Raw genomic sequence first — 115343 nt, forward strand, 5'->3', positions numbered from 1 at the left:
ATCTTCCACCTGGCCCGCCCCTGGACCTTCTGGAAGCTGATGTTCCACTACCAGTTCGACTCCGTGATGTCGATGGGGGTCATGCTGTTCCAGGTCTACATGGCGGTGCTGTTCGCCTGGCTGGCGGTGGTGTTTCGGGCCGAGATCGAGACCTTGCGCCGTCACCTGCTGCAAGAGAAGTTCGCCTTTGTGGATGATCTCATCGCCTGGCTCGCCCGCATCGAGCGGCTGTTGGCGCCGCTCTTGCTGCTGCTTGCCGTGCTCTTGGGGGCCTACACCGGCTTTCTGCTGTCGGCGCTCAAGACCTATCCGCTGTTGAACAACCCGGTGCTGCCGGTGCTGTTCCTCATCTCCGGCGTCAGCTCCGGCATCGCCTCCACCATCTTGCTGGCGGTCACCCTGTTCAAGGAGAACCATCACAGCCAGGGGGTGAGCTTTGTCCATCGCTTCGAGCGGCCGGTGCTGGCGGTGGAGGTGTTGCTGCTGGTCTGCTTCTTTACCGGCCTCTACTTCGGTGGCGGCCAGAAGGAGGCAGCCATGTGGGCCGCCATCGGCAGCGGCTTCTGGGCTCAGGTGTTCTGGCTCGGGGTGGTGGGCATCGGCATGCTGCTGCCCCAGTTGCTGGCCCTGCTGGCCCCCGCACCGCTGCGGGCCAAAAACGGCTATCTGGTGCTGGTCTGCAGCCTGACCCTGGTGGGGATCCTGCTGCTGCGCTACTTCGTGCTCTATGCCGGCCAGATGACAGTAATTTAAAGGCATGACCACCAGCGCCAGCCGCCCTCCGGTGACTGGCGCTGATTTGTTGCTGGCCCAATGAATTTCTGGTGATGCCACACCCGTTGCTTGGCAATGTTTTTCCCCAAAGGAAGACGACGCGGCGTGTGTGGCATGACATGAATGACATCAAAGATTGAAACGGAGGTTGTGTGCTGGCAGAGCTCGGCTATCTCTCACTGTTGCTGGCGACCGGGCTCGCCCTGCTGCAAGGGCTGCTGCCCTGGCTGGGGCTGCGGCTCGCCTCACGCCCGCTGCTCGGCTGCGCAACACCGCTGGCCCTCCTGGTCGCGCTCCTGCTGTTGGCCTCCCTGCTGCTGCTCGCCAACTGTTTTGGCCAGGATGACTTTACCCTGGTCTATGTGGCCCAGCACGCCAACAGCGCCCTGCCCCTTGGCTTCAAGCTGGCAGCGGTGTGGGGGGGCCACGAGGGCTCCATGCTGTTCTTCGTCTTTGCGCTGGGGCTGTGGGGCGCCCTGGTGGCTCTTTGCTCCAGACGGGTCGATCCGCTGATCACAGCCCGGGTACTGGCCATCATGGGGCTGATCGTCGGGCTGTTCGGCCTCTATACCCTGATCTTCTCCAGCCCGTTTGACCGCCAGTTCCCGGGACCGCTGGAGGGGCGCGATCTCAACCCCATGCTGCAAGATATCGGCCTCATCATCCACCCGCCCCTGCTCTATCTCGGCTACGTCGGCTTTGCGGTCAACTTCGCCTTCGCCATGGCGGCACTGCACTCGGGCAGGCTCGATGGCGCCGTGGCCCACTGGAGCCGCCCCTGGGCGCTCGGCTCCTGGGTATTTCTCACCGCCGGCATAGTGCTCGGTTCCTGGTGGGCCTATTACGAGCTCGGCTGGGGCGGCTGGTGGTTCTGGGATCCGGTGGAAAATGCCTCCCTCTTGCCCTGGCTGCTCGGCACCGCCCTGCTGCACGCCCTGGTGGTGTGCGAGAAGCGCGGCGCTTACGGCCACGCCGTGCTGCTGCTCTCCATCTTTACCTTTGCCTTAAGCCTGCTCGGCACCTTCGTGGTGCGCTCCGGGGTGCTCACCTCGGTGCACGCCTTTGCGGTGGACCCCAGCCGCGGCCTCACCCTCTTGTTGCTGCTCGGTTTGCTATTGACCTGCGCCCTCACCCTGTTTGCCCTGCGGGCGGACATTCGCGCCCCCTATGCCCGCTTTGGCTTGCTGTCAAAAGAGGGGCTGCTCGGCGCCGCCATCCTGCTGCTCAGCGTGGCCTGCGCCAGCGTGCTGCTCGGCACCTTCTACCCCATGGTGTTCCAGTCGCTCCATTTGGGCTCGCTATCGGTGGGGGCTCCCTATTTCAATACCATCTTCGTGCCGCTGGCTCTCTGCCTGATGGCGCTGATGACCCAGCTGCCGCGCCTGCGCTGGCAGCATCTGGCAGTCCAGCGCCGCATCAAGGTGCTGCTCCCATGCCTGTTCGGCCTGCTGGGGGGCGCCTTGCTGAGCCTCGCCTATCCCGAGCCGCTGCGGGCAAGCTGGCTGGGGCTCGCGGCCAACGTGCTGAGCCTCTGGCTGATGGCCAGCCTGCTGCTCCCGCTCTTGCAACCGACGTCGCTGCGCGAGCTCACCCTCAATCGGTTCGGCAGCCTGCTGGCCCACCTCGGGGTGGCGGTGTGCGCCCTCGGCATCGCTCAGGTGAGTCACCACAGCCAGGAGGGGGGCGCCGTACTCGCCGCCGATAAGCCCTATCGCCTCGGCACCTATGAGTTTCGCTATGAGGGGAGCGAGCCGCTGATCGGCCCCAACTACACCGCCGAGCGCATCACTCTCAGCGTGCATAAAGACGGTAAAGAGGTGGCGCGGCTCACCCCGGAGCGGCGTCACTACAGCGTGCGCACCATGAACATGAACGAGCCCGGCATCGCGTGGGGGCTCCTGGGGGATCTCTACGTGGTGCTCGGTGAGAAGATGGGGCCCGGCGCCTATGCCATGCGCCTGCACCACAAGCCGCTGGTGCGCTGGATCTGGCTCGGCGGCCTGCTGATGATGGCGGGGGGCGCCCTGCGCCTGCTCGCCCGCCGCCCCTTGCTTGCGGTCCGTCCGGCCCCGGCCACAGCCCCCTGCCCCCGGCTCGAACAGGAGACCCTATGAACGCCCGTCTGCGCCTCTTTCTTCCCCTCGTGCTCACCCTGGGCCTCGGCGTCCTGCTCTGGCTCGGCCTTGGCAACAACCCCTACGGCCAGGACGAGGCAACCCAGGGCCGCACCCTGCCGGCCTGGCAGAGCGAGAACTTGCTGGGAGGGGCGGCCATTGACACCGCCAGTCTGAAAGGGGAGCCCTTTGTACTCAATGTCTGGGCCAGCTGGTGCCCCAACTGCCGCGCCGAGCACCCGCTGCTCAAGGAGCTGGCCAGTACCGTGCCCCTCTATGGCCTCAACTACCGGGACAAGGGAGACGCTGCTCGCGCCTGGCTCACCGAGGCGGGCAACCCCTATCGCGCCGTGCTGGCCGACCCCGACGGCCGACTCGCGCTGGAGCTCGGCGTCTACGGCACGCCGGAGACCTATCTCTTCGCCAGTAACGGCACCCTGCTGACCCGCCACACGGGTGAGCTCACCCGGGAAGTCTGGCAACGCCAGTTTGCCCCCCTGCTGGCAAAGGCCCGCAGCAACACCGCCAGCCAGCCCGAAGTGGAAAGAGAAGTGGAGAGAGAAGTAGAGAGACAAGTGCAGGAGAGCAAGCCATGAGCCGTCTCGGCCACGCCCTGATCGCGCCGCTCTTGCTGGCCTTGAGCCTAGGGGCCCTTGCCAGTGGGATCGACACCTATGAGTTTCGCCACCCAGAGCGGCAGACCCGCGCTCAGGAGCTGGCCCGCGCCCTGCGCTGCCCCCAGTGTCAGAACCAGAACCTGGTGGAGTCCAACTCCCCCATCGCCCGGGATCTGCGGCTCGAGGTCTATCGCTGGGTGGACGAAGGACAGTCTGATGAGCAGGTGATCGCCCGCATGACGGCGCGCTTCGGCGACTTCGTGCGCTACGATCCCCCCTTCAAAGCCAGCACGGCGCTGCTGTGGGGCGGCCCCGCCCTCTTGCTGTTGCTGGCGCTCAGTCGCCTGCGCAGGAGCCTGCATCGCCGGCAACCGGCGCGGGTGCCGCTTGTCGGCGACAGAGCAGAGGGGATGCTCGCCCACGACCCTAGGGCCGAGCTGAACCGGCTGATCATGGCCGAGCAGCAGGCGAGGCTTGCCCCCCACAGCCGCCTCTACCGGGAGCTGGAGCTGGCCCGCCTCGTCAACGCCACCCCCACCGCCGAGCAAACTCTGCGCGACCGGCTGGCCAGGGACCGCACCGCTCGTCCGCAGCTCTGGCTGCGCTCCTGGATACTGCTTGGGGCCCTGTTGCTGGCGCTGCTGGCGCTGATGGCCGGCATTTATGCCGGCACCGGCCGCTATCAGGCGTGGCAGGCTTATCAGTCGCGCCCCGACCCGCTGGCGGGATTGAGCCCGCGGGATCTGCAGGACAAGGAGCTGGGCGCCCTGCACCAGCGTCTGCAAACCAACCCCGCCGATCTCGACGGCTGGGCGGCGCTCGGCCAGCTCTATCTCTATCGGGACGAATACGCCAACGCCCTGCTCGCCTACCAGCGCCTCGCCCTGCAAGAAGGGGGCGCCAGCGCCGCGACTCAGGCCGCCCAGGCCACCGTGCTCTACTACCAGGCGGGCCAGCAGCTCACCCCGGAGGCGCGGCACCTGCTGGGTAGCGCGCTCAAGCAGGACAAGGGCGAGGTGAGCGCCCTGATGCTGCTCGCCTCCGATCACTTCCTGCACGGCCGCTACTCCCGGGCCATCGCCCTCTGGCAGCAGTTGCTGGACGAGGAGCGCCCCCGCATCAACCGGGCCGCGCTGATCGAGGCGATCCAGACCGCCCGTATGATGGGAGGCTGACCGCACGCGTGACAGGGGCTGAATGCCCCTGTCACGTTGGGCCCGCACAAGCGCCGCCGACAGGGAAATCACTTGCCAACCCCTCATCGGCGGCCGAACAATAGGTGTCCATTGAACCTTATTTTGGAGCTACTCCCATGATCCCCATTCGCTGTAAGACCGTCTCCGGTGTCGCCCTCTCAACGATTGATGGTGAAACAAAGCTGCTGGTGATGAAACGGGTCAAGGGTGGTTTCTGGTGCCATGTGGCGGGCACGGTCGAGGCTGGGGAAACCGGCTGGCAGACCATTATTCGCGAGTTTGACGAAGAGACGGGTATCAGGGTTTGCGAGTTATACACAGCCCATTATCTGGAGCAATTTTACGAAAGCGTGTCAAATACGGTGGAGGTAGTGCCGGTCTTTGTGGTCTATTGCCCGCCCAATCAGGTGGTCACCCTCAATCACGAGCATACCGAATATCGCTGGTGCACCTTGGCCGAGGCCAAGGCACTGGTGAGTTTCCCCGGCCAGCAGGCACTCTATGATCACCTCTGGCACTACTTTGTCGAAAACAGCCCCTCGGCGCTGATGCGGGTAGCCATGACGCCATAGCGTGCAAATGCCAGGAGCCCTCTCGTTATCTTCTTGATCCTGCGGTGATCCGCTGCCGGCCATGGCCGCCATCAACACATGTTGCCGCCCCTGATCAGGCCGTTTTCAACAGAGATGATCACCAGGAATGAGTGAAGATAGGGACGCAGGCAATAGAGACCGCTAAAAGATCGATCATCTGACGGCAAGAGGGCGCCACCAGCCGCACACTGCAGCCATGTTTCTCACGCCGACCAGCCCTATCATTACTCGTATGAAGCCGCCCATAGCGCTCATTACCGTTATTTCAAGGTGCGCCATCCCATAAAATTGAAATATCGGGCCATTAGACGTTGTGAAGCGTCAATTACCGTCATATAACTTAGCCAAATATCCCTGTCAGCCGTACGGTAGCGTCAAATCATGATTACTCGCCCTTTTCTTACCCTGTTGCTCGGTGCCTTCCTCGTTCCCGTCAGCATGGAGAGCGCCCAGGCCAATCCGTTTTCAGCCCAGTCCCACTCCCCCAACAGCTTTCTGGAGCAGCGCAACGATCTGGCGCTGAGCTCCGCCGCCTTCGTGGTGGCCAACCCGCGCACCGGTGAAGTGCTGTCGGAGCGCAACGCCAACCGGGTGATGCCGATAGCCTCCATCACCAAGCTGATGACGGCACTGGTGGTGCTCGATGCCAACCAGCGTCTCTCCGAGATGCTGACCGTTACCATGGCCGACGTGGACAGGCTCAAGGGCACCGGGTCGCGACTGGCGGTGGGCTCGCGCCTGAGCCGGGCCGACATGCTGCATATCGCCCTGATGTCGTCGGAAAACCGCGCCGCCTCGGCGCTGGCCAGAAACTACCCGGGTGGCCAGCGCGCCTTCATCGAGGCGATGAACGCCAAGGCCCGCATGCTCGGCATGTGGAGCACCCAGTTCTCCGACAGTACCGGGCTCACCCCCCGCAACGTCTCCAGCGCCCACGATCTCGCCAAACTGGTGGCGGCGGCATCCACCTATCCGCTCATTCGCCAGTACTCCTCCACCGAGGAGCGCATGGTGCGCAACGGCAAGCGTCAGCTGCACTACCTCAACTCCAACCGACTGGTACGCGAAGGGAGCTGGCCCATCTCCCTCTCCAAGACCGGTTACATCCGCGAGGCGGGGCGCTGCCTGGTGATGGCCACCCAGATCAACCGCGAGCCAGTGATCATGGTGCTGCTCAACGCCGACACTCCCAACGCCCGGGTGGCCGATGCCAAGCGGATCAAATCCTGGCTGGAGACTTCCGGTCGCATGAGCCTGACCGCTCAGTCCAGCCCCCGGACCAAGCTGTTCAGCAGCCAGTAAGGCTCCCGGCGATCATCGCCAAAAAAGCCCCCGCACCAAGGTGCGGGGGCTTTTGTTATTGAGCCTTGTGGCCAAGCCTGCTGGCTACGGCGCCGACGTGCTGGCGATCAGATCGGCTTGAGCCGCGCGGTGAAGTGACGTAGCAGCGGCGGCTCGTAGTCAAAGGTGAGCCCGCGAATGTCGCTGGCCCGCGCTTTCACCGCGATCAGGCAGTCGGCCACATAGTCCATGTGATCCCGGGTGTAGACCCGGCGCGGAATGGTGAGCCGCAACAGCTCAAAATCCGCCGCCTCCTGCTTGCCGGTGACGGGATCGCGCCCGAGCAGCAGGGAGCCTATCTCAACCCCGCGCACGCCCCCTTCCAGATAGAGCTCGCAGGCGAGCGCATGGGCCGGGAACTGCCCGGCCGGAATATGGGGCAACAGCTTCTTGGCATCGACAAACACCGCATGGCCGCCGGTGGGGGTCTGGATGGGGATCCCCGCCTCGGCCAGCCGCTCGCCGAGATAAGCCACCTGACTGATGCGATAGGTCAGATACTCTTCATCCATCCCCTCGCGCAGGCCGATGGCGAGCGCCGCCATGTCCCGCCCGGCAAGGCCGCCATAGGTGACAAACCCCTCCATCGCCACACAGCGCACCTGCACGGCGCGGAACAGGTCGAGATCTTCCTTGAAGCAGCAGAGCCCGCCGATATTGACCAACCCGTCCTTCTTGGCCGACATGGTGAAGATGTCCCCCAGCGCAAACATCTGGCGCACTATCTCCTTGATGCTGCACTTGGCATAGGCCGGGTCCCGCTCCTTGATAAACCAGGCGTTCTCGGCAAAACGGGCGGCATCGATCACCACCGGAATATGGTGGCGACGGGCCAGCGCCGAGACCACCTCCATATTGGCCATGGAGACCGGCTGGCCGCCGGCGCTGTTGCAGGTGACCGTGATGATGATGCCGGCCACGTTGTCGGCCCCCAGGGTCTCGATGGTGTCGGTCAGGCGAGGAAGATCAAAATCCCCCTTCCAGGGGTAAGGGGCCGTGGTGTCGAGGGCTTTCGGGGTGAGCAGGTTGATGGCCCGCGCCCCGGCCAACTCCACGTGGGCCTTGGTGGTGTCGAAGTGGTAGTTGGAGATAAAGACCGGCGCCTTGCCCTGGCAGCGCTTGACCAGTTCGGGGAAGAGGATCTGCTCGGCCCCGCGCCCCTGGTGGGTGGGCATCACATGCTGATAGCCAAAGATCTCGCGCACCGCGCGCTCCAGCTCGACGAAGTTGCGGCTGCCCGCATAGGCTTCGTCCCCCATCATGATGCCGGCCCACTGGCGATCGGACATGGCACCTGTGCCACTGTCGGTCAGCAGATCGATGTAGACATCCTCGGCCAGCAGCAGGAAGGGGTTCCAGCCAGCGGCCTCGAGGGCGACGCGGCGCTCGGCGCCAGTGGTCTGCTTGATGGGCTCGACCATCTTGATACGAAACGGCTCGGGTATACGACGCATAAAAGACTCCTCACCGGCGCAAGGCCAGTGTGTTTGAAATTGGAATTGGTAAAGAGGCCGGGGCGATCAGGGTCGTCCGGCTGACAAATTCAAACGGCGGCTGCCGCCAATCAGCGGTGAGGAAAGTCGAGGGTCAGAATGGGATCCCGGGTATACCAGTGGGCGAGCAGGCAGGCTGCCCGGGGCGTAGCTGTCACGATTGGCATCACTCCCCTCCATGTCGGTTGTAACCAGTCGGTGGCCAATAAGATCCATTGATGGGTGCTGCCAGCAGGCAGCCTCGCCAAGTTAACAACTGGTTGCCATGCAAACAATCTGAGTGTCGACGGGTTGTGCGTCCGCTCACAAAGCGCCCATTCAGCGGACTCGATACCGGCGACAGTGATCCCCCCAGCACCCCGCTTCGTTAAGCTGTTATCCCGTTGACTTGACCCTGTTCACGCCGCCCCTTGCCAACCATCGGAAGTCCCATGCATCGCAAAGCCCATCTGCCTGAGAAGATCTGCCCCGTCTGCCAGCGCCCCTTTAGCTGGCGGCGCAAGTGGGCACACAGCTGGGAGGCTGTGCGCTACTGCAGCGAGCGCTGTCGCCGCGCTCGTCACCGCAGTCATCCATATAATGGGGAGCCAGTCTGATGGAGCTGCGCCTTGTGCTCGGCGATCAGTTGAACGCCGGTCACAGCTGGTTTCGCACCCCGGATCCGGCGGTCTGTTATCTGATGGCGGAGCTGCGCCAGGAGACCGACTACTGTCGCCACCACCGCCAGAAGGTGTTGGCCTTCTTTGCCGCCATGCGCGCCTTCGCGGCGGCCCTCGGCAAGGCGGGCCATCGCGTCTGTTACCTGACTCTCGATGAGAGCGCCCGCTGGCCCGACTTGCCCAGCTTGCTGACGGCCCAACTCGAAGCGCATCAGGCTGACAGCTTCGCCTGGCAGAGCCCGGACGAGTGGCGCCTCGCCAGCCAGTTGAAAAGCTGGGCGGCGGGCCTGACCATCCCTGCCACCGAGGTGGATAGCGAACATTTTCTCACTCCCCGTGATGGCTGGCAGCGCTACCCCCACAGCCGGATGGAGTTCTTCTACCGCGCCCTGCGCAAGCAATATCAGGTACTGCTCGATGAGCGCGGCCAGCCCCTTGGTGGGCGCTGGAACTTTGATGATGAGAATCGCGCCAAATTGCCGGCGAGCCAGCCCATCCCGGCCCCCCTCACCTTTGCCAACCAGGTGAGCGACATCAATGCCATGCTGACCCGCCACGGGGTCAGCACCATCGGCGAGGCGGATGCCAGCAAGCTGCCGTGGCCCATCACAAGGCGCCAGAGCCGCGAGCTGCTGGCCCATTTTCTGGCCCACTGCCTGCCCCACTTTGGCCGCTATCAGGATGCCCTGAGCGAGCGGGGCTGGAGCCTGTTTCACAGTCGCCTGTCGTTTTCCCTCAACAGCAAGATGCTCCACCCGCTTGAGGTGATCCGCGCCGCCGAAACCCACTGGCAGGCCAATCAGGCCGCCATCACCCTGGCGCAAGTGGAGGGCTTTATCCGCCAGGTCCTCGGCTGGCGCGAGTTCGTGCGCGCCCTCTACTGGGAGAAGATGCCCGACTATCAGCGCACCAATTTTCTCGGGGCCGAGCGGCCGCTACCCGGCTTTTTCTGGAGCGGCGAAACAAACATGGCCTGCGTGCGTCACGCCATTCGCCAGTCTCTGGAGCACGCCTACGCCCACCATATCCAGCGGCTGATGGTGACCGGCAACTTTGCCCTGCTGGCGGGGATCCATCCTGACGAGGTGGATGCCTGGTATCTCGGCATCTATGTGGATGCCATCGAGTGGGTCGAGCTGCCCAACACCCGCGGCATGAGCCAGTTTGCCGATGGCGGCCTGATGGGCAGCAAGCCCTACGCCAGCAGCGGCGCCTATCTCGAGCGGATGGGCCACTACTGCAAGGGGTGCCACTATCAGGTGAAGGCCCGCAGCGGCGACGGGAGTTGCCCCTTCAACAGCCTCTACTGGCATTTTTTATGGCGCAACCGGGACAGACTTGGCAGCAATCCTCGCCTCGCCCTGCCCTATGCCAACTGGGATGGCCAGGCCGCCGACCAGCAGCACGCCATCCTGACGACGGCGGAGCAGTACCTGATCCGGCTGGAGCAGCTCTGACTGCCACAGCTAATGCCAACAAGTCCACAAATTTCAACATTGAAAACCAGTTAAATAATTGTAAATAGATATATATCCCAATTATATCTACACCAGTTGAATATCCTGTGGCGGCTGATTAATGTGAGGGCCCCAGTCAAGGAGAGACAAGATGGACATAGTGGTACTCGGTGGTGGCGTGGTCGGCGTGACCAGCGCCTGGTATCTGGCCAAGGCGGGTCACAAGGTGACCCTGCTGGAGCGGCGTGACGGGGTGGCCCTTGAAACCAGCCACGCCAATGCCGGACAGATCTCCCCCGGTTACGCGGCCCCCTGGGCGGCCCCCGGCATTCCCCTCAAGGCCGCCAAGTGGCTGCTGCAAAAACACGCCCCCTTCACGGTGCGGCCGACCTCGGATCCCTTCCAGCTGCGCTGGATGCTGAAGATGTTTGCCAACTGCACTCCGGCGGCCTATGCGGTCAACAAGGGGCGCATGGTGCGTCTGGCCGAATACAGCCGCGACTGCATGAAACTGCTGCGCGACGAGCTGGCGCTGGACTACGAGGGGCGCCAGCTCGGCACCCTGCAGCTGTTCCGCAGTCAGGCCCAGCTCGATGCCAGCAAGCGCGATATCGAGGTGCTGGAAGAGTACGGCGTGCCCTATCAGTCCCTCGATGCCGATGGCTGTGAAGGGGCAGAACCGGCACTGGCCCGGGTACGCGGCAAGATAGTGGGCGGTCTGCGCCTGCCGGGGGACGAGACCGGCGACTGCTTCCGCTTCACCAAGGCCATGGCAGCGGAAGCGCAGCGACTGGGGGTCAGGTTCGTGTTCAACTGCGCCATCGATGAGATCGAGCTGGCGCAGGGACGCGCCGTGGCGGTACGGGCCGGCGAGCAGCGCTTCAAGGCCGACGCCATCGTCTGTGCCCTTGGCAGCTATGCCACCGGCTTCCTGCGCCCGCTCGGGCTCGATCTGCCGGTCTACCCGGTCAAGGGCTACTCCCTCACCCTGCCGATGATCAACGCCGAGGCCGCGCCGCGCAGCACAGTGCTGGACGAAACCTACAAGGTGGCCATTACCCGTTTCGATGAGCGGATCCGGGTCGGCGGCATGGCGGAGCTGTCGGGCTACAACCTGGCCCTCAACCCGAAACGGCACGACACCCTGGCCATGGTGGTCGGTGATCTCTTCCCCGAGGGGGGCGACATCAGCCGCGCCGACTTCTGGACCGGGCTGCGCCCCATGACGCCGGACGGCACCCCGCTGGTGGGCCCAAGCCCCATCCCCGGTCTCTGGCTCAACACCGGCCATGGCACCCTGGGCTGGACCATGGCGGCGGGCTCGGGTCAGCTGTTGTGCGATCTCATCAGCGGCAGCGACACCACCATCAGCGATGAAGGGCTCACCCTGGCCCGCTACGGCTGAGCCTAGTCCTCCGTCTCTCTTATCCCAACGAGGGAGTGCCTGGCACTCCCTCTTGTTTTGACCTTGTTCGGTTTGTTCAGCCATGCAGTGCCAAGGCACAGACAACAAAAAGGCCCCGCGAGGGGCCTTTCTTATGTACTGACCGGTGCACCGGTTTCACCCTGCGCCGGGTGCAGCGCCAGGTTGAACAGCGCTGCCACCATGTCCGACTGGGTCAGGATCCCCACCAGCTGCTCGCCATCCACCACCGGCATGTGGTGCAGGCCGCCATCAGAGAAGGCACCCACCAGATCGTAGAGCGGCTGATCGTGGCGGGCGGTCGACACCTTGCGGGTCATCAGGTCTGCGACCCGCAGCTCAGCCAGATCCGCGGCGCCCCGCGGCTGTTGCAGTGCCCGGTCGATCATCAGGTCGTGCAGGGTGATGATGCCGGTCAGCCGGCCGGCCTCGTCCACCACCGGCAACGCCTTGACCTGATGGTGGGAGAGCAGTTGCCAGGCCGCCCTGGCCGGCTGCTGCGCCGCTATCAGGATCAGATCCCGCGACATCACCTCCTGCACCCGCACCGTGCCCACCCTGCCCCGCAGGGCGTGCAGCTGGGCCTCCTGCAGCAGCGCCTGCAGATCCTGGCGGCTGATGTCGAGCAGCTCGCCGTGCTTCTCCAGCGCAAAGTCGATGTCCGCCGCCTGGGTCGCCACCCGCTCGCTCGGCTGGGGATCGGCGGTCTGATGGCGGTTGGGCCGGGCCTGACCGCTGTTGGGGTAACGGCGCCCCAGCAGCCGGTTGTAGCAGAGCGCCAGTAGCAGCAACAACAGCGAATTGAGCAGCACCGGCAGCAGCACATAGCCGACCCCGAGCTGGCGGATCCCCTCGCCACCGATGACCGCGGTCAAGGCCACGGCGCCGCCGGGGGGATGCAGGCTGCGGGTGAGCAACATGGCGGCGATGGCCAGCATCACGGCAAGAGCCGCAGCCAGCGCCGGATCCGCCACCAGGCTGGCACTCAGCACCCCCATCAGCGCCGAGACCCCGTTGCCCACCAGGATGGACCAGGGTTGGGCCAGCGGGCTGGCAGGCGCCGCAAACAGCAGCACGGCGGAGGCCCCCATGGGGGCGATCAGCCAATGGACCTCAAGCCCCAGCCCCCCACGGCACAAGAGGGCGGTTCCCAATAGCCCGACGAAGGCGCCCAGGGCGCCGTAACAACTCTCTTTGAGACTGGTATTGGTGGATACCGGAAAGAAATCCCTGAACTGCATGGGGCTCCTGCGAGGATAACATTCATTTCAAATGCGCGATTTTAACGACATACCGCCGCCAAATGCCACCAGGAGATGCGGTCTACTCCGCTCAGCCATCCCGCCCCAGGAAAACAGGAATCATACGGAAACACCCCTATTCCATCCGAGCACTCTGAAACTGTGACTCAGCAACAAATTCTTACAAAAAATGGCGTACCCCCCTCATTTTTCTCTTTTCTTAACCTCGGCTTAAGAAATGTCGTGTCACCTTGAGGCCATATTCATGCACGGAGCCACTACTTATGAGCACTATCAGAGATGCCCTGCGCCGCTTCGACGGTCAGCGCCGCTGCTGGACCGCCGGGCTGGAGCGGGCCGCCCTCGCCTGGCTCGCGCGTCAAGGCCGACTGCCGGCCGGCAGCCAGCCTCCCCAGCGGATCCTGGTCATTCGCAGCACCTGCCGCATCGGCAACAACCTGTTTCTGCTGCCCTTCCTGCAAAAGGTACGCAGTGCCCACCCCCATGCCGAGATAGAGCTGGTGTGCATCGGCGGCCAGCTGCTCCCCTTCCTGGCCGATCTGCAGCTGCAGCGCATTCACCCGGTCAGGTTGCAGGGCAAGCGGCTGCTGGCCTCCCTGTCGGTGCTGTGGCGACTGCGCCGTCAGCATTACGATCGGGTCTATGTGCCCTTTGCCTCCAGCACCGATCACCTCATCGCCGGCTGGGTAAAAGCCCGCGAGAAGCTGGGCTTTGACGATGCCAAGGGGGATGCCCTGTTCCCCCAGCCCCTCACTCCCAACGATCACTGCCACTACGCCCACCAGCCACTGCAACTGCTCGGCATGCACGGTCATCTCGCCGATCAGATTGAGCTCGGCAGCTTGTTGCACAGCGCCAGCCCGCGGCTGCTGGCGCTCAGGCAGGACTACCCGGAACGGCCGCTCATCGGCTTTTTCACCGGTGCCCGCAAGGGCAAGGGGCTCTCCCTGCCCCAGTGGCAGCGGCTGCTCGGGGATCTGCGCCGCCACTATCCCGCCGCCCTGCTGATCCAGCTCGAGGATCCCGCCGATCCCCAGCCCCAGCTCGGCGACGTGCAGGTCTCCCTCTCCAGCCTGAGCGAGCTGGCCCGCTTTGCCGGCGGCCTCTCCCTCTTCGTCAGCGGTGACACCGGGCCATTGCACCTGGCCGCCGCCAGCGGCGTGCCCTGCCTTGGCCTCTTTACCCAGACCGATCCCGCCCGCTACGGCTGCCTCGGTGCCCAGCACCTCAATCTGGTGATCGGCGATCGCAATGCCATCCCCCTCGATCATCACTGGCTGGCCGGGGTCATGGCACGCACCCCGCTCAATCAGGAGAGGTTACCAGCGCCAACTCCGGCCCCTTGCTTGCCAGGTGCGCCCTTGCCGCTCCCTGCTGCGGGCTGATCCAGCCAGCGCCCACACCGGCAGAGCGATTCAACCCGCCCTGCCGGTCCACTCCTCAGCATGGGGCTCAGCGATAGCGAGCCTCCATCCTGGCCAGCTCGCCACTTTGCCGCAATCGCGCCAAGATGCGAGTCAACTCGTCCACCCTGGCGGCGAAGGGGGATGAGTTGGCAATACAGAGGTGGAGCGGCGTCAGCTCCAGTTGCAGGGGGACTTCCGTAATCGTCCCAGCCAATCCCAGCTGAGCCAGCTTGAAGCGCGCCACCAGAGGATCCGTGATCATCAGATCCCCCCGACCGGCCGCCAGCAACTTGAAGACATTGTCCACATTGCTGGTGAGATGGACCTTGAAACCGACCAGGTTCTCCTTGCCCCAGCCATTGCCGATATAGTCGAGAATGGTGAACGCCTTGAGATCGCTCAAGGCGCGGGCCTGGTTGAGACGGGCCAGGGCCGGATGGCCGGTTTGCGTGAACAGGGTCAAGGGGGAGAAGGCCACCGGGGCCTCGACCACCCGGGTATAGACTCGCCGCTCTCTGGTCGGCACGGTGACGAAGCCGTCGGCTTGACCGGCACGAACCAGTTTCTGCGCCCGCAACCAGGGATATCCCTCATGATGCACCTGAACCCCAAGCTCGAGCCCGACCCTGTCCATCACATCCACCATGAGGCCGCGCATCTTGCCCTCCTCGTCACGCCATGAGTAGGGGGCAAAATCATCGAAATAGACCATGTTGAGCGAAGAGACGGCAACCGCCTGGGGAGATGCCGCCAACAGCAGCCCCCATAAACACCAAAACCAGAGACCCGCTTTCATCATGTCAGCCCCGCCGTCATCACCCTGCCCTGAGCCTAGCGCAAGCGCATCGAATGAAAAAATGGGCGAGGCCTCGCCGGCGCAGGCGGGGTGATATCGTCAAGCTGCCACGCTTGCTGGCCTAGGATCCAGCCTTGCAAAACAGGGGGAACATGGCGGGGGTTATGGGGGCTGCGTCCAGTATTCCGGGACCGACGTGCCACCCGGCCTGCCCGCGCCGTCATTGCTACAACCCCTCCCCCGGCCAACATCAACGGCTGCTCCGGCATAAAAAGAGAGGGAAGGCTTGCGCCTCCCCTCTTCGTTATGCCCGTACTCTCTTGTTGTTTGCGGATAGCCTTATCAGGCCAGCTCGGCACGCAGCGCCTTGGTGGCATCGACCATCACCTTGAGGGCGGCCTCGGTCTCTTCCCAGCCACGGGTCTTGAGGCCGCAGTCCGGGTTGACCCACAGCCGCTCGGCCGGGATCTGTTTGGCGGCCTTGCGGATCAGATCCTCAATCCAGCCCTGGCTCGGCACGTTCGGCGAGTGGATGTCATAGACGCCCGGGCCGATTTCGTTGGGGTAGTTGAAGCGCTCGAACGCCCCCAGCAGCTGCATCTGGCTACGGCTGGTCTCGATGGTGATGACGTCCGCATCGAGCGCCGCCACCGCCTCGATAATGAGGTTGAAGTCGCTGTAGCACATGTGGGTGTGGATCTGGGTGCTGTCCACTACCGGGCTCGCGCTCAGGCGGAAGGCGCGCACCGCCCAGTCGAGATAAGCCTGGTGATCCTGCTTGCGCAGGGGCAGCCCCTCGCGGATCGCCGGTTCGTCGATCTGGATGATCTTGATGCCGGCGGCTTCCAAGTCAGCCACCTCGTCGCGAATGGCCAGGCCAATCTGCAGGGCGGACTGTTCGCGGCTCACGTCTTCGCGCGGGAAGGACCAGCAGAGGATGGTCACAGGGCCGGTCAGCATACCCTTGACCGGCTTGTCGGTCAGGCTCTGGGCAAACTGGGTCCACGCCAGGGTCATGGGGGTCGGCCGGTCGATGTCGCGGGTGATCACCGGCGGCTTGACGCAGCGGGAGCCATAGCTCTGTACCCAGCCGAAGCGGGTGATGGCAAAGCCATCCAGCAGCTCACCGAAATACTCCACCATGTCGTTGCGCTCGGCCTCGCCGTGCACCAGCACGTCCAGCCCGATGGCCTCCTGGCGCAGGATAGCATCCTTGATCTGGGCCTGAATGCCCGCCTCGTAGGCACTGTCGTCGATGCGACCGGCCCGCCAATCCTGGCGCAGCACCCGAATTTCCGAGGTCTGCGGGAAGGAGCCGATGGTAGTGGTCGGCAGCAGCGGCAACTTGAGATCCGCGCGCTGTGCCTCGGCCCGCACCGGGTAGGCGCTCTGGCGATCGAAATCGCTGTTGGTGAGGCTGGCGAGCCGTGACTGCACCGCCTTCTTGTGCACCCAGCTGTCAGACTCCCGATCGACGATGGGCTGACTGTAGGCATTGATCTTGTCCAGCTCCCCGCCATTGAGATGGTCAGCCAGCAGCCCCAGCTCGTAGCATTTTTGCAGGGCGAAGGCGAACCAGCTGCGGGTCTGGGCATCCAGCTCCAATTCGAGGGTCAAGTCCACCGGACTGTGCAGCAAGGAGCAGGAGGAGCCCACCCAGAGCCGCTCACCGAGCTTGGCTTTCAGTGCTTTCAGGGTCGGTACCAGCTTGGCCAGGTTGGCACGCCAGACGTTGCGACCGTTGATGACCCCGGCCGAGATGACCCACTGGGCCGGCAGGTGCGGGACTAGCGTCTCGAGCTGCTCGGGCGCCGCCACCAGATCCAGGTGCAGGCCGTCCACCTTCAGGCTGGTAATGATGTCGCGCTGATGAGCCACCGAACCGAAGTAGGTGGTGAGCAGCAGCTTGCAGGGGCCGGCCAGACGTTCATAGGCGTTGAGGTAGGCGAGGCGCCACTCGTCCGGCAGGTCCAGCGCCAGCGCCGGTTCGTCGATCTGCACCCACTCCACCCCCTGGGCGGCCAGTTTCGCCAGGATCTCCTGATAGACGATGAGCAGGCGATCGAGCAGCTCGAGGCGGGAGAAGCCGCTCTCTTTCTCCTTGCCAAGCCAGAGGTAGGAGACGGGGCCCAGCAGCACCGCCTTGACCGGCAGCCCCAGCGCCTTGGCCTCTTCCACTTCGTCAAACAGCTGGCTCCAGCCCAGTTTGAAACGCTGGTCGCGGCTGAACTCGGGCACCAGGTAGTGGTAGTTGGTGTTGAACCACTTGGTCATCTCGGCGGCGGCGGCGGCCGGACCGGTCGGCGCACGGCCACGGGCGACCCGGAACAGGGTATCGAGATCGGTGTCGCCATGGCGGTGACGGGCGGGGATGGCATCCACCAGCAGGCTGGTGCCGAGCACCTGATCGTACCAGGCGAAGTCACCCACCGGCAGCAGGGTCACGCCGGCCTGTTGCTGGGCCTGCCAGTGACGCTCACGCAGGCTCTTGCCGGTGGCGATGAGTTCGGCCTGGCTGGTCTCGCCGCGCCAGTAGGATTCGAGGGCAAATTTCAGCTCGCGCTTGGCGCCGATACGGGGAAAGCCCAGGGTGTGTGCGCAGGTCATAGGTTCCATTCCTTATGCTCATTCATCTGATGGTGAACTGGATGATTTAGCCATCCAGATGTTTACACATCCAAAATGACAAGATAAGGTGGCGTTGGCTATTGAATCCTTTTCAACTGGCTCTCAAGAAATTCTCAAGGCGGGCAACAAACTGCCGCCCAGGCACAACAAGGAGGGATACCATGGCGGTGTCAAGCAACCCGGGGATCGACATCAAGCACCTGAAGACGGTGAGCGCGCTGGCCGAGCAGGGCTCGCTGGCCGGGGCGGCGCTGACCCTCAACCTCACCCAGTCCGCCCTCTCCCACCAGCTAAAAGAGCTGGAGACCCGCCTCAATCTGGAGCTCTATCTGCGCAAGAGCCGGCCGCTGGTGCTGACCGCGGCCGGCAACCAGCTGCTCGCCCTCGCCCGTCAGGTATTGCCCGCCCTGGCCCAGACCGAGAAGCAGCTGCAGGCCCTACAGAGCGGCGATGCGGGCAGGCTGCATCTGGCGCTCGATTGCCACAGCTGCATCCAGTGGCTGCTGCCGCTGTTGCCGGAATTTCGCCGCCAGTGGCCCGGCGTGGATCTGGAGGTGGAGTCGGTGCCGGGCTTTGATGCCATCAGCGCCCTGCTCGGCGGCCAGCTCGACCTGCTGCTCACCTCGGACGTGCAGGCGCGCGGCGATCTCCACTTCGAGCCGCTGTTCGCCTTCGAGCTGGTGCTGGTGATGGCGCCGGACCACCCCCTCTGTGGCCAGCAAACCATCAAGCCTGAGGATCTGCGCCCCGAGGTGCTGCTGGTCTACCCGGTGGAGCGGGCACGGATGGACGTGTTCAGCCGCTTCCTGCAGCCGGCCGGCATCGAGCCCGCCCGCTGCAAGCCAGTGGACAACACCTCAGTGATGCTGCAGATGGCCGCCGCCGGCCTTGGCGTCGCCGCCCTGCCGCGCTGGGCCTGCGAGGAGTTTGTCCGCCAGGGGCTGCTCGAGGCGCGCCCGCTCGCCGAGGGGGTGCGCCGCCACATGTATGGCGCCGTGCGCGCCGCCGACCGGGATCAAGCCTGTCTGCAGAGCCTGTTTGAACGTATTCGCAGCAAGATGGGCGATGTAAAAACGCAGTGACTTGCAAGAGAAGGGCGCTACGCCGACCAGGATCATCTGAACCTGCAAACGGCAGAGCCTGTTCGAGCGCATTCGCAGCAAGATGGGCGACGTAAAGGCGCAGTAAAAAGCCGCCTGAGGGCGGCTTGTCATCACGCAGGGCTTCTTATTCAAGTACCCTCTTCACAGCTCGCCGCCCCCTGCCGCCGCGGGCAGTTGGCACAGAGCTCACCATCGCGGCGCTTGTAGTGCAGGCAGCAGCGCTGGCGCACATAACCGACCAAGCCGGCCGCTGGCGGCCAGGGCGCCGGCTGCCAGCCCGCCAGATGTTCGGTCGGCAGACCGCAGGCGGCAAGCCAGTGCGGCGCATGGGCCGCCACCTCGGCGGGGCTTATCTCGTCAAAGAACGCGGGCACCCGCACCAGCGCCGCCAGCAGATCGTCCGCCAAGAGCGGCCGCACGAAACCCGGCCGCAGTCGCTGCACCTGCCCGAGCGCTGCGAACAGCGCCTGCCAATGGGCCTGCAGCCGCTCACCCGCCGCCTTGATCAGAGCATCCAACTCCCCCTTGATCATGGGTTCAGCCGGCAGGGTAAAGCCCGATACCAGCCCATCCTGATAGCCCTGGCCCAGCCTATCCAGCACCGGCACGGCCCGCAGCCGATAGACGGCCACCATGGCCAGATAGATGGATTGCCAGCAGAGCATGCCCCAGCTGCGGGTGAGCCAGTAGGCGGGACCAGCCTCCGGATGGGCCAGTCGCCAATACTCGTGCAGTGCGGCCGCCACCTCGGCCGGCGTGGCCTGCTTGGTCGTCGTCAACAGCGCCGCAGCCTCGCCGGCAGCCACCAGCCGCCCCTTGAGGGACGGGATAAGTCCGGCGGCGGCCGCAAACAGGGCACCGTGATCCGCCAGTGACTGCAGATCCGGCTCGCGCCGCGTCCCCGGGCTGCGGGCACGACGGCCGGCGCCGCTCATGGGATGAGAGAGTCCCGGGCGCGGCCCGGGACGCAGGGTCAGAATACGTATTTGAGTCGCGCCTCCACGCTGCGCTCTGCGCCGAACCAGCAGTTGTTCTGGTCGTAGCAGGAGTAGTAGGTCTTGTTGAACAGGTTGCTGGCGCTGAGTGACACCTCCACCCCTTGCAGACGCTGGCTGAGCTGGGCCAGATCGTAGGAGGCAGCCATGTCCATCAGCAGGTAATCCGGCACTGTGTCGGTGTTGGCGGCATCAAGCTGGGCCTCTCCCACGTAGCGCAGGCCAGCCCCCAGGCGCGCCCCTTCCAGCGGGCCGGCCGGCAGGTAGTTGCTCCAGAGCGAAGCCATTTGCTTGGGTACCCAGACCGGGGTCTTGCCCTGCAGGCTGGTGGTGTCGTGGGTGATCTCCATATCCTGACGGGTATAGCTCAGCGCCAGATCCCAGCGGCTGGTGAGATCGAGTCTCCCCTCCAGCTCGACCCCCTTGGAGACCATCTCGCCGGTCTGCAGCTTGGGTCCGTAAACGTTGTCCGGATCCGTCACCAGGGCATTTTGCTTGGTGATGTGGAACGCCGAGAGAGTGGCGGTCTTGCTCATGTCCTCGGAGAGGAACTTGAGCCCCCCTTCCCACTGCCGGCCGGTGGCCGGTTTGAACGCCTGGCCCTGCTTGTCTGCCCCCGCCACCGGCTCGAAACTCTCGGCATAACTCACATAGGGCGAGAGGCCGTGATCCAGCTCGTAGAGGGCGCCGAGGCGCAGCGAGAGGTTGTCCTGATCGATCTGGGCCAGGGTGTTGCTCGCCGCCCCCTGATAGAGGGTCCGGCTGTCGGTGTCCATCCGGTAGCGGTCGTAGCGGGCGCCGCCGATGGCCACCAGCCGATCGAGGCGCACCTGATCCTGCAGATAGAGGCCGCTCTGGTACTGGCGGATGGTTCGGTTGTCCTGATAGTTGAAGGCCAGGTCTGCCGGCACTATCTGCTGGTGGTTCGGGTTGAAGATGTCGATGGCGGGGGCAGAGTAGTCGAGGGTATCCCGGTAGAGAATGCGCGCATCCAGATACTGGTAATCGACCCCCAGCAACAGGTTGTGCTGGGCCTTGCCCGTCTGCACCTTGCCCGCCAGCTGGTTGTCGATGACAAAGCCGCGGGACTCTTCATCGGTCAGGTAGGCGTTGCGGGCCAGGGTGCGGTTATCGGCCGCCAAGGCCGCGTTGTAGGTGTTCTGCTGGTTGGCCGAAGCATCCATGTAGCGGGCGTTTTGCAGCAGCTGCCAGTTGGCGTTGAAGTCGTGGCTCAGCTTGTAGCCGAGCAGGGTGACCTCCCGGCTGTAGTGGTTCCAGTTTTCATCGCCAAGGAAGGTGTCGCTGCCAAGCTGGCCCAGCGGATTGGACTTGACCGAGCCGCTGGCCGGCACCGTAGTGTAAATGCCGGCAGCGGGGTCTTTCTGGTAGTAGAGGTTGAGGTTTAGCAGGGTGCGCTCACTCAACTGCCAGTCGAGAGAGGGCGCCAGCACGTAGCGCTCCTCCTCTGAGGTCACCGCCTGGCCCTCTTTCTGGCGGGCTAGCCCCACCAGCCGATAGGCAAACTGATCGTTGAGGACGCCGGTGCTGTCGAGGGTCAGCTCCTTGAGATTACCGGTGCCACTCGCCAGGCTCACGCTGTGGCTGGCCTCCCGCTGGGGGCGCTTGGCGATGAGGTTCACCATGCCGCCGGGGGGCATGCTGCCGTAAAGCACGGAGGTGGGCCCCTTGAACACCTCCAGCTGCTCGATGGCCACCGGATCGATCTGGGGCTGCAGGTTCCAGTCGTTGTACTGCAGCAGCAGGCCGTCGTAGAAGTTCTGGTAGTTGTCAAAGCCGCGGATGTTGAACAGATCCAGCCGGTTGACCGCCCCGCCCCGCAGCTCGGTGTTGACGCCGGGCACGTAGCGCAGCGCCTCGCTCACCGAGCTGACGCCGCGCTGTTCCAGGGTATCACCCTCCACCACCGAAATGGCCTGGGGCGTCTCCAGGGGGTCGAGCCGGGTCTTGGTCGCGGTGTTGCGATAGGTCTCGCCGAGCACGGTCAGGGTCTCGTCGGCCCGGGTCTGTGTCGGGCGCTCGGTGGCGGCTGCCTGCACAGGGCCAGCCAACAGGGCGGAGAGGGTCGCGGCGACCAGGGTCAAAGGGGGGTGAGTGGCGTACATCTGATCCTCGAATGCAATGATTGAATAGTAACAAATCTCATTTGCATTTTATTGGGTCATTTTGCCCTTGAATTAACAATTTGGGGCATGTTGGCGCTGAAGAGGGAGAAACTGTGGTCAGTTTGGCCCCATCCGGCAACCTCAACTGACGGCAGACACGCAGGCGATGTCGAATGGATAGCAAGGCCTGGCGCAGTCAAAAGGGAAAGAGGGATAGCAGCGCGGCATCCGCCGGGCAAGGGAATAGCCGTGTCAGAGAGGGACGACGGGCAGCCAGTACTCCATGCGGGCATCCGGCTGGTTGCCGTCAAAATCGGGGGCGTAACGCTCCAGCTCGAAACCGTCCAGCCCGCGATAGCCGGAGCTCGGCAGCCAGTGCAGGATGAACCAGTTGAGGGTCTGCCCCAGCTGGCTGACGGGGCCCACGTGACTCAGCACCGCGTAGGTCTGGGCCGGCACCGGGAGGCGCGCCAGACCGGCGGACAGGCTGGCCCCCTCCTCCATCACGCAGCCCGCCCAGTAGGGGAGCGACTCGCCGGCGCCAGAGACATCCACCACCCCCACCCGCTCCTGCCCGGGTGGCAAACCGCCCGCCGTGCGCAGGGCATGCCAGATGACGGGCACCGTCTGCTGAAAGTCGGGGGCAGCGGCAAACAGCCCGCGGATCTGCCCCGTCACCCCCTGCAGGATAAAGCCCGGCTGGCTCTCGATCCGCACCTGTACCAGCCTGGCAGGCATGGGCTGCGGCAGCGCGGCCCGCACCAGGGGAGTACGCAGCCCCAGCCGCAGGCCCCGCTTGCGATAGGCCAGCGGCGAGCAACCGAACTGCTGCTTGAAGGCGCGGCTGAAGCTCACCTCGGAGCCAAAACCGTAACAGAGCGCCAGATCCAGCACCCGCTGGCGACCAGACAACAGCGCCTCTGCCGCCTGGCTCAGCTTGAGTTCGCGCACATAGTGGGCCACCGTCAGCCCCGTCTCATGGAGGAACACCCGCTGCAGCTGCCAGCGCGACCAGCAGCTCTGCTCCGCCAGCTCGGCCAGCGCCAGCGGCTGATCCAGGTTGGCGTGGATGTAGTCGAGCACCCGCTCGATGCGGGTCAGCTGGCTGTGCGGCCGGGGTTCGGCCTCTGGGGCGGAAGAGAAGCTGGTCATGGCGAGATCGGATCTGGGCTGTCGGCAAGGCGCTGCGCGCAAGGGCCCCATTAAACATGGCCGTCACCTTGGCGGCAAGGGCTGGCGATATGGTCGCGTCCGCCCTCTTGCCAGGTGGCTCGAGTGCTGGTCCGTCAAGCCAGCTTGGCAGGCTGTCACAAAAGTGACGCGTTTGCCTGTCAGATTGTTTGAAAACAAATATATCAATTACTTCAAAAAGCCCATAAAGTCCTCGTTCGAATCTTTTATGCAGGGAGAGCCTAGATGAAGAAAGTTGCCTTGATCACCGGAGCCCGTGGCGGCATCGGATCCGCCATCACCACCGCCTTGCTGGCCCAGGGGTATCGCATCATCGCCACCCACTCCAGCGCCAACGGCGCGGCGGCGCACGACTGGTATGCAGAGCAGGGTTTTCGGCCGGATCAGGTGCGGCTGCTGGCGCTGGACGTGGCCGACACCGCCATGTGTCGCGAGGCCCTGGGCCGCTTGCTGCAGGATGAAGGGCGGGTGGACGTGCTGGTCAACAATGCCGGCATCACCCGGGACGGGGCCTTCAAGCGGATGACCCCGGAGCAGTGGTTCGAGGTGATCCACACCAACCTGTGCAGCCTCTACAACGTGACCCAGCCGCTGTTCGACGCCATGTGCGAGCAACGCGATGCCCGCATCATCAACATCTCCTCGGTCAATGGCCAGAAGGGGCAGTTCGGCCAGGTCAACTACTCGGCCGCCAAGGCGGGCATGCTGGGCTTCACCAAGGCGCTGGCGGCGGAAGGGGCCCGCTTCGGGGTGACGGTCAACGCCATCGCCCCCGGCTACACCGCCACCCCCATGGTGGAGGCGATCCGCACCGACATCCTCGACAGCATCAAGGCCGACATCCCCATGCGCCGACTGGCCAAGCCGGAGGAGATCGCCGCCGCCGTGGTGTTTCTTGCCAGCGAGGCGGGTGCCTATATCACCGGCGAGACCCTGGCCATTAACGGCGGCCTCTATATGAAGTGAGGCCTGGCCTTATCTAATCGACATAGCACATCGACAGAGGGCAGCCCGCGGGCTGCCCTCTTTTTTGATCCGGCCAACCGGAACGGCCTTCTTCCTTGCCCGGACTACGGACGTGTCGCCGTGGCCCCCACCGGCTCGGCGAAGTGGCTGCGCAGGGCGGCGATCACCCGGCGCACCTTCTCCGGGATCTCCCGCTGCGGGGTGATGGCGTGGATCTCCATGGGTGGCACCCGAAAGCCCGGCAGCAGTTCCAGCAGGCGACCCGAGGCGAGATCTTCTGCGATCTCCCCCTCCGGCTGCAGCGACACCCCCTGCCCCGCCAGGGTGAACTGGCGCAGCGGCAGCACGTTGTTGCACACCACCCGCGGCTTGGGCTTGACCCTGTGCCCCTGCCCCTTTTCATCGAAGAAGGTCAGGCCGCCGCTCAGCATGTCGGCGGCCAGCCAGTCGTGTTCCAGCAGCGCCTCCGGGCTGCGCGGAGTCCCCTTGCGCGCCAGATAGGCGGGCGAGGCGCACAGCAGCATCCGGGTCTGGCCCAGCTTGCGCGCCACCAAGGTGGAGTCCGAGAGCGTGCCGACCCGCAGCGCCACGTCGATGCGCTCGGCAATGAGATCCCGCTTCTCGTCGTCGGCGATGATCTGGATGCACAGGCCGGGGTGGGCCTGCAGCAGCGGCGACAGTGCCCGTGCCAGCGGCTGGCCGGCCATCCCCACCGGGGCGGTGATCCGCACCTCCCCCAGCAGGCTGTCGCGTACCTCCGAGAGGCGCAGCTCGGTCTGGTTGAGGGTCTGCTGCAGGGACTGGCACCCCTGCCACACCACCTCCCCCGCCTCGGTCAGGTTGAGGCGGCGGGTGGAGCGGTGCAGCAGGGTGAGCCCGAGCAGGCTCTCCAGCTGGCTGATATGCTGACTGACGGCGGAGGGTGTCATGCCGAGGGCCTTGGCGGCGCCGGTCATGCTGCCCGCCTCGACCACGGCGGCGAAAATGGCGTAACGCTTGAGCTGTTCCATTATTAAATCCAGCTTATAAGTGAATGCAATTTACAACGGATTATTAAATCACATTCGGGGGCGTAGGATAGCCCCATTCCAACAGTGAAGGAGAATCTCCCATGAAAATTGCCCTGATCGGTGCCAGCGGTTTTGTCGGTACAGCCATCCTCAATGAAGCCGTCAGCCGCGGCCATCACGTCACCGCCATCGTGCGTGACGTGAGCAAGGTCGCCGCTCACCCGCAGGTCACCGCCGTGGCGGTGGATGCCCAGGACAGCCAGGCACTGGCCAAGGTGCTCAAGGGGCACGATCGGGTGATCAGCGCCTACAACCCGGGCTGGACCACCCCGGACATCTACGACCAGTACCTCAAGGGGGCCAGCGCCATCGTGGCCGCCGCCGTCGCGGCCAACAGCTGGCTGCTGGTGGTCGGCGGTGCCGGCAGTCTGGAAATCGCCCCCGGCGTGCAACTGGTGGATACCCCGGAATTCCCGGCCGAGTGGAAACAGGGGGCCCTGGCCGCCCGCGACGGCCTCACCGCCCTGCGCCGTGAAACTGCCCTCGACTGGCGTTTCGTCTCCCCGCCCGTGTTCCTGGAACCCGGCGAGAAGCGCGGCGGCTACCGGCTCGGTGCCGATCAGGTGCTGTTCAGCGGTGAACAACCGGCCGGGATCACGGTCGGCGATCTGGCCGATGGCGTGCTCAACGAAGCGGAAAAACCGGCCCACCTGCGCCAGCGCTTCACCCTGGGTTACTGAACCTGAGCCAGGCATCACACAGGGCCGCAGCGCCCGTTACACAAAGGGAGGCATCAGCCTCCCTTTTTACATCTCTGCGTTTTGCACATCTCTGCACAACCAGCGATCCTTGCCTCTTTTTGGCTCAAGTCGCGCTCCCATGGCGCTCAAGCCGGCACATGCCGAGTCAGGCCAACATGGGTGCCAAGTGCGCCGGTATATTGCCATTATCGCCGCTCAATCCGCAGCCACCCGGATGGGTGGCGAATTCTATTTCGATTTTTGTATATAACTAAGAATAATTTGTTGTTTCCGTCTTATAACTCCGAACAGTAGCATCTCCCTCAATCCAAATGGCGCCATCCCTGACAACAGGGACGCGGCCGGTTTATCGGTCAGGGCGTCGTCATTTTCATGTCAGGTGTGCGGGTAGCCTCCCGCCCCTGGCCAGTGAGGAGGTGCACATGGAACATTCACCACTGCCGATCATCGATCTCGCCACCCTCGATGGCGCCCCAGAGACCCGTCGCCAGATGCTGGCCACCCTTGGCCGGGCGGCCCGCGAGGTGGGCTTTTTCTATCTGGTCGGCCATGGCCTGAGCGAGCAAGAGCAGCAGGAAACCCTGGCGCTGGCGGCCCGCTTCTTCGCCCTGCCGCAGCAGGAGAAGCTGGCGGTGCAGATGGTGCACTCCCCCCACTTTCGCGGCTACAACCAGGTGGGGGCCGAGCTCACCCGGGCGCGGCCGGATCTGCGCGAGCAGTTCGATATAATGAACGAGGCGCAGGCCCTGCCTTCAGCGCAGATCCGTGAACCCTGGCAGCGGCTGATCGGCCCCAATCAGTGGCCTGCCGCCCTGCCCGACATGCAGGCGCAGCTGCTGGCGTGGCAGGAGAAGTTGAGCGCCATCAGCCTCACCCTGCTGGCCGCCTTCGCCGAGGTGCTGGAACAACCGGCCGGGGTGTTTGACGAGAGCATTCGCGGTGCCCCCTATCAGCACATGAAGCTCATTCACTACCCGGGGCAAGCCGAGGGGGGCAGCGGTCAGGGGGTGGGTGCCCACAAGGATCCCGGCTACCTGACCCTGGTGATGCAGGATCATCACTCCGGGCTCGAGGTGGAGACAGCGAATGGCTGGATCTCGGCGCCGCCCCTGCAGGGCGCCCTGGTGGTCAACATCGGCGAGCTGCTGGAGCTCGCCTCCAACGGCTACCTCAAGGCCACTCTGCACCGAGTGGCAAGCCCGCCGCCCGGCGTCTCGCGCCTCTCCTGCGCCTTCTTCATGGCGGCGCGGCTGGATGCCACCGTGCCGCTGCTCAGCCTCTCCCCCACGCTGGCAGCCCAGGCGCTGGGGCCCGAGAGCGACCCGACCAACCCGCTCTTTTATCAGGTGGGGGAGAACGTACTCAAAGGGAGGCTGCGCTCCCACCCGGATGTGGCGGTCCGCCACTATGGCGTCGCCCCGCCGTCGGCCAACCCGCAGATGACAAACGGGCAAACTACAAAGCGCGAACGGCGCGAGCCACAACTCGCCTGACGCTGCCATACCTAATAGACGGGGGGCGCCGCGGCGCGCCCTTCAAACGACACAAGCAGTTGGGCCACAGCCTGGCAATGACGGAGCAATACAATGAAATTCAAAACCATGAGCGTGCACAGCGGCCAGCGGATCGATCCCCAGACCGGCGCCCTCACCACCCCGCTCTACCAGAGCAGCACCTTCAGCTACTTCAACGCCCAGGCGGGCAAGGAGCGCTTCGCAGGTCAAGCCCCCGGCTTTATCTACAGCCGCTTTGGCAACCCCACCACCGCCGAACTGGAGCAGAAGCTGGCAGCGCTGGAAGGGGCCGACGAAGCGCTGGTGGTGGCGAGCGGCATGGCGGCGGTGAGCGCCATCATGTATGCCCTGGCCGACAGCGGCGATGAAGTGGCCTATATAGGCCCGCTCTACGGCGGCACCGATGCGTTCCTCAAGCAGACCTTCAGCCGCGCCGGTATCAAGGTCACCGCCTACGAGAGCGATCAGGATCTGCTGGCCAACATCCGCCCCGCCACCAAGGTGGTACTGTTCGAAACCCTGACCAACCCCACCCTCAAGGTGGTGGATCCGCGGGTGGTGGTGGAAGCGGCTCGCAAGGTGGGCGCCATTACTGTGTGTGACAACACCTTCCTCACCCCCTATCTGCTGCGCCCGCTCGAGCTTGGCATCGACATCGTCATGCACAGCGGCACCAAGTACCTGGGCGGCCACGGCGACATCATCGCCGGAGTGGTGGCGGGCTCTCACGCACTGATGAAGTCGATCCGCACCGTGGCCCTCAAGCACATCGGTTCCCCCATCGGCCCGCAGGAGGCCTACCTGCTGCAGCGCGGGGTCAAGACCCTGCCCTTGCGCATGGATGCCCACCTGCACAACGCCCAGAAGGTGGCCGACTTCCTGGCCGCCCACCCGGCGGTGAAGAAGGTGATCTACCCGGGGCTTGCCAACCATCCGGGCCACGATGCCCTCGGCGCCTTCGCCAGCGGTTTTGGCGGCATGGTGAGCATCGAACTGGAAGGCGGCTTTGCCCGTTGCGCCACCCTGCTCGACAACCTGCAGCTGTTCGTGCAGGCGGTGAGCCTGGGGGATCTGGAGAGCCTGGCCTGCCATCCGGCCAGCACCACCCACGCCGCCATGGATGAGGCGAGCCGCCTCGCCGCCGGGGTCAATGACGACCTCATCCGCTTCAGTATCGGGGTGGAAGACGCCGACGATCTGATTGCCGATCTGGCCGCCGCCCTAGCCCTGATCTGACTGTCAGCCGCTTTTGAACGCAAAACAGCCCGCCCCCTGCCAGGGGGCGGGCTGTTTTGCTTGCGACTGTCGCCCAATAGGGGCAACCCGCTAGGGAGAGAGGCGCTGCACCGGCCAGCCCAGTGCGGCCAGCTCAGGGGCCAGCGTCTTGGCATCCCCCACAACCAGGATCACCATGTCGTCGGGATCGAGCCAGCGGCGGGCCAGGTCGCGCAGGGTAAAGGGGGAAAGCTGGCTCACCTGCTTCACCTGCTGCTCCACATAATCCTGCGGCCACCCTTTGAGCAGGATGGGTTGCATGTAGGCCACCTCCTGCGGCAGCGTCTCGTAGTCGAGCGCCTGGCCATTAAGCACCCGATCCCGCAGGGTACGCACCTCCAACCGGGTCGGCCCCAGCCGCTGATACTTGTCGAGCTCCTGCAGGATCTGCCGCAGCGCCGCCCCGGTCACTGCGCTGCGTACGCTGCTTTGCAGCAGGAAATAACCCGCATCGACGTTGCCCTCGAAGGTGGCGCCGATAAAGTAGGTGTAACCCAGCTCCTCACGCAGCCGGATGTTCAACCGCTCGGCGAGGGAGACATTCATCAGCCGGGTCAGGTACTGCTCGCCGAAGGCATCCTCTGCCATGGCGCGCCGCCCCACCCGGATCTGGCTGAGCGCAGCCCCGGGATTGTCCAGCAGATAGATGGCCCGTTTGGCCTGCTGCCCACGCCACTCCAGAGAGCGCAGGGCCGCCGGCTGACCCGCTGGCTCGACCAGAAAGCCGAGGGCTTTCATCACCCGCTCCTGGGCCAGATCCCCGCTCACCACCACTTGGGCTTCCCCGCTGCGATGGACCGACTGATAAAAATGGCGCACATCGTCCAGGGTCAGCGCCCGCAGGCTGGCCACGGGATCCAGCGGCTTGCTCCCCTTGAGCAGGGCACCGAACTGCCAGTCCGCCTGCCACTGGGGATCGCGAGCCAGCTGTTGCAGCCACTGGCTGTAGTCAAACTGGCTGCGCTCGAAATCGGCGCTGCGCATGGCGGGCTGCAGCACCAATTCCCGTACCAGCGCCAGCACCTCCTCGAAATGGGAGGTGAGCCCCTGGACCTCGATGGAGCTGCGCTCCTCACCATGTTCGAATCTGATGCTGGCTCCCAGCTGGCGCGCCCGCTCCTCGATGCTCGCCTCCTGCAGCTGTTCGCTGCCAAGGGAGAGCATGGCGTCTGTCAGGGTGGCGATCCCGCCCTTGCCCTCGGGCTCGGCCCGCTCACCGCCCGGCCAGTTGATGCTCATGGCAAAGGCCGGCACTTCGTCGCTGTAGTGGCCCAGCAGAGAGACCCGCTCACCCAGCTTGGCATGCCACAGGGTCGGCATGGGCACCGGCAAGGCCCCGCCACTGGCCGGCTCCTGGCGTCGATCCAGGGTCTCCTTGATCTGCCTGGGAGCCAGCGTCTGCAGCGGCCGGGCCAGCGGCAAGGGGGGCGGCTCGACGAAGTTGGGGTTGCCCGCCTGCCACTCGGGATGCTCGGCCGGCACCACGCTCAGCACCACCCTGGGCTTGTTCAGCACATAGCGTGTCAATGCCCGCTGCAGATCGGCCGGCGTCACCCGGGCAAGGCGCTTGAGGTTGCGGTACTGGAGGTTGGGATCCTGAAACAGGGTATAACCTGTGCCCAGCTGCTCCACCTTGCCGGCCACGCTGTCCAGCGGCCAAATCCGTTTGGCGCGCAGGGCATTGACCGAGTGGGCCAGCTGCTCGCGGGTGACCCCGTCGCTGGCGAGCTGGCCGATGACCCGATCGATCTCCGCCTTGATGGGGCCAAGCTCGGCCCCCCTGGCCAGATTGGGAATGGCATGGATCATCAACTTGCATGCCAGCACATTGCATTCATGGCTGGCAGAGACGGAGACCAGCCTGCCGCTTTGCTGCAGCTCTCGCTGCAGCAGGCCACTGGCCGAGCCCCCCAGCTGATCCGCCAGCAGATCGAGGGCCTCGACCCCGGGATCACTGGCAGAGACGGTCGGATAGGCCAGCACCAGCAGGGGTTCGGCCACCCGATCGGTCAGGGTGCGATAGCGGCTCTTCTTCAGCGTCACCGGCCGCACCAGCGGCCGAGTCTGGGCCGGGGTGGCAGGCAAGGCCCCAAAATAGCGCTCGACCCAGGCCAGGGTCTGGGCCGGTTGAATGTCACCGCCGATCACCAGGGTGGCGTTGTTGGGCCCATACCAACGCAGGAAGAATTGGCGCACGTCCTCCAGGGTGAGGCGATCCAGATCCGCAACCCGGCCAAACGGCGTGTTGAAGTAGGGGTGATTGGGCGGGTAAAGCGTGCGATTCAGCGCCTCATAGAAGCGCCCATAGGGTTGATCTTCGACCAGGTTGGCGCGCTCGTTCTTGATGATGTCGCGCTGCACGTCCAGCTTCTGCTGATAGAGGGTATCGAGCAGAAACCCCATGCGATCCGCCTCCAGCCAGAGCACCTTCTCCAGCTGATTGGCCGGCAGCGTCTGGAAATAGCGGGTCTGATCCTCCTGGGTCCAGCCGTTCACATCCTTTGATCCCATCTGTTGCAGCAGGCGGTTATGGCCCTCCTCCCCCACGTGGGCCGAGCCCTGAAACATCATGTGCTCGAACAGGTGGGCCAGCCCGGACTGGCCCGGCGCCTCTTCTTCCAGCCCCACCCGGTAGTGGACCGCCACGTGCACCAGGGGATCGGAGTGATCCTGGGTCAGGATCACCGTCAGGCCATTGTCGAGCCGATATTGCTGATAGGGCACGATCAGCGGATCGGCCACTTTTTTCTGCTCCTTGACCAGCACGGGGCCGGCCAAGGCCAAGACACTGAAGAAATAGAGCAAACTCCACACGACTCTCATGTAATTTCCCAATTCTCGAACCTGAACATTATTATGGGTCACCGCTGCTGCCCTTCATTGGTCTCGCAGCAAGGGGAAAACGGCGACGGCACGCCATGGGCGTAACGCGCACTATTGAGCATATAAATATTATTTTCGCCCCCCACGGGGCTGCCGCGAGCCGGCCGCCACGCCGCGTCGGATCACCTGCTGCCACGGCCTCGTGGTATCGGCCTGGCCAGGCGGTCAGTGTAATCAATCGGGCTCGCACTGGATATCTTGAATGGATATTCATTTGTAACAAGGCATATATCCCGCCCATTCCGCGAGCCCACCGCCCCCTATTTTGTGGTACAGATGGAATAGAACGAGTCGGCTACCAGGGCGGCTGCGGGAATATATTTCCGGCACTGACTGCTCGGTCAGGAAATAATCGATGCGCCACAGTTAATATCTATTTAGTTAATAACAGTGCCACTGCATTGCAAAACCAAGACCCCATGCCTTGCAGCGTCAATGGCATCGAGCCTGCCCTGTTCCTGCCAAAAAAACAGGGGGCCTGAGCCCCCTGTCGTCGTTCCCGATTGCCATCACCCGCGGTCCAGCAGGATGTTGAGCATGCGGCGCAGCGGCTCGGCGGCGCCCCACAGCAGCTGGTCGCCCACGGTGAAGGCGGCCAGGTACTCCGGCCCCATGTTTAGCTTGCGCAGACGACCGACCGGGATGCTGAGGGTGCCGGTGACGGCGGCCGGGGTCAGCTCACGGGCGGTGATGTCGCGATCGTTGGGGATCACCTTGACCCAGTCGTTGTGGGCGGCCAGCAGGGCTTCGATCTCGGCCAGCGGCACGTCTTTTTTCAGCTTGATGGTGAAGGCCTGGCTGTGGCAGCGCAGGGCGCCGATGCGCACGCACAGACCATCCACCGGAATGGCGGCGTTTTCGATGCCCAGGATCTTGTTGGTCTCTGCCTGGCCCTTCCACTCTTCACGGCTCTGGCCGTTGTCGAGCTTGGTGTCGATCCAGGGGATGAGGCCACCGGCCAGCGGCACACCGAAGTTGTCCACCGGCAGGGTGCCGGAGCGGGTCTTCTCGGTGATCTTGCGCTCGATGTCGAGGATGGCGGAGGCGGGATCCGCCAGCTCCACCGCCACTTCATCACGCAGCAGCCCCATCTGGGTGACCAGCTCGCGCATGTGGCGCGCACCGCCGCCGGAGGCGGCTTGATAGGTGGCCACGCTCACCCACTCCACCAGATCGGCCTTGAACAGGCCACCCAGGGCCAGCAGCATCAGGCTGACGGTGCAGTTGCCGCCGACGAAGGTCTTGATGCCGTCGTTCAGGGCATGCTCGATGACGTCGCCGTTGACCGGATCCAGGATGATGACCGCGTCCTTCTCCATGCGCAGGGAGGAGGCGGCATCAATCCAGTAACCCTGCCAGCCGGCGGCTTTCAGGCGCGGATAGACATCCTTGGTGTAGTCGCCGCCCTGGGCGGTGATGATGACGTCCTGTGCGGCCAGCGCCTCGATGTCGAAGGCATCCTGCAGGGTGCCGGCATCGACGCCGAAATTGGGGGCGGCCTCACCGGCCTGGGAGGTGGTGAAGAAGGTGGGCTGAATGCGGGCAAAATCCTTCTCTTCCTGCATCCGGCTCATCAACACCGAACCCACCATGCCACGCCAACCGACCAAACCTACTTTTTTCATAATGTCCTACCCTGGATAGCTGCTTATAGAAACCGAGTGTGATACCCGTGATCCCTTGTCCGGCGCGGGCCGTTTACAAGCGGTTCACAAAATATGGGTTGCGAAAAATGCGTCTGTCCACATTACGGATTGTGACGGCGGGCGCAAGTCGAATTGCGCAATATTCTGTGCCGTTCGCTGCAATATCCGTCAGCCTGGCCGGCCTGCGGGCAGCCGGTTGGCATCCCGTCACGACTTGGGGCATCATTGAGACCGACCGGCAGCCCCGCTGCCCCTCGGGGACGACCCCGAGGCCTCCTGATGCGCAGGGACGACCCTGCTTCCTGCGGAATCTGCCTTATGTCCTGGTTGCTCCTGCTGCTGGCCGGTCTGTTCGAGGTCGCCTGGGCCATCGGCCTCAAATACACCAACGGTTTCAGCCGTCCCCTGCCCACCCTGCTGACTCTCTCTGCCATGGGGGTGAGCGTGCTGCTGCTCGCCATGGCGGTCAAACAGCTGCCCCTTGGCACCGCCTACGCGGTCTGGACCGGCATCGGCGCGGTCGGTACCGTGCTGATGGGGATCTGGCTGTTCAACGAACCGGCCACCCTCGCCCGGGTGCTCTGCCTGCTGCTGATCATCGGCGGGATCCTGGGTCTGAAATTCATCGGCTGAGCCGTGACCCTGGGCGGTTGAAAGGAGAGCAAAACGGGGCATGGGCCCCGTTTTTTGCCTGCCAAACGCGCCGACCCCTGCTATTATCTGCGGCCAAACATGAGCCAATAAAAATCAGGATATCGTGATGACCGACCACACTTTTATTCCCGGCAAGGACGCGGCGCTGGAAGACTCCATCGAACGCTTCCAGACCAAGCTGCAAGCCCTGGGGTTTGATATCGAAGAGGCCTCCTGGCTCAACCCCGTGCCCAACGTCTGGTCCGTGCACATCCGGGACAAGGAGTGCTCCCTCTGTTTCACCAACGGCAAGGGTGCCAGCAAGAAGGCGGCGCTCGCCTCCGCCCTCGGCGAATATTTCGAGCGTCTCTCCACCAACTACTTCTTCGCCGACTTCTATCTGGGTGAGCAGGTTGCCAATGGCGACTTCGTGCACTACCCGAACGAGAAGTGGTTCCCCATCGAAGGGGATCAGCTGCCCGCCGGTCTGCTCGACAGCTTCACCCGCAAGTTCTACAACCCGGACGGTGAAGTGACCGCCGACATGCTGGTGGATCTGCAATCCGGCAACGAGGAGCGCGGCATCGTCGCCCTGCCCTTCGAGCGCCAGTCCGATCACCAGACCGTCTACATCCCGATGAACATCATCGGCAACCTCTACGTCTCCAACGGCATGAGCGCCGGCAACACCAAGACCGAGGCCCGCACCCAGGGCTTGTCCGAGGTGTTCGAGCGCCACGTCAAAAACAAGATCATCGCAGAAGCGCTGAGCCTGCCGGAGATCCCGGCCGAGGTCATTGCCCGTTACCCCGGCATCAAGGCCTCCATCGAGGCGCTGGAAGCCGAAGGCTTCCCCATCTACAGCTTCGATGCCTCCTTGGGTGGCCGCTACCCGGTCATCTGCGTGGTGCTGCTCAACCCGAGCAACGGCACCTGCTTTGCCTCCTTCGGCGCCCACCCGCGCTTCGAAGTGGCCTTCGAGCGTACCGTCACCGAGCTGCTGCAAGGCCGCAGCCTCAAGGATCTGGATGTGTTCGTACCGCCCTCGTTTGACAACGAACAGGTGGCGGATCACCACAACCTGGAGACCCACTTCATCGACTCCTCAGGCCTCATCAGCTGGGACCTGTTCAAGCAGGATGCGGACTTCGAGTTTGCCGACTGGGACTTCCGCGGCACCTCGCAGGAGGAGTTCGACCACCTGATCGGCATCTTCCACGAGCTGGAACAGCCGGTCTACATCGCCGACTACGAGCACCTGGGCGTCTACGCCTGCCGCATCCTGGTGCCCGGCATGTCCGACATCTATCCGGCCGAAGATCTGCTGCTGGCCAACAACACCATGGGTGCCCACCTGCGGGAGACCATACTGGCGCTGCCGGCGCTGGAGTGGGACGCGGAGCAGTACATGGCGCTGTTCGACCAGCTGGATGAAGAGGGTCACGACGAGCGCACCCGGGTGCGCGAGCTGCTCGGCATCGCCGCCGCCAAGGGCTCCGCCCTGCACACCCTGCGGGTAGGCGAGCTCAAAGCCATGCTGGCGCTGGCCGCCGGCGAACTCGACACGGCGCTCGATCTCATCGACTGGACCATGGAGTTCAACCAGTCGGTGTTCCCGGCCGATCGCGCCAACTACTATCGTGCCCTGCGCGCCTGCGTCGAGCTGTTCCTGGACGAGGATCGTGACCCCGAGCAATACCGCGCCGTGTTTGCCCGCATGTATGGCGAGCAGACGCTGGCGCAGGCTTGGGCCCACGCCAGCGGTGAAGCGCGCTTCCACGGACTGGCTGCCGCCGATCTCTCCCTCAGCCAGTTCCCGCTGCACCAGAAACTGCTGGCTGCCTACGAGAAGCTGCAGAAGGCCAAACGAGCCCATTCATGGGGTTGATGTGGTAACATTCCGAAGGGGCCCTGATGGCCCCTTCTCTTTTATGGTCAGCCAAGTGGCCATTTGTTATTCAAAGATGAAATAAAAAACAAAAAATACCTCTTAGGGGGTTGCCAACAAGGAGTAGCGAGTGCTGGGGAGACGCAAAGATGCCTTGCCGGCACACTTTTTCAGGGATGAAAAATAAATTGTTTAAAATCATGACATTAAAAAAACCACGTTTCTGTTTCAGCTGAAACCTGGTGTAAAGAATCGCTGCCGGGGGACTCAAATATTTGTAGTAAAATTACATTCACAATCTGCAATTCTTGATCGGAGTCAATTTTGACGATCTGGCCCTTTGTTATGATTTCCACAGGCAAAACATCAGGTACATGAGAATTGAAAGCAGAATCTCCCTTTGATTGTCTCAAGCCAGAAGCCATCGCTGCACTGGCAGAAGATATAACCTATGCCAAGGCCACCAAGCCCGCATACAAGGTCATCCCCCTGGCCATCACAGCTGGCGCCTTCATCGCCATCGCTTTCGTCTTCTACATCACAGTCACCACGGGTGCCGGCAATGTGGCCTGGGGCCTCAGCAAGCTGGTCGGCGGTCTCTGTTTCGCTCTTGGCCTGATCCTCTGCGTGCTGCTCGGCGCCGAGCTGTTCACCTCCACCACCCTCACCCTGGTGGCCAAGGCGGCAAATCGCATCACCTGGGCCCAGCTGTTCAAGAACTGGGGACTGGTCTACTTCGGCAACCTCATCGGCGGTCTCATCATTGTCGGCCTCATCATCATGTCGGCCGAATACATGGCGGCAGATGGTCAGTGGGGCCTCAACGCCCTCAAGGTGGCCCAGCACAAGATCCACCACACCTTCTTCGAAGCCGTGGCGCTTGGCATCCTCTGCAACCTCATGGTGTGTCTCGCCGTGTGGATGGCGTTCGGCGCCCGCAGTGCCACCGACAAGGTGATGGTCATGCTGCTCCCCGTCGCCATGTTCGTGGCCTCCGGTTTTGAGCACAGCATCGCAAACATGTTTATGATCCCGGTCGGCATCGCCATTCACAGCGTCGCAGGCCCGGAATTCTGGCAGGCCATCGGCCAGGATCCGGCGACCTTTGCCGACCTGACCGTATCCAACTTCGTCCTGCACAACCTCATTCCTGTCACCATAGGTAATATCATTGGTGGTGGCGTCATGGTTGGGCTGACTTACTGGTTTATCTTCCGTCGCCATCATTAAGGATGGCGGCAGACACATAAATACCTTGAGAGGTAATGAAAATGGCAGAACTTAACGAACAGTTCCAAAAAGCATGGGAAGGCTTCGCGGCCGGTGAATGGCAGACCTCTGTCAACACCCGTGACTTCATCCAGAAGAACTACACCCCGTATGAAGGTGACGAGTCCTTCCTGGCTGGCGCGACCGAAGCTACCACCAAGCTGTGGGACAAGGTCATGGAAGGCATCAAGATCGAGAACCGCACCCACGCGCCGGTCGATTTTGATACCGACCTGCCCTCCACCATTACCGCTCACGATGCCGGCTATATCGATCAGAGCCTGGAGCAAATCGTTGGTCTGCAGACCGACAAGCCGCTCAAGCGCGCCATCATCGCCAACGGCGGCATCAAGATGGTCAAGACCTCTTGCGAAGTGTACGGTCGTCAGCTGGACCCCATGGTCGAGAAGATCTTCACCGAGTACCGCAAGACTCACAACCAGGGCGTGTTTGACGTCTACACCAAAGACATCCTGAACTGCCGCAAGTCCGGCGTCATCACCGGTCTGCCGGATGCCTACGGCCGTGGCCGTATCATCGGTGACTACCGTCGTGTTGCCCTGTACGGTATCGACTTCCTGATGGCCGACAAACTGGCCCAGTTCAAGTCCCTGCAGGCTGACCTGGAAAACGGTGTCAACCTGGAAGCCACCATCCGTCTGCGCGAAGAGATCTCCGAGCAGCACCGTGCCCTGGCCCAGATGAAGGTGATGGCTGCCAAATATGGTTGCGACATCTCCGTTCCGGCCAAGACCGCCAAAGAAGCCGTACAGTGGACCTACTTCGCCTACCTGGCGGCGGTCAAGTCCCAGAACGGCGCGGCCATGTCCTTCGGTCGTACCTCCAGCTTCCTGGACATCTACATCGAGCGTGACCTGCAAAAAGGCCTGATCACCGAGCAAGAAGCCCAGGAGCTGATGGACCACATGGTCATGAAGCTGCGTATGGTTCGCTTCCTGCGTACCCCGGAATACGATTCACTGTTCTCCGGCGACCCGATGTGGGCTACCGAGACCCTGGCTGGTATGGGCGTTGACGGCCGTACCCTGGTCACCAAGAACAGCTTCCGTATGTTGAACACCCTGTACACCATGGGCCCGTCCCCTGAGCCGAACCTGACCATCCTGTGGTCCGAGAAGCTGCCGGTCGGTTTCAAGAAGTACTGTGCCAAGGTATCCATCGAGACCTCTTCCGTTCAGTACGAGAACGACGACCTGATGCGTCCGGACTTCAACAACGATGACTATGCCATCGCTTGCTGTGTGTCCCCGATGATCGTCGGCAAACAGATGCAGTTCTTCGGTGCTCGTGCCAACTTGGCCAAGACCATGCTGTACGCCATCAACGGCGGTATGGACGAGAAGATGAAGCTGCAGGTGGGTCCGAAGACCGACATGATCACCTCCGAGTACCTCGAGTACAACGACGTGATGGATCGTCTGGATCACTTCATGGACTGGCTGGCCAAGCAATACGTTGCCGCGCTGAACATCATCCACTACATGCACGACAAGTACAGCTACGAAGCCTCTCTGATGGCGCTGCACGACCGTGACGTCTATCGCACCATGGCTTGCGGCATCGCCGGTCTGTCCGTTGCGGCTGACTCCCTGTCTGCCATCAAGTACGCCAAGGTCAAGCCGGTTCGTGACGAAGATGGCGTGGCCATCGACTTCGAAATCGAAGGCGAGTACCCGCAGTTCGGTAACAACGACGCTCGCGTCGATGACATCGCCTGTGACCTGGTCGAGCGCTTCATGAAGAAAATTCAGAAGCTGAACACCTACCGTGGTGCCGTGGCTACCCAGTCCGTGCTGACCATCACCTCCAACGTGGTGTACGGCAAGAAGACCGGTAACACCCCGGATGGCCGTCGCGCCGGTGCGCCGTTTGGCCCGGGTGCCAACCCGATGCACGGTCGTGACCAGAAGGGTGCCGTTGCTTCCCTGACTTCCGTCGCCAAGCTGCCGTTCGCTTACGCCAAAGATGGTATCTCCTATACCTTCTCCATCGTGCCGAACGCGCTGGGTAAAGACATGGAAGCCCAGAAAGCCAACCTGGCCGGTCTGATGGATGGTTACTTCCACCACGAGTCCAACCTGGAAGGTGGTCAGCACCTGAACGTCAACGTGATGAACCGTGAAATGCTGCTGGACGCCATGGAAAACCCGGAAAAATATCCGCAGTTGACCATCCGCGTATCCGGTTATGCCGTTCGCTTCAACTCTTTGACCAAGGAGCAACAGCAAGACGTCATCACCCGTACCTTCACCGCCTCTCTGTAATAGAGTCTCGGTGAACAAAAACCGGCGCCCAGGCGCCGGTTTTTTTATGCCTGATAGTCAGGGAATATAGGCCTGAAAATCTGCAGGCAAGGCCGGCACTCCCCTTCTCTCACCCCGCCTTGTTCAGGGTCGCTCCCCTGCCGCCAGACGGCGGTTGATATCGGCAATGACCGGGGCGATATCCGCCAGGGTGTCGATGACATAGTGGGCCCCCGCCGCCCGCAGCTTGGCCTCGGCCGGCGCGCGCCGGGCGGCGATCTCCGCCTCGCTCATGGCGGCAAACTCCTCCCAGGTAACGCCGAACTCGTTGCCGGAGACCGACAGGCCCACCGTCCACATGCCCGCATTCAGCCCCTCGCTGATGCCCGGCACCGCATCATCCACCTTGATGCAGCGATGCACCGCGCTTATTCCCAGCTCAATCACGTTGGCCAGCGCCATCCAGGGGCCGGGGCGACCACCCGCCTTGAAATCGTCGGTAGCGACCCAGTGATCCGGGCGATAGCCGTGATCCAACGCCGCCGGTACCAGCGCTTCCATCACCGGACGGGGGTAACCGGAGCAGGAGCCGATGCGCAGCCCCTTCTCCCGCAAGGCGTCCAGCACCGGCAACACACCCGGGATGGGGGCGGCGAAGCGGGTCACCGCCGCAATCTGCAGCGGCATAAAGGTGTGATAGAGGTGGTCCACCTCGGCGTGGCTCATGGGGTGGCCAAAGCGGGCCTGCCAGCGCGCATCCACCGAGGGCAGCCGGCCGAGCGCCGCGATATGGTCCCATTTGCCCAGCCCCATGGGCTGGCGCGCCTCATCCAGGGTCACAGCAAAGTCATAGGCACGGGCGAAGGCCTCGACGAAGATGGAGGTGGGGGCGAAGGAGCCGAAATCGACGACGGTGCCGGCCCAGTCGAGGATCAGCGCCTCCACGTCGGTGGTCGGGTCTACAGCAATCTGCAAGTCAGTCATGGTGGTGTTCCTGTTTCGGTGAAAGTGCGATCTCGCCAAGGGCACGATCGAGAATGGCGATGGCGCGCACCAGATCGGCGCGGGCGATATTGAGCGGGGGCGAGAGCTGGATGACATTGCCCTGGGAGACCTTGAAGCTGAGGCCGAGCTCCAGGCAGCGGTAGAGCAGCCGCTCGGCGGCCTGGCTATTGCGGGTACGACTCTGGTGATCGACCACCAGATCGAGCGCCCAGAGCAAACCGATACCGCGCACCTGCCCGATCAGCGGGTGACGCTCGGCAAGCGCCGCGAGCTCGCACGCCATAAAGCGGCCATCCTCCTGCACCTTGGCCAGCAACCCCTCTTCACGGATGGTAGCGATGGTCGCGAGCGCCGCCGCGCAGCCGATGGGGCTCTTCTCGTGGGTGTAGTGACCGAGCGAAATAGCTGCGGCCTGATTGAAACGGTCGCGGGTGATGAGCGCGGCAAACGGCACCACCCCGCCCCCCAACCCCTTGCCCAGACAGATGATGTCGGGCTCGATGCCGAATTCCTCGAAACTGAACCAATGGCCGGTGCGACCCAGGGCATTCGGGATCTCGTCGGCGATCAGCAGCACCTTGTGGCGATCGCAGATCTCCCGCACCCGCTGCCAGTAGGCCTTCGAGGGCACCTGTACATCGGTATTGCGGATGGGCTCGGCGATAAAGGCGCCGATGCCTCCCTCCTTCTCGATGACGTACTCCAGATAATCGGCGTAGTGCAGGTCATCCCCTTCCCCGCGATACCAGACGCCGCGATAACGGGTGGGGGGCGGGATGCGCTCCACTCCGGCCATCAAGGGGCCCATACCGGCGCGAAAGCAGGCCTCGCCGCCGACCGAGATGGCATCGAGGGAGGCGCCGTGAAAGGCATCCCAGAGGGACACCACCTTGCTGTTGCCGGTGATAAAGCGGGCAAGCTTCAGGGCAATCCCCACCACTTCGCTGCCGCCGGGGGCGAACAGCACCCGGTTGAGATCGCCGGGGGCCAGCTCGGCCAGGGTACGGGCGCAGTCGATAGCGACCTGAAGGGTGTAGCGGCGGGGCGCGAACGGCAGATCGGCGAGTTGCTGCTGCACCGCGGCCACCACCCTGGGGTGGCCGTGGCCCAGCTGATGAACGCTGTTGCCGTGAAAATCGAGATACCGTTTGCCCGATACGCTGGTCAGCCAACTCCCCTGCACGCGATCAAGCAGATCGAGACAGGGGGTGGAGAGCGCCTGATGGAGGAAGTAGCGGCTATCCTCCGCCAATCCCGCCTGCACCGCCTCGCTCTGACCTGCCCACCAGCGCGCCCGCCCCTCGCCAAGGTTGATATCCCCTTCGCTGTCGGCGCGGCCGCTGCCATGCAGCTTATTGTCATGTAAATCGCAGCCATGCAGATCGCGACCGTGAAGCGCTTGGCTCGTCATCGTGCTTCCCCCTGCCAGTAGCAGGCGCTGGCCATGGCGGCGAGCAGATCCCGCACCCGCGCTGGGGTCACATCGCCGATATTGCCGATACGGAAGCAGTCGGCCTGCGAGACCTTGCCCGGATAGATAACAAAACCCTGCCCCTTGAGCCGCTGGTAGAAGTCGGCGAAGCGGTAGTCAGGGTGGGTCGGAGAGTAGAAGGCGGTGATGATGGGGGATTGCCATTTTTCTGGCAGCAGCGGCGCAAAGCCGAGCTCAGCCATCCCCGTCACCAGGGTGCGCTGGTTCTCGCTGTAGCGCCGATGGCGGGCTTCAATGCCCCCCTCCTCTTCCAGCTCGCGCAGCGCCTGAGCAAAGGCGAGTACGGTATGGGTGGGCGAGGTAAAGCGCCACTTGCCCCCCTGCTGCTCCATGGTCTGCCACTGGGCATGCAGGTCGAGGGAGACCGAGCGGGCGCGACCGGCGCAGGCCGTGAGCGCCACGCGGCGAGCGATGACGAAGCCAAAACCCGGCACCCCCTGAATGCACTTGTTGGCCGAGCTGATAAGAAACTCGATGCCAAGGCGCCCCATGTCGATGGGGATGCCACCAAAGCTGCTCATGGCATCGACGATAAGGCGAATGCCGCGGCGCTGGCAGAGCGCAGCCATCTCCTCCAGCGGGTTGAGCATGCCGGTGGTGGTCTCGCAGTGCACCATGGCCAGATGGGTGATCTCGGGGTGGCGCGCCAGCATCGCCTCGATGGCGGCGGGTTCCGGGCGGGTGGTCTCGCCGCAATCCAGCTCATGGTGACGCAAGCCAAGGCAGCGGGCCATCTCCCCCATGCGGGCGCCGTAGGCGCCGTTGTTGATGATCAGCAGACACTCGTCGGCGCCTATCGCCGAGCCCAGCACGCTCTCCACCACATAGCTACCACTCCCCTGCAGCAGCACGGCGCTGTAGTCGCTTTCATATTCCGGGCCGGTGGCGAGACGCACCAGCTCGCGGCGAATGGGCTCCACCACGCCCTGGTTGTAGTCCGCATCCCAGGTGCAACTGTCTTGCAGCATGGCGGCACGCACCGTGGCTGTGGTCGAGAGGGGGCCCGGGGTCAACAGCAGGTAATCGACGGCGGCAGGGGCCGCAGGAATATGGGTCATGACTTCGCTCCTTTTGGTATATACCAGAATGAGCGCATTGTGGGTAACTGCCCCGCCAAGGTCAAAGGGGTGGGGTTACGTGCAACAAAAAATTCATTTTCAGCGCCGGGATCGCGATAATCTAGGAAGCCTGAACAGCAGGGGCGATGCTGGTATCTACCAACATGTTTTTATTTCGTCGTTTAACGGTCGGGCTGATGACCAGCCCTGCGCCCAGCCCATTGCCCAACTCATTGCACAACTTATTGCAAAACCAGGGATTTTCATGAGCAAACCCCAATATCTGCAGATCAAGGATGCCCTCGCCAACCAGATCCTGGCGGGGGGCCTGGCCCCCAACGACAAGCTCCCCTCCGAGCGACTGCTGGGGGAACTCTACGCCACCACCCGGGTCACCATCCGCGAGGCCCTGGTGCAGCTGGAGGCGAACGGCCTTATCTATCGGGAGGATCGCCGCGGCTGGTTCGTCACCCCGCCCCGCTTCAGCCTCAACCCAAGACGCACCTCCAACTTTCACCAGATAGTGCGGGAGCAAGGGGGCGAGCCGCGCACCGAATTGCTGGAAAAAAGCCGCCAGGCGGTGCCGCCGGCGCTGATGGCGCAGTTGCAGCTCAAGCCGTTCGACAGCCTGTTTCTGCTCAAGCGGCTGCGCTACGCCAACGGGCGCGCCATCTGCTATTGCGAGAACCACTGCCTGCCAGAGCGGGTACCCGGCCTGCTGGAGCTGGATCTCAACGGCAGCCTGACCGAGATCTATCAGGCCCATTACGATCTTCACTACGCCCGCATGCAGGTGCGCTTCTTCCCCACCGCCCTGCCGGACGAGGTGGCCAAGGCGCTGGGGGCCACCGCCGGTCTGCCCGCCCTGCGCCTCGAGCGACTCAACTTCGATCAGCACGGCCGGGTGCTCGACTTCGATCTGGAGTACTGGCGCCACGACAGTCTGGAGATCGAGGTGGATACCCAGGATTAGTCACGGACAAATCAGGAACGGGAAAACGTCACGGGGCTGTCACGGTCACGTCATAAAGATCCCCTAGCCTCTCTCTCGACCAATCTGGTTTATACCAAGACAATTTAACTGGAGAAGAGGATGAAACAGGGAACCCATCTGCTGGCCGCCGCCGTGTTGGCTGCCACGACAGCCCCGGCACTGGCCGCAACCGATCTCACCGTCTACACCGCCTTCGAACCGGAGCAGCTCAGCGAGCTGAAAACCGCGTTCGAGCGCCAGCATCCGGACATCAACATCAAGTGGGTGCGTGACTCCACCGGCGTGGTCACCGCCCGCCTGCTGGCAGAAAAAGCCCAGCCCAAGGCAGACGTGGTATGGGGACTGGCGGCTACCAGCCTGATGCAGCTCGATCAGCAACAGATGCTCAATGCCTATGCCCCGAAAGGGCTGGAAAAGCTCGACAGCCGCTTTCGCGACAGCAAGGCCGAGCCGCACTGGATCGGTCTGGACGCCTTCTTCAGCGCCATCTGCATCAACAAGGTAGAGGCCGAGAAACAGGGGATCCCGGCCCCCACCAGCTGGGCCGACCTCACCAAGCCCATCTACAAGGGCAAGGTGATCATGCCCAACCCCAGCTCCTCCGGCACCGGCTACCTGAGCGTCGCCGGCTGGCTGCAGACCATGGGCGAGCAGCAGGGCTGGCAATTTATGAACGGCCTGCACCAGAACATCGACCGTTACACCCACTCGGGCTCCGCCCCCTGCAAGTTGGCCGCCAGCGGCGAGACGGTGATCGGTATCTCCTTCGACTTCCCGGCTACCAGCCTCAAGGCCAAGGGTGCCCCCATCGAGGTGGTGTTCCCGAAAGAGGGTTCGGGCTGGGACATGGAAGCCGCCGCCATCATCAAGGGCACCCCCAAGCTCGAAGCCGCCAAGCAGCTGCTCGATTTTGCCGCTACCGAACAGGCCAACGCCCTTTATAACAAGTCGTTTGCCGTGGTCGCCATCCCGGATGTAGCCAAGCCCAGAGCGGGCTATCCGGCGGATATCAAGGGTCAGATGATCGACAACGACTTTGGCTGGGCAGCCCGCGAGCGCAACACCATCCTGGCCCAGTGGAGCGCCAGCTTCGACGGCAAGACCGAAGCCAAGCAGTAATCCCGCTGAGGGCTGGTTTGTGCGATGGCAGCAAATCGCCGCCGACAGATCCATTGCTGAAGGCCAACCCAGGTTGGCCTTCTTTTTTTGGCATCGCCCCCGTGTTTGTTCGTCCTCAATGGGTGGCGCCTCTCCCATTCACACGCAACCAAACCACCCGCTGGCGACCCGATGTCATCTGACTGTCATCAAGCCGTCATCCCCCGATCACCTGACCGTCACACTTCACCCGCAAACTGGTATATACCAAATCAGTAGCGAGTCGGACCATGACCCAGCCCTATCTGGACATTCAACATCTCAACAAGCAGTTCGGTGCTTTTCAGGCCCTCAAGGGGATCTCTCTGACCATTGAACCTGGGGAGTTTATCTGCTTTCTCGGCCCCTCCGGCTGCGGCAAGACCACCTTGCTCAGAGCCATCGCCGGGCTGGATCTGCCGGACAGCGGCGAGATCTGGCAAGGGGGGCGCAACATCTCCCGCCTGCCGCCCCAGCAGCGCGATTTTGGCATCGTGTTTCAGTCCTACGCCCTCTTCCCCAACCTGACGGTGGCCCAGAACATCGCCTTCGGCCTTGAGAATCAGGGGCTGGCGCGGGACCTTATCAAGGAGCGGGTCGATCACTGGCTGGGGCTGGTGGATCTCACCGCCCAGTCCCACAAATACCCGAGCCAGATCTCCGGCGGCCAGCAGCAGCGGGTGGCGCTGGCCCGGGCGCTCGCCCTCTCCCCCGGCCTGCTGCTGCTGGACGAACCCCTCAGCGCCCTGGATGCGCTGGTGCGCACCCACCTTCGCAGCGAGATCCGCGCCCTGCAACAGCGCCTCGGCATCACTACCATCATGGTGACCCACGATCAGGAAGAGGCGCTGACCATGGCCGACCGCATCGTGGTAATGGAGGGCGGCCGCATCGTGCAGGTGGGCACCCCGCAGGAGATCTACCACCAGCCTGCCAGCCGCTTCGTGGCAAGCTTTGTCGGCACCATGAACTTCCTGGAGACCCTGGTGCTGAGTTCCAGCCAGGTGCGCCTCAACGAACAACCGCTGCAGCTCGCCAACCGGGCTGCGGCCGGCAACAAATTGCAGGTGGCGATCCGCCCCGAGGCGATCACCCTGGGTGCACCGAGCAAGCCCTATCTTGGTCAACATGGCATCCAGGCGCAGATCGATCAGGTGGAGTTTCTCGGCGCCGCCCAGCGCCTTATTTGCACCGCCGACACCTATCTGGGCCCGCAGCAAATTCTGGTGGAGCGCCCGACCCACGAGCTGCCCCGCCACGAACAGGGTGGCTGGCGCAGCGGCATGCGCTGCTCGCTGCACTGGCCCGCCGAAGCGATGCAGCTGTTTGAAGGAGATCGACCATGACAGCTCCCCTTGCGACCTCCTCCCTGCTGCCGCCAGCGACAGCCCGCCAAGACTCTCGTTGGCAGCGGCTTTGCCCTGGCTGGAGCCGGGATCAACTGCTGCAGCTGATCCTGCTTTTGCTTGGCATCGCCCTGCTGGTGGGGGGCCTCTTGCTGCCGCTGCTCACCATGCTGCAAAAGAGCCTGCAGGATGAGAACGGCCTCTGGGTAGGCCTTGCCAACTTCAGCGCCTACTTCGACTCCCCTCATCTGGGCCACACCATAGGCAACACCCTCTGGCTCGGGGTGCTGATCACCGCCCTGGTGGTGACAATCGCCTTTAGCTACGCCTATGCCCTCACCCGCACCTGCATGCCGGGCAAGAGCCTGTTTCGCCTCATCGGTTTGATCCCACTGTTGATGCCCTCCCTGCTGCCCGCCATCAGCCTGGTCTACTGGTTTGGCAATCAGGGGATCGCCAAGGGGCTGCTCGGCGGCGAGAGCATCTACGGCCCCATCGGCATCGTCATTGGTCTGGGCTTCTGGTGCTTTCCCCACGCCCTGATGATCCTGATCACGGCGCTCGGTCAGAGCGACGCCCGCCTCTATGAAGCCTCCCGGGTGCTCGGCAGCAGCGGCTGGCGCACCTTTGTCACCGTCACTCTGCCCACCGCCCGTTATGGCCTGCTCAGCGCCGCCATCGCCGTCTTCACCCTCACCATCTGCGACTTCGGGGTGGCCAAAGTGATTGGCGGCCAGTACAGCGTGCTGGCTACCGACATCTACCGGCAGGTGATCGGGATGCAGAACTTCTCCCTCGGTGCGGTTGCCAGCGTCACCCTGCTGCTGCCGGCGCTCTTGAGCTTTGCGCTGGAACACAGGGTGCGCAGCAAGATGCAGGAGCAGAGCAGTACCAAGGCGGTGCCCTATTGCCCCAAACCCCATCGGCTGCGGGATCTGCTGGCGCTCGGCTGGTGCACTCTCTGGGCCCTGCTGTTTCTGGCGCTGGTGGGCATGGCGGTTTATGGCTCGCTGGTGCAGTTCTGGCCCTACAACCTCGCTCTGACGCTGGATCACTACGCCTTTGACAGCAACAGCGTCTACGGCTGGCAGCCCTTTACCAATACCTTGCAGCTGGGTCTTTTTACCGCCCTTGTGGGCACAGTGCTGGTGATGGTGCTGGCCTGGGCGCAGGAGAAGGGACGCCACTTTGCATGGCTGCGTCAGTTGCTGCACCTCTTGGCCATGCTGTCGCTGGCGGTGCCCGGCATGGTGCTGGGGCTGGGTTACATCTTCTTTTTCAACGGCAATCCGCTCTTTGGCACTCTTTATGGCACTCTGCCGCTGATGGTGCTCTCCTGCGTCATCCACTACTACACAGTGGGTCATATGACGGCGCTGACCAGCCTCAAGCAACTGCCCAAGGAGCTGGAGCTGGTGGCCATCTCATTGCGCATTCCGCTCTGGAAAGCGTTCTGGCGAGTCACCCTGCCCGCTTCCCTGCCCGCACTGCTGGAGATCTTCATCTATCTGTTCGTCAACGCCATGACCACCACCTCGGCGGTGATCTTCCTCTATTCGAGCGACAGCGTGCTCGCCTCCATCGCCGTGCTGAACATGGAGGACTCCGGCGATACCGCCGCGGCCGCCGCCATGGCCACCCTGATCCTGCTGGCCGCCGCCACCGTCAAGCTGCTCCAGCTCTTTTTGAGCCGCACCCTGCTGGATCGCACCCAGCGCTGGCGCCACCCATAACCTTGTCGAGGAGTCATCATGTCCACTCTCCCCTTCTGGCTGGCCGAAGCGCTCGCCGCCGAACAGCCCGCGCCGCCCACGACCCTTCACGGCCACCACGAGGTCGACGTCTGCATCGTCGGTGGCGGCTTTACCGGGCTGTGGAGCGCCATCGCCCTTAAAACAGCCGAGCCACACTTGCGTATCCTGGTGCTGGAGAAAGATCGCTGCGGCAGCGGCGCCTCCGGGCGCAACGGCGGCTGCCTGCTCACCTGGTCGGCCAAGTACCTGACGTTAAAGCGCCTCTTTGGCGAACAGCAGGCCGCCTGGCTGGTGCAAAAATCCGAGCAGGCGGTACACGAGATCGCCCACTTCTGCGAAACGCACAACATAGAAGCGGAGCTGAGGGTCGAGGGCACCTGCTACACCGCCACCAGCGAGGCGCAGCGCGGGCTGATGGAGCCGGTATTACAGGAGCTAGAGCACGCCGGCCTTAACCAGTGGCAAGTGATTGAAGAGGGTGAACTGGCAAGCCAGAGCGGCTCCCACATTCATCTGGAAGGGCTCTACAGTCCCCACGCCGGTTCGGTGCAACCGGCCCTGCTGGTGCGCGGCCTGCTGCGGGTGGCGCGGGAACTGGGGGTCGAGGTTTATGAAGGCTCCCCCATGCAGCGCCTCGAAGGGGGCCAACCTGCACGGGTACAGACGCCAGAGGCCATCGTTCACGCCCGCAAGGTAATACTGGCCCTCAACAGCGCCATGGTGCAGCACTTTCGCGAGTTTCGCCGCAGCATCGTGTTGGTCTCCTCCGATATGGTGATCACCGACCCCGCGCCGGATGCGCTGGCCGCCCAGCAGCTTGCACACGGCCGCACCGTGGTGGATGGCCGCACCTTTGTGCACTACTACCGATCCACCGCGCAAGGGCGGCTGATGCTGGGCAAGGGGGGCAACACCTTCGCCTTTGCCAACCGCCATCTGGCCGAGTTCGATGCCCCCAGCCGTTATCTCGCCCCCCTCACCCGCACCCTGCGCCGCTTCTTTCCCGCACTCAAGGATGTGCCCATCGCCGCCAGCTGGTGCGGCGCCTCCGACCGCTCGGTGGATGGCCTCCCCTTCTTCGGCCACTGGCGAGGGCAGCCCAACGTTGTCTATGGCCTCGGCTACTCCGGCAACGGCGTGGCGCAGAGCTGGATGGGCGGCCAAATACTGGCGGCTTTGGTGAGAGACGAGTTGCGGGAAGCGGACAAGCCGTGGCGCGACTGCGCGCTGGTCAACGGCCCGCGTGGCTATTTCCCGCCCGAGCCATTTCGCTGGCTGGGGGCCATGGCGGTACGCAATGCCATCCGGCGCAAGGAGCGGGCGGAAGATGAGAACCGCCCGGTGGCCTGGTATGACAAACAGCTGGCAAAACTTGCCGATGCGGCGGGCAAGGCGGACAAATAGGCGCCTTACCCCAGCACTTAGAAAGGGGCAAGAAAGCCGAAGGGGCAGGAGAGTGATGACTCCCCTGCCCCTTCGCAGTTGGTACGGCTCGCAGCTGACCCGATAGACAGGCTGGCGTTAGCTGGCCCAGGTAATGATGTGATCGATCCAGTCGCCGGCATCCACCTCGTGCACCACCTTGCCACGCACCGACTGACCGGCCTGGTGCATGGCGCTGCGGCTGCCGGTGATAAGCGGATGCCACTCAGGCAGGCTCTGCCCCTCCGCCAGCAGGCGGTAAGCACAGGTCGACGGCAGCCAGTCATATTCGGCAATCTTGTCGTGAGTGATCTGCAGGCAGTCCGGCTCTTTCTTAAAGCGGTTGCCGTAGTCGGAGCACTGGCAGGTCTTGGTATTGAGCAGGTTGCAAGCCACGTTGGTGAACACCAGCTCCTCGGTATCCTCGTCGATCAGCTTGTTCAGGCAGCACTTGCCGCAGCCGTCGCACAGGGACTCCCACTCCGTCATGGTCATCTGTTGCAGGTTCTTCGCCTGCCAAAATGGGGCGTTCTGCACGGGTTCACTCTGCTGCATAAAAATTGGCTCACTCAATACACTGACAAGCGCGTGGTTATACGCCCTATGGCCTGATTTTTCAAGGTTGGGGTAACTAGAGATAAGCTGGGCTTTGCGACGCTTTGTACCAACCTACCCCACTGTAGATAGTGGCGGAGCCGACAAAGCCCAAGATAAAATATTCTATTAAATAGCCGAGTCTGTGTTCGCAACACCAAATGGAATATGCACAGATGGTAAAATAGATGATGACTGCAAATGCAACCGTTGGTCATCGAAAAACATGTGTGGCCTTAATATATTTAATACTTTTGATTTTTCTACACCCCCCATAAAGAATGCCTCATTTACAGAAATCCCCCAAGACCGCATGGTATTGATAACTCGTTTATGAGAAGGGGCATTTCTCGCCGTCACAATCGATACTTTAAGCATAGGTAAATAACTTGAATCTTCTTTTTTCTTATCAGATTCAAGTTTTTGTATGTCAGATATACGCTGCAGAAAATTTTTAAGAGGGCCAGGATTATGTGGCACATCAACCAGCTCGGATTCATGAGAGTGAAAATCAGCTAATTGCCCTGAGCTTTTATAAACCCCTTCAGCTTCATCATCCGCAATAACTCCATCAAAGTCGAATGCAATCCTGAGCTCTAGGTCTTCAGTATCATCTTTGATATCACCACTCAAAATTTGACCTGCTGGATAACCTGCAAGCACAGCTTGTCGAACATCTTGATAATTAGCGGATAAAAACAATTCTATATCAAATGCAGGTATGTATATGTAAGGTGATTTACCTTGTAGGAACACCGCTCTAGTTATACCAAGCCCATAATGCTCAATCGAGTTCATTACTCTAAGCCCGGTGTCTGAATCATTTCGAGAAAGTAAGATAACCTCAACTAAAGGATCTTGTGGACATAACGTATTCAGCTTAAGCAAGCGGCGCACAAAAGGAAATGCAACACCTTTGTGCAATGGTTCATCTTGCTTCTCCCGTTGATACTCTCTGTAAGACTCCTCCCCCTTCGTCCTAAATATTTCATCAGAATCTTGGAGATCAAACAGAGCACTAGAAGATAAGCCAACAACTAATCTTTTTGTTAAATCATATGGCACGTTTCACCTTCCTACTTTTTAATTGATGTAATTCTGATCTGATATCATCAATCTTGCATTGATGCTTGACTTGAATCAAGCCAAGATGATTGGCTGCAGCTAGGTGGTTATAAAACTTTTTAATGAAAAAAGCCGCCCATTGGGCGGCTTTTTTATCAGAGATAACAGGCTAACTTACCAGCCGGTCACTTCACGCAGGGCTTTGCCGATATCGGCCAGGGAGCGCACAGTTTTCACGCCAGCATCTTCCAGGGCGGCAAATTTCTCGGCCGCGGTGCCTTTACCACCGGCGATGATGGCGCCCGCATGACCCATGCGCTTGCCAGCCGGGGCGGTGACACCCGCGATGTAGGAGACCACCGGCTTGGTGACGTGGGCCTTGATGTAGGCCGCCGCGTCTTCCTCGGCGTTGCCGCCGATCTCGCCGATCATCACGATGGCTTCGGTCTGCGGGTCATTCTGGAACATCTCGAGGATGTCGATGAAGTTGGAACCCGGGATGGGGTCGCCACCGATACCGACGCAGGTGGACTGGCCGAAGCCCTCGTCCGTGGTCTGCTTGACCGCTTCATAGGTCAGGGTGCCGGAGCGGGAGACGATGCCCACCTTGCCCGGCTTGTGGATGTGGCCAGGCATGATGCCGATCTTGCACTCACCCGGGGTGATGACGCCCGGGCAGTTGGGGCCGATCATGCGCACACCGGTCTCTTGCAGCTTCACCTTGACGTCCAGCATGTCCAGGGTCGGGATGCCTTCGGTGATGGTGACGATGAGCTTGATGCCGGCATCGATGGCTTCCAGGATGGCGTCCTTGCAGAACGGGGCCGGTACATAGATGACGGAGGCGGTGGCGCCAGTGGCTTCCACGGCGTCACGGACGGTGTTGAACACTGGCAGGCCCAGGTGAGTGGTGCCGCCTTTGCCCGGGGAGACGCCGCCGACCATCTGGGTACCGTAGGCAATGGCCTGTTCGGAGTGGAAAGTGCCCTGACCGCCGGTAAAGCCCTGGCAGATCACCTTGGTGTCTTTGTTGATCAGAACGCTCATTATTTGGCCTCCGCTGCTTTTACCACTTGCTGAGCTGCGTCAGTCAGACTCGTTGCGGCGATGATATTGAGGCCGCTGTCGGCCAGTTTACGGGCACCCAGTTCGGCGTTGTTGCCTTCCAGACGCACCACCACGGGCACTTTCACCCCCACTTCCTTGACGGCGCCGATGATGCCTTCCGCGATCATGTCGCAGCGCACGATGCCACCGAAGATGTTGACCAGCACGGCTTGTACCTTGCTGTCGGAGAGGATGATCTTGAACGCCTCGGTCACGCGCTCCTTGGTGGCGCCGCCGCCGACGTCCAGGAAGTTGGCCGGTGAGCCGCCGTGCAGGTTGACGATGTCCATGGTGCCCATGGCCAGACCCGCGCCGTTGACCATGCAGCCGATGTTGCCATCGAGGGCCACATAGTTCAGCTCCCACTGGGCGGCGTGCGCTTCACGGGGGTCATCCTGGGACGGGTCATGCATCTCGCGCAGCTTCGGCTGGCGGTACAGGGCGTTGGCGTCGATGTTGATCTTGCCATCCAGGCAGTGCAGGTTGCCCTTGTCGGTGATGACCAGCGGGTTGATCTCCAGCAGGGCGAAGTCGCAGTCCAGGAACATCTGGCCCAGACCCATGAAGATCTTGGTGAACTGCTTGATCTGATCGCCGACCAGACCCAGTTTGAAGGCCAGCTCGCGGGCTTGATAAGGCTGCGGGCCTACCAGCGGATCGATGGCGGCTTTGTGAATGAGTTCCGGGGTTTCGTGGGCGACTTTCTCGATCTCCACGCCACCTTCGGTAGAGGCCATGAAGACCACGCGACGGCTGCCACGGTCAACCACGGCGCCCAGGTAGAGCTCCTTGGCGATGTCGGTGCAAGATTCCACCAGGATCTTGGTGACCGGCTGACCGTTGGCGTCAGTCTGATAGGTCACCAGGTTCTTGCCGAGCCAGTTCTGGGCGAAGGCACGGATCTCGTCCTTGCTCTTGGCCAGCTTGACGCCGCCCGCTTTACCGCGGCCACCGGCGTGGACCTGGCACTTGACGACCCAGGTGTTGCCGCCAATCTTGTCGGCCGCTTCGGCCGCTTCCTGCGGGGTGGCACAGGCATAACCTTCGGAGACCGGCAGGCCATACTCGGCAAACAGCTGTTTTGCCTGATATTCATGCAGATTCATAGATGCTCTATCCGTGTTGTAGGTATTTCCGTCCGGGGCTCGTGTTTCTCAATCCCCTGTGAAAGAGGCCAGGGTGGCCCCTCGTTATCTTTCTAATTTCACTTTCACTCAGACGTTCCGTCAGGGCCGCAAGGGCCCCCGCTTGCCGCCGGGCGACAGACCCGGCGGCAAGCTTGTGGCGCGGACCATCAAGCCCGAGGGCTTGTCGATCCGGCCGATTTCTTTAGACGTCCAGCAGCAGACGGGTCGGATCTTCCAGCAGCTCCTTGATGGAGACCAGGAAGCCCACCGACTCGCGGCCGTCGATGATGCGGTGATCGTAGGAGAGCGCCAGGTACATCATCGGCAGGATCTCGACCTTGCCGTCGACGGCCATGGGGCGGTCCTGGATCTTGTGCATGCCCAGAATGGCGCTCTGGGGCGGGTTGATGATCGGGGTGGACATCAGGGAGCCGAACACGCCACCGTTGGTGATGGTGAAGTTGCCGCCGGTCAGTTCGTCCACGGTCAGCTTGCCGTCACGGCCCTTGCCGGCCAGATCCTTGATGGCCTTCTCGATGTCGGCCAGGCTCATGCTGTCGCAGTCACGCAGCACCGGAGTCACCAGACCACGGGGGGTGGAGACGGCGATGCTGACGTCGAAGTAGTTGTGGTAGACGATGTCGTCACCGTCCAGCGCCGCATTCACTTCCGGGTAGCGCTTGAGGGATTCCACTACCGCCTTCACGTAGAAGGACATGAAACCGAGCTTGATGCCGTGCTTCTTCTCGAAGATCTCGCCGTACTGCTTGCGCAGCTTCATGATGGGCGCCATGTTGATCTCGTTGAAGGTGGTCAGCATGGCGGTGGTGTTCTTGGCCTCCAGCAGACGCTCGGCGATACGCTTGCGCAGACGGGTCATGGGCACGCGTTTTTCAGTGCGACCGGCCAGCGGGGCGACCGGTGCAGCCGGGGCTGCAGCGGCAACCGGCGCGGCGGCAGGCTTGTTGCCACCCTTGATGAAGGCTTCCACGTCTTCCTTGGTGACGCGACCGCCCTTGCCGGTACCGGTCAGCTTGGCAACGTCGATGTCGTGCTCGGCCACCAGGCGGCGCACGGAGGGGCTCAGGCCATCGGCGGCGTCATCGGCTACCGCTTCCACCGGCTTCTCCTTGGTCTCTTCACCGGCCACCGGGGCCGGTTTGAGCATGGCGATCAGCTGGCGGGAGAGCACGGTGGCCCCTTCGCTTTGCAGGATGTCCCCCAGCACGCCAGCTTCCGGCGCCGGCACTTCCAGCACGACCTTGTCGGTCTCGATGTCAACCAGCACTTCGTCACGGGCAACCAGATCACCCGGCTTCTTGTGCCAGGTCGCGATGGTGGCATCCGCCACTGATTCCGGCAGGTCCGGTACTTTGATCTCGATAGTCATCTAATCAGTTCCTTGTTTACTTCTTGGCCAGCGGGCTTGTTCTTGGTCGAAGAGGACGCTCCCGGGGAGCGCCCTCTCCTTCACAACTCGTTATTCCAGGGTAAGTGCGTCTTCCACCAGGGCTTTTTGCTGCTTGGCGTGGACGGACATGTAACCGACGGCCGGCGAGGCCGAGGCCGGGCGACCGGCATAACGCAGACGGGCATGGCTTGGCAGCACGCTGTCGTAGTGATGACGGGTGCAGTACCAGGCGCCCTGGTTCTGCGGCTCTTCCTGACACCAGACAAAATCGGTGACGTGAGCATAGTCAGCCAGGATGGCGCGCACTTCCTCTTCCGGGAAGGGGTAGAGCTGCTCGATCCGCACCAGAGCCACGTCTTGCTGCTCGGCCTTGCGACGGGCATCGAGCAGGTCGTAGTAGACCTTGCCGGAGCAGAACACCACGCGCTTGACGCCCTTCGGATCCAGCGCATCGATCTCGCCGATGGCGTTCTGGAAGGTGCCTTCGGCCAGCTCTTCGAGCTTGCTCACCGCCAGCGGGTGGCGCAGCAGGGATTTGGGCGTCATCACGATGAGCGGACGGCGCATCGGGCGCACTACCTGACGGCGCAGCATGTGGAATACCTGGGCCGGGTTGGACGGCACGCACACCTGCATGTTGTGCTGGGCGCACATCTGCAGATAGCGCTCCAGACGGGCGGAGGAGTGCTCCGGACCCTGCCCCTCGTAACCGTGCGGCAGCAGCATGGTCAGGCCGCACATCCGGCCCCACTTCTGCTCGCCGGAGGAGAGGAACTGATCCACCACCACCTGGGCGCAGTTGGCGAAGTCACCGAACTGGGCTTCCCAGATGGTGAGGCCGGCCGGTTCGGCGCTGGCGTAGCCATATTCAAACGCCAGTACCGCGTTCTCGGTCAGCACGGAGTCGTACACCTCGAACGGACCTTGCTCGTCGTGCAGGTTGCACAGCGGGGTGTAGGTGCTGGCATCGGTCTGGTTGTGCAGCACAGCGTGGCGGTGGAAGAAGGTGCCGCGGCCGGAGTCTTCCCCGGTGAAGCGGATGCGGGAACCCTTGTCCACCAGGGTGGCGTAGGCCAGGGTCTCGGCAAAGCCCCAGTCCACCAGCTTCTCGCCGGCGGCCATCAGGCGGCGGTCTTCGTAGATCTTCTCGACCTGGCGCTGCAGCACATGGGTGGCCGGATACTGGCTCACCCGCTCGCCGAGGGCCTTCAGGTGATCCATCGGCACAGTGCTGTCATAGGGCATGGCCCAGTCGTGGCCCAGGTAAGGGGTCCAGTCGACGGAGTGCAGCTCCATCGGACGCCACTCCTTGCTCACCCGCTCACCGCGATCCAGAGTGTCGCGATACTCGTTGACCAGCGTGGTAGCCAGCTCCTGGCTGATGACACCATCCGCCACCAGCTGATCGGCGTAGATCTTGCGCGGGGTCGGGTGCTGTTTGATCTTCTGGTACATCAGCGGCTGGGTGGCACTCGGCTCATCGGCCTCATTGTGGCCGTGACGACGGTAGCAGACCAGCTCAATCACCACGTCGCGCTTGAAGGTGTTGCGATAATCCAAGGCAATCTGGGTCACCAGCACCACGGCTTCCGGATCATCACCGTTGACGTGCAATACGGGAGCCTGCACCGCCTTGGCGATGTCGGTGCAATATTCGGTGGAGCGCAGGTCACGAATATAGGAGGTGGTGAAGCCCACCTGGTTGTTGATGACGATGCGCACCGTCCCGCCGACGCCGTAGGCACGGGTCTGGGACATGTTGAAGGTCTCGGCCACCACGCCCTGACCGGCCATGGCCGAGTCACCGTGGATGGTGATGGGCAGCACGGTCGAGCCGTCCTTGTCACCGCGGCGGTCCATGCGGGCACGCACGGAGCCGATGACCACGGGGTTGACGATCTCGAGGTGAGACGGGTTGAAGGCGAGCGCCAGGTGGACGTTGCCGCCCGGAGTGGCGAAGTCGGACGAGAAGCCCATGTGGTACTTCACGTCACCCGTGCCCCAAGATTCGCCGTGCTTGCCGGCAAACTCGTCGAACAGGTCCTGGGCGCGCTTGCCCAGCACGTTGATCAGCACGTTGAGGCGACCGCGGTGGGCCATGCCGATGACGGCCTCTTTGCAGCCCTGCTCACCGGCGCGACGGATCAATTCTTTGAGCATAGGTACCATGGCATCGCCCCCTTCCAGGGAGAAACGCTTGGCCCCCGGGAACTTGGCACCCAGGTATTTTTCCAGCCCTTCGGCGGCAGTCAGGCTCTCGAGGAAACGGGTCTTCTCTTCGAGGGTATAGGTCCCCTTCCCTTCGATGGATTCGAGCCTGTCTTGCAGCCAGCGCTTCTCCTCGGTGGAGGTGAGGTGCATGTAGTCGGCGCCTATGCTGCCGCAGTAGGTTTTCTTCAGCGAGGCATACAGATCGGAGAGCACCATGGTCTCGCGACCGATGGCGTAGGAGCCCACGTTGAAGGTGGCCTCCATGTCCGCGCCTTGCAGGTTGTGAAACGCAGGGTCCAGTTCGGCAACGGTTTCACGCGCCCACAGGCCGAGCGGATCCAGATTGGCGTTTTGATGGCCGCGGAAGCGGAAGGCGTTGATCAGCTGCAGTACCCGCACCTGCTTGGCATCCACTTGCGGATCGGAGACGGGGGCACTGTAACGGGAGGGCTCCTTGGCCAGGCGACGGAAATAATCGCGGACCCGGGAATGGGGTTGTTCTATCGCATGGCCATTGACCTGGGGCAGCGAGCTAAACAGGCTGCGCCACTCTTCGGCTACGGATTCGGGGTCTTCCAGGAAGGATTCGTACAAATCCTCGATATAGCTTGCATTCGCACCAGCCAGGTGAGATGACTCCAACCAGGCCTTCATCACGCCGTTATGCATTTCTATCCCTTGTACATCTTGTTCACTGCAGCGCAGCTTGTAGGGGTCAAATAGCCATCCAGGCTGGATGGCTATCCAGAGGTCGGGCCTGGCGCGTGACGCCCTGGCCCTGATATCAAACAGCCCGGTTGAGCAGCATCGACTTGATGTGGCCGATGGCCTTGGTCGGGTTCAATCCCTTGGGACAGACGTTCACGCAGTTCATGATGCCGTGGCAACGGAACACGCTGAAGGCGTCATCCAGATTCCCCAGTCGCTCGGTCGCGGCGGTGTCGCGGCTGTCCGCCAGCCAGCGATAGGCGGCGAGCAGCCCGGCCGGGCCGATGAACTTGTCCGGGTTCCACCAGAAGGAGGGGCAAGAGGTGGAGCAGCAGGCACAGAGTATGCACTCGTACAGGCCATCCAGCTTGGCGCGCTCTTCGGGGGATTGCAGGTGCTCACGCACGGGCGGCAATTTTTCGTCGTTGATGAGGAAGGGTTTGACCTTCTCCCACTGGGTGTAGAACTGGGTCATGTCGATCACCAGATCGCGGATCACCGGCAGGCCTGGCAAGGGGCGGATAACGACGTTATTGCCCTTCTTCAGCAGATCGGAGAGCGGGGTGATGCAGGCAAGACCGTTCTTGCCATTCATGTTGAGACCGTCAGATCCACAGACCCCTTCGCGGCAGGAGCGGCGGAAGGCGAGCGTGGGATCCAGCTCCTTGAGCTGGATCAGTGCGTCGAGCACCATCATGTCGGAACCTTCAGGAATATCAAGACGATATTCCTTCATATGGGGGACGTTATCAACATCCGGATTGTATCTGTAGACAGAGAATGTGACGTTCATTGTGCTTGGCTCCGCAATCAGTAAGTCCGGACCTTGGGCGGGAACGCCTCACGGGTCTTGGGTGACATGTTGACAGCGCGACGGGTCATGGACTCGGTGTCCGGATGATAGAGGCTGTGGCACAGCCAGCTCTCATCGTCACGCTCCGGGAAATCGAAGCGGCTGTGGGCGCCCCGGCTCTCGGTACGGAAGTTGGCGGCCACCGCGGTGGCATAGGCGGTCTCCATCAGGTTGTCCAGCTCCAGGCACTCGATGCGCTGGGTGTTGAACTCCCTGGAGGTGTCGTCCAGACGGGCGTTCTTGAGGCGCTCGCGGATGAGTTTCAGCTCGGCCAGCCCTTCCGCCATGGCATCCCCTTCGCGGAACACGGAGAAGTTGTTCTGCATGCAGCGCTGCAGATCCTTGCGGATCTGGGCCGGGTCTTCACCGTTACGGTTGCTTTCCCAGCGGTTGAGGCGCTCGAGCGCCTTGGCGATGTCGGCTTCGGTGGCTTCCACGCCGTGCTCCATCGAGCCCAGGGTCTCCACCAGGTGCATGCCGGCGGCACGACCGAACACCACCAGATCCAGCAGGGAGTTGCCGCCCAGACGGTTGGCGCCGTGCACGGAGACACAGGCGATCTCGCCCACCGCGAACAGACCGACCACCGGCACGTCGTTGCCGTCCTTGTCTTGGGTCAGGCACTGGCCGTTCACGCTGGTCGGCACGCCGCCCATCATGTAGTGGCAGGTCGGGATAATGGGGATGGGTTCCTTGACCGGATCCACGTGGGCGAAGGTGCGAGACAGTTCGCAGATGCCCGGCAGACGGGATTCCAGTACCTCTTTGCCGAGGTGATCCAGCTTGAGCTTGATGTGCGGGCCCCAGGGACCGTCGCAGCCACGGCCTTCGCGGATCTCGATCATGATGGAACGGGCCACCACGTCGCGACCGGCCAGATCCTTGGCGTTCGGCGCATAACGCTCCATGAAGCGCTCGCCGTCTTTGTTCAGCAGGTAGCCGCCTTCACCGCGGCAACCTTCGGTCACCAGTACCCCTGCCCCGGCGATGCCGGTGGGGTGGAACTGCCAGAACTCCATGTCTTGCACGCCGACCCCGGCACGCAGCGCCATGCCGACACCGTCACCGGTGTTGATGTGGGCGTTGGTGGTGGACTGGTAGATGCGACCGGCGCCGCCAGTGGCGAGCACGGTGGCCTTGGCCTTGAAGTAGACGACTTCACCGCTCTCCATGTCGATGGCGGTACAGCCGACGATGTGGCCGTCCTGGTTCTTCACCAGATCCAGCGCATACCACTCAGAGAAGACAGTGGTCTTGTTCTTGACGTTTTGTTGGTACAGGGTGTGCAGCAGGGCGTGGCCGGTACGGTCGGCAGCCGCCGCGGTACGGGCAGCCTGCTCGCCACCGAAGTTCTTGGACTGACCGCCAAACGGACGCTGGTAGACGCGGCCGTTGTCGAAGCGGGAGAAGGGCAGACCCATGTTCTCCAGCTCATAGACGGCCTCGGGGCCGGTCTTGCACATGTACTCGATGGCTTCCTGATCACCGATGTAATCAGAGCCTTTCACGGTGTCATACATGTGCCACTGCCAGTTGTCGTCGTGGGCGTTGCCCAGCGCAACCGTGATGCCGCCCTGGGCGGAAACCGTGTGGGAACGAGTCGGGAAAACCTTGGAAAGCAGTGCGCAGCTCTTGCCGGATTGGGCAATCTGCAGCGCGGCGCGCATGCCGGCACCGCCGGCGCCGATCACGACCGCATCAAATTCACGAGTTGGAATAGTCACCTTACACACCCCACAGCACGACGAAACCCGTCATCAGATAGACAAACAGCACCACCACCAGTGCAAACTGCAGCGCACCGCGCAGTCCGACCGGCTTGATATAGTCGGTCAGCACCTGCCACAGACCGATCCAGGCATGGATCAGCACACACAGCAGCGCCAACAGGGTGAACACCTTGGTGAAGGTTTTCGCGAAGAAACCGGTCCACACCTCGTAGGTGATGTCGTTGCACGCAACGAAACCCACCAGATAGAGGACATAACAGGTCATGATGAGGGCGGTGGCGCGGATCAGGATGTAATCGTGAACACCGCTGCGCCCGAATGTTGCAGAATTGGTTACCATACCAGAACCCCCGCCAATACCGCCAAAATCGCAGTGATCACGAAGGCCACACGGGCACTCTGATTACCGGATTCCAGCTCTTCCCAATAGCCCATGTCCATGACCAGGTGACGCAGCCCGCCCACAATGTGGTAAGCCAGCGCGGTCAGGATCCCCCACAGCACGAATTTGACCAGGAAGTTGTCCATGATGGACACCACGGTCTCAAATCCTTCGGGAGAGGCGAGTGAAGTACCAAGCATCCACAGCAAGATTGAGAGCGCCACAAAGGTGATGACCCCTGAGACACGATGCAAGATGGAAGCGATGGCGGTGACAGGAAAGCTGATCGTCTGTAGGTCGAGGTTTACAGGTCTCTGTTTATTTTTCACGGCTTTGCCCACTCAGCTCCATTGAGCACGTTAGTTATTGTTTTTTCAAGCTTATGAGGGCATGGAGTGGCATTTGTTAGGTTTTTGTTACCAAAACAACTCGGGAAAGCCAAAAACGACATTTTCAATATCACATCTGGCTTTGCGAAAGCGTTTCAAACACCGACAGCCATCACCCACGAGGCGCAGTATATCGGCGGGCTTAACCAATGACAATCAATTAGCTACAAAGAAAACCCAAAACCGTAAACCAGATCTCACAACTGATTTAACAAAACATTAATGATCATCCAGCAAAATTGACAACAGACCTGAACTCTGTTTCAAATAAGGCGCTCCAGCCGCCCTGGTACGGGTCAGAACCTTTGCCAGCGTCATCAAACTCGTAATAAAGTAGAGCTGGAATCAAATTATAAAAGAGCAAAGGAGACGTGCTATGGCTGATAAGATAGCCACCCTACATCTGCCCGGCAAAGACCCGGTAGAACTCCCGATCCTGTCAGGAACTGTCGGACCTGACGTGATCGATGTCAGAAAGCTGGGCGCGCAAGGGTACTTCACCTTCGACCCCGGTTTCATGGCCACCGGTTCTTGCAAATCATCCATCACTTACATAGATGGCGATCAGGGTGTCTTGCTGCACCGCGGTTACCCCATCGCCCAGTTGGCAACTCAGGCCAGCTACCTCGAAGTCTGCTACATCCTGCTGTACGGCGAGGCGCCCACCAAGGCGCAATACACGGAATTCGAACGTCTGGTCACCCGCCACACCATGGTGCATGAGCAGATCGCCTTCTTCTTCCGCGGCTTCCGCCGCGACGCTCACCCCATGGCCGTCATGTGCGGCGTGGTCAGCGCGCTTTCCGCCTTCTATCACGACGCCCTCGACATCAACAACGAAGAGCACCGCGAGATCTGCGCCTTCCGTCTGCTCTCCAAGATGCCGACCCTGGCCGCCATGTGCTACAAGTACTCCATCGGTCAGCCGTTCATGCAGCCGCGCAACGCCCTCTCCTATGCCGGCAACTTCCTGCACATGATGTTTGGCGTGCCGACCGAAGAGTACAAGGTCAACCCCATCGTCGAACGCGCCATGGACCGCATCTTCACCCTGCATGCGGACCACGAGCAGAACGCCTCTACCTCCACCGTGCGTTTGGCCGGCTCTTCCGGTGCCAACCCGTTTGCCTGTATCGCTGCGGGGATCGCCTCCCTGTGGGGACCGGCCCACGGTGGTGCCAACGAAGCCTGCCTCAAGATGCTCGAGGAGATCGGCTCCGTGGATCGCATCCCCGAGTACATCGCCAAGGCCAAGGACAAGAACGATCCGTTCCGTCTGATGGGCTTCGGTCACCGGGTCTACAAGAACCACGACCCCCGTGCCACCGTGATGCGCGAAACCTGTCACGAGGTACTGACCGAGCTGCAGATCAAGGATCCGCTGCTGGACGTGGCCATGGAGCTGGAGCGCATCGCGCTGTCCGACCCCTACTTCATCGAGAAGAAGCTCTACCCGAACGTGGACTTCTACTCTGGCATCATCATGAAGGCCATCGGCATCCCCATGTCCATGTTCACCGTGATCTTCGCCATCTCCCGTACCATCGGCTGGATTGCCCATTGGAACGAAATGCACTCGGATCCGGATCAGAAGATTGGCCGTCCGCGCCAGCTCTACACCGGTCAGCCGCAGCGCGAGTTCACCCCGCTCGACCAGCGTTGAGTCACGGGTTTCGGATATTTTGTTACAAAGGCGGTCATTGACCGCCTTTTCATTTGCCGCTCTAATGCCCCCCTTTTAGCCAAGGAGTCCATCATGAGACCATTATTCATCAGCGCCGGCGCCGCCCTGCTGCTCAGCGCCTGCCAGAGCGCCCCTGCCCCGACCGCCGGCGAGACCCTCTACGTCAACAGTCAGCTGGTGCACTGCGTCGGTGTCGGCCCCATGCAGTGCATGCAGGTGCGCAGCGACGAGCAGCAGCCCTGGACCCTGTTTTATCAGCAGATCGAAGGCTTCCAGTTTGAGCCCGGCTACCGCTACCAGCTGAGCGTCAGCAAGGAGCAGCTCACCGATGTGCCGGCAGATGCCCCTTCCCTGCGCTACCAGCTCATCAAGGTCGTCAGCAAACAGGCGGCGCGCTGATCAAAAAAGGCATCATTTGAAGATGCCTGTTCAGTTGGTGACCCGCTTCTGGTAGGCTGGCTGACGCATTCACTATTTAATCAGCGTTTTCGGGCAGCCATGCCCTGTCATTATGATCAAGATCCGCACGACCCGGGCCAACGACTGGCCCGCCATCATGGCCATTCAGGACGAGTGTTATCACCAGCTGGATCCTGAACCCATCGACGTCATGAGCAACAAGGCCGAACTGGCGCCCGACTGCTGCTGGGTCGCCGAATATCAGGGCCAAGTACTGGGTTACCTGCTCTGCCACCCCTGGCGCGCCCACCAGCCACCGCCCCTCTCCGTGTCCATGCAGCGCCTGGCCGGCAACGACGAGTTCTATCTGCACGATCTTGCCGTCTCCAGACAGGCTCGCGGCAAGGGGATCGGCCAGCGGCTGCTCGCCACCGCCCTCGCGTTTGCCACCGACGAAGGGTTCGAGCACGCCGGTCTGGTGGCGGTACAGGATGCGCCAGCCTTCTGGCGCAAGCAGGGGTTCAAGCCTGCCAGCACCCAGAAATCCCTGGCCGAATATGGCGAGGGCGCCACCTACATGCGACTGCCGCTGCAGGCGCGGGCTTGACGAACACCCAATAAAAAAGGCGCCTTGCGGCGCCTTTTTTGCAACTCATGACGGGCTCATCAAGCCTTGTACTTGCTGAACACCAGGGAGGCGTTGGTACCGCCAAAGCCGAAGCTGTTGGACATGACGGTGTTGAGGTCGGCCGCTTCGTATTCACGCACGATGGGCAGGCCCACGGCTTTCTCGTCCAGATTCTCGATGTTGATGCTGGGGGCGATGAAGCCGTGTTCCATCATCAGCAGGGAGTAGACGGCCTCGTGCACGCCGGCGGCGCCCAGAGCATGGCCGGTCATCGCCTTGGTGGCAGAGATCTTGGGACCGTTGGCACCAAACAGGGTCTGGATAGCTTCCAGCTCTTTGGTATCACCGACCGGGGTGGAGGTGCCGTGGGTGTTGATGTAGTCAACCTTGCCAACACCTTGCATCGCCATCTTCATGCAGCGCACCGCGCCTTCACCGCTCGGGGCGACCATGTCGTAACCGTCGGAAGTGGCGCCGTAGCCGGTCAGTTCGGCATAGATGTGAGCACCACGAGCCAGCGCGTGCTCCAGCTCTTCGATCACAAGAATGCCGCCGCCACCGGAGATGACGAAACCATCGCGGTTCGCATCATAGGTACGGGACGCCTTTTCCGGCGTGTCGTTGTATTTGGTAGACAGCGCGCCCATGGCGTCAAACTGGATGGTAGAGGACCAGTCCAGCTCTTCACCGCCACCGGCGAAGACCACATCCTGTTTGCCAAGCTGGATCAGCTCCATGGCGTGACCGATGCAGTGAGCGGAGGTCGCGCAGGCGGAGCTGATGGAGTAGTTCACGCCCTTGATCTGGAACGGTGTCGCCAGGCAGGCAGAGGTGGTGGAAGACATGGTGCGCGGCACCATGTAGGGACCCACACGCTTGACCCCTTTCTCGCGAGCGATGTCCACAGACTCGGAGGTGTTCTTGCCGGAAGCACCACCCGAACCGACCACCAGGCCGGTACGCTCGTTGGAGACCTGGTCTTCCGCCAGACCGGCATCTTCAATGGCCTGCTGCATGGAGAGGTAGGCGTAGGCCGCGGCGTCACCCATGAAACGCATGACTTTACGGTCGATCAGTTCAGACGGATCGAGTTTGATGTTACCCCAGACACGGCTGCGCAGGTTGTGCTGCTCGAACTGCTCGGAATAGGTGATGCCAGATTTGCCTGCTTTCAGGGAGGCCAGCACTTCTTCCTTGTTGTTGCCGATACTGGAGATGACGCCGATACCGGTGATCACTGCTCTTCTCATTAATTCATCTCGTCTGGAAAAACTGGCACCGAGTCTACCCGCTTTCGGCTGCCAAACTGGTCTGCTTTCACGTAGAATGCCCGCGATTTTGTGACGCGAGCCGAGGAAAACGTGAGTCAAACATCCTTACATCATGCCCGATTGGACTGGAATGAAGCGGGAACTCCAGTCTCCAGTGAGTTCGGGGATGTGTACTTTTCCAATGATAACGGTCTAAGTGAAACCCGCTACGTCTTTTTGCAGCAAAATCGGCTGCCAGCGCGATTTTCGCACCACGATAGTGACATTTTCGTGATAGGTGAGACAGGTTTCGGCACAGGTCTTAACTTTCTGGCGACAATGGCCGCCTTTCTGGAACAGGCGCCCCAAACCGGCAACGGTTCCCGGCTGCACTTCATCAGTTTCGAAAAGTACCCGCTCACCCAGGCCGATCTGCGCAAGGCGCTGGCGGCCTGGCCCGAGCTTGCCCACCTGAGCCAGGATCTGATTGCCCAGTGGCCGCTGCCGGTCTGCGGCTGCCATCGCCTCATCTTTGCCGGCGGCCGCATCCGGCTCGATCTCTGGCTTGGCGACATCAAGGAGATGCTGCCCCAGGTGCCCCACCCGGCAACGGGGCTGGTGGATGCCTGGTATCTGGATGGCTTCTCGCCGGCCAAGAACCCCGAGATGTGGACCCAGGATCTATTCGACGGGCTGGCCCGTCTCGCCCGCCCCCAGGCAACCATCGCCACCTTTACCTGTGCCGGTTTCGTGCGCCGCGGCCTGATTGCCGCCGGCTTTGCCATGCAGAAGGTGAAAGGGCACGGCAGCAAGCGGGAGATGCTGGCGGGCGAGCGCGCAGACAAACTGCCGCAGCAGACCATAGCCCCCTGCTATGCCCGTCCGGCCGGGCGGGCGGGAGAAGTGCTGATCATCGGCGGTGGCATCGCCTCGGCCATGACGGCGCTCTCGCTGGTGGAGCGGGGCCGCAAGGTCACCCTCTTGTGCCAGGATGACGAGCCGGCCGGCGGCGCCTCCGGCAATCGCCAGGGAGCGCTCTATCCGCTGCTCAACGGTGAGCACGATGCCCTGTCGCGCTTCTATTCGCTGGCCTTCGGCTTTGCCAGAAGCCGACTGCTGTCCTTGGCCGAGCGCCACCCCATCGCCTTTTCCCTGTGTGGCGTCACCCAGCTCGGTTATGACGACAAGTCCGCCGCCAAGCTGACCAAGATGGCGCAAGGCCCCTTCCCGCCCGAACTGATGCAGGTGCTTTCCGAGCCAGAGGTCGAGCAGGTGGTCGGCCTGCCTTGCGGCCACGGCGGCGTCAGCTATCCGCTGGGGGGCTGGCTCTGTCCGGCCGATCTCACCCGCGCCGCCATCAAGGAGGCGCAGGCCGGCGGACTGCTTGAGGTACTCTTCAATACACAGATCACGACCGTGACCGAACAGGCGGGTGGCTGGCAAGTCGAAAGCTGTGACGGTCGCCGCTGGCAGAGCCCCACCCTGGTGGTGGCCGCCGGACACCAGTTGCCGGCGCTCATCCCCTTTGCCGAGTTGCCGCTCTATCCGGTGCGCGGCCAGGTGAGTCATGTGCCCACCTCCGCCAGCCTGAGCCGGCTCAATACCGTGCTCTGTTATGACGGCTACCTCACCCCAGCCAACGAAGGCCAACACTGCATCGGCGCCAGCTATGGCCGCAACCAGACCGAGCTCGCGTTTCGCGCCGAGGAGCAGGCCCAGAACCAGGCGCGCCTGCAGGCCTGCCTGCCGCAGCAGCGCTGGCCTGCCGAGGTGGACGTGAGCGGCAACCAGGCCCGGGTCGGCGTGCGCAGTGCCAGCCGGGATCATCTGCCGGTGGCGGGGCCGGTCGCCAGATTGGCGGCGCTGGCGGATCACAATCTGAAGGCGCCCGTTGATCAGCAGAGTCCATTGCCCCTCTACCCCGGTCTCTATGTGCTGGGGGCGCTCGGCTCACGGGGTCTGTGCTCGGCCCCCCTCTGCGGCGAGCTGCTCGCCAGCGAGATCTGCGGCGATCCGCTGCCGCTGGCCGCCGATCTGCTGGAGGCGCTCCATCCGGCCCGCTACTGGGTACGCAAGCTGCTCAAGGGCAAGCCGTTGCAGTAAGCCTCAGATGCTCAGCTCAAGTGCCCGGCAAGGCGCAACAAAACGGGCTCCCCAAGGGAGCCCGTTTTTCATGGATGGTATGTGGCGTCAGATACCCTTAGGCCAGTTGAGCCCCAGCTTGCGGCCATGGTCGGTCTGCTGCTGCAACTGGGCAAAACGCTCGCGCAAGCTGGCCAGCCCCCCCTGCCCGTGCTGCCAGGCCTGATACTGCAGGGCGGCGCAGTCACGCTCCACCGGCAGCTGCGCCAGCTGGATGCCGAGCTGGCTCACGCTCTCCAGCAAGATGTCCTTGTGGCGGCTCTCGTAATCGAACATGGCGGCCACCAGTTTGTCCCACTTCTGGCGCTCGGCGACGGAGGCCTTGGCCTTGTCCATCCAGTTCGGCACCATCACCTTGATGCGGGTGGTGACCTTGACCTGCTCCAGCTCGCAGCGCTGCACCCCGGGGCTGGTCTGCAACTGCCAGGAGAGTTGATAGCTGGCCATGCCGATGTGGCCATTGGCCCGGGCTGTGCCCGCATTGGTCATCTGGCGGGCCAGGCTCGCCACATCCGGCCCGGAAACCCGATAAAACTGGAAGTCTACCTTGATGTCAGGCACCGCCTTGATGCCGGTGTAATGGGAACTCTCGGCCCCTGCGGTGGCGGCGAACAACATCAGTGCCACCATGAAAAGTTTGCTGACCATTCCCATCTCTGCTGCCTTGACCTCGTTGCTGGCGGGGTTGTTATTTTAATTAATAATCAACGCATTAATATTCAAAGCAGGAGATTAACCGCGATCCCCGCGACTGTCACCTACTCCCGTCACAAAGCCTAAGTGTCAGCTTGACAAGTCGCAACCCCGCGCCCGTATTGATTTGCAAGCGAGATCACAAGTGATGCGCTACATCATGGTGGGTTACCCCTTATTGGATAATAATCGCCGAGTTTTATGTCGATGCATTTCGGGATTGGCCAGATTAACCTCCAAGTTGACGCCAATAATGCATCCACTCCCATTCGTACTCAGGAACTCACTCTATGATGGAACTCCTTATTGGTACCCTGGTCACCCTTGCCGTGGGCCGCTACATCTTCAAGGGCTACTCGGCCACCGGGGTGCTGCTCAGCGGCGGCCTGCTGCTGCTGGCGATCACCGCCCTGATGGGCAAGGCGGTGCTGCCCGCCAGCGTCACCTCCACCGGGCACGTGGCCACCGACGTGTTCGAATACGTGCGCTTCCTGCTGGTAGACCGGGGCGGCGGCCTTGGCATGCTGATCATGGTGCTGTGCGGCTTCGCTGGCTACATGAGCCACATCGGGGCCAACACCATTTTGGTGAAGCTGGCGAGCAAGCCGCTCGGCGTCATCAAGTCCCCCTACATCCTGCTGGTGGCCGCCTACCTGGTGGCCTGCGCCATGTCGCTGGCGGTGAGCTCAGCCACCGGTCTGGGCGTGCTCTTGATGGCTACCCTGTTCCCGCTGATGGTCAACATGGGGATCTCCCGCGGCGCTGCGGCAGCGGTGTGCGCCTCACCGGCCGCCATTATCCTGGCCCCCACCTCGGGGGACGTGGTGATGGCCGCCCAGGCCGCCAACATGGAGCTCATCGAGTTTGCCTTCAAGCTGACCCTGCCCATCTCGCTGGTGGCCATCGCCGCCATGGCGGTGACCCACTTCTTCTGGCAGCGCTATCTGGATCAGAAAGCCGGTGAGCACAACGCCGCCGTCGCCCCGAGCGATCTCATCACCGACGCGCCCGGCTTCTACGCCATCCTGCCCTTCACCCCCATCATCGGGGTGCTGCTGTTTGACGGCAAACTGGGGCCCAAGCTCGACATCGTCACCATCATCGTCATCTGCTTGGTGCTGGCCGCCCTGCTGGAGCTGGTACGCAAGCGCAACGGCAAAGAGCTGCTGGACGGGTTGCAGGTGTGCTGGCGCAGCATGGCCGATGCCTTCGCCGGCGTGGTGATGCTGCTGGTGGGGGCCGGGGTGTTTGCCCAGGGGCTGATGGGGCTCGGCTTCATCGCCAACCTACTGGATCTGGCCCAGAGCTTTGGCACCGGCGGCATCGTCATCATGCTGGTGCTTGTGGTCATCACCACCCTGGCTGCCTTTACCACGGGTTCGGGCAACGCCCCCTTCTACGCCTTCGTGGAGCTTATTCCTCATCTGGCCACCAGCCTCGGCGTCAACCCGGCCTACCTAGTGATCCCCATGCTGCAGGCCTCCAACCTGGGCCGCACCATCTCGCCAGTCTCCGGGGTGGTGGTCGCCTGTGCGGGGATGGGCAATCTCTCTCCGTTCGAGGTGGTCAAACGTACCTCGCTGCCGGTGGCCGTCGGCCTGCTGGTGGTGATCCTCGCCACCCAGATCATGGTGCCTGCCTAAAGGTGCCGGGGCGCCCTGAGCGGATGCCCCGCCTTTCCCCACTCTGCCAGTCCGGCCTGCCGCCGGGCTGGTATCTCCCCCCGCCATTGGAGTAGACTCGGTGCTCGCTCTGCCAGCCCGGTCTACCGCCGGGCTGGTATCTCCCCCCGCCATTGGAGTAGACTCGGTGCTCTTTTTTCTCTAAGGAGGACCGAGATGAGTATTACGGTTCAACTTGCCCATTTCAGTGACTGCCACTCCCATTTCGACGGCGCCCCCATGCGCTTCGCCCCCGCAGGTGAGTCCGAGTGGCGCACCCAGTGCGGCGGCTATGCCCGTATCCTGACCCGGCTCAACGCCCTGCGCCGGCAGGCGGACGAGGCGGGCCAGTCCTGCCTGTTTCTGCACGGTGGCGACACCTTCCAGGGCTCGCTCTATTTCAACCGCTTCAAGGGGCGGGCCAACGCCGATCTGCTGAGCCTGTTGCGACCGGACGCCATGGTGATCGGCAATCACGAATTCGATCTGGGCAACGGCCCTCTGGTGGAGTTTTTGCGCCAGCTCGATTTTCCGGTACTGGCCGCCAACCTCGACAGCAGCCAGGAGCCGGTCGATACCCCACTCCCCCTGCGCGGCCTGCCCAATCTGCACGATGCCAGTCGCCCCTGGCAGCGGCGCCTGCTCGGCGGCGTGCCCTTCGCCCTGCTTGGCATCACCTTGCCGCAGATGGCCGCCATCGCCAACCCGGATGGCCACACCCGCTTCCACGGCATCGAGCAGACCCTGAAGGCCGCACTGGCAGAGATCAAGGCCGCCGGCATTCAGCACATCATCCTGCTCAGCCACCTGGGGCTAGAGCAGGACAAACGGCTGGCCGAGCGTTTCCCCGAGCTCAGCCTCATCATCGGTGGCCACACCCACAGCCTGCTGGGTGAGCTGGCGCCGCTCGGGCTCGACAGCGAAGGCAGCTACCCGCTGATGGTGAACGGGGTGGCTGTCCTGCACGCCGCCCACAGCGCCCTCTGCCTCGGGGTGTGCGAGCTGACCTTTGACCAGCGCGGCCGGGTTGAGCGCAGCCACGGCCAGCTGGAGTGGCTGCCCTGGCAGCCCTGGCCCTTTGCCGGCAATCCGCCGGCCGGGCTCACCTTCTGCGACCCCGATCCCGAACTGGAACAGCATCTGGCCAGGCGCTACCGGCCCGAGCTGGAGACCATGACTCAGCGCATCGTGACCCGCCTTGACGAGCCACTGCACCACCAGCGGCTGCCCGATGCCAACCTGCCGGCCGGCAGCCAGGTCGCCCCCCTGGTGGCGAGCGCCATGCTGACCAGCGCCCGCGAGCAGGTCGGTCAGGTGGACTTCGCCCTGCACAACGCCGGCGGAGTGCGCTGCTCCCTCGAACCCGGGCCGCTCAGCGAAGCAGACATCGCCGGCCGCCTGCTGCCCTTTGCCATCCCGCTCACCCTCTACAGGGTGCACGGCCATGAGCTGGCCGAGGCGCTGGAGGGGGCCATCGACAACGCCACCAACAACGGGATGACGGGCAATGGCAGCGGCAGCTTCCCCTACACCGCCGGAGTGCGCTTCTGTTATCAGGCGGATCAGCCCAAGGGGCGCCGGATCACCCGGCTGGAGTGGGAGCGTGCGCCTGATGAGTGGCAAGCGGTCGAAGCCGACGCCATCTATCGGGGGGTCTCCAGCGCCTACACCGCCTCCGGCAAGGAGGGCTACACAGCGCTGGCCCGCACCCTGACCCAGCACAATCAGGAACTCGGCATCACCCTGGCGGATGCCTTCATTCGCTGGGCCCGCTATCTGCCGGCGCTCACCGCCATGCCGGCGCGGGTGGAGTATCAGGGGCCGACCGCCGGCTGATCCCCCGCCAGCCGGGGCGAAAGCCGGACTCGGCTTCGCCCTTTGTCCCCATACGCCATAAAACGTGCCGCTTTCTTGTCGTAAAGCGGCACTTTTGCAAATTATTTCAAGCACATTCCCCTGGCCCATTGCATCGTGTGGTCAGGCTCGGCAAGATAGGCCCGCTTTCGAGACTTCCCAGCAGGAACAGGTCACCCATGAATCATGCCATCCGTTTTACTCCTCCTCGCGTCAATCCAGGCCTGCGGCCGCTGGTGATCCTGCTCACCGGTTTGCTGGCCTTGCTGTTCTGCCTGCGCAACCCGCTGTTCCACGGCATGGCGCCGGGCTTCGACGCCTCGCTGTTTGCCGTGATGGGCAAGATGTGGAGCGAGGGGGGCGTGCTCTATCGGGACATGATCGACATCAAGGGCCCCATGATCTTCGCCCTCGACGCCTTCGGCTACGGCCTCGGCGGCTTCTTCGGGATCTGGCTGCTGGAGTGGGCGCTCTGCTGGCTGGGACTGATGGCCAGCTGGCAGGCCTTCGGTCAGCTCGGCCTCTCATTGCGGGCCCGACTCGGCAGCATGCTGGCGGTGCTGGCGCTCTATGGCACCCGCTACTACTACGGCAACATGACCGAGGACTGGACGTTCCATCTGGCCCTCATCGCCCAGTGGGCCTTCATCACCATGTTGCTGGACAAGCGCTGCAGCTGGGGACCGGCGCTGGTGGCCGCGCTTACCTTTGCCATCGTCGCCTGGATGCGCACCAACAACGGCGCCTTCTGGGGTGCCTGGTATCTGGTGCTGTTCTGCCACTGGTGCCTGCGCGAGCAGTGGCGCTGCGCCCTCTCCCTGCTCTGCTCCAGCCTGCTGGGGCTGACGCTCGTCGGCGGTCCGCTGCTGGCCTACTTCCAGCACCACAACCTGCTGGCCGAATTTAAATACTACGCCTTCGACATCTTCTTCGAGGGGAGTTATGGCAACGGCTTCTCGCCGGATGTGGGCAGCGTCGGCCTGCTGCGTACCGGCCTCATCATGCTGCTACCCGCCTTCATCGTGCTGATGATGAGCCGGCGTCAGGAGTGGTACCTGCCGGTGCTGTGCGCCACCCTGTTTGGGGTCATCTTCACCCTGATCGCCAACTCAGTCTCCGGCCACGTGTTCGATCACTACGACGTGCTCTATCTGCAGCTGGCCCTGCTGCCGCTGGCCTGCCTGCTGGATCGCAGCGAACAGCAAGCCGATGCCCTCGGTCTGCTCTGCATCTCGCTGGTGGTGCTGACCGCCAGCTGGCTGCTGGCCCAGCAGCTCGGCTACGGCTGGAGCACCAAGGAGTGGTCACTGGAACGGGTACGTGAAGTGCTCGGCAACAGCCTGCTGTGGGCCCTGCCGGTGCTCATTCTGGTGCCCCTGTGGCGCGCCTGGGACGTGCGCAGTGCCACCCCCTGGCTCGCCTCGCTCGCCATGCTGGCCCTGATGCTCAACAACGCCTGGGAAGGCAGCCAGAAAGGCAGGCCCTTCAACCCGCCGGCCCAGGTACGGGTCGACCGGATCCTGGCCGAGACCACCCCCGCCGACAAGATCTGGGTGGATGGCATCCAGCCCCAATATTACCTCTGGACCGATCGCCAGCCGGCCTCCGCCTACCTCTTCTTTGCCAACGTCAACCCGCCCTATGACGTGCGTGAGCGGGTGCTGGCCGACCTCAAACGCCAGAGTCCCAAGTTCATCATCGCCAAGCCGGATCGGGTGGCCGATGAGCTCAAGAAGCCAAGCTCCCCCTCCAGCCTCGCCTTCTATCAATATCTGGTGAGCCAGTATGAAGAGGTGGAGCCGGGTCTCTATCGCAGACGCTGAGCCCCCTTGAGCGCACAGGGCCGTCATCCCGCGATGACGGCCTTTTCATTACGGTGAGGCAGGCCCGGCCCGAAACGGTAGGCAAACGGCGACGCGCTGACTACAATGGCGCTCTTTTGATGTATTGAGTAATGCAGACATGGCGGAACTGACCTATCTCGGTGGCTACCCCGAGCCCCTCAAGGCCCAGGTGCAACAGCTGATCGCGGCGGGCAAGCTGGGGGAGGTGCTGGCCAGGCGCTATCCTGAAACCCACCTCATCCAGAGCGACAAGGCGCTGCTCGCCTACACCATGGAGCTGAAGAACCGCTACCTGAAAAGCTCGGCGCCGCTTTCCAAGGTGATCTTCGACGGCAAGATCAACGTGATCAAGGATGCCCTCGGTCTGCACACCTATGTGAGCCGGGTGCAAGGCAGCAAGCTCAAGGCCAAGAACGAGATCCGCATCGCCGCCCTGTTCAAGGAGGCCCACCCGGCCTTCCTGAAGATGATCGTGGTGCATGAGCTGGCCCACCTGAAAGAGAAGGATCACAACAAGAGCTTCTATCAGCTCTGTCAGCATATGGAGCCGGACTATCATCAACTGGAGTTTGATCTGAGGCTCTGGCTCACTTGGCGCGATCTCGAGCGTGCCGCACGCTGACCCATCGCAGGTTTCAAGGAGGAGAGATGATCCCGTTGCGCCGACCACTTGCCCGCTGGTTGATGGCGGCACTCTTGCTGAGCCCTTCCCTCTCGGCGGCCGAACGCTGGCAGAGCGATGCCTATCTCACCGCAAGCTTCTTTGAGATCGCCATGAAGCGGGAGTATGGCCACGAACAGAACGTGCGCTTCTCCCGCTGGGAGCAGCCCATCCGGCTCAAGCTGGTCAACGAGTTTGGCGACAAGGCACTGCAAAGCGAGGTGGTCAGGGTGCAGAGCCAGCATCTGGCCGGCATCATAGGCCGCCCCATCGCCCTGGTCAGCGAGCGGCCCAATATCACCCTGATCATGACCGAACGCGCCAAGATGGCGAGCTGGGCCCAGCGCACCATGGGGCAGGATGCCTCCGTCAAGACGGCGCTCAAGGAGGGGCTCTGCATGGCCAACTTCACCACCAATACCCGCCGCGAGATGGCCCGCGCCACCATCATCATTCCGGTGGATTACAGCCGGGCCAAGGGGCGCTTCCTCGACTGCGTGGTGGAGGAGCTCACCCAGGTGATGGGGCTGCCCAACGATTCGGACAAGGTGTTTCCCTCCATCTTCAACGACAACAGCATCGACAGCTTTCCGACCGGGCTCGACTACGTGCTGCTCAAGCTCGCCTACCACCCGGCCCTGCAGGCCGGCATGACGGCCAGCGAAGTGCGCGCCGCTCTGCCCATCGCCCTCAAGGCGCTGCGGGCCAGCGGTGACATTGCCCAGGCCGATCAGCGGGTGCAGGTCAACAGCCTCAAACGCTGGGCCGGGCTCTAACGCTTGCTGCCTGTTCTGGGCTTTGAGGATTAAGGGCTGAGGGCACGGGCTCCATCCCGCTGAAACAAAAAACGCAGCCTTGGGCTGCGTTATTTCTGTCCATCCAGATTGCATGTATTCGACGCCCGCCCCGCCTGGCTCAGGAGACTGCACTCTCCGGCATCCAGCTGTCGGCGTTCTCCCACACCTCCTGCACCATGGCTTCTGCCAGCTCCTTCTCCTCCTTGCTGGCCCGGCTGACGGTCAACGCCATGGCACTGCCGGGGGCGACGCGAACATGCAGGTCAGGGAACTTCTCGCCCAGCTGCTTTAGCAGCTCTTGGCGCAGCGCCTCCATGGTCGAGGTGGGCACCTGATGTTTCTTGTCGATGATAATTTCCAGACGCATAGGATACTTCTCCATGATTTTTACTGTATTTTTATACAGTAAAAATCAAAAGTAAAGAGGGCGCCAGCGGCTGACCAAAAACTCTTTCCTGCCAGACCTTCTCCCCTGATGCATTTGGCTGCCTATTCAAGCGGTCAACCGAGAAAACGGCGCAACGCAGCAACTTCACTCTCCTCGCTCAACCCTGATGCCGTGCAAAAAGTTGTTGATATTGATTCTCAACGGAGGCATGATTTTATTGTTATAACATAACACCAAGTCACACAGAGCGAACCATCATGCGTCCAGACATTCACCCCGAGTACCGTCAGGTTCTGTTTCACGACCTGACCGCCAACACCTATTTTCTGGTGGGTTCCACCCTCAAGACCGATCGCACCAAGCTGTGGGAAGACGGCAATACCTACCCCTATGTGACGCTGGATGTCTCCAGTGCGTCACACCCCTTCTATACCGGTAAGCAGAAGCAGGTCAGCAAGGAGGGTCAGGTCGCCCGCTTCGGCCAGCGTTTCGGTCAGTTCTTCAACAAAGGAAAAACGCAGTCATGAAAGTCCTCTCCTCCCTGAAATCAGCCAAGTCGCGCCACCCCGATTGCCAGATCGTCCGCCGACGCGGCAAGCTGTTCGTGATCTGCAAGAGCAACCCCAGATTCAAGGCCCGTCAGCGCTGATCCACAGCATCACAAAAACAAGGCCCTCCTGCGAGGGCCTTGTCCATTTATCACTCCGGCATCACGCCGAATCTGCCGCTGTTGAAGTCATCGATGGCCTGCACTATCTCCTCATGGCTGTTCATCACGAAGGGGCCGTGACCCACGATAGGCTCCTCGATGGGCTCGCCGCTCAGCAGCAACACAGTGGCGTCGCTGTTTGCCTCGATCACCACCTGCTGCCCCGCGCTCTCCAGCACCACCATCTGCGCCTCCCGAGCGATGGCACTGCCGTTGACCTGCACCGACCCCTTCAACACGATAAGCGCGCCGGTCCAGCCTTCGGGCAGCTCGAGTGTGCTGATGCTGCCCTGTACCAGACGCAGATCCCAGACATGCAGCGGACTGAAGGTATGGGCCGGGCCACGGACCCCCTCAAACTCGCCGGCGATGACCCGTACCGACCCCGCATCGCTGGCCAGTGCCACCGTAGGAATGTCGCGCGCCAGGATGGGCTGGTATCCGGGCGGCGTCATCTTGTGCCGGCTTGGCAGATTCACCCACAACTGCACCATCTCGAGCTCACCGCCCGACTCGCTGAACGCCGGGGCGTGGAATTCCTCGTGCAGGATACCGGCGCCGGCGGTCATCCACTGCACGTCACCCGGGCCTATCACGCCGCCCCGACCGGTCGAATCCCGGTGCGCCACTTCGCCCTTGTAGACGATGGTCACCGTCTCGAAACCCCGATGGGGATGTTCACCCACCCCGCGCGGCCGGCTGGTCGGCGTAAAGTTGGCCGGGCCGGCATAGTCGAGCAGCAGGAAGGGGCTCAGCTGCTTGCCGTGGCTGCTGTAGGAGAAGAGGGAGCGTACGGGAAAACCGTCGCCTACCCAGTGAGGACGGGGGGCACTGTAAACGCCGAGGATCTTTTTCATCTGCCGCTCCTGACATATCCGGTGGAATTGAACACTGGAAACAGCATAGTTTCGAGACGAACAGGTGGGTAGACTGCTAAATTGAGCATCAGCGTCCTATTTTTGGAACGATGAGAACACTCTATGCAGGATCTGAACGATCTCTACTACTTCGTCCAGGTGGTGGATCACGGTGGTTTTGCCCCCGCCGGCCGCGCCATCGGCATGCCCAAATCCCGCCTCAGCCGCCGGATAGCGCAGCTCGAAGAGCGGCTCGGCGTGCGGCTGCTCCAGCGCTCGACCCGCCAGTTTGCGGTAACCGAGCTGGGCCGTACCTATTACGAACACTGCAAGGGGATGCTGGTGGAGGCCGAGGCGGCGCAGGCTGCCATCGAGATGACCCGAACCGAGCCCTGTGGTCTCATCCGCATGAGCTGCCCCATCGCCTTGCTGCATACCCATATCGGCCCCATGCTGGCGGATTTCATGGCCCGTCACCCGCAGATCAGGATCGAGCTGGAGGGGACCAATCGGCGGGTCGACCCCATCGCCGAAGGGGTCGATGTGGCGATCCGGGTCAGACCGCCACCGCTGCAGGACAGCGAACTGGTGATCCGGACACTGGCGCAGCGTCGCCAGTGCCTGGTGGCCAGCCCGGCACTGATAGCACAACGGGGCTTGCCTGCCGCGCCGGCGGATCTGCACGGCTGGCCCAGCATGGGGCTGGGAGCGCCACGGCAGCACTATATCTGGTCGCTGTTCGGGCCGCAGGGGGCCCATGTCGAGCTCGCCCACCAACCCCGTTTCGTCACCACCGACATGGTGGCCCTGCGCAGTGCCGCGCTGGCCGGTATCGGCGTGGTGCAGTTGCCGCTGTTGATGGTGCGGGAGCAGCTCGATGCCGGCACCCTGATCAAGGTGGTGCCCGCCTGGGAGCCAAAGCCCGAACTCATCCACGCTGTGTTCCCCTCCCGGCGCGGCCTGCTCCCCTCTGTACGGGCGCTGATCGACTATCTGGTGGCTCGATTCGCCGCCATCGACGAGGAGTAACCTTCCGTGCCCGGCCGCGATCGCCAGGCCGGGCATCCATCCTCGATGTCCGGCACACTGGCGGGCGCGGCCAGAAGAAACCGTTGAGACATGCCTTTGTCTTAGAAGATCATGGCGTTGCTCATCTCACCGGGCTGGCCAACCTGCCGCGGCCAATAAACAGCCAACCACGACGACTGCCCTTCGCTCTGCCTGCGCTATGGTTTACCATGCAGGCAACCGAGGTGCATGGCACCCCCACCCAGGCGCCAGACGCCGCCGTCATCGGATATCCCTCTCGAGCAACATGAGTAAAACAGCACACGCCGGCAGCGAGCCGACCTTCTACTTCCACGATTACGAGACTTTCGGCATCAGCCCGGCCAAGGACAGACCGGCGCAGTTTGCCGGCATTCGTACCGACGGGGATTTCAACCTCATCGGTGAGCCGCTGGTCATCTATTGCAAGCCGCCGGCGGACTATCTGCCGGAGCCGGAGGCGTGCCTCATCACCGGCATCACGCCACAAAAAGCGATGAAGGACGGGCTGTGCGAGGCGGATTTCATCCGCCAGATCCACGAGCAGTTCGCCACCCCAGGCACCTGCGTGCTGGGCTACAACAGCATCCGCTTCGATGACGAGGTGACCCGCTACACCCTCTATCGCAACTTCTATGACCCCTATGCCTACGCCTGGCAGAACGGCAACTCCCGCTGGGACATTCTCGACATGCTGCGCGCCTGCTACGCCCTGCGCCCGGAGGGGATCGAGTGGGCGTTTGATGAAGAGGGCAAGCCAAGCTTCAAGCTGGAGAAGCTGACGGTGGCCAACGGCGTGGCCCACGCCAACGCCCACGATGCGCTCTCCGACGTGCTGGCCACCATCGAGATGGCCAGGCTGGTTAAAAAGGCTCAACCCAAGCTGTTCGATTATCTCTTTGATCTTCGTAACAAGAACAAGGTGAAGGCCCTCATCGACGTGGTGACCATGAAGCCGCTGGTGCACGTCTCCGGCATGTTCTCCCCCTGGCAGGGGTGCGCAAGCTGGGTGTCGCCGCTCGCCTGGCACCCCAGCAACCAGAACGCGGTCATCATGGTGGATCTGACCCGCGACCCCACCCCGCTCATCGAGCTCACCAGCGAGGAGATCAGAGAGCGCCTCTACACCAAGAAAGAGGAGCTGGGGGACCTGGCCGGCATTCCGGTGAAGCTGGTGCACATCAACAAGTGCCCAGTGCTGGCGCCGGCTGCCACCCTGACACCGGAGCGGGCGGACCAGCTTGGCATCGACCGGGCTCAGTGCCGCAAGAGCCTGGATCTGCTGCGCGCCCACCCCGAAGTGCGGGAAAAACTGGTGGAGGTATTCAATCAGGAGTTTGCCGGCAACAATGACGGCGACCCGGATACCCAGCTCTACACCGGCTTCTTCGGTCACGGCGACAAGTCCACCATGGATCTGGTGCGCGCCACCCCGGCGGATCTGCTGGGTGAGCGGGAGTTTTCCTTCACCGACGCCCGGCTGCCGGAGATGCTGTTCCGCTACCGCGCCCGCAACTGGCCGCACACCTTGAGCGAACCGGAGCAGAAGCGCTGGCGCCTGCACTGCAGCGACTACTTCAGCCGCCGTCTGCCCGACTATGTGCCGCGCCTGGAAGCGCTGGCCGAGCAGAATCAGGGGAACGATCGGAACTTTGCCATCCTCAAGAGCCTCTATCACTACCTCGAAAATCTGTGAGATGTGACCCGCCTCACGGTTAAATGACTGTACGCTCCCCCGCCCCGCGACATAATGGGAAGGGGAGCAAAGACTCCTGATGTTTCAATTATTTGTGCGCTAACATTGCACTAACGGCCGGTTGGCCTATCGACCCTTGGGGATGCCTCATCCGATGCGTTCAGGATTATCCGGTTTTGGTTTGCTCATCTGCGCCCTGCTGCCATCGACCAGCATGGCGGGTGTGCGCTTTGATATCCCCGACTACCTGCTGCAGTTGCCGCAGCAGACCTACGAGCTGATCGAGAGCAACTTCAGTCGCCTCTATCGGCAGACCGATTTCACCCCCCAGATCACCAACAGCTATTTCAACCGCTCCGATCTCTACAACTTCGTCGGCGTGCCGCTGGCCATCACTCCCCAGGCCGGTTTTCAGCTGGAGGTCTTCGGCCAGCTCTACAACCGCGCCTCCCAGAGCTATGTGCACATGAGCCAGGACATGTCGCTCTATCGGATGATCCGGGCCGACATGATGGGCAACACCAACGACGAGGTGGCCCTCGGCATGGGGCTCGGCATTCCGCTCACGGCGCAGCTCACCTTCAAGGCCCTGCTCTCCAGCAACGAGATCCCGGGCTATGGCGCCGCCAACTACGCCATCGGCTTCGAGTGGCGTTACTGACTCCGCTATAGCAGCTCCTTTCACAATAAATTCAGGCTCCCGCGGGAGCCTGAATCATGATTGCCAGCCTGCTCAGCGGTAGCGGATCACCCGCCCCTCGCCCCCCTGCAGGGTGAGTGCAGTACCGACGGCCCCCTCATCCCAGAAATCCTCGCCACCCGCCGGCAGCAAAAACTCCTGAGGCTGCGCCTCCCAGTTGAAGAGGCAGAGCAGGGTGCCGCCCTCGGGTAGGCTCACCTCGCCGCAGGCAAAGTCCATCGACTCGAAACGGGCGCCAGGGGCCCGCGCCGCGCAGAGCTCGAGCAGCTTGCGCAGCTGCGCCGCCTGTTCCTCGTCGAGATCTTGCAGCCTGTCCCCGGCCAGCATCATGCCGCCGCTTGCCACCAGCGCCGCCAGATGGAAACGGTACTCGGCAGAGCTCGCCTGCTGGCTTGGCAGATCCCGCAGGCAGATGCAGTCAGGATCGAGGGCCCACAGTCGGTCGTTCTGCCAGGCGCGGCAGAAGGCCTCGCGAGCGATCTGGCGAAAACGGTGGCCATTGCGCTCCACGTCATCGCTCACCCGCATACCGTGCACCAGACCAAGGCTTGGCCAGATGGGCGCGTTGCAGCCGAGCAGGAAGGCCCCCTCACCCGCCCCGCGCAGGATGGCGGCCATGCCGCGTCGGTAGGCCTCCACCCGGGTGGCGGCCGGGTCATGGAAGCAACCGCCGTGGATGGCGCCCCAGAAGTTGGCGTCGAGCTTGAAGTAGTGGATGCCCCACTGCTCGCGCAGGGTGCGAAACACCCGCTCTAGGTGAGCCTGCACCTCGGGGTGGGTGCCATCCAGCACGTACCAGGGGGTACAGCGCCAGCCGCCGTAGGTAACCCGCTCGGAAGGCAGCGGCAGCCCGTCATCCCCCTTCACGAACCAGTCGGGGTGATCCTGAAACACCTGGGAGCCGGGCTCGGCGATAAAGGGGGCCACCCAGAGCGCCGGCTCGCAACCGGCGCCTTTGATCTCGGCGGCCAGGGACGCCACCCCCTGTTCGAACTTGGCCGACGGGGTGAGCCAGTCGCCCATCTTGGCCTGATAACCGTCGTCAAGCTGCACGTAGCGCAGCGCCGGGAAACGCTCGGCGCGCACCTGCAGGTTCTCGCGAATGTCGGCGGCGCTCACGTCCGCGTAGTAGTGATACCAGGAGCACCAGCCGCTGGGGCGCTCGCCAACCTGACCGATCAGCGAGCCATGTTCGGCCTCGATCTGCTGCGCCAATTCGGCCAGCAGCGCCTCCCGATCTTTTCCTTCAAGGCAGAGCAGCGCCTCGCTCTGCCAGAACTGGCCGGCCGGAAGCGCACGCCCCTCGCCGTTCATCAGGATCTGCAACCGGCCATCGGGGTAGAGCCGAAACTCCCCGCCAAAGCGCTGGCAGCTGGCAAAGGCGAGCAGCAACCAGCCCCTGTCATGCTCCACCAGCAGCAGGTTGTGCACCGTGTGATAGCCCTGATCGTCGGTGATGCGATAGACGCCGGCATCGGGGCAGCGACCGACCGGCTGCGGCGCTTGCCAGCTGCCCATGGTCTGGGCCAGCATCTGGAAGCCTTCGCCGTAGATGGCGCTCGCAGGCGAGAGGCCGAGCTTGCCGTCAAACAGCGTCCAGTGCCCGATCCGGGCCTCGCCACTGCCGGTGTTGTCGAGCCGCACCCGGCACAGGGGGCCTTCCCACTGGCGGGTTTGCAGCAACGAAGGGGGGAGATGGTGGTCGTCCGCCAGCTGACGCAGGCGGGACAAGAGAGATGTCATGGCGACTCCTTGTGGTTCGAAAAGGGTTCTATCTGAAAATCTTCAATGAAATCAGCCTCAAACGAACTGATTTCAGCTGTTATTGTTTTAATGCCGCGACCCTGTCTCTCTGGTAGACTGGCGTATTCCTTACTTTACCGTTACCAAGATGGGGCTCCTGTGATCGCGCAACGTGCCTTGCTGTACCTTCGTGACTTTCTGGTCATCGTCGCCTGCCTGCTGGCGGGCAAAGCCCTGGCAGCCATCCTGCCGTTCGCCTTTCCCGGCAGCATCATCGGCATGCTGCTGCTGTTCGTGCTGCTCTCCCTGCAACTGGTGAAACTGCACTGGGTCGAGCATGGCGCCGGCCTGCTGCTGCGCCACATGGGGGTCTTGTTCGTGCCGGTGGCTGTCGGGCTGGTGGCCTGGCTGGAACCCCTTCGCCAATCCTTCGGCCTCATCATGCTCTGCATCGTGCTCGGGATCGTGCTGATCCTCGGCACCGTCGGCCGTCTCTACCAGAGGATGAACAGATGATCTTCTGGTTGGCCATTCCCTTGACCCTGGCACTCTATTTCGCCACCCGGGCCCTCTATCGCAAGCTGCCCTGGCCCATCATCAACCCGGTGCTGGTGCCCACCGCCGTCATCATCGGCCTGCTGCTCTGGTTCGATCTGCCTCTGGAGCAGTACGAGAGCGGCACTCGCCCCATCACGGCGCTGCTGGAGCCGGCGGTGGTGGCACTGGCGCTGCCCCTCTATCAGCAGGCCCGCCAGATCCAGGCCAGGCTCAAACCCATCCTGATCTGTACCCTGAGCTCGGTCCTGATCTCGGTCTGCACGACCCTGGCAGTCGGTCATTTCATGGGCGCCGATCCAGCACTGCTGGCCTCGCTCGCCACCAAATCCATCACCACCCCGCTCGCCATGAGCGTCAGCCAGTCCCTGGGCGGCATTCCCGCCATCGCCGCCGCCGTGGTGGTGGTAGTCGGGATCGTCGGCGCCCTGGTGGGCTTCCCCCTGCTCAGGCTGATGCGGGTCACCGACCCCGAAGCCCAGGGGCTGGCCATGGGGGCCTGTGCCCACGCCATCGGCACCGCCACCTCCGCCGAGCAGGGCATCACCCAGGGCGCCTTTGCCTCGCTGGCCATGGTGGTATGCGGCATCCTCACCGCCGCCGTGGCCCCCCTGCTGTTTGCCATTTACCACTGGTTGAGCTGAAGCGCACCCTTTTCCGCTGCGGCGGGCCTGCGGGCCCGCCGATGTGCGACCTGCCGCACAATTTGCACAAGACAAACGTTTCCATTAACATCCCCCTCCGTTTGCCCGTCAGGGCGTGAGCACGCTCACACATTTAGCCGAGCTTGCTCCCTACAATGGCCCCCCAATTGGCCTTTGAGGACACACTATGCATCCCCGTTTTGCCAAGCCACTCGATACCCTGTCCGCTCCGCTCAAGGCAGCCCTGCTGCCCATGCTGGGCGATGATTTCCAGGCCCGCTTCACCGCCGATCAGGTCGCCACGCTGAAGACCGCCACCGGTCTTGACGATCGCGCCCTGCGCCTGGCCCTGCTGCCGCTGGCCGCCGCCTGCTCAGTGGCGCCCATCTCCAAGTTCTTCGTCGGTGCCATCGCCTGCGGCCTGAGCGGCAACTGGTATTTCGGCGCCAACATGGAGTTCGCCGGTCAGGGACTGTTCCACTCGGTGCATGCCGAGCAGTCCGCCATCTCCAACGCCTGGCTGGGCGGCGAGACCGGCATCTCCGAGATCACCGTCAACTACACCCCCTGCGGTCACTGCCGCCAGTTCATGAACGAGCTGAGCACCGCCAAGACCCTCAAGGTCTCCCTGCCGGACGACTTGAGCGCGCTGCAATCCTTCCTGCCCCACTCGTTCGGCCCGGCGGATCTGGACATCACGGACGCCCTGATGAGCCCGCAGTCCCACGACGAGCTCCAGCTTGATAGCGAGGATCCGCTGTGGCAGGCCGCGCTGGCCGCCGCCCGCCAGAGCTACGCCCCCTACAGCCAGGGTTATGCCGCAGTGGTACTGCAGTTCGCCGACGGGCGCATCTTCTGCGGCCGCTACGCCGAGAACGCCGCCTTCAACCCCAGCCTGCCACCGATGCAGATGGCCTGCGCCCATGCGGTGCTGGGCGGCGAGGATCTCGCCACCATCCGCCGCGCCGTGCTGCTGGAGAGCAAGGATGGCCAGATCAGCCAGCAGGACTCCGCCCGCGCCACCCTCAAGGCGCTCGGTTCGGTCGAACTGGAGTATCAGGCGGTCTGATCGGCCATAGCCTGAAACAACAAGGGGAGCCAATGGCTCCCCTTGTTGTTTTGTGGTGATCAGCTGATCCCCTGTCATGACTCCCAGACGATGCTCTGGGAGGAGGACCAGGCGTCCCCCAGGTTTGCGTACTTCTGCTCCAGCAGGTGGCGACGGATCTTCATGGTGGGCGTCAGCACCCCGTTCTCGATGTTCCAGGGGCTCTTCACCACCAGGATGCCGCGAATTTTGGCATGGGACTCCAGCTGCTCGTTGACCCGGTTGCGGGCCGCCTCCAGCTGGGCATTGACCTGATTGCGATCCCCCTTCATGGCGTGTTCAGCCAGCTGTACCAGCGCCACCGGCTGCGGCATGCCATAGCCGATCACGCACAGCTGCTCGATGATGGGCTCCTGGCCCAGCAGCCCCTCGATGGGCACCGGCGCCACATACTTGCCCTTGGCGGTCTTGAACACGTCCTTCATGCGGCCGGTGATGGTGAGGTAGCCCTCCCGATCCAGCTTGCCCATGTCGCCGGTGTGCAGCCAGCCCTCTTCATCGATGGCCTCGCGGCTGTGCTCGGGATCCTTGTAGTAGCCCAGCATCATGCCCTCGCAGCGACAGAGGATCTCCCCCTCGTCTGAGATCTTGATGTTGACCCCGATCCCCGCCTTGCCGACCGTGCCTATCTTGTCGGCCCTGAACGGGTAGTTGATGGTGGAGTAGGCGTGGTTTTCGGTCATGCCCCAGGCTTCGGTCACCTGAAGGCCGATGCTCAGGTACCACTCAAGCAGGGCCGGCGACACCGGCGCCGAGCCGCAGCCAAGTACCCGCGCCTGATCCAGCCCCAGCCCCTTTTGCAGCTTGCGCTTGATAAGGCCCGAGACGAAGGGGATCTTGAGCAGCAGCGCCAGCTTCTGCTGAGGCAGCTTCTCGAGGATCTTGATACGGAACATGGCCCACAGCCGCGGTACCGAGATGAACACGGTGGGACGGCAGCGTTTGACGTCCTCGATGAAAGTATCGAGGGACTCGGGGAAGGCGATGGTGGCGCCGCCGTAGAGGCTGCCGCCGTAGATGTAGACCCGCTCTGTGATGTGGGCGAGCGGCAGATAGGAGAAACCGCGGTCGGACTGGGTCAGGCCCACCGTCTCCACCAACTTCTCGCATGACCAGGCGTAACGTTCGACGCTCAGCATGGCCCCTTTCGGCTTGCCGGTGCTGCCGGAGGTGTAGACCAGGCTCAGCAGGGCGTCAGGCGCCTGCACCGGGCTGTCCGGGATCGGCTCGTGGCGATCCAGCAGTTCGTCCCACTGGTGGGCCGCCGGCATGGTGTCATAGGGAAAAGCGATGCGCAGCAGATCGGCGGGCACCCCCGCCTCCTGGCTCTTCCAGTCATCGAGCTTGCCGACGAAAATGGCCTTGGCCTCGCTGTGGCGCAGCACGTATTCGATGGTGTCGACGTTGGCGGTGGGGTAGATGGGCACACTCACGTACTGCCCCATCTGCATGGCGAGATCGGCGATGAACCACTGGGCGCAGTTCTTGGAAAGCAGTGCCACCTTGTCGCCGGCCACCAGCCCCAGTTGACGCAGTGCCGTCACCATGCGGCGGGCCTCATCGGCCACTTCGCCCCAGGTGAAGTCCACGTATTCTCGGTTGATGGTTTGACGCAGATAGACTCTGTCAGGAGACTGCCGCTCCCAGTGATAGAGCATTTCGAGCGGCAGTTTATTGGCAATACGCGAGGAGGAAGCCATAGTTTAATCCCTGAAACAAAAGGCGAAACTTATTATTAACCTTTCACTAACCTCAGGGAAGAATAAACTTAAACTTCTGTTTGAACTGTGTAACCGATCAAGCTTCTGCCTGTTGTTGCAAACGAATCCACATCGCCTGCACCAGCTTCTCATCCTCTTCCGAGAGTTCACCCTGCAAAATGGCCTCGTTCAGGCTGCGCAGCACATAGCTCTTTACATCCCGCACTAGGGTCTTGCCTTCCAGCTCGGCCCGCGCCACCGCCAGCGAGATGTGGCCGCGCAGGTAGCCCCCGGCAAACAGCTCGTCATCGGTCGCCGTGGCCACCATGCTGTCTATCAGTCCCAACAACTTGTGCTCAAATTCATGAATCGTCATTTAACGCAGCCTCATTTTCCGGGATTGCCGGCAAAATAATTCGGGGGAGTGGAACCGCGATCCGGTTGATCGCGGCTCTCTGGCGCCAGGCCAGCCGCATCCTTGATGTCCTATTCCGGGTTGGCCACCGGGTAGATGACCTGATCCTTGTATCCCGTGGTGATCCGCAGATAACCACTTAACGACCGGTTCAGCGCCGGATCATCGGTATCCACCAGCAGCGGACGGCCATCGAGGGCTGCCAGCTTGGCTTTGGTGGCCAGGACCTGGATCTGGTCCCGCCCGACGGCCCGGATCACCTCTGGACTCAGTTGCTGATTTCCGCGCCCGAACAGATGTCCCTGACCGCCGATCAGGGTGATGATCAGCCGGCAGCGACGACCGCGGATCCGGGTCAGGATCTCGGCGGCGCAGAGATCCTGCCCGATAAGCCGGCCATTTTCCACCAGATCCACACCGAGCAGGGTATTTTCCAGACCCAGCTCTGTCATGCAGGCCGCCACCGTGCTGCCGGAGCCCATCAGATAGAGGGTATCGGGCTCCATCTGCTCGACCACACCGGCGGCGATGTCCGCCAGCACCAGCTCTTCGGACTCTCGTCCCCCCTGCTTGACCGCCTGCACGTAGCGCAGATCGCCGGGCACCTGCAGCTGGCCATAGTGGCGGGCGCGCACCTTGCCGGCGCGAAACGCCTCCTCGTCGATGTCCATCACCTCGGCATCCACCAGGCTCAGCAGCTCCCCTGCGATCATTCTGGCCGCCACCCGGCCGCTGGCGGCGGGGGTCACCCCGTACACCCCTGAGTGGATCTTGCAGCCAGCCGGGATCCCCAGCACATGGCACGACTCCCCCACCGCCGCACAGATGTCGCGCGCCGTGCCGTCACCGCCGGCAAACAGCAGCAGATCGACGCCGGCCTCGCGCAGCGCCAGCGCCGCCGCGCGGGTATCGGCCGCCGTGGTGGGCACAGTGGCGGGCTGGTAGACGATGCGACACGGCAGACCGAGCTCGCCGGCAAGCCCGGCCCCCATCTCCCCCGCCACCGTCAGCAACTCGAAACGCTCCGCCAGTTCACACAGTGGCAACAGCGCCTGACGAGCCCGCTCGCAAGCCTTGGGCACGGCGCCACGGGCCAGCGCCTCGGCCACCATGCCGTCACTGCCCTTGAGACCGACCGCGCCGCCGATGCCGGCGACCGGATTGATGATGAGTCCTAAACGAAACATATGTCCCTCCCGTTGGATGGTCGCCATTTTTATCTTTTCCAGCCACTGGGACAAGCCATAACCCCCTGCTAGAATGCGCGGTTTCAACCCTCAACCAAAGTTCAACCAAGGTTTCATCATGCTGGAATGGATTGCAGACCCCTCCGCCTGGGTCGCGCTCGCCACCCTGACCCTGCTCGAGATCGTGCTCGGCATCGACAACATCATCTTCATCTCCATCCTGGTCGGCCGCCTGCCGGAAGCCCAGCGCCAGAAGGCGCGGATCCTGGGCTTGGGTCTCGCCATGGGCACCCGCATCCTGCTGCTGCTATCGCTCGCCTGGGTGATGCGCCTCACCGAGCCGCTGTTCACCGTGCTGGGCGAGGCCATCTCGGGCCGCGATCTCATCCTGTTGCTGGGGGGCCTGTTCCTTATCGGCAAGAGTGCCCACGAGATCCACGCCACCCTGGAGGGGGCCGCCGAGCCCGAGAGCGTGAGCACGGCCGCCTCCGGCTTTATCAGCACCCTGATCCAGATCGCCATCCTCGACATCGTCTTCAGCCTGGACTCGGTCATCACGGCGGTGGGCATGGCGGATCACGTGCCGGTCATGGTGCTGGCCATCATGATCGCCGTCTTCATCATGATGTTTGCCGCCAAGGCCATCGGCGACTTCGTCGACAACCACCCCACCATCAAGATGCTGGCCCTCTCCTTCCTCACCCTGGTGGGCTTTGCGCTGATGGCCGAGGGGATGGATCTGCACATTCCAAAGGGCTACATCTACTTCGCCATGGCCTTCTCGCTGACGGTGGAGATGATCAACATCCGCCTGCGCAGTCATCACGACCGCGAGAAGCTCAAGCAGCAATAACGACGAGCCACAAAAAAGAGCGCCTGATGGCGCTCTTTTTGTATCTACACAACCGTGTCATTCATTGCTGATGACAATCGCCACGCGGCGGTTCTCGGCCCGACCGGCAGCCGTCTTGTTGTCGGCTATCGGATCGCGCTCGCCACGGCCCCGGATGTCCAGGTTGGCCTGCGGCATGCCGACCGAAACCAGCACATCGGCCACCGACTGCGCCCGCTTGTAGGAGAGCTGATCGTTGTAATCCGCCGCCCCGTTGGAGTCGGTATGACCATCGATCCGCGCCCGGTTCAAGCCCACTTCCAGCAGCGTCGTCCCCAGTTTTTCCACCACGACGCGCGTCTTGGGGGTCAGGGCATCCGCGTTGTTGGCAAACAGCACACGGTTGGAGAAGTCCAGAGTCCAACCCTCGTCGGTCAGGCGAAAGCCTTGCTCCTTGAGTACGGCGATCTGCTCTGCTGTGAGGCCGTGGGGAGCACTCTGGCAACCCATCAGCACGCTCAGCAGCAGACCGATCAAGCCGGTTTTCATCAGGACATGGATCTTCATTGTTATTTTTCCTCAGCAGAGACATCGAATTCCAGCTGCTCATGGAGTGCAAGCTCCCGACGCAGCCGTTTGGCTTGGTACATGGCATGGTCCGCCTGCTGCAGCAGATCGGCGGCACTCTGCCCCTGATCCGGATACAGCGCGACGCCAATGCTGACGGCCGCCACCAGCTGGCTGCCGTCCCCCAGTACCACGGGGTCCGCCATGGCCTGCTGGATGCGGGCAACCACATCCTCTGCCTCCTCCACCAGGGAGAGGGGGGTGAGCAGGATGGCAAACTCGTCGCCCCCCAGACGGCATACCAGATCCATCGGCCGCAGCTGATGTTGTACCCGTCTGGCCAGCGCGATCAGCACGTCATCCCCGGCGGCATGGCCCAGGGTGTCGTTGATCTGCTTGAAGCGATCACAATCGAGGTAGAGCAGCGCGAAGCGCTCGTCATGCAGCCGGCCCGTGGTGACCGCCTGATCCAGACGAGCCTCAAACAGAGCACGATTGGGCAAGCCGGTCAAGGCATCGTGAGTGGCCTGGTGCAACAGGCTGGCATTCTCCCGCCGCTGGTGGGCCTGCCAGGCCTCCAGCTCGTCGAGCAGGGAGTTGAAATCCTGACCGAGCTCGTGCAGCTCGGCGATGTTGGCCTCCGGCACCCGCATGGCGAGGATCCGCTGGCGGCTCACGCTGTGGGCCACCTGGGCCAGCTCCTTGAGCGGCGCCGTGAGGGAGTGTTGCATCCGGTGCGCCACATAGAGGGCCCCCAGGGTGCTGAGCACCAGGCAGAGCAGCATGGCCAGCAGGGTTTGCAGCAGGAACAACAACAGATACTGGCCGTGCCCCACCAGGTGGATGTGGGCAATCTCCATGCCCCCCCGCATCATGGGCTGATCCACCGGTCCCGGCAGGATGATCCGCGCCAGATACTGCTCAAGGCCGGACCAGGGGGTGCTCATGGCCCTGCTCCAGCTCGCCAGCAGCTGGCCACTCGGCAGATAGATGCTGGCCTGCGCCACGTCTTCGTGCGTGAGGATGGCCTCCAGTGCCTCCCGGGCCGCCTCCTCGTCGTGGAACACCACGGCCGCTTCGCTGGTATAGCCGATGGCGCGGGCGACCAGCTCCAGGTTGTGATCCGCATAGAGCCGCAGCGCCAGCAGGGCGATGCCGGTCAGCAGCAGACCGGCCATGCAGACCGCGGTCAGGGACGTCACCAGGTGGGTGCGTCCCAGACTCTGTCGCAAGGTGAGGCGCTGGGAGGGGGGGCGGAACAGACCTATCATGACCCCCCCTCATCGGCCTTGGCCAGTTTAAGCACCGCCGGATGCACCCGCACTCCGCTCCTGGCCAGGGCATCCAGATTGACCCTGAACCGGATCCGCTCCTTGCCGATCTGCAGGCAGAAGACGGCGTCGGCCACGCACTCGGAGCTGGATTCGCTGATGCTGAGGATGGGGTAGCCACGCAGCCGTTCAAACAACGGCAAGCGCCGCTCGGAGGAGAGCCCCCCCAGATAGAGCACGTCGCACTGGGGACCGATCGCCTCGTCATCGATTTCGTAGCGATGGACGCTGACCGGCCGGCCGTTGGCCTGCTGCTTGATGGAAAAGAGCGCGGTGGCGTACTCCGTCGGTGCCGCCACGCACAGGCGCAGTTCGCTCGGTTCATTCGGCCAGCGGGTATAGCTGAGAATGTCGAGCACAGTCTGGCGTACCTGCTCGGACCGCAGCTCGGCTGCGGTGAGCGGGGGCGACTCGCCGGAGAGGGCCAGCGTGCAAAACAGGGGCGCCAGCCAGACCAGGATCCTGAACAGTGAAAAAGTGTGCATCATGCCTGCGCTTACACCCGCCTCAGCAACCACACAGGGCACAGGCCCGAAGGGGGTGAGCCGGCAGGGGATAGTATGGAACTTGTCAGCAGCATGACAAGGCGCAGCCCGCAGAGCAAGGGGCTGACCGGGCTGGCGTCACAATAATGAAGAGGGCCCACCCCGGCGTGAGCCCTACGATAAGTTACATTCATGGGGTTACTTCTTGCTGATCCCGTATTCCCGCAGTTTGTTGGCGATGGCGGTGTGCGACACCCCCAGCCGTTTGGCCAGCTGACGGGTGGAGGGGAACGCCGGGTAGAGCCGCTCCAGCAGCCTGCTCTCGAAGCGTTTCACCGCCTCGTCCAGCCCCCCTTCGAACCACTCGTCGATGAGCGGCATGGCGTCGGCCGCCACCGGCAAGTCCACGTGCTCAGGGCCGATCTCGTCCCCTTCCAGCAAGGTCATGGCGCGATAGAGGCAGTTGCGCAGCTGGCGCACGTTGCCGGGCCAGCGGTAGGCGGTCAGGTATTCGGCCATGTTGCGGGTAAAGCGCGGGCGCGGACGCTGCAGTTCGCTGGCAAAGCGGGAGACGAACTGCTGGGCCAGCGCCATGATGTCCGCCTTGCGCTCGCGCAGCGGCGGCAGCGCCAGACTCAGCACGTTGAGGCGGTAGTAGAGATCTTCCCGAAACTTGCCCTCGTGCACCAGATCCAGCAGCTGCTTCTGGGTGGTGCAGATGAAGCGCACGTTGACCTTCACCTCCTGCTCGTCGCCGACCCGGCGGAACACGCCATCCTGCAGCACCCGCAGGAACTTGGTCTGCAGATGGGGGGACATGTCGCCGATCTCGTCCAGCATCAGGGTGCCGCCGCTGGCCAGCTCCAGTACCCCGCGCTTGCCCTCGGTGTTGTTGCCAAAGGCGCCGGGGGCATAGCCAAACAGCTCGCTCTCGGCCACGTTGTCCGGCATGGCCGCACAGTTGAGCGCCATGAAGGGGTGACTGGAGCGCAGGCTGGCACCGTGGCAGGCGCGGGCCAGCAGCTCCTTGCCGGTGCCGGTCTCGCCGACGATGAGCAGCGGCGCATCCTGCATCGCCAGCTTGCTCGCCTGGGCCAGCACCTGTTTCATCTTCTGGCTCTCGGCCTGCAGGTGCTCAAAGCCCCCCACTTCCACCGCGTGGAGCGCGCTGAAGTGCATGCCGACCCGGCGGGCGGACTTGAGCACCACCACGGCGCCAGCCAGGGCCTGCTTGCCCTTCTCCTCGGCCACGAACAGCGGCATCAGATCCGCCAGATACTCCTCGCCGCCGATGCTGAGCTTGCAGGTCTGCGGGCGGATCTCGCTCGCCTCCAGCCAGCGGCTGAAGGAGAAGCCCTTGACCAGGGAGCCGAGCGCCGCGCCGCGCACCTCCTCCACCGGCAGGGCCAGGGTGGTGAGGGCGGACTGGTTGGCCTGGGTCACCTTGCCCTTGGCATCGAGGGAGAAGACCAGATCCGGCAGCGCCTTGAGCAGCGCCTCAATCTCGTGGTGCTCTCGCTCGGAGGGCATGTAGGGGATGGTCTTGACGTCATAGACGCCGGGAATGCGGCGGATCTCCGGCATCAGGTGCTGGAAATCACGAAACTCCAGCTCGGGAAAGTTGAGATAGATGATGCCTGAGGTATCGATTTCGATGCCGCGCAGATCGATGTTGTGCTCCACCAGGCGGTCGAGCAGTTCCCGGGTCAAGCCCAGGCGGTCTTCACAGCTGACTTCAAGACGCATTCGGGACACACTTCCTAGCTAACTCTATGAATGACCGGATAATACAGACTCGATCCCGCCAGTGCGAGCGCCAGCCCATAAAAATGCGGGCCCGCCCCGTTTTCACCGGGCAGGCCCGCGTCATCTACAGGCGTTTATTTGAACGATTTGTCGGTGAGTGATGGCCTCTTCACTTCAGCAGCTCATCCGTGCGCGCCGCCATGATGAAGTCGTTGCGGTGCAAGCCACCTATCTTGTGGGTCCACCAGCTGACGGTCACCTTCCCCCATTCGGTGAGAATGGCGGGATGATGAAACTCCGCCTCCGCCAGTTCACCCAGCCGGTTGGTGAAGGCGAGCGCCTCCTTGAAGTTGCGGAAGGTGAATTCGCGCCGCAGCTGCAGCTCACCTTTTACCACCAGCGGCTGCCAGTCGGGGATGAGGCGCATCAGTTCGCTCAGCTCCTGCTCGCTCACCTTGGGGGCATCGGCGCGGCACGCTTCACACTGCTGGCTGGCCAGTTCGGACATGGGACTCTCCTTGTGTATCGATGAAAGGGGTGATCAACACCGGCGGGCGACTCAGCTCGCCTGCTTGTCGCCGGCCGGTGCAAAACGGGGGGGACGCAGCCCCAGACGGCGCGCCTCGGCCACCATGGCCATGATATCCTGCTCCGCCAGACGATAGAGCTCATCAAGCTCGGGCAGCACGAAATAGGTGGGCTGCATGATGTCGATGCGATACGGGGTGCGCAGCACCTCGATGGGATCAAAGGGTTGCAGTACCGGCTGGCTGCCGAGGGCATAGGCGGTCTCACCGATGGAGGAGAGAATGCCGCCACCGTAGATGCGAAGCCCCTTTGCCGTGGCCAGCAGGCCAAACTCCACCGTGAACCAGTAGAGCCGCGCCAGAAAGACCCGATCCTCCTTGCCGGCCCGCTGGCCGAGCTGGCCATAGACATGGGTGAAGTGGGCGAAAGCGGGGTTGGTCAGCATGGCGCAATGGCCGAAGATCTCGTGAAAAATGTCGGGCTCCTGCAGGTAATCGAGCTCGTCCCGGCGGCGAATAAAGGTGGCCACCGGAAACTGGCGGTTGGCCAGCAGGGCAAAGAAGCGGTCAAAGGAGATGAGCGCCGGCACCGCCGCCACCGACCAGCCGGTGGCCGGTTGCAGCACGGCGTTGATCTGGGCCAGCTGGGGGATCCGATCCCGGGGCAGGTCGAGCCGCGCCAGCCCGGCCTGGTACTCGTCACAGGCTTTGCCTTCGAGCGCCGCCAACTGGCGTGCGATCAGGATCTGCCAGGTGCCGTGCTCCTCGTCCGAGTAGTGGATCGTGCCCGCTTCGTCCGGCTGGTGGGCGGTGTAGAGACTTGCCATGGGTGACTCCATCCTCTGGGTTGCAACCCGCCATCCGGGCGGTGTGGCGCCATTGCGCGATGAGATCACTGTAACGGTTTGCCTCCCAAAAAAGCAGCCGACCCAGGGGTCGGCTGCCGTGGACAATTGTAAATAATTTGTGACAACCACAATCGAGCCCCTGGCCTGGTGCTCACCCCTTGTTGAGGTAGCCCGCCAGCTGACCGATCAGCCGCTTGCGCAGCTCTCCCAATCTCGGTTTCTCGTCCGCACACCAGGGCAGCGGGCGGCACGCCTCTATGGTGCGCAGGCCGAGCCGGGCAGTGAGCAGCCCGGCCCCCACCCCTTGCGCGGCGCGGGCGGAGAGCTTGGCGGTGAGCTCGGCCCCCAGCAAATCCATCCCCACCTCGGTCACCAGCTCGGTGGCGCCGGCGTAGAGCATGTTGCGAAACACCTGACGGATGAGGCGAATGCGGCTCCAGTAGCCGAGCTCGATGGCGTAGACGTCGGCGATGTCCTCGATCATCCGCAAGTTGCGCCACAGCATCAGCATCATGTCGACGGTGGCGAGCGGGCTCAGGGCCACCAGCACGGCAGCCTCCCCCGACCATTTGGCCACCCGCGCCTGGGCCAGCTTGTCGCGCTCACCGAGCACCAGCTGGCTGTAGAGGGTCAACACCTCCCGATCGTTGTGGCTCTCGTCGATCTGGGCCAGCCAGGTTTGATACCCCTCGCGCCCCTTGTCACCGCTGCGCTCGGCCAGCCCTTCGCAAAACCCCTGACCCTGGCCGACCCCCTGATGGGCCAGCAGATCCTCGGCCCGCGAGCGCACATCCTGGCGCCGCCTGAGGGTGCGCAGCCGCAGCCACTCGCGCCCCACCACCCCGGCGGTGCCCGCCGCCACCAGCGCCGAAGCCGCCAGCCAGGCGCCGCCCCAAAGCGGGGTGGTGAGAAACTGCTCGTAGAGAAAGGCGCCGTACTGGCCCAGAGAGAGCAGGCCGACCGCTCCCAGCCCCCAGGCCAGCAGCCGATGACGGCGGCGCGGCTTGATGACGAGGGCACTCTCCACCTCGGTGAGCTCTTCCAGCTCATCGAGGCGCTCGAAGCTCGCCTCCTCCAGTCGCTGGGCCGGTGCCGGCGCCCGCTCTTCACCGGCTGTCGTCAAGGTGGGCTCCAGGATCACCTTGCCTTGCAGCGGCGGCTGCGCTTTTGTATGATCGTTCATCGCTTCTCCTGAAAACCGTCTTCTGGGTGCGGCGCTGGCAACAAACCCGGGCCGCACACCCTTATTCGAGGTGATCCCCGAGCAGAAACTCCAGCGCCGCATCGAGCCGGATATGGGGCAGCGCCTGATGGGCGCTCATGGGCAGCGGGCGAAAGGCCTGAAAATCAAAGCCCTGCTTGTTCCACCACTGCGCAGGCGGGATATGGGATGGCACCTCACCCGGAAACAGCAACAGCGGCTCACCCGAGAGGCTGGTGCCACGGATGGCGGGGAACTCGCGGCCATCGGCCATCCCCTTGCCCACCTCGGTCGCCTTGATGGCGGCGAGCGCCAGACACTCGGTGGTAATCCCCTCAAAACGGGCCTGGCCGCGGCCGCTGCGCACCAGGTGTTGCAGCAGGGAGACCAGGGGGCCGTGCTGCTCCGGGGTGACGTGATCGGCCTTGCTCGCCACGAACAACAGCTTGTCGATGCGCGGCGAGAAGAGCCGCCGCCACCAGTTGCTCTTGCCGTAGGCAAAGCTCTCCATGATGCGGGCGATGGCCTGCTGCATGTCGCCAAAGCTGGCCGCCCCGGCGTTGAGGGGCTGCAGGCAATCCACCAGCACGATCTGGCGATCGAAACCGGCGAAGTGCTGCTCATAAAAACCCTGCACCAGATGCTGCTTGTACTGCTCGAAGCGCTGCTTGAGGGTGGCGTAGAGGGTCCCCTCGGCGGGCTCGCCGGCAGGTTTGTCCCACACCCAGGGCACGAACTGCAGTATGGGGGCACCGGCATACTCCCCCGGCAGCACGAAGCGGCCGGGCTGGATCAGGTGCAGCCCCAGCTCACGCTTGCAGGCGTGCAGATAATCGGTGTAGCGCTCGGCGAGCTGGGCCACCGGCCGCTCCTCGAAGCCCTGCTCCGCCTGCCATGCGGGTGCCAGCCAGCCGGCGGCCAGGGTCTGCAGCTCGGGGCGGCACAGCTGCTCGCGCACCTGCTCGCTCCACTGCTCGTAGCTCATCTCAAGCAGCGGCAGGTCGAGCAGCCACTCCCCGGGGTAGTCCACCAGATCCACGTAGAGGGTGGAGATCTCCCCCAGGTGCTTGCGCAGGGGGTGACGGGTGCGATAGCGGATTTCCAGGCGCACCTCGGCCACCCCGCGGGTCGGCTCCGGCCAGGCCGGCGGATCGCCAAACAGAGAGTCGAGGCCGCGCTCGTAGGGGAAGGTGGGAATGTGGGCATTTTGCTGGGGCACCCGGCGAGCGCCGAGGATGCGCCCCTGGCGCAGGGCATCCCACAGGGGCAGACGGCCATCGATGGCCGCGTGTTCCAGCTGGTTGACCAGCGCCGTGATAAAGGCCGTCTTGCCGCTGCGAGAGAGGCCGGTCACCGCCAGCCGGATGTGGCGATCCCGGACCCGGTTCACCACGTCGCTTGCCTTGTGTTGCAGGCGATTGAATTGCTGTTCCAGTTTATTGAGTATCAAGGCTTGTTCTGTTCTCCCATACCAACCTGGCGAAGCGGGTGGCAGGCAGCACCACCCTCCTCATGATCCCCGCCCGCCTCCCCTGCCATCAGAGGCAAGTCCAGGCCGGCGGGGCCATCGTACCGCTCAGGCCTTACAAGTTGCGAAACTCCCGTTGCAGGGTGAACTCCTTGGAGGTCACCAGCTTCTCGATGCGCTGCACCCTGGGCTCCAGCGCATCCAGCTCCTGGCCGATGCGGGCAAGGGCCTGATGAGGCGTGACGCCTGCCTGCCAGCTGCGCGCCTTCATCCGCACCTCGGCAAAGTCGGCATCCTCCTGGGCGTAAAGGGTGACCGGCTTCTTGTCGAGCAGAAACCAGGCAGCGACGTAGGCGGTGAAGGTGATGAAACCGGCGAAGATGAGGCCGCTGATGGCCAGCAACCGCACGATCCAGGTCTCCACCCCGAAGTACTCTGCCAGACCGGCACAGACCCCGGCTATCTTGCCGCGCTGGGGGTCACGATAGAGGTTGCGCCCCTCTTTGCTCCACTGTGTCATACCTTGTTTCTCCAGCCCGGGACTTCCGCATCCAGAATCGACTCCAGAGCGCCCACCCGCTCTTGCATCTTCTCGGCACGCACCAGCAAGCCCTGCAGCTGTTCACGCTCGCCATCGGCAAGACCGGCGCCAATGCGCCCCTTGGCGCGGTAGTGCAGCACCAGCCAGATGGGGGCCACCACTACCATGAAGACCACCATGGGAACCATCAACACACCCAGCAGATCTTCCATCTGTTATTCTCCCTGTTTCGGCGTGGTGTCGCTCTGGCCCAGCTTCTGGCGCATGGCTTCCAGCTCTTTGCTTATCTGATCGTCGGCTTCCAGCTCGGCAAACTGCTGGGCCAGCGCCTTGTCGGACTGCCCCAGATCGGCGCGGGCCTCCATCTCGTCGATGCGGCGCTCCATGCGTTCGAACTTGCTCACCACCGCCTGGCTGTCGCCACGGGCCACCTGGCTCTGCACGTTGAGACGGCTGCTGGCCGCTTCGGTGCGAATGGCCATCGCCTTCTGGCGGGCACGGGCATCTTCCAGCTTGGCTTCCAGTTGACGGATCTCCTCCCCCAGCTTCTCGATGCCGCTGTCCACCGCCTGCTGCTCACGCAACAGGGAGTCGGCCAGCTCGGCCTGCTTCTTCTTCTCGATAAGCGCCGCGCGGGCCAGGTCTTCCCGCTCCTTGCTCAGGGCCAGCTCGGCCTTGCCCTGCCACTCGGCGACCCGCTCCTGATGGCGGGCGACCTGGCGGCCGATCTCTTTCTGGTTGGCGAGGAAGCGGGCCAGGTTGGAGCGCTCCTTCACCAATTCGTCTTCCATCTCCTGGATGATCAGGCGCACCATCTTCTGAGGATCTTCTGCTTTGTCGAGCAGGGCCGTCAGGTTGGAATTGATGATGTCGGCCAGGCGGGAAAAAATACTCATGATTGTACTCCTGTGGTTGGCATACGTTGTTTCTCCATTGACAATGGCAACTTGTGTGCCAATCTGGAACAGAATTTAACTTGTTGATTTATATGGGGCTGCTCGATCGCATTTCAAGAGGCACCACACAAGTAATGATTAGAATCACCAACTTTTGGTAAGATTGACCAGCTTTCACCGACTCACGGGGATGACTATGACCACGGCCACGGAAAGCCTGTTGGGGGAATCCAACGCATTTCTCGAGATCATTGAGCAGGCCTCCCGCCTGGCGCCGCTGCGCAAGCCCGTGCTGATCATCGGCGAACGGGGTACCGGCAAGGAGCTGATCGCCCACCGCCTACATTATCTCTCGGCGCGCTGGGATCAAAGCTTTGTCACCGTCAACTGCGCCACCCTGAGCGAGAGCCTGCTGGAGACCGAGCTGTTCGGCCACGAGGCGGGCTCCTTCACCGGCGCCGCCAAACGTCACCAGGGTCGCTTCGAGCGGGCCGATGGCGGCACGCTCTTCCTTGACGAGCTGGCCACCACCAGCGCCCGGGTGCAGGAAAAACTGCTGCGGGTCATCGAGTACGGCGAGTTCGAGCGGGTGGGCGGCGCCAAGGCCCTCAAGGTGGATGTGCGGCTGGTGTGCGCCACCAACGAGGATCTGCCGGCGCTGGCCGACAAGGGGCAATTTCGCCACGATCTGCTCGACCGGCTCGCCTTCGACGTCATCACCCTGCCCCCCCTGCGGGAGCGGCGCGACGATATTCTGATGCTGGCGGAGCACTTCGCCCACGGCATGACCCGGGAGCTCGGCTATCCGCTGTTTGCCGGCTTCTCGCGCAAGGCGACCCAGCTGCTGCTGGACTACCCCTGGCCCGGCAACGTGCGGGAGCTGAAAAACGTGGTGGAGCGCAGCATCTACCGCCAGGGCAACCCCCAGTTGCCGCTGGCCGAGCTGGTGCTCAACCCGTTCGATTCCCCCTGGCGACCCTTGGCTCGCACCGACACCGCCGCGGCGCAGCCGAGCGAGGCGCAACCGGCGCCCGTCGCGGCCACTGCCACCTTGCCGCTGGACCTCAAACAGGCGGTGGCGGGCTACGAGATTAATTTACTCAAGCAAGCGTTGCAGCAATCCCAGTATAATCAGCGCAAAGCCGCCCAACTGCTGGCCCTGAGCTATCACCAGTTCCGCGGCATGCTGCGCAAATACCAGCTGCTGGACAGTGACAACGATGCGGATTAATAACCCGGGCAGCCCGTGCCAGAGCGGCTCCCACCCCTTGCCGGCCCCGTCGCCGGCAACTTCGTATAAAAACATGGTTCGACAATGAGAATGCTCAAACCCCTGCTGCTTGGTGTGCTGGTGCTGCTCACCGGTTGTCACAAACAGGATGACGCGTCCAGAACGGGACTCATCTATTGTGCGGAAGGCTCGCCCCAGACCTTCAATCCCCAGGTCTCCAACTCGGGGGTGACCCTGGATGCCAGCTCGCGCCCCCTCTATGACCGCCTGCTGGAGGTGAACCCCAACACCCTGGCGCTCGAAGGCGGACTCGCCACCCGCTGGCAGGTGAGCGAGGATGGCCTCTCCTATACCCTGACCCTGCGCCAGGGGGTGACCTTTCACCACACGCCCTGGTTCAACCCCTCCCGCCCCCTCAACGCCGACGACGTGGTGTTCACCTGGCAGCGGCTGCTCAACAAGCTGCACCCCTATCACGAGGTGTCCGGCGGCGAGTACCCCTACTTCTACAGCCTGGGGCTGGATCAGCTGATCAAGCGGGTCTACCGGAAGGGGGCCGATAACGTCGTGTTCGAGCTCAACCGGCCGGACGCCTCCTTCCTCGCCACCCTGGCCAGCGACTACGCCATCGTACTCTCCGCCGAGTATGCCGAGCAGTTGCAAAAGGCCGGCACCCCGGGGCTCATCGACAGCCGCCCGGTGGGCACAGGGCCGTTCAGCTTCAAGGAGTATCGCCACAACGAATACGTGCGCTACCTGCGTCACCCCGGTTACTGGGGCGGCGAGGCCAAGATTGAGCAGCTCATCTACGACATCACCCCCAAATCATCCAAGCGGCTGGCCAAGCTGCTGACCGGCGAGTGCGACGTGATGAGTACCCCCTCCGCCAGCCAGCTGTCGGTGATCGACAAAGATCCCGACCTCAGCCTGGCGGTGCAGTCCGGCATGAACGTCGCCTTCCTCGCCCTCAACACCCGCAAGGCACCGTTCAACAAGGTGCAGGTGCGCCAGGCCATCGCCAGCGCCATCAACATCGACAACCTGCTGCAGGCGGTCTATTTCGAGACGGGTCAGCCCGCCAACAGCCTGCTGCCGCCGCTCTCCTGGGGTTACAACCCCTCCCTGCCGATGCGCCAGCCGGATCTCAAGCGGGCGCGCCAACTGCTCAAGGAGGCGGGACTGGCGCAAGGCTTCGAGATGCAGGTGCTGGTGCAGCCGGGCTCGCGCGCCTACAACCCGGATGCCCTCAAGACCGCCCAGCTGATGCGAAGCGATCTGGCCAAGATCGGCATCAAGCTCAAAATCGTGCAGCAGGAGTGGCCGGTCATCGAGGCCCGCCTCGCCCAGGGCCAGTACGACAGTCTGCTCTCCGGCTGGATCGCCGACAACGCAGACCCGGACAACTTCTTTCGCCAGCTGCTGAGCTGCGCCGCCGTCGAGCGCGGCAACAACTACAGCCGCTGGTGCAGCCCGGCATTTGATCAGCTGCTGGACGACGCGGTGACCACGCCCCAGCTGGCGTTCCGGCTGCGCAACTACTATTACGCCCAGACCCTGCTCAACGAACAGATGCCGCTCATTCCGCTGGCCCATGCCCTGCGTACCCAGGTCAGCCGCAGCGACATCGAGGGGCTCTCCCTGATGCCCTTTGGCGGCACCGTCTTCAACCAGGCCTATCGGGAGTAAGCATGTTTCTCTATATCCTGCGTCGCATCAATCTGCTGCTCATCACCCTGCTGGCGCTGACCTTCGTCGCCTACCTGCTGGACGTGCGCCTCATCGGCCAGCAGGCCAGCTTCTGGAGCGGTTACCCCGACTTCCTGCGCCGCATTCTGGACGGGGATCTGGGGCTCTCCAGCGTCTCCGGCCTGCCGGTGCTGGACGAGATTCGTCACTACTTCCCCGCCACCCTGATCCTCTGCGGGGCGGCCTTCGCCATCTCGCTGCTGGTGGGCATCCCGCTCGGCACCCTGGCGGCCCTCTCCCAGGGCAAGCCGCTCGATCTCACCATCATGACCGCCGGCCTCATCGGTTACGCGGTGCCGGTGTTCTGGCTGGCGCTGCTGGTGGTGATGTTCTTCTCGCTGGAGCTGGGCTGGCTGCCCGCCTCCGGTCAGATCAGCCTGCTCTATGACGTGCCCTCCATCACCGGCATCGCCCTCATCGACGTCTTGATGAGCCACGAGCCCTGGCGCCAGGCCGCCCTGCACGACGCCCTGCGCCACCTGATCCTGCCCTCGCTGGTGCTGGCGGTGGTGCCCACCACCGAGGTGATCCGCCACGTGCGCAGCTCCCTCATCGACGTGATGAAGCAGAACTACATCAAGGCGGCGGCCAGCCGCGGCCTCTCCCGCCGCCAGATCGTCTGGCGTCATGGCCTCAAGAACGCCCTGCCGCCGGTGCTGCCGCTGCTGGGCCTGCAGTTGGGCAGCGTGCTCACCTCCGCCATGATCACCGAGGTGGTGTTCGAGTGGCACGGCATCGGCCGCTGGCTCATCAACAGCATCGCCCTGCAGGACTACGCCGCCATCCGCGGTGCCACCCTGGTGGTGGCCAGCTTCGTCATCTTCATCAGCGTCAGCACCGAGCTGCTCACCACCATCATCTACCCGGCGCGGCGCAAAGAACTCTATGCAAAACAAGACTGAACGTGCTCATGGCATGACCCGGAGCCAGGAATCCTATGCAAGACAAGACTAGCCTCTACCCCGAGCTCAAGATCCTCTCGCCGCTGGAGCAGACCTGGGCCTCCTATCGCCGCAATCCGCTGGCGATGGCAGGGCTCTGGTGCTTCGTGATCCTGCTGCTCATCACCCTGCTCGGCCCGCTGGTGGTGCCCTACGGCATCGACGAGCAGCACAGCTCCCGCTTGCTGCTGGCCCCCTCCTGGGCCAACAGCGGCAACATCGACTACTTCCTCGGCACCGACGATCTGGGCCGCGACATCCTCTCCCGGCTGGTAGTCGGCGCCAGGCTCACCTTTGGCAACGCCCTGCTGGTGGTGGTGATCGCCATGGTGGTGGGCACCGCCATCGGCATCCTCGGCGGCATGAGCAAGGGGCTCAAGTCGAGCGTGCTGCACCACCTGCTCGATACCCTGCTCTCCATCCCCTCCCTGCTGCTGGCCATCATCATGGTGGCCATCCTGGGGCCGGGTCTGTTCAATACCCTGATCGCCATCACCCTGGCGCTGATCCCGCCCTTCATCCGGGCCACCTACAACGCGGTCCATACCGAGATGCAGAAGGAGTACATCATCGCCAGCCGGCTCGACGGCTCGCCCCCCTTGCGGATCATGCGCCTCGCCATTTTGCCGAACATCGTCGAGACCCTGGTGGCCCAGACCACCCGCACCCTGTCGGCGGCCATCCTCGACATTTCGGCGGTGGGCTTTCTCGGCCTCGGCGCCCAGTCACCGCAACCGGAATGGGGCGCCATGCTGGCGGACTCCAGCGACCTCATCTATCTCGCCCCCTGGACCGTGACCCTGCCGGGCATGGCCATCCTGTTCAGCGTGCTGGTCACCAACCTGGTTGGTGAAGGCATTCGCGAAGCACTCAAAGAGGGGAACGACTGATGCAACGCTCTGTGCCCAAGATAGGCATGCTCACCCTTGTCCCCCGCCAATTCCTGTACGGCGTGCAGGTCAACCCATCGCTGGTTGGCGAAGGCATTCGCGAAGCACTCAAAGAGGGGAACGACTGATGCCGCTGCTCGACATACGCAACCTCACCATCGAGATCGACACCCCGCAGGGCAAGGTCAAGGCGGTGGACAAAGTGAGCCTGACCCTGGCCGAGGGGGAGATCCGCGGCCTGGTGGGAGAATCCGGCTCCGGCAAGAGCCTGGTGGCCAAGGTGATCGTCGGCATCCAGAAGGACAACTGGACGGTGCGCGCCGACCGGATGCGCTTCAACGACATGGACCTGCTGACCATGGCGCCCCGCGAGCGGCGCCGCATCATGGGCCGCGAGATCGCCATGATCTTCCAGGACCCCATCAGCTGTCTCGACCCCTCCGAGGAGATCGGCACCCAGCTGGAAGAGGCAATCCCCACCGACTCGTTCGAGGGGCAGTTCTGGCAGCGCTTCCAGTGGCGCAAGAAGAAGGCCATCGCCTTGCTGCACCGGGTCGGCGTCAAGGATCACCGCAAGGTGATGCGGGCCTACCCTCACGAGCTGTCGGACGGCATGTGCCAGAAGGTGATGATCGCCATGGCCATCGCCAACCAGCCGCGCCTGCTGGTGGCGGACGAGCCCACCAGCGCCATGGAGTCCACCACCCATTCGCAGATCCTGCGGCTGCTGGACAAGATGAACAAGCTGGGCAACACCACCATCCTCATCATCAGCAACGACATCGCCGCCATCGCCAACCTGACCGACACCATCAACGTGATGTATTGCGGCCAGATGGTGGAGGTGGGCACCCGGGAGCAGATCCTGGAGACCCCGCACCACCCCTACACCGATGCGCTGCTCAAGTCGATCCCCGACTTTGACAAGCTGGTGCGCCACAAGTCGCGCCTCGAGACCCTGCCCGGCGTCATTCCGCCGCTGCAGCACCTGCCCATCGGTTGCCGGCTCGGCCCCCGCTGCCCCTACGCCCAGAAGCAGTGCGTGCAGACGCCGCTGATGAGCAAGATCAAGGGGCACCAGTTCAGCTGCCACTTCCCGCTGAACATGGAAGAGCCCAAGAAGTGACGTCAATTTCGTATCAGTGCGTGACAGCGAGCCCTGTCACCAAGGAGTCAGGACAGTGATCGAACCCTCTCTGCTGCAGGTCCGGGGCCTGTGCAAGACCTATCAGAACCGTACCGGCCTGTTTCGACGCCGGGCGGTGGAAGCCATCAAGCCGCTCTCCTTTGATCTCGAGGTGGGCCAGACCCTGGCCATCGTCGGCGAGGCCGGCTCCGGCAAGAGCACCCTGGCCCGCATTCTGGCGGGCATGATAGAGCCGAGCGGTGGCGAGATCGCCATCGAGGGGCAGCCGATGATCCACGGCGACTATCAGACCCGCTGCAAGCTGCTGCGGATGATCTTCCAGGATCCCAACTCCTCCCTCAATCGCAAGATCCGGGTCGGCCAGATCCTGGAGACGCCGCTGCGCCTCAACACCGAGATGACCGAGGAGGAGCGCCGCGAGAAGGTGATACAGACCCTGCGCATGGTGGGCATGCTGGCGGATCACGCCCTCTTCTACCCGCAGATGCTCTCCGCCGGCCAGCAGCAGCGGGTGGCGCTGGCGCGCGCGCTGATCCTCAACCCCAAGATAGTGGTGGCCGACGAGGCGCTCTCTACCCTGGATATCTCGGTGCGCTCCCAGATCATCAACCTGCTGCTGGAGATGCAGGAGACCATGGGGCTCAGCTATGTGCTGGTGGCCAACGATCTGGGGGTGGTGAGCCACATCAGCGACGAGGTGCTGGTGATGCACGAAGGGCGGGTGGTGGAGCGCGGCAAGACCCTCAAGGTGTTCGCCGATCCCCAGCATGAGGTGACCCGCCGCCTCATCCAGAACTACGACAACGAATACCGCCGCTGAGCCCTGCCCGGCGGCCTGCCGCCGGCCCTTTCCCACTTTTCCGCTGCCCCGAAAATGAGACAAAAAAATCCCGGCTCAGGGGCCGGGAATTGCGCTCAAAAATGAATGCGTCGCTCGTAGTAGGAACGCTGCAATGGTAGGCAGCCCCCTTCGCGTCAACAACTGTCAGATCTGACAGGAAGACCGCTATGGAACCTGAACTGCGGATCCGGCGAGCGGATCAGCTCCGCCTCTACCTGGCCGAAGAAGGCCACCCGCTCGCTGATGTCCTCCCCCGCATATTGCTCGGCCAGCGCCAGATAATCCTGATAGTGGCGCGCCTCTGAGCGCAGCAGGGAGACGTAGAAGCGACCCAGCTCCTCATCCAGATGGGGTGCCAGCTTGGCAAACCGCTCACAGGAGCGCGCCTCTATGTAGGCGCCGATGATCAGCTTGTCGACTATGGTGGCGGGCTCGTGGGTGCGCACGTGCTGCATCAGGTTGCGCGCATAGCGGGAGGCGGTCACCGGGCCGTAGGGAATGTCACGGGCGGCCATCAGCTCCAGCACCTGCTCGAAGTGGTGCAGCTCCTCCTGAATGAGCCGCACCATGGGAAACAGCAGCGGATTGCGAGAGAGCTCCTCGAACACGGTGCGATCGGTCTCTCCCATGGTCCGCTTGCCCAAGATCTCGGCCTTCTCCGGAATGGCGTCTAGCTCCCGATAGAACTCCAGCTTGGGCAGCAGATGTCGCTTGCCCTTGGGCAGGCAGTAGCGGCGCACCAGGCTGTGGGCGGTGAGCGCAGCCTTGTTTTCGCAGTTGGCGTGATCGATGAGCAGGGTCGGCAGCTGGGCGGGATCCCGCGCCATCTCGATCCACGCATCCGGGGTCTCGCAGTGCAAAAACTGGCGCACGGGGGCTAGCAGGTCATCCATCTGAACTCTCGTCTGGTCGGGTTGATACGGCGGCGGCCCATGCTAGCGGATCCCGCCGCCACTGCCCATAGCTGCGGCTACAAACGCTGCTTTTTCAAGCAGATGCAGAGCCCTTTTTGGCAAGCGGAAACAACAATGGGGGCCTTGGCCCCCATCTCGTTGCAACACCTCAGCATGGAAAACGTTTAACTGCCTTCGTTAAAAATTTCCAGGTTGCTGGTGCCTTCCTGCCACTCGCGCACCGCCTTGTTGTCATCGCTGCGCATGGCGTTGAGGTGGTCGAGGTAGGACTGATCCACGTCGGAAGTGACGTAGTGGCCGTTGAACACCGAGGTCTCGAAGTGACGCAGCTCGGGGTTGATCTCCCGCACCGCCGCTTCCAGATCTTCCAGATCCTGGAAGATGAGGCCATCGGCGCCAATGAGCTTGCACACCTCTTCCACTTCCCGGCCGTGGGCGATCAGCTCGTTGGCGGTGGGCATGTCGATGCCATAGACGTTGGGGAAGCGAATTTCCGGTGCCGCCGAGGCGAAGTAAACCTTGGCCGCCCCCGCTTCACGGGCCATCTGGATGATCTGCTCGGAGGTGGTACCGCGCACTATGCTGTCATCCACCAGCAACACCTTCTTGCCCTTGAACTCGGAGCTGATGGCGTTGAGCTTGCGACGTACCGACTTCTTGCGCTGGGTCTGGCCCGGCATGATGAAGGTACGGCCGATGTAGCGGTTCTTCACGAAGCCCTGCCGGTACGGCAGATCCAGGGTGTGGGCGATCTCCAGCGCCACGTCGCAGGAGGTCTCGGGGATGGGGATGACCACGTCCACGTCGAGATCTTCCCACTCGCGGGCGATCTTCTGACCCAGCTTGCGACCCATGTTGAGGCGAGCGGCATAGACCGACACCTTGTCGATGCACGAATCAGGGCGAGCGAAGTAGACGTACTCGAAGATGCAGGAGCTCATCTGCGGGTTCTCCGCACACTGCTCGGAGAAGAGCTGGCCCTGCTCGGTGATGTAGATGGCCTCGCCCGGGGCGATGTCGCGCACCGTCTCGAAACCGATGGCATCGAGCGCCACGCTCTCGGAGGCGAGCATGTACTCCACCTGCCCCTGCTCGTCGACCCGGCGACCCAGGATCAGCGGGCGAATGCCGTTGGGATCGCGAAAGCCGATGAGACCGTGGCCGATCACCAGGGAGACCACCGCATAGGCGCCGCGGATCTGCTGATGCACCTTGCGCACCGCAGCGAAGATGTCCTCCGGTTGCAGGGCCATCTTGTCGCAGCGATCCAGCTCGTGGGCCAGCACGTTCAGCAGCACTTCGGAATCCGAGGTGGTGTTGATGTGGCGGCGGGCCACCTTGAACTGCTGCTCCTTGAGCTCCTTGGCGTTGGTGAGGTTGCCGTTGTGGGCCAGCACCATGCCGTAGGGAGAGTTCACGTAAAAAGGCTGGGCTTCAGCGGCACTGGAGCTGCCTGCGGTGGGATATCTGACATGTCCTATGCCGATATGCCCTTTCAGGCGCTGCATGTGACGCACTTCAAACACGTCCTTCACCAGGCCGTTGGCCTTGCGTTGCCGGAAGTTTCCACTGTCAATGGTCACGATCCCGGCGGCATCCTGTCCCCTGTGCTGCAACACCGTCAAGGCGTCGTAGAGGGCCTGATTGACGGGGGTGGTGCCAACTATACCGACAATACCACACATGTCTTTGCTACCTCGAAGTCACTATACCTGTTTAAGAAAACTCGATGAGTTCAGCATGAACCCGAAGAACCACTGGATGACCGGCTTGAACTCGGGCACCAGCTTGGATGCCACCCACCAGTCGCTCTGGGAGAGGCTGGTGAAGGTATCCATGAAAAAAAGCAGGGCACTGACGATCAGTACCCCGCGAATTGCGCCAAAACAGATGCCGAGCACCCGGTCGGTGCCGGACAGCCCCGTCTTGTCTACCAGCAGCCCCACCACGTAGTTGACCACGCTGCCCAGGATCAGGGTCGCCACGAACAGGGCGGCGATGGCCAGGCCGTTGCGCACCAGCGGGTCGCTGAACGAGGTGAAGTAGATGGCGAGATCCGAATAGAAATGGCTGGCGATGAAGAAGGCGACGAACCAGGTGACGAGAGACATGGCCTCCTTGACGAAGCCGCGCACCAGGCTGATGAGAGCAGAGAAACCGACGATGCCGATGATGGCGTAATCAATCCAGACCATAGAAAAAGATGTCCTGCGAAATTGCGGCGCAGTCTAACAAAAACGATTGCGCAATGCTTGATAAAATTGTGTTACATGTTCAAAGAGACGCCGGCAACGCAGATTTATTCACGATAAAAACGGTTGACCGGCGCCAGAATGCACAACGCCATGGCATGCCATGGCGTTGTCGTCTGCAATGAGCGCTTACCCGATGTGGGTCAGGCCGCCCATGTAGGATTGCAGCGCAGCCGGGATGGCGATGCGGCCATCTTCCTGCTGGTAGTTCTCCAGCACGGCCACCAGGGTGCGACCCACCGCCAGGCCGGAGCCGTTCAGGGTGTGCAGCAGCTGCGGCTTGCCGTCGATGCGCACGCGAGCCTGCATACGGCGTGCCTGGAAGTCGGTGCAGTTGGAGACGGAGGAGATCTCGCGATAGGTGTTCTGGGCCGGCAGCCACACTTCCAGATCGTAGGTCTTGGCAGCGCAGAAGCCCATGTCACCGGTGGAGAGTGCCATCACGCGATACGGCAGCTCCAGCAGTTGCAGTACCTTCTCGGCGTGACCCACCATCTCTTCCAGCGCGTCCCAGGATTTTTCCGGGTGCACCAGCTGTACCATCTCGACCTTGTCGAACTGGTGCATGCGGATGAGACCGCGGGTGTCACGGCCGTAGGAGCCCGCTTCGGAGCGGAAGCAGGGGCTGTGGGCGGTCATCTTGATGGGCAGTTCCTGCTCGTCGAAGATCTCGTCGCGGGCCATGTTGGTGAGCGGCACTTCGGAGGTCGGGATCAGGGAGAACTTGCGAACCTTGCCCTCTTCTTCCCCTTCACCTTCGATGCCGGTATTGAAGAGATCCTGAGAGAACTTGGGCAGCTGACCGGTGCCGTACAGGCTGTCAGGGTTGACCAGGTAGGGCACGTAGCACTCGGTGTAACCGTGCTGCAGGGTGTGCAGGTCCAGCATGAACTGGGCCAGAGCGCGGTGCAGGCGGGCGATCTGGCCCTTCATCACCACGAAACGGGAACCGGAGAGCTTGACGCCGTTCTTGAAGTCGACGCCCTTGGCCGCTTCACCCAGATCGATGTGATCGCGCACCTGGAAGCTGAACTCGCGCGGGGTACCCCAGCGACGCACTTCCACGTTGTCGTTCTCGTCACGACCGACCGGAGTGCTGTCGCTCGGCAGGTTGGGGATGGCGTCGGCGATGGTCTTCAGCTCGGCCAGCAGGGCATCCAGCTCGACCTTGCTGGTCTCGAGCTCTTCGTTGATCTTGGAAACGATGGCCTTGAGCGGGGCAACATCTTCGCCGCGACGGGCAGCCTCACCGATGGATTTGGAGCGGGCGTTGCGCTCGGCCTGCAGCTCCTGGGTACGGGACTGCAGATCCTTGCGTTTCTCTTCCAGAGCATTGACAGCCGCTACGTCCAGAGCGTAGCCACGTGTCGCCAGACGAGCGGCGGCATCTTCGATGTCGCTGCGCAGATATTTGGGATCCAGCATGGTTTACCTACTTTTTTAAAATGGGATCTGGGCCTGAGTCATCATGACGGGCTGGGAAACAGATCCGGAAGTTAACATCGGTTGGCACACCCCTGTCGTCTTTTTGCATCGGGCCAACAAGAGCAAGCCTTCGAAATCAAGAAGATGGCACCAGGCCAAGACAAGCGGGGTCAGAGGGGCAGTGTATCAGACCGCCCCCCCGCCCGAACAGGGACTATTGCGCCCGTTTTGCCCTGTTTTCCGGGGGATGACGACCTGGATCAAATCGGCTGACCAATTAACGTGCAATCGGCCCGAATTGGTCAGGCAGAGGCGAAGCCACTCCCCTGCCCCGGCCGATTATTTCTCCCGCTGGCGCGGGCTCTGCTTGTCCAGTTCGTGCAGGTAGTCGAGCTTCTGGCCGATCTGCTTCTCAAGGCCGCGATCGGTGGGCTGATAGTACTGCTTGCCAGCCAGCTCAGGCGGGAAGTACTGCTCGCCGGCGGCATAGGCGCCCGGCTCGTCGTGGGCATAGCGATACTCGGCGCCGTAGCCCAGCTCGCTCATCAGCCTGGTCGGCGCGTTGCGCAGGTGCGGCGGCACCTCGAAGTCCGGCAGGTTCTTCGCATCATGAAGCGCCGCCTTCCAGGCGGTATAGACCGCATTGCTCTTGGGGGCGCAGGCGAGATAAACGATCGCCTGGGCGATGGCCCGCTCCCCTTCCGCCGGGCCGATGCGATGGAAACAGTCCCAGGCCGAGAGCGCCACCTGCATGGCACGGGGATCGGCGTTGCCCACATCCTCGGAGGCTATCGCCAGCAGCCGGCGCGCAATATAGAGCGGATCGCAACCGGCGCTCACCATGCGGGCATACCAGTAGAGCGCCGCATCCGGTGCCGAGCCGCGAATGGACTTGTGTACCGCCGAGATGAGGTCGTAGAAGTGATCGCCACCCTTGTCGAAACGCGCCACGTGCTCCCCCACCACGGCGGCGAGCAATGTGCTGTCGATCACCCGCGCCCCGGCACTGTCGATTTCGGCCATGTCGGCCAACAGCTCCAGATAGTTGAGGGACTTGCGCCCATCCCCATCCACGGCTTTCGCCAGCGCCTCCTTCACCCCGGGGGCGAAGGCGAGGCTAGGGTCATTGAGGCCACGGGGGTCCTGCATCGCCTGATCGATCATGGCGAGGATATCCAGCTCCTCCAGCCGTTTGAGCAGATAGACCCGGGCCCGGGAGAGTAGCGCGTTGTTCAGTTCGAACGAGGGGTTCTCGGTGGTGGCACCGATGAAGGTGATGGTGCCGTCTTCGATGTGGGGCAGAAAGACATCCTGCTGGCTCTTGTTGAAGCGGTGTACCTCGTCCACGAAGAGGATGGTGCGCACCCCGCGCCAGCTGTTCTCCTTGGCCTTGTCGATGGCGGCGCGGATCTCCTTGATGCCGGAGGTCACCGCCGAGAGCCGCTCCACCTCGGCCTGGCAGTAGTGAGCAACCAGTTCTGCCAGCGTGGTCTTGCCGGTACCGGGAGGGCCCCACAGGATCATGGAGTGACAGTGGCCCGCCAGGATCGCCTTGCGCAGCGGTTTGTCGGGCCCGAGGATATGTTGCTGACCTATGTACTGCTCGAGGGTTTGCGGCCGCATCCGGGCCGCCAGCGGACGAAAGTCCGACGAGAAATCCAGCGATAAATTGCTCATCTGCATTGACCGTCAGGAAGGGTGCAGGCCGCCGTTGCCGGGCGGCCTGCCAATAAAGCCAGCGCCTGCTTGCGCATCAGCGTTGATCGTCCAGTGCGACCCCCGCAGGCGTCTTGAAGACAAATTCGTTGCCCTTGAGCGCCGGCTTGCGGTTGAAGTTGCTCAGGGTGAACTCGCTCCACTGCCCCTGGGCCTCTTTCACGTCGAAGCGATTGATGTTGTTCTGGCGGTCGAAGGTAATGCGAAAGGAGGCGATCAGCTCATCCTGACTGCGGCTGGTGACGGTATAGACATCCCCCTGCTGGGTCACGTCGTAGTTCTTCCAGAGCGCATCGTCGTTGCCGGCGATCAGCACGAAGGGGGTGTTGAGCACCGCATCCTTGAGCTTGAGGGCAGTGACCTGCTCGACGAAAGGATCGTAGATCCAGACATCCTTGCCATCGGCCACGATCAGGCTCTCGTCCGGCGTAGTGGTGTGCCAGTTGAAACGGTTGGGACGCTGCACCAGCAGGGTGCCGCCGGCACGCTGCAGCTCCTTGCCCTTGCTGTCATAGACCACCTGGGCAAACTTGGCGGAGAAGAGGCTCACCCCCGCCAGTTTCTGCTTGAGATCGCTGGCCGCATCGGCCCACGCCTGGCTGCTGGCCACCAGCAGCACTGTGCCCATCAACAGTTGTTTTTTCATCACGCTTTTCATAACGGCTATCTCGATAAAAGGCCACGCCCGCAGAGGGCATGGCCAGGATGATAGAGGGGTGAGCCTTAGTCCCGCACCGGCGGCGGGGCCAGCACGTCGCGCTGACCATTGCCGCCCGGGGCGCTGACGATGCCCTGGTTTTCCATCTGCTCGATGAGACGGGCCGCCCGGTTGTAACCAATCTTGAACTTGCGCTGCACGCTGGAGGTGGAACCACGGCGCGACTCCACCACGAAGGCCACCGCCTCGTCAAACAGGGGGTCGAGCTCTTCGTCGTCACCACCGCCATATTCGCCGCTGCCGCCCTCGCCGCCCGACTCACCGGAGAGGATCTCCTCGATGTAGTTCGGCTCGCCGCGCAGTTTCCAGTCCGCCACCACCTTGTGCACCTCGTGGTCATCGACGAAGGCGCCATGCACCCGGGTCGGGTTGGAGGTACCGGCCGGCATGTAGAGCATGTCGCCCATGCCGAGCAGGGATTCGGCGCCACCCTGGTCGATGATGGTACGGGAGTCGATCTTGCTCGATACCTGGAACGAGATACGGGTCGGGATGTTGGCCTTGATGAGGCCGGTGATCACATCCACCGACGGACGCTGGGTCGCGAGGATGAGGTGAATACCGGCCGCCCGCGCCTTCTGGGCGATACGAGCGATCAGTTCCTCCACCTTCTTGCCGACGATCATCATCATGTCGGCAAACTCGTCCACCACCACGACTATGTGAGGCAGTTTTTCCAGCTCAGGCGGCATCTGATCCATGGAGTCGCCCGGACGCCACAGCGGATCCAGCAGGGGCTCGCCCTCTTCGATGGCCGCCAGCACCTTGTCGTTGTAGCCCTTGAGGTTGCGCACCCCGACCGCCGACATCAGCTTGTAGCGACGCTCCATCTCGCCCACGCACCAGCGCAGGGCGTTGGCGGCATCCTTCATGTCGGTCACCACCTCGGTCAGCAGATGGGGGATCCCTTCGTAGACCGACAGCTCCAGCATCTTGGGGTCGATCATGATGAAGCGCAGATCGTCCGGCGTCGACTTGTAGAGCATGGAGATGATCATGGTGTTCACCCCCACCGACTTACCGGAACCTGTGGTACCGGCCACCAGCAGGTGGGGCATCTTGGCGAGGTTCACCACCACGGGCTCGCCGGCGATGTCCTGACCCAGGCCCATGGTGAGCGGGTTGCGGCTGCCCGAGAACGCCTCGCAGTCGAGGGTCTCGCGCAGGTAGACGGTCTGACGCACCCGGTTGGGAAGCTCGATCCCCACATAAGTCTTGCCCGGGATCACCTCCACCACCCGTACGCTGCTGGCCGACAGAGAACGGGCCAAGTCACGGGAGAGGTTGGTGATCTTGCTCGCCTTCATGCCGGGTGCCAGATCCAGCTCGAAGCGGGTGATGACGGGGCCCGGATAGACGCCCACCACCTTGGCTTGCACGTTGTAGTCGGCGAGTTTCGCCTCCACCAGCCGGCCCATACGTTCCAGCTCGTCCTTGCTCATCATCTGGGTCTTGGCGGGCGGGCGGTCCAGCAGCTCGATGCTCGGCAGGGGGGGCAGCCCTGGTTGCAGACGGCGCTTGGGCTTGCCAGGAGTCGGGGCAGCCGGTGCCGGCGCCGCCTCATCCCCTTCGGCCCAGGGCAAGTCGAGGTCATCGTCCTCGTCATCGGCCGTCACCAGCGCGGGCTGACGACGGGCGCCGGCCGCGGCGGCCCGCTTGGTGCGGGTAACCGGCGCAGGCGCGTCATCATCGTCGTCGTCAAACTGCGGATCGAACTGGAAGGTATCCTCGTCGAGCTCGGGCAGCCACTCCTCGGACTTGGCCTTCTGGCCCTTGGCGGCCACCTTCTCCTTCGGGCGACGGGTCCAGCCGGTATGCGGCTCATCCTCCTCGTCGTCACCCAGCTCGATGGCACCTACGCCTCCCTCCAGCAGGGGATCCGGCCCCTCGTAACGGGGCTGGCGCCAGCCACCGGTGAGCCAGCGGCCCAGGGTGGCAGGAAAGTGATAAACGGCGCTGACCGAGCCGGTGCAGGCGGCACCGATCCGCTCGACGATGGTGAGCCAGGACCAGCCGGTAAACAGGGTGATGCCGGTGGCCACGAAGCAGAGCAGTAACAGGTTGGCCCCGACGCCGCCAAACAGCGGCACCACGGCGGAGGAGATGACGTCCCCCACCAAACCGCCGGCGGAGAAATTCTGCAGGTCATTGAAGTTCATGCTGGCGATGGCGGACATGCCGAGCACGGTCAGGATGAAACCGACGATGCGCACCGACAGGGTGAGGTAGTCCACATCGAGCAGGCGGCTCGGGCGCCAGAACAGGCTCCAGCCAAGCAGCACGACCAGGGGGGGCACCAGGTAGGAGAAAGCCCCGAAGGTAAACATGGTGATATCGGCGAGCCAGGCCCCCGCGCTGCCGGCGAGGTTCTTCACCTCCCCTTGCCAGGAGGTCTGGGACCAACCGGGATCGGCGGGGTGGTAGGACAACAGGGCAAGCAAGAGATAGGCAGCCATCAGGGTGATGGCGATCAAGACGGCTTCGAAGATCCGTTGTGTACCTGATAAAGGAGTAAACAGCTTTTTATCGGCCAAACTCCGGCTCCTTTCTGAAAACATGTAATGCAGGGGGATAAGGGGGCCTAGTATCCCTGAAAAGCCCACCGGTTGTCAGCCAGTGCCCGATGTGCCGACCGTATTCACAACCGGCACGATAAGAAGAAACGAGCGGACCGGCCGCTCGTTTCTGAATGTCGTGACTTGTCGCAAGGCTGGCAAGCCACAGCATAACCCAACTCAACGGGTGCTGATCACCAGCCGACTGCTCTGTTTGACCTCTTCCATCACCACGTAGGTGCGGGTGTCGTTGACGCCGGGCAGACGCAGCAGGGTTTCCCCCAGCAGGCGGCGGTAGGCCGACATGTCGCTGACTCGGGTCTTGAGCAGATAGTCGAAATCGCCGGAGACCAGATGGCACTCCTGGATCTCTTCGAGCACCTGAACAGCCTTGTTGAACTGTTCAAATACATCCGGGGCACCGCGATTGAGGGTGATTTCCACGAATACCAGCAGAGACGCATCCAGATAATGAGGGTTCAGAATGGCGGCATATCCTTCAATATACCCTTGTCGCTCGAGGCGACGAACCCGTTCCAGACACGGTGTGGGACTCAGGCCAACACGTTTGGACAACTCAACGTTCGAAATTCTGCCATCCTTTTGCAGCTCATTCAGAATGTTGCGGTCAATCCTGTCCAAATCCTTTAGCCGACTCTTAGCTTCCATCATTTATTCCATCCTTTGGCTATTTTTTGGTAAGAATCACCAGTCATTTTATAATTATGGTCACAAATCCTGTCAATACCTGAATATGCTAGGTGCAAATGTTGCTGAAAACGAGCGCAACACAAAACACCAATCGATAGTCGAGGGATAGCATGATTATCGGTGTACCTGAAGAAATAAAAAACCATGAATACCGCTTAGGCATGGTTCTGGCCAGTGTACGTTAACTAACAGCACGAAACCATACCGTTTTCGCCCAAAGCGGCGCAGGAAGCGGCAATGAGTTTGCCAATGCAGATTATCACGCTGCCACTGCTGCTATTTTGTCCTGTATTGCCGAGCTTTTCGCCAGGGCAGAGTCACCACAACGATCAGCCAAGGCCGCCAAGCCGGCAGCCACCCTCTCGTGTTTCCCTCCTTTCTATAGAT

General features: G+C 62.8%; 99 protein-coding genes (1 of these 99 only partly in view). 49 read left to right on the top strand and 50 right to left on the bottom strand.

The window, feature by feature from the left end; all coding sequences use genetic code 11:
- From nrfD to pbpG, 6 genes are all read left to right on the top strand, one after another.
- On the top strand, positions 1-753 hold the 3' portion of the coding sequence (gene nrfD, locus G5134_RS10915) for a cytochrome c nitrite reductase subunit NrfD (protein ID WP_065017781.1). It extends 201 nt beyond the left edge of the window; 753 of the gene's 954 nt are visible here — the last part of the coding sequence; its start codon lies beyond the left edge, outside the window; its stop codon occupies positions 751-753.
- A gap of 173 nt (positions 754-926) precedes the next feature.
- Positions 927-2888, top strand: coding sequence for a heme lyase NrfEFG subunit NrfE (gene nrfE / locus G5134_RS10920; RefSeq protein ID WP_065017724.1), 1962 nt, complete (start codon positions 927-929; stop codon positions 2886-2888).
- Positions 2885-3484: a DsbE family thiol:disulfide interchange protein gene (locus G5134_RS10925; protein WP_065017725.1), complete on the top strand. Its 600-nt coding sequence runs from the start codon at positions 2885-2887 to the stop codon at positions 3482-3484. The genes nrfE and G5134_RS10925 overlap by 4 nt, the downstream gene beginning before the upstream one ends.
- On the top strand, positions 3481-4680 hold the full coding sequence (nrfF, locus tag G5134_RS10930; RefSeq protein ID WP_065017726.1) for a heme lyase NrfEFG subunit NrfF: 1200 nt from the start codon (positions 3481-3483) through the stop codon (positions 4678-4680). The genes G5134_RS10925 and nrfF overlap by 4 nt, the downstream gene beginning before the upstream one ends.
- 137 nt (positions 4681-4817) lie before the next feature.
- Positions 4818-5273 (top strand): NUDIX hydrolase, encoded by a 456-nt coding sequence (locus G5134_RS10935; protein WP_065017727.1) that lies wholly within the window; start codon positions 4818-4820, stop codon positions 5271-5273.
- Positions 5274-5675: 402 nt separating this feature from the next.
- Positions 5676-6596: a D-alanyl-D-alanine endopeptidase gene (gene pbpG / locus G5134_RS10940; RefSeq protein WP_017782682.1), complete on the top strand. Its 921-nt coding sequence runs from the start codon at positions 5676-5678 to the stop codon at positions 6594-6596.
- A 107-nt stretch (positions 6597-6703) separates the two neighbouring features.
- On the opposite strand, the gene G5134_RS10945 is transcribed toward pbpG, so the two are convergent.
- Positions 6704-8089 (bottom strand): tryptophanase, encoded by a 1386-nt coding sequence (locus G5134_RS10945; protein ID WP_065017728.1) that lies wholly within the window; start codon positions 8087-8089, stop codon positions 6704-6706.
- A gap of 470 nt (positions 8090-8559) precedes the next feature.
- On the opposite strand from G5134_RS10945, the gene G5134_RS10950 reads away from it, so the two are divergent.
- The 3 genes from G5134_RS10950 to G5134_RS10960 all read left to right on the top strand — a co-directional run bounded on the left by G5134_RS10950 (position 8560) and on the right by G5134_RS10960 (position 11649).
- Positions 8560-8724 (top strand): DUF2256 domain-containing protein, encoded by a 165-nt coding sequence (locus tag G5134_RS10950; protein ID WP_082970037.1) that lies wholly within the window; start codon positions 8560-8562, stop codon positions 8722-8724.
- On the top strand, positions 8724-10244 hold the full coding sequence (locus G5134_RS10955; RefSeq protein ID WP_421232003.1) for a cryptochrome/photolyase family protein: 1521 nt from the start codon (positions 8724-8726) through the stop codon (positions 10242-10244). Before G5134_RS10950 ends, G5134_RS10955 begins: the two co-directional genes overlap by 1 nt.
- Before the next feature lie 151 nt (positions 10245-10395).
- Positions 10396-11649, top strand: coding sequence for a D-amino acid dehydrogenase (locus G5134_RS10960; protein ID WP_421232004.1), 1254 nt, complete (start codon positions 10396-10398; stop codon positions 11647-11649).
- A 131-nt stretch (positions 11650-11780) separates the two neighbouring features.
- Here G5134_RS10960 and G5134_RS10965 read toward each other — a convergent pair whose 3' ends face one another.
- A complete protein-coding gene (locus tag G5134_RS10965) occupies positions 11781-12908 on the bottom strand; it encodes an HPP family protein (RefSeq protein WP_421232005.1) in 1128 nt (375 codons plus the stop codon).
- A gap of 284 nt (positions 12909-13192) precedes the next feature.
- Between G5134_RS10965 and G5134_RS10970 the strand changes: the two genes are divergently transcribed.
- Positions 13193-14314 (top strand): glycosyltransferase family 9 protein, encoded by a 1122-nt coding sequence (locus tag G5134_RS10970; protein WP_421232006.1) that lies wholly within the window; start codon positions 13193-13195, stop codon positions 14312-14314.
- Positions 14315-14381: 67 nt separating this feature from the next.
- On the opposite strand, the gene G5134_RS10975 is transcribed toward G5134_RS10970, so the two are convergent.
- Both G5134_RS10975 and metE read right to left on the bottom strand, forming a co-directional pair.
- Positions 14382-15047, bottom strand: a complete 666-nt coding sequence (locus tag G5134_RS10975; protein WP_126881980.1) for a substrate-binding periplasmic protein — start codon at positions 15045-15047, stop codon at positions 14382-14384.
- A 426-nt stretch (positions 15048-15473) separates the two neighbouring features.
- Positions 15474-17738, bottom strand: a complete 2265-nt coding sequence (metE, locus tag G5134_RS10980; RefSeq protein WP_421232007.1) for a 5-methyltetrahydropteroyltriglutamate--homocysteine S-methyltransferase — start codon at positions 17736-17738, stop codon at positions 15474-15476.
- A gap of 182 nt (positions 17739-17920) precedes the next feature.
- Here metE and G5134_RS10985 point away from each other — a divergent pair, with 182 nt between their 5' ends.
- The gene (locus G5134_RS10985; RefSeq protein WP_065017733.1) at positions 17921-18841 is read left to right on the top strand and encodes a LysR substrate-binding domain-containing protein; all 921 of its coding nucleotides are present in this window, start codon (positions 17921-17923) and stop codon (positions 18839-18841) included.
- Between the two features lie 149 nt (positions 18842-18990).
- On the opposite strand, the gene G5134_RS10990 is transcribed toward G5134_RS10985, so the two are convergent.
- From G5134_RS10990 to G5134_RS11000, 3 genes are all read right to left on the bottom strand, one after another.
- Entirely contained in the window at positions 18991-19797 is an 807-nt protein-coding gene (locus G5134_RS10990) for a siderophore ferric iron reductase (RefSeq protein WP_065017734.1), read from the bottom strand.
- Between the two features lie 38 nt (positions 19798-19835).
- A complete protein-coding gene (locus tag G5134_RS10995; RefSeq protein WP_126881971.1) occupies positions 19836-21980 on the bottom strand; it encodes a TonB-dependent siderophore receptor in 2145 nt (714 codons plus the stop codon).
- Between the two features lie 252 nt (positions 21981-22232).
- Positions 22233-23132: an AraC family transcriptional regulator gene (locus G5134_RS11000; RefSeq protein WP_338713966.1), complete on the bottom strand. Its 900-nt coding sequence runs from the start codon at positions 23130-23132 to the stop codon at positions 22233-22235.
- A gap of 264 nt (positions 23133-23396) precedes the next feature.
- Between G5134_RS11000 and G5134_RS11005 the strand changes: the two genes are divergently transcribed.
- Positions 23397-24137: an SDR family oxidoreductase gene (locus G5134_RS11005; RefSeq protein WP_010634159.1), complete on the top strand. Its 741-nt coding sequence runs from the start codon at positions 23397-23399 to the stop codon at positions 24135-24137.
- Positions 24138-24241: 104 nt separating this feature from the next.
- Here the strand turns inward: G5134_RS11005 and G5134_RS11010 are convergent, their stop codons facing one another.
- Positions 24242-25147, bottom strand: coding sequence for a LysR family transcriptional regulator (locus tag G5134_RS11010; protein WP_214453861.1), 906 nt, complete (start codon positions 25145-25147; stop codon positions 24242-24244).
- Positions 25148-25248: 101 nt separating this feature from the next.
- Between G5134_RS11010 and G5134_RS11015 the strand changes: the two genes are divergently transcribed.
- The 3 genes from G5134_RS11015 (at position 25249) to G5134_RS11025 (ending at position 28658) form a co-directional block, all read left to right on the top strand.
- On the top strand, positions 25249-25887 hold the full coding sequence (locus G5134_RS11015; RefSeq protein WP_065017736.1) for an NAD(P)-dependent oxidoreductase: 639 nt from the start codon (positions 25249-25251) through the stop codon (positions 25885-25887).
- Between the two features lie 443 nt (positions 25888-26330).
- Positions 26331-27401 (top strand): isopenicillin N synthase family dioxygenase, encoded by a 1071-nt coding sequence (locus tag G5134_RS11020; RefSeq protein ID WP_065017737.1) that lies wholly within the window; start codon positions 26331-26333, stop codon positions 27399-27401.
- 93 nt (positions 27402-27494) lie between these two features.
- The gene (locus tag G5134_RS11025) at positions 27495-28658 is read left to right on the top strand and encodes a trans-sulfuration enzyme family protein (protein ID WP_029303189.1); all 1164 of its coding nucleotides are present in this window, start codon (positions 27495-27497) and stop codon (positions 28656-28658) included.
- Between the two features lie 90 nt (positions 28659-28748).
- Here G5134_RS11025 and G5134_RS11030 read toward each other — a convergent pair whose 3' ends face one another.
- On the bottom strand, positions 28749-31520 hold the full coding sequence (locus G5134_RS11030; protein WP_421232008.1) for a M16 family metallopeptidase: 2772 nt from the start codon (positions 31518-31520) through the stop codon (positions 28749-28751).
- Between the two features lie 569 nt (positions 31521-32089).
- Positions 32090-33205 (bottom strand): aspartate-semialdehyde dehydrogenase, encoded by a 1116-nt coding sequence (asd, locus tag G5134_RS11035; RefSeq protein ID WP_005300252.1) that lies wholly within the window; start codon positions 33203-33205, stop codon positions 32090-32092.
- A 339-nt stretch (positions 33206-33544) separates the two neighbouring features.
- Here asd and sugE point away from each other — a divergent pair, with 339 nt between their 5' ends.
- The 4 genes from sugE (at position 33545) to pflB (ending at position 39301) form a co-directional block, all read left to right on the top strand.
- A complete protein-coding gene (gene sugE, locus G5134_RS11040) occupies positions 33545-33859 on the top strand; it encodes a quaternary ammonium compound efflux SMR transporter SugE (protein WP_065017739.1) in 315 nt (104 codons plus the stop codon).
- A 127-nt stretch (positions 33860-33986) separates the two neighbouring features.
- Positions 33987-35747 (top strand): 30S ribosomal protein S12 methylthiotransferase accessory factor YcaO, encoded by a 1761-nt coding sequence (ycaO, locus tag G5134_RS11045; RefSeq protein ID WP_017765471.1) that lies wholly within the window; start codon positions 33987-33989, stop codon positions 35745-35747.
- 381 nt (positions 35748-36128) lie between these two features.
- Positions 36129-36977 carry a formate transporter FocA gene (gene focA / locus G5134_RS11050; RefSeq protein ID WP_005300246.1) on the top strand — a complete coding sequence of 283 codons (849 nt, stop codon included), beginning with the start codon at positions 36129-36131 and terminating at the stop codon, positions 36975-36977.
- A 41-nt stretch (positions 36978-37018) separates the two neighbouring features.
- Positions 37019-39301, top strand: coding sequence for a formate C-acetyltransferase (gene pflB / locus G5134_RS11055; protein ID WP_005300244.1), 2283 nt, complete (start codon positions 37019-37021; stop codon positions 39299-39301).
- Between the two features lie 123 nt (positions 39302-39424).
- On the opposite strand, the gene phnX is transcribed toward pflB, so the two are convergent.
- The 3 genes from phnX to phnW are packed head-to-tail and all read right to left on the bottom strand — an operon-like array spanning position 39425 to position 42835.
- Positions 39425-40264, bottom strand: coding sequence for a phosphonoacetaldehyde hydrolase (phnX, locus tag G5134_RS11060; RefSeq protein WP_421232009.1), 840 nt, complete (start codon positions 40262-40264; stop codon positions 39425-39427).
- Positions 40257-41696 carry an aspartate aminotransferase family protein gene (locus G5134_RS11065; protein WP_421232010.1) on the bottom strand — a complete coding sequence of 480 codons (1440 nt, stop codon included), beginning with the start codon at positions 41694-41696 and terminating at the stop codon, positions 40257-40259. Before G5134_RS11065 ends, phnX begins: the two co-directional genes overlap by 8 nt.
- Positions 41693-42835, bottom strand: a complete 1143-nt coding sequence (gene phnW / locus G5134_RS11070; protein ID WP_421232011.1) for a 2-aminoethylphosphonate--pyruvate transaminase — start codon at positions 42833-42835, stop codon at positions 41693-41695. The genes G5134_RS11065 and phnW overlap by 4 nt, the downstream gene beginning before the upstream one ends.
- Before the next feature lie 265 nt (positions 42836-43100).
- Between phnW and phnR the strand changes: the two genes are divergently transcribed.
- From phnR to G5134_RS11095, 5 genes are all read left to right on the top strand, one after another.
- Positions 43101-43808, top strand: coding sequence for a phosphonate utilization transcriptional regulator PhnR (gene phnR / locus G5134_RS11075; protein ID WP_225632610.1), 708 nt, complete (start codon positions 43101-43103; stop codon positions 43806-43808).
- Positions 43809-43928: 120 nt separating this feature from the next.
- A complete protein-coding gene (locus G5134_RS11080; RefSeq protein WP_421232012.1) occupies positions 43929-44948 on the top strand; it encodes a putative 2-aminoethylphosphonate ABC transporter substrate-binding protein in 1020 nt (339 codons plus the stop codon).
- Between the two features lie 269 nt (positions 44949-45217).
- On the top strand, positions 45218-46312 hold the full coding sequence (locus G5134_RS11085) for a putative 2-aminoethylphosphonate ABC transporter ATP-binding protein (RefSeq protein ID WP_421232013.1): 1095 nt from the start codon (positions 45218-45220) through the stop codon (positions 46310-46312).
- Positions 46309-48045 carry a putative 2-aminoethylphosphonate ABC transporter permease subunit gene (locus G5134_RS11090; RefSeq protein WP_421232014.1) on the top strand — a complete coding sequence of 579 codons (1737 nt, stop codon included), beginning with the start codon at positions 46309-46311 and terminating at the stop codon, positions 48043-48045. Before G5134_RS11085 ends, G5134_RS11090 begins: the two co-directional genes overlap by 4 nt.
- Before the next feature lie 18 nt (positions 48046-48063).
- Entirely contained in the window at positions 48064-49470 is a 1407-nt protein-coding gene (locus G5134_RS11095) for an FAD-dependent oxidoreductase (protein WP_421232015.1), read from the top strand.
- Between the two features lie 117 nt (positions 49471-49587).
- Here G5134_RS11095 and G5134_RS11100 read toward each other — a convergent pair whose 3' ends face one another.
- The 10 genes from G5134_RS11100 to sdhC all read right to left on the bottom strand — a co-directional run bounded on the left by G5134_RS11100 (position 49588) and on the right by sdhC (position 61017).
- Positions 49588-50043 (bottom strand): YcgN family cysteine cluster protein, encoded by a 456-nt coding sequence (locus G5134_RS11100; RefSeq protein WP_065017748.1) that lies wholly within the window; start codon positions 50041-50043, stop codon positions 49588-49590.
- A gap of 168 nt (positions 50044-50211) precedes the next feature.
- Positions 50212-51147 (bottom strand): 5'-nucleotidase, encoded by a 936-nt coding sequence (locus G5134_RS11105; RefSeq protein WP_005300224.1) that lies wholly within the window; start codon positions 51145-51147, stop codon positions 50212-50214.
- 174 nt (positions 51148-51321) lie between these two features.
- Entirely contained in the window at positions 51322-52194 is an 873-nt protein-coding gene (gene sucD, locus G5134_RS11110; protein ID WP_005300222.1) for a succinate--CoA ligase subunit alpha, read from the bottom strand.
- A complete protein-coding gene (sucC, locus tag G5134_RS11115) occupies positions 52194-53360 on the bottom strand; it encodes an ADP-forming succinate--CoA ligase subunit beta (protein WP_005300220.1) in 1167 nt (388 codons plus the stop codon). The genes sucD and sucC overlap by 1 nt, the downstream gene beginning before the upstream one ends.
- Before the next feature lie 223 nt (positions 53361-53583).
- The gene (odhB, locus tag G5134_RS11120; protein WP_005300217.1) at positions 53584-54771 is read right to left on the bottom strand and encodes a 2-oxoglutarate dehydrogenase complex dihydrolipoyllysine-residue succinyltransferase; all 1188 of its coding nucleotides are present in this window, start codon (positions 54769-54771) and stop codon (positions 53584-53586) included.
- Positions 54772-54861: 90 nt separating this feature from the next.
- Positions 54862-57672: a 2-oxoglutarate dehydrogenase E1 component gene (gene sucA, locus G5134_RS11125; RefSeq protein ID WP_026458850.1), complete on the bottom strand. Its 2811-nt coding sequence runs from the start codon at positions 57670-57672 to the stop codon at positions 54862-54864.
- 115 nt (positions 57673-57787) lie between these two features.
- Positions 57788-58504, bottom strand: coding sequence for a succinate dehydrogenase iron-sulfur subunit (locus G5134_RS11130; RefSeq protein WP_010634177.1), 717 nt, complete (start codon positions 58502-58504; stop codon positions 57788-57790).
- A 17-nt stretch (positions 58505-58521) separates the two neighbouring features.
- The gene (gene sdhA, locus G5134_RS11135; RefSeq protein WP_017779962.1) at positions 58522-60288 is read right to left on the bottom strand and encodes a succinate dehydrogenase flavoprotein subunit; all 1767 of its coding nucleotides are present in this window, start codon (positions 60286-60288) and stop codon (positions 58522-58524) included.
- Between the two features lies 1 nt (position 60289).
- Positions 60290-60634, bottom strand: a complete 345-nt coding sequence (gene sdhD / locus G5134_RS11140; protein ID WP_005300209.1) for a succinate dehydrogenase, hydrophobic membrane anchor protein — start codon at positions 60632-60634, stop codon at positions 60290-60292.
- The gene (sdhC, locus tag G5134_RS11145; RefSeq protein WP_005300207.1) at positions 60628-61017 is read right to left on the bottom strand and encodes a succinate dehydrogenase cytochrome b556 subunit; all 390 of its coding nucleotides are present in this window, start codon (positions 61015-61017) and stop codon (positions 60628-60630) included. The genes sdhD and sdhC overlap by 7 nt, the downstream gene beginning before the upstream one ends.
- 424 nt (positions 61018-61441) lie before the next feature.
- On the opposite strand from sdhC, the gene G5134_RS11150 reads away from it, so the two are divergent.
- From G5134_RS11150 to G5134_RS11160, 3 genes are all read left to right on the top strand, one after another.
- On the top strand, positions 61442-62728 hold the full coding sequence (locus tag G5134_RS11150; protein WP_005300205.1) for a citrate synthase: 1287 nt from the start codon (positions 61442-61444) through the stop codon (positions 62726-62728).
- 93 nt (positions 62729-62821) lie between these two features.
- Entirely contained in the window at positions 62822-63148 is a 327-nt protein-coding gene (locus G5134_RS11155; RefSeq protein ID WP_005300200.1) for a DUF4377 domain-containing protein, read from the top strand.
- Between the two features lie 112 nt (positions 63149-63260).
- On the top strand, positions 63261-63755 hold the full coding sequence (locus G5134_RS11160) for a GNAT family N-acetyltransferase (protein WP_005300196.1): 495 nt from the start codon (positions 63261-63263) through the stop codon (positions 63753-63755).
- Between the two features lie 59 nt (positions 63756-63814).
- Here the strand turns inward: G5134_RS11160 and fabB are convergent, their stop codons facing one another.
- Positions 63815-65026 (bottom strand): beta-ketoacyl-ACP synthase I, encoded by a 1212-nt coding sequence (gene fabB / locus G5134_RS11165; protein ID WP_421232016.1) that lies wholly within the window; start codon positions 65024-65026, stop codon positions 63815-63817.
- 90 nt (positions 65027-65116) lie between these two features.
- On the opposite strand from fabB, the gene mnmC reads away from it, so the two are divergent.
- Positions 65117-67129 carry a bifunctional tRNA (5-methylaminomethyl-2-thiouridine)(34)-methyltransferase MnmD/FAD-dependent 5-carboxymethylaminomethyl-2-thiouridine(34) oxidoreductase MnmC gene (gene mnmC / locus G5134_RS11170; RefSeq protein ID WP_197495609.1) on the top strand — a complete coding sequence of 671 codons (2013 nt, stop codon included), beginning with the start codon at positions 65117-65119 and terminating at the stop codon, positions 67127-67129.
- Positions 67130-67216: 87 nt separating this feature from the next.
- Here mnmC and G5134_RS11175 read toward each other — a convergent pair whose 3' ends face one another.
- On the bottom strand, positions 67217-67816 hold the full coding sequence (locus G5134_RS11175) for a DUF922 domain-containing Zn-dependent protease (RefSeq protein WP_197495610.1): 600 nt from the start codon (positions 67814-67816) through the stop codon (positions 67217-67219).
- Between the two features lie 335 nt (positions 67817-68151).
- Between G5134_RS11175 and dcuC the strand changes: the two genes are divergently transcribed.
- From dcuC to G5134_RS11200, 5 genes are all read left to right on the top strand, one after another.
- Positions 68152-69504: an anaerobic C4-dicarboxylate transporter DcuC gene (gene dcuC / locus G5134_RS11180; protein ID WP_005300187.1), complete on the top strand. Its 1353-nt coding sequence runs from the start codon at positions 68152-68154 to the stop codon at positions 69502-69504.
- Positions 69505-69699: 195 nt separating this feature from the next.
- A complete protein-coding gene (locus G5134_RS11185) occupies positions 69700-71358 on the top strand; it encodes a bifunctional metallophosphatase/5'-nucleotidase (RefSeq protein WP_065017751.1) in 1659 nt (552 codons plus the stop codon).
- A gap of 197 nt (positions 71359-71555) precedes the next feature.
- On the top strand, positions 71556-73199 hold the full coding sequence (locus tag G5134_RS11190) for a hypothetical protein (protein ID WP_065017752.1): 1644 nt from the start codon (positions 71556-71558) through the stop codon (positions 73197-73199).
- A gap of 139 nt (positions 73200-73338) precedes the next feature.
- On the top strand, positions 73339-73842 hold the full coding sequence (locus tag G5134_RS11195) for a M48 family metallopeptidase (protein ID WP_005300181.1): 504 nt from the start codon (positions 73339-73341) through the stop codon (positions 73840-73842).
- A gap of 26 nt (positions 73843-73868) precedes the next feature.
- Positions 73869-74657, top strand: coding sequence for a DUF2927 domain-containing protein (locus G5134_RS11200; RefSeq protein ID WP_065017753.1), 789 nt, complete (start codon positions 73869-73871; stop codon positions 74655-74657).
- Between the two features lie 139 nt (positions 74658-74796).
- Here the strand turns inward: G5134_RS11200 and G5134_RS11205 are convergent, their stop codons facing one another.
- Positions 74797-75045, bottom strand: a complete 249-nt coding sequence (locus G5134_RS11205; RefSeq protein WP_065017754.1) for a DinI family protein — start codon at positions 75043-75045, stop codon at positions 74797-74799.
- Between the two features lie 278 nt (positions 75046-75323).
- Between G5134_RS11205 and G5134_RS11210 the strand changes: the two genes are divergently transcribed.
- Positions 75324-75593, top strand: coding sequence for a type B 50S ribosomal protein L31 (locus G5134_RS11210; RefSeq protein ID WP_043163156.1), 270 nt, complete (start codon positions 75324-75326; stop codon positions 75591-75593).
- Positions 75590-75715, top strand: a complete 126-nt coding sequence (ykgO, locus tag G5134_RS11215; protein ID WP_005300174.1) for a type B 50S ribosomal protein L36 — start codon at positions 75590-75592, stop codon at positions 75713-75715. Before G5134_RS11210 ends, ykgO begins: the two co-directional genes overlap by 4 nt.
- A gap of 50 nt (positions 75716-75765) precedes the next feature.
- On the opposite strand, the gene G5134_RS11220 is transcribed toward ykgO, so the two are convergent.
- Entirely contained in the window at positions 75766-76632 is an 867-nt protein-coding gene (locus G5134_RS11220; protein ID WP_065017755.1) for a pirin family protein, read from the bottom strand.
- 123 nt (positions 76633-76755) lie between these two features.
- Between G5134_RS11220 and G5134_RS11225 the strand changes: the two genes are divergently transcribed.
- From G5134_RS11225 to G5134_RS11235, 3 genes are all read left to right on the top strand, one after another.
- A complete protein-coding gene (locus G5134_RS11225; RefSeq protein WP_017782720.1) occupies positions 76756-77661 on the top strand; it encodes a LysR family transcriptional regulator in 906 nt (301 codons plus the stop codon).
- A 286-nt stretch (positions 77662-77947) separates the two neighbouring features.
- Positions 77948-79375: an exodeoxyribonuclease I gene (gene sbcB / locus G5134_RS11230; protein ID WP_065017756.1), complete on the top strand. Its 1428-nt coding sequence runs from the start codon at positions 77948-77950 to the stop codon at positions 79373-79375.
- A 154-nt stretch (positions 79376-79529) separates the two neighbouring features.
- Positions 79530-80036, top strand: coding sequence for a hypothetical protein (locus G5134_RS11235; RefSeq protein WP_005300120.1), 507 nt, complete (start codon positions 79530-79532; stop codon positions 80034-80036).
- A 72-nt stretch (positions 80037-80108) separates the two neighbouring features.
- Here G5134_RS11235 and G5134_RS11240 read toward each other — a convergent pair whose 3' ends face one another.
- Positions 80109-81818 carry a glycoside hydrolase family 36 protein gene (locus G5134_RS11240; RefSeq protein ID WP_065017757.1) on the bottom strand — a complete coding sequence of 570 codons (1710 nt, stop codon included), beginning with the start codon at positions 81816-81818 and terminating at the stop codon, positions 80109-80111.
- Between the two features lie 159 nt (positions 81819-81977).
- On the opposite strand from G5134_RS11240, the gene G5134_RS11245 reads away from it, so the two are divergent.
- The 3 genes from G5134_RS11245 (at position 81978) to cdd (ending at position 84086) form a co-directional block, all read left to right on the top strand.
- Positions 81978-82334, top strand: a complete 357-nt coding sequence (locus G5134_RS11245; RefSeq protein WP_065017758.1) for a CidA/LrgA family protein — start codon at positions 81978-81980, stop codon at positions 82332-82334.
- Entirely contained in the window at positions 82331-83017 is a 687-nt protein-coding gene (locus tag G5134_RS11250; protein WP_010634194.1) for an LrgB family protein, read from the top strand. Before G5134_RS11245 ends, G5134_RS11250 begins: the two co-directional genes overlap by 4 nt.
- A 187-nt stretch (positions 83018-83204) precedes the next feature.
- Positions 83205-84086, top strand: coding sequence for a cytidine deaminase (cdd, locus tag G5134_RS11255; RefSeq protein ID WP_065017759.1), 882 nt, complete (start codon positions 83205-83207; stop codon positions 84084-84086).
- Positions 84087-84160: 74 nt separating this feature from the next.
- Here the strand turns inward: cdd and G5134_RS11260 are convergent, their stop codons facing one another.
- The 3 genes from G5134_RS11260 to G5134_RS11270 form a co-directional block, all read right to left on the bottom strand.
- Positions 84161-85825, bottom strand: coding sequence for an AMP-binding protein (locus G5134_RS11260; RefSeq protein WP_010634196.1), 1665 nt, complete (start codon positions 85823-85825; stop codon positions 84161-84163).
- Between the two features lie 97 nt (positions 85826-85922).
- Positions 85923-86201, bottom strand: a complete 279-nt coding sequence (locus G5134_RS11265) for a YfcL family protein (RefSeq protein WP_005300108.1) — start codon at positions 86199-86201, stop codon at positions 85923-85925.
- 110 nt (positions 86202-86311) lie between these two features.
- A complete protein-coding gene (locus G5134_RS11270) occupies positions 86312-87427 on the bottom strand; it encodes an ATP-NAD kinase family protein (protein WP_065017760.1) in 1116 nt (371 codons plus the stop codon).
- Between the two features lie 118 nt (positions 87428-87545).
- Between G5134_RS11270 and G5134_RS11275 the strand changes: the two genes are divergently transcribed.
- Positions 87546-88280 (top strand): TerC family protein, encoded by a 735-nt coding sequence (locus G5134_RS11275; RefSeq protein ID WP_026141382.1) that lies wholly within the window; start codon positions 87546-87548, stop codon positions 88278-88280.
- A 57-nt stretch (positions 88281-88337) separates the two neighbouring features.
- On the opposite strand, the gene G5134_RS11280 is transcribed toward G5134_RS11275, so the two are convergent.
- The 11 genes from G5134_RS11280 to pspA form a co-directional block, all read right to left on the bottom strand.
- Complete coding sequence (locus G5134_RS11280) at positions 88338-88826, bottom strand: OmpA family protein (protein WP_005300102.1); 489 nt, start codon at positions 88824-88826, stop codon at positions 88338-88340.
- 2 nt (positions 88827-88828) lie between these two features.
- Positions 88829-90097: a diguanylate cyclase domain-containing protein gene (locus G5134_RS11285; protein WP_017765502.1), complete on the bottom strand. Its 1269-nt coding sequence runs from the start codon at positions 90095-90097 to the stop codon at positions 88829-88831.
- Complete coding sequence (locus G5134_RS11290; RefSeq protein WP_065017761.1) at positions 90094-90645, bottom strand: YfiR family protein; 552 nt, start codon at positions 90643-90645, stop codon at positions 90094-90096. Before G5134_RS11290 ends, G5134_RS11285 begins: the two co-directional genes overlap by 4 nt.
- A gap of 195 nt (positions 90646-90840) precedes the next feature.
- Entirely contained in the window at positions 90841-92388 is a 1548-nt protein-coding gene (gene tyrR / locus G5134_RS11295) for a transcriptional regulator TyrR (RefSeq protein WP_010634201.1), read from the bottom strand.
- Between the two features lie 169 nt (positions 92389-92557).
- Positions 92558-92896, bottom strand: a complete 339-nt coding sequence (locus tag G5134_RS11300; protein ID WP_005300093.1) for a 4a-hydroxytetrahydrobiopterin dehydratase — start codon at positions 92894-92896, stop codon at positions 92558-92560.
- A gap of 51 nt (positions 92897-92947) precedes the next feature.
- Complete coding sequence (gene phhA / locus G5134_RS11305) at positions 92948-93742, bottom strand: phenylalanine 4-monooxygenase (RefSeq protein ID WP_065017762.1); 795 nt, start codon at positions 93740-93742, stop codon at positions 92948-92950.
- A 172-nt stretch (positions 93743-93914) separates the two neighbouring features.
- Positions 93915-94946 (bottom strand): YcjF family protein, encoded by a 1032-nt coding sequence (locus G5134_RS11310; RefSeq protein WP_065017763.1) that lies wholly within the window; start codon positions 94944-94946, stop codon positions 93915-93917.
- A 61-nt stretch (positions 94947-95007) separates the two neighbouring features.
- The gene (locus G5134_RS11315) at positions 95008-96414 is read right to left on the bottom strand and encodes a YcjX family protein (RefSeq protein WP_065017764.1); all 1407 of its coding nucleotides are present in this window, start codon (positions 96412-96414) and stop codon (positions 95008-95010) included.
- 133 nt (positions 96415-96547) lie between these two features.
- Positions 96548-96952 (bottom strand): envelope stress response membrane protein PspC, encoded by a 405-nt coding sequence (gene pspC / locus G5134_RS11320; RefSeq protein ID WP_005300085.1) that lies wholly within the window; start codon positions 96950-96952, stop codon positions 96548-96550.
- Positions 96949-97185: an envelope stress response membrane protein PspB gene (gene pspB, locus G5134_RS11325; RefSeq protein WP_005300084.1), complete on the bottom strand. Its 237-nt coding sequence runs from the start codon at positions 97183-97185 to the stop codon at positions 96949-96951. The genes pspC and pspB overlap by 4 nt, the downstream gene beginning before the upstream one ends.
- A gap of 3 nt (positions 97186-97188) precedes the next feature.
- Positions 97189-97869: a phage shock protein PspA gene (gene pspA / locus G5134_RS11330; RefSeq protein WP_005300077.1), complete on the bottom strand. Its 681-nt coding sequence runs from the start codon at positions 97867-97869 to the stop codon at positions 97189-97191.
- 196 nt (positions 97870-98065) lie between these two features.
- On the opposite strand from pspA, the gene pspF reads away from it, so the two are divergent.
- The 7 genes from pspF to G5134_RS11365 all read left to right on the top strand — a co-directional run bounded on the left by pspF (position 98066) and on the right by G5134_RS11365 (position 104644).
- A complete protein-coding gene (gene pspF / locus G5134_RS11335) occupies positions 98066-99100 on the top strand; it encodes a phage shock protein operon transcriptional activator (RefSeq protein ID WP_065017765.1) in 1035 nt (344 codons plus the stop codon).
- Between the two features lie 90 nt (positions 99101-99190).
- Complete coding sequence (gene sapA / locus G5134_RS11340) at positions 99191-100786, top strand: ABC transporter substrate-binding protein SapA (RefSeq protein WP_010634207.1); 1596 nt, start codon at positions 99191-99193, stop codon at positions 100784-100786.
- Positions 100787-100788: 2 nt separating this feature from the next.
- On the top strand, positions 100789-101748 hold the full coding sequence (locus G5134_RS11345) for an ABC transporter permease (RefSeq protein WP_005300071.1): 960 nt from the start codon (positions 100789-100791) through the stop codon (positions 101746-101748).
- 35 nt (positions 101749-101783) lie between these two features.
- On the top strand, positions 101784-102677 hold the full coding sequence (locus G5134_RS11350; RefSeq protein ID WP_005300069.1) for an ABC transporter permease subunit: 894 nt from the start codon (positions 101784-101786) through the stop codon (positions 102675-102677).
- The gene (locus G5134_RS11355; protein WP_264082790.1) at positions 102677-102805 is read left to right on the top strand and encodes a hypothetical protein; all 129 of its coding nucleotides are present in this window, start codon (positions 102677-102679) and stop codon (positions 102803-102805) included. Before G5134_RS11350 ends, G5134_RS11355 begins: the two co-directional genes overlap by 1 nt.
- Positions 102805-103803: an oligopeptide/dipeptide ABC transporter ATP-binding protein gene (locus tag G5134_RS11360; RefSeq protein WP_005300065.1), complete on the top strand. Its 999-nt coding sequence runs from the start codon at positions 102805-102807 to the stop codon at positions 103801-103803. The genes G5134_RS11355 and G5134_RS11360 overlap by 1 nt, the downstream gene beginning before the upstream one ends.
- Positions 103804-103858: 55 nt before the next feature.
- Entirely contained in the window at positions 103859-104644 is a 786-nt protein-coding gene (locus G5134_RS11365) for an ATP-binding cassette domain-containing protein (RefSeq protein WP_017779988.1), read from the top strand.
- A 155-nt stretch (positions 104645-104799) separates the two neighbouring features.
- On the opposite strand, the gene miaE is transcribed toward G5134_RS11365, so the two are convergent.
- The 8 genes from miaE to lrp all read right to left on the bottom strand — a co-directional run bounded on the left by miaE (position 104800) and on the right by lrp (position 114917).
- Positions 104800-105558, bottom strand: coding sequence for a tRNA isopentenyl-2-thiomethyl-A-37 hydroxylase MiaE (gene miaE / locus G5134_RS11370; RefSeq protein WP_005300062.1), 759 nt, complete (start codon positions 105556-105558; stop codon positions 104800-104802).
- A 185-nt stretch (positions 105559-105743) separates the two neighbouring features.
- Positions 105744-107264 (bottom strand): amidophosphoribosyltransferase, encoded by a 1521-nt coding sequence (purF, locus tag G5134_RS11375; RefSeq protein WP_005300060.1) that lies wholly within the window; start codon positions 107262-107264, stop codon positions 105744-105746.
- 21 nt (positions 107265-107285) lie between these two features.
- Positions 107286-107774, bottom strand: a complete 489-nt coding sequence (locus tag G5134_RS11380; RefSeq protein WP_065017767.1) for a CvpA family protein — start codon at positions 107772-107774, stop codon at positions 107286-107288.
- 186 nt (positions 107775-107960) lie between these two features.
- Positions 107961-109256, bottom strand: coding sequence for a serine--tRNA ligase (gene serS, locus G5134_RS11385; RefSeq protein ID WP_065017768.1), 1296 nt, complete (start codon positions 109254-109256; stop codon positions 107961-107963).
- Between the two features lie 339 nt (positions 109257-109595).
- Positions 109596-110939, bottom strand: a complete 1344-nt coding sequence (locus tag G5134_RS11390; protein WP_065017769.1) for a replication-associated recombination protein A — start codon at positions 110937-110939, stop codon at positions 109596-109598.
- 70 nt (positions 110940-111009) lie between these two features.
- A complete protein-coding gene (lolA, locus tag G5134_RS11395) occupies positions 111010-111618 on the bottom strand; it encodes an outer membrane lipoprotein chaperone LolA (protein WP_041202943.1) in 609 nt (202 codons plus the stop codon).
- Between the two features lie 77 nt (positions 111619-111695).
- On the bottom strand, positions 111696-114224 hold the full coding sequence (locus G5134_RS11400) for a DNA translocase FtsK (protein WP_065017770.1): 2529 nt from the start codon (positions 114222-114224) through the stop codon (positions 111696-111698).
- Positions 114225-114425: 201 nt separating this feature from the next.
- Entirely contained in the window at positions 114426-114917 is a 492-nt protein-coding gene (lrp, locus tag G5134_RS11405) for a leucine-responsive transcriptional regulator Lrp (protein ID WP_005300047.1), read from the bottom strand.
- Between the last annotated feature and the right edge of the window lie 426 nt (positions 114918-115343).

Source organism: Aeromonas sp. 600276 (assembly GCF_049175815.1).
Classification (GTDB): Bacteria; Pseudomonadota; Gammaproteobacteria; order Enterobacterales; family Aeromonadaceae; genus Aeromonas; species Aeromonas dhakensis.

Bases quoted from the DNA above. Each gene is read 5' to 3' on its own strand.
- G5134_RS10925 (WP_065017725.1), top strand. From the start codon at position 2,885: ATGAACGCCCGTCTGCGCCTCTTTCTTCCCCTCGTGCTCACCCTGGGC.
- nrfF (WP_065017726.1), top strand. From the start codon at position 3,481: ATGAGCCGTCTCGGCCACGCCCTGATCGCGCCGCTCTTGCTGGCCTTG.
- G5134_RS10935 (WP_065017727.1), top strand. From the start codon at position 4,818: ATGATCCCCATTCGCTGTAAGACCGTCTCCGGTGTCGCCCTCTCAACG.
- pbpG (WP_017782682.1), top strand. From the start codon at position 5,676: ATGATTACTCGCCCTTTTCTTACCCTGTTGCTCGGTGCCTTCCTCGTT.
- G5134_RS10945 (WP_065017728.1), bottom strand. From the start codon at position 8,089: ATGCGTCGTATACCCGAGCCGTTTCGTATCAAGATGGTCGAGCCCATC.
- G5134_RS10950 (WP_082970037.1), top strand. From the start codon at position 8,560: ATGCATCGCAAAGCCCATCTGCCTGAGAAGATCTGCCCCGTCTGCCAG.
- G5134_RS10955 (WP_421232003.1), top strand. From the start codon at position 8,724: ATGGAGCTGCGCCTTGTGCTCGGCGATCAGTTGAACGCCGGTCACAGC.
- G5134_RS10960 (WP_421232004.1), top strand. From the start codon at position 10,396: ATGGACATAGTGGTACTCGGTGGTGGCGTGGTCGGCGTGACCAGCGCC.
- G5134_RS10965 (WP_421232005.1), bottom strand. From the start codon at position 12,908: ATGCAGTTCAGGGATTTCTTTCCGGTATCCACCAATACCAGTCTCAAA.
- G5134_RS10970 (WP_421232006.1), top strand. From the start codon at position 13,193: ATGAGCACTATCAGAGATGCCCTGCGCCGCTTCGACGGTCAGCGCCGC.
- G5134_RS10975 (WP_126881980.1), bottom strand. From the start codon at position 15,047: ATGGTCTATTTCGATGATTTTGCCCCCTACTCATGGCGTGACGAGGAG.
- metE (WP_421232007.1), bottom strand. From the start codon at position 17,738: ATGACCTGCGCACACACCCTGGGCTTTCCCCGTATCGGCGCCAAGCGC.
- G5134_RS10985 (WP_065017733.1), top strand. From the start codon at position 17,921: ATGGCGGTGTCAAGCAACCCGGGGATCGACATCAAGCACCTGAAGACG.
- G5134_RS10990 (WP_065017734.1), bottom strand. From the start codon at position 19,797: ATGAGCGGCGCCGGCCGTCGTGCCCGCAGCCCGGGGACGCGGCGCGAG.
- G5134_RS10995 (WP_126881971.1), bottom strand. From the start codon at position 21,980: ATGTACGCCACTCACCCCCCTTTGACCCTGGTCGCCGCGACCCTCTCC.
- G5134_RS11000 (WP_338713966.1), bottom strand. From the start codon at position 23,132: ATGACCAGCTTCTCTTCCGCCCCAGAGGCCGAACCCCGGCCGCACAGC.
- G5134_RS11005 (WP_010634159.1), top strand. From the start codon at position 23,397: ATGAAGAAAGTTGCCTTGATCACCGGAGCCCGTGGCGGCATCGGATCC.
- G5134_RS11010 (WP_214453861.1), bottom strand. From the start codon at position 25,147: ATGGAACAGCTCAAGCGTTACGCCATTTTCGCCGCCGTGGTCGAGGCG.
- G5134_RS11015 (WP_065017736.1), top strand. From the start codon at position 25,249: ATGAAAATTGCCCTGATCGGTGCCAGCGGTTTTGTCGGTACAGCCATC.
- G5134_RS11020 (WP_065017737.1), top strand. From the start codon at position 26,331: ATGGAACATTCACCACTGCCGATCATCGATCTCGCCACCCTCGATGGC.
- G5134_RS11025 (WP_029303189.1), top strand. From the start codon at position 27,495: ATGAAATTCAAAACCATGAGCGTGCACAGCGGCCAGCGGATCGATCCC.
- G5134_RS11030 (WP_421232008.1), bottom strand. From the start codon at position 31,520: ATGAGAGTCGTGTGGAGTTTGCTCTATTTCTTCAGTGTCTTGGCCTTG.
- asd (WP_005300252.1), bottom strand. From the start codon at position 33,205: ATGAAAAAAGTAGGTTTGGTCGGTTGGCGTGGCATGGTGGGTTCGGTG.
- sugE (WP_065017739.1), top strand. From the start codon at position 33,545: ATGTCCTGGTTGCTCCTGCTGCTGGCCGGTCTGTTCGAGGTCGCCTGG.
- ycaO (WP_017765471.1), top strand. From the start codon at position 33,987: ATGACCGACCACACTTTTATTCCCGGCAAGGACGCGGCGCTGGAAGAC.
- pflB (WP_005300244.1), top strand. From the start codon at position 37,019: ATGGCAGAACTTAACGAACAGTTCCAAAAAGCATGGGAAGGCTTCGCG.
- phnX (WP_421232009.1), bottom strand. From the start codon at position 40,264: ATGACTGACTTGCAGATTGCTGTAGACCCGACCACCGACGTGGAGGCG.
- G5134_RS11065 (WP_421232010.1), bottom strand. From the start codon at position 41,696: ATGACGAGCCAAGCGCTTCACGGTCGCGATCTGCATGGCTGCGATTTA.
- phnW (WP_421232011.1), bottom strand. From the start codon at position 42,835: ATGACCCATATTCCTGCGGCCCCTGCCGCCGTCGATTACCTGCTGTTG.
- phnR (WP_225632610.1), top strand. From the start codon at position 43,101: ATGAGCAAACCCCAATATCTGCAGATCAAGGATGCCCTCGCCAACCAG.
- G5134_RS11080 (WP_421232012.1), top strand. From the start codon at position 43,929: ATGAAACAGGGAACCCATCTGCTGGCCGCCGCCGTGTTGGCTGCCACG.
- G5134_RS11085 (WP_421232013.1), top strand. From the start codon at position 45,218: ATGACCCAGCCCTATCTGGACATTCAACATCTCAACAAGCAGTTCGGT.
- G5134_RS11090 (WP_421232014.1), top strand. From the start codon at position 46,309: ATGACAGCTCCCCTTGCGACCTCCTCCCTGCTGCCGCCAGCGACAGCC.
- G5134_RS11095 (WP_421232015.1), top strand. From the start codon at position 48,064: ATGTCCACTCTCCCCTTCTGGCTGGCCGAAGCGCTCGCCGCCGAACAG.
- G5134_RS11100 (WP_065017748.1), bottom strand. From the start codon at position 50,043: ATGCAGCAGAGTGAACCCGTGCAGAACGCCCCATTTTGGCAGGCGAAG.
- sucD (WP_005300222.1), bottom strand. From the start codon at position 52,194: ATGAGCGTTCTGATCAACAAAGACACCAAGGTGATCTGCCAGGGCTTT.
- sucC (WP_005300220.1), bottom strand. From the start codon at position 53,360: ATGAATCTGCATGAATATCAGGCAAAACAGCTGTTTGCCGAGTATGGC.
- odhB (WP_005300217.1), bottom strand. From the start codon at position 54,771: ATGACTATCGAGATCAAAGTACCGGACCTGCCGGAATCAGTGGCGGAT.
- sucA (WP_026458850.1), bottom strand. From the start codon at position 57,672: ATGCATAACGGCGTGATGAAGGCCTGGTTGGAGTCATCTCACCTGGCT.
- G5134_RS11130 (WP_010634177.1), bottom strand. From the start codon at position 58,504: ATGAACGTCACATTCTCTGTCTACAGATACAATCCGGATGTTGATAAC.
- sdhD (WP_005300209.1), bottom strand. From the start codon at position 60,634: ATGGTAACCAATTCTGCAACATTCGGGCGCAGCGGTGTTCACGATTAC.
- G5134_RS11150 (WP_005300205.1), top strand. From the start codon at position 61,442: ATGGCTGATAAGATAGCCACCCTACATCTGCCCGGCAAAGACCCGGTA.
- G5134_RS11155 (WP_005300200.1), top strand. From the start codon at position 62,822: ATGAGACCATTATTCATCAGCGCCGGCGCCGCCCTGCTGCTCAGCGCC.
- G5134_RS11160 (WP_005300196.1), top strand. From the start codon at position 63,261: ATGATCAAGATCCGCACGACCCGGGCCAACGACTGGCCCGCCATCATG.
- fabB (WP_421232016.1), bottom strand. From the start codon at position 65,026: ATGAGAAGAGCAGTGATCACCGGTATCGGCGTCATCTCCAGTATCGGC.
- G5134_RS11175 (WP_197495610.1), bottom strand. From the start codon at position 67,816: ATGGTCAGCAAACTTTTCATGGTGGCACTGATGTTGTTCGCCGCCACC.
- dcuC (WP_005300187.1), top strand. From the start codon at position 68,152: ATGATGGAACTCCTTATTGGTACCCTGGTCACCCTTGCCGTGGGCCGC.
- G5134_RS11185 (WP_065017751.1), top strand. From the start codon at position 69,700: ATGAGTATTACGGTTCAACTTGCCCATTTCAGTGACTGCCACTCCCAT.
- G5134_RS11190 (WP_065017752.1), top strand. From the start codon at position 71,556: ATGAATCATGCCATCCGTTTTACTCCTCCTCGCGTCAATCCAGGCCTG.
- G5134_RS11195 (WP_005300181.1), top strand. From the start codon at position 73,339: ATGGCGGAACTGACCTATCTCGGTGGCTACCCCGAGCCCCTCAAGGCC.
- G5134_RS11200 (WP_065017753.1), top strand. From the start codon at position 73,869: ATGATCCCGTTGCGCCGACCACTTGCCCGCTGGTTGATGGCGGCACTC.
- G5134_RS11205 (WP_065017754.1), bottom strand. From the start codon at position 75,045: ATGCGTCTGGAAATTATCATCGACAAGAAACATCAGGTGCCCACCTCG.
- G5134_RS11210 (WP_043163156.1), top strand. From the start codon at position 75,324: ATGCGTCCAGACATTCACCCCGAGTACCGTCAGGTTCTGTTTCACGAC.
- ykgO (WP_005300174.1), top strand. From the start codon at position 75,590: ATGAAAGTCCTCTCCTCCCTGAAATCAGCCAAGTCGCGCCACCCCGAT.
- G5134_RS11220 (WP_065017755.1), bottom strand. From the start codon at position 76,632: ATGAAAAAGATCCTCGGCGTTTACAGTGCCCCCCGTCCTCACTGGGTA.
- G5134_RS11225 (WP_017782720.1), top strand. From the start codon at position 76,756: ATGCAGGATCTGAACGATCTCTACTACTTCGTCCAGGTGGTGGATCAC.
- sbcB (WP_065017756.1), top strand. From the start codon at position 77,948: ATGAGTAAAACAGCACACGCCGGCAGCGAGCCGACCTTCTACTTCCAC.
- G5134_RS11235 (WP_005300120.1), top strand. From the start codon at position 79,530: ATGCGTTCAGGATTATCCGGTTTTGGTTTGCTCATCTGCGCCCTGCTG.
- G5134_RS11240 (WP_065017757.1), bottom strand. From the start codon at position 81,818: ATGACATCTCTCTTGTCCCGCCTGCGTCAGCTGGCGGACGACCACCAT.
- G5134_RS11250 (WP_010634194.1), top strand. From the start codon at position 82,331: ATGATCTTCTGGTTGGCCATTCCCTTGACCCTGGCACTCTATTTCGCC.
- cdd (WP_065017759.1), top strand. From the start codon at position 83,205: ATGCATCCCCGTTTTGCCAAGCCACTCGATACCCTGTCCGCTCCGCTC.
- G5134_RS11260 (WP_010634196.1), bottom strand. From the start codon at position 85,825: ATGGCTTCCTCCTCGCGTATTGCCAATAAACTGCCGCTCGAAATGCTC.
- G5134_RS11265 (WP_005300108.1), bottom strand. From the start codon at position 86,201: ATGACGATTCATGAATTTGAGCACAAGTTGTTGGGACTGATAGACAGC.
- G5134_RS11270 (WP_065017760.1), bottom strand. From the start codon at position 87,427: ATGTTTCGTTTAGGACTCATCATCAATCCGGTCGCCGGCATCGGCGGC.
- G5134_RS11275 (WP_026141382.1), top strand. From the start codon at position 87,546: ATGCTGGAATGGATTGCAGACCCCTCCGCCTGGGTCGCGCTCGCCACC.
- G5134_RS11280 (WP_005300102.1), bottom strand. From the start codon at position 88,826: ATGAAGATCCATGTCCTGATGAAAACCGGCTTGATCGGTCTGCTGCTG.
- G5134_RS11285 (WP_017765502.1), bottom strand. From the start codon at position 90,097: ATGATAGGTCTGTTCCGCCCCCCCTCCCAGCGCCTCACCTTGCGACAG.
- G5134_RS11290 (WP_065017761.1), bottom strand. From the start codon at position 90,645: ATGATGCACACTTTTTCACTGTTCAGGATCCTGGTCTGGCTGGCGCCC.
- tyrR (WP_010634201.1), bottom strand. From the start codon at position 92,388: ATGCGTCTTGAAGTCAGCTGTGAAGACCGCCTGGGCTTGACCCGGGAA.
- G5134_RS11300 (WP_005300093.1), bottom strand. From the start codon at position 92,896: ATGTCCGAACTGGCCAGCCAGCAGTGTGAAGCGTGCCGCGCCGATGCC.
- phhA (WP_065017762.1), bottom strand. From the start codon at position 93,742: ATGGCAAGTCTCTACACCGCCCACCAGCCGGACGAAGCGGGCACGATC.
- G5134_RS11310 (WP_065017763.1), bottom strand. From the start codon at position 94,946: ATGAACGATCATACAAAAGCGCAGCCGCCGCTGCAAGGCAAGGTGATC.
- pspC (WP_005300085.1), bottom strand. From the start codon at position 96,952: ATGACACAGTGGAGCAAAGAGGGGCGCAACCTCTATCGTGACCCCCAG.
- pspB (WP_005300084.1), bottom strand. From the start codon at position 97,185: ATGGAAGATCTGCTGGGTGTGTTGATGGTTCCCATGGTGGTCTTCATG.
- pspA (WP_005300077.1), bottom strand. From the start codon at position 97,869: ATGAGTATTTTTTCCCGCCTGGCCGACATCATCAATTCCAACCTGACG.
- pspF (WP_065017765.1), top strand. From the start codon at position 98,066: ATGACCACGGCCACGGAAAGCCTGTTGGGGGAATCCAACGCATTTCTC.
- sapA (WP_010634207.1), top strand. From the start codon at position 99,191: ATGCTCAAACCCCTGCTGCTTGGTGTGCTGGTGCTGCTCACCGGTTGT.
- G5134_RS11345 (WP_005300071.1), top strand. From the start codon at position 100,789: ATGTTTCTCTATATCCTGCGTCGCATCAATCTGCTGCTCATCACCCTG.
- G5134_RS11350 (WP_005300069.1), top strand. From the start codon at position 101,784: ATGCAAGACAAGACTAGCCTCTACCCCGAGCTCAAGATCCTCTCGCCG.
- G5134_RS11355 (WP_264082790.1), top strand. From the start codon at position 102,677: ATGCAACGCTCTGTGCCCAAGATAGGCATGCTCACCCTTGTCCCCCGC.
- G5134_RS11360 (WP_005300065.1), top strand. From the start codon at position 102,805: ATGCCGCTGCTCGACATACGCAACCTCACCATCGAGATCGACACCCCG.
- miaE (WP_005300062.1), bottom strand. From the start codon at position 105,558: ATGGATGACCTGCTAGCCCCCGTGCGCCAGTTTTTGCACTGCGAGACC.
- purF (WP_005300060.1), bottom strand. From the start codon at position 107,264: ATGTGTGGTATTGTCGGTATAGTTGGCACCACCCCCGTCAATCAGGCC.
- G5134_RS11380 (WP_065017767.1), bottom strand. From the start codon at position 107,774: ATGGTCTGGATTGATTACGCCATCATCGGCATCGTCGGTTTCTCTGCT.
- serS (WP_065017768.1), bottom strand. From the start codon at position 109,256: ATGCTGGATCCCAAATATCTGCGCAGCGACATCGAAGATGCCGCCGCT.
- G5134_RS11390 (WP_065017769.1), bottom strand. From the start codon at position 110,939: ATGCAGATGAGCAATTTATCGCTGGATTTCTCGTCGGACTTTCGTCCG.
- lolA (WP_041202943.1), bottom strand. From the start codon at position 111,618: ATGAAAAAACAACTGTTGATGGGCACAGTGCTGCTGGTGGCCAGCAGC.
- lrp (WP_005300047.1), bottom strand. From the start codon at position 114,917: ATGATGGAAGCTAAGAGTCGGCTAAAGGATTTGGACAGGATTGACCGC.